The 111,197-nt window shown below is 45.8% G+C and carries 124 protein-coding genes and 9 tRNA genes (1 of these 133 only partly in view); 91 read left to right on the top strand and 42 right to left on the bottom strand.

Translation table 11 applies throughout. From position 1 onward, the window contains the following. On the bottom strand, positions 1-1,362 hold the beginning of the coding sequence (gene putA, locus DQX04_RS04840; protein ID WP_111914735.1) for a bifunctional proline dehydrogenase/L-glutamate gamma-semialdehyde dehydrogenase PutA. It extends 1,800 nt beyond the left edge of the window; only the first 1,362 of its 3,162 coding nucleotides appear in the window; the start codon lies at positions 1,360-1,362; its stop codon lies beyond the left edge, outside the window. A 200-nt stretch (positions 1,363-1,562) separates the two neighbouring features. On the opposite strand from putA, the gene DQX04_RS04835 reads away from it, so the two are divergent. Together DQX04_RS04835 and glnE are read left to right on the top strand one after the other, a co-directional pair. After that, the gene (locus tag DQX04_RS04835) at positions 1,563-2,189 is read left to right on the top strand and encodes an inorganic triphosphatase (protein WP_111914734.1); all 627 of its coding nucleotides are present in this window, start codon (positions 1,563-1,565) and stop codon (positions 2,187-2,189) included. A 5-nt stretch (positions 2,190-2,194) separates the two neighbouring features. Further along, complete coding sequence (gene glnE, locus DQX04_RS04830) at positions 2,195-5,062, top strand: bifunctional [glutamate--ammonia ligase]-adenylyl-L-tyrosine phosphorylase/[glutamate--ammonia-ligase] adenylyltransferase (RefSeq protein ID WP_111914733.1); 2,868 nt, start codon at positions 2,195-2,197, stop codon at positions 5,060-5,062. On the opposite strand, the gene DQX04_RS04825 is transcribed toward glnE, so the two are convergent. The 3 genes from DQX04_RS04825 to tolC form a co-directional block, all read right to left on the bottom strand. Continuing rightward, on the bottom strand, positions 5,039-5,758 hold the full coding sequence (locus DQX04_RS04825) for a TcpQ domain-containing protein (protein WP_111914732.1): 720 nt from the start codon (positions 5,756-5,758) through the stop codon (positions 5,039-5,041). The genes glnE and DQX04_RS04825 overlap by 24 nt on opposite strands. Beyond that, positions 5,758-6,729: an LpxL/LpxP family Kdo(2)-lipid IV(A) lauroyl/palmitoleoyl acyltransferase gene (gene lpxL, locus DQX04_RS04820; RefSeq protein ID WP_111914731.1), complete on the bottom strand. Its 972-nt coding sequence runs from the start codon at positions 6,727-6,729 to the stop codon at positions 5,758-5,760. Before lpxL ends, DQX04_RS04825 begins: the two co-directional genes overlap by 1 nt. Before the next feature lie 110 nt (positions 6,730-6,839). Continuing rightward, positions 6,840-8,186, bottom strand: coding sequence for an outer membrane channel protein TolC (gene tolC / locus DQX04_RS04815; RefSeq protein ID WP_111914730.1), 1,347 nt, complete (start codon positions 8,184-8,186; stop codon positions 6,840-6,842). Positions 8,187-8,387: 201 nt separating this feature from the next. Here tolC and DQX04_RS04810 point away from each other — a divergent pair, with 201 nt between their 5' ends. Genes DQX04_RS04810 through parC form a run of 4 tightly spaced genes read left to right on the top strand, consistent with a single transcriptional unit; the run spans position 8,388 to position 13,758 of the window. Then, positions 8,388-9,056: an NUDIX domain-containing protein gene (locus DQX04_RS04810; RefSeq protein WP_111914729.1), complete on the top strand. Its 669-nt coding sequence runs from the start codon at positions 8,388-8,390 to the stop codon at positions 9,054-9,056. Positions 9,057-9,061: 5 nt separating this feature from the next. Continuing rightward, complete coding sequence (locus DQX04_RS04805) at positions 9,062-9,526, top strand: DUF1249 domain-containing protein (protein ID WP_111914728.1); 465 nt, start codon at positions 9,062-9,064, stop codon at positions 9,524-9,526. Between the two features lie 36 nt (positions 9,527-9,562). After that, positions 9,563-11,449 carry a DNA topoisomerase IV subunit B gene (gene parE / locus DQX04_RS04800; protein WP_111914727.1) on the top strand — a complete coding sequence of 629 codons (1,887 nt, stop codon included), beginning with the start codon at positions 9,563-9,565 and terminating at the stop codon, positions 11,447-11,449. A 26-nt stretch (positions 11,450-11,475) separates the two neighbouring features. Further along, positions 11,476-13,758, top strand: coding sequence for a DNA topoisomerase IV subunit A (gene parC, locus DQX04_RS04795; RefSeq protein ID WP_111914726.1), 2,283 nt, complete (start codon positions 11,476-11,478; stop codon positions 13,756-13,758). A gap of 72 nt (positions 13,759-13,830) precedes the next feature. On the opposite strand, the gene DQX04_RS04790 is transcribed toward parC, so the two are convergent. Continuing rightward, the gene (locus tag DQX04_RS04790) at positions 13,831-14,937 is read right to left on the bottom strand and encodes an HD-GYP domain-containing protein (protein ID WP_111914725.1); all 1,107 of its coding nucleotides are present in this window, start codon (positions 14,935-14,937) and stop codon (positions 13,831-13,833) included. Positions 14,938-15,080: 143 nt separating this feature from the next. Here DQX04_RS04790 and DQX04_RS04785 point away from each other — a divergent pair, with 143 nt between their 5' ends. Both DQX04_RS04785 and rraB read left to right on the top strand, forming a co-directional pair. Then, positions 15,081-15,812, top strand: coding sequence for a 1-acylglycerol-3-phosphate O-acyltransferase (locus DQX04_RS04785; RefSeq protein WP_111914724.1), 732 nt, complete (start codon positions 15,081-15,083; stop codon positions 15,810-15,812). Position 15,813: 1 nt separating this feature from the next. Continuing rightward, entirely contained in the window at positions 15,814-16,182 is a 369-nt protein-coding gene (rraB, locus tag DQX04_RS04780; protein ID WP_111914723.1) for a ribonuclease E inhibitor RraB, read from the top strand. Between the two features lie 64 nt (positions 16,183-16,246). Here rraB and DQX04_RS04775 read toward each other — a convergent pair whose 3' ends face one another. Next, entirely contained in the window at positions 16,247-17,074 is an 828-nt protein-coding gene (locus DQX04_RS04775) for a MipA/OmpV family protein (protein ID WP_111914722.1), read from the bottom strand. Positions 17,075-17,439: 365 nt separating this feature from the next. Between DQX04_RS04775 and DQX04_RS04770 the strand changes: the two genes are divergently transcribed. The 5 genes from DQX04_RS04770 to DQX04_RS04750 all read left to right on the top strand — a co-directional run bounded on the left by DQX04_RS04770 (position 17,440) and on the right by DQX04_RS04750 (position 20,663). Continuing rightward, on the top strand, positions 17,440-17,715 hold the full coding sequence (locus tag DQX04_RS04770) for a hypothetical protein (protein WP_111914721.1): 276 nt from the start codon (positions 17,440-17,442) through the stop codon (positions 17,713-17,715). Between the two features lie 99 nt (positions 17,716-17,814). Beyond that, positions 17,815-18,573 carry a hypothetical protein gene (locus tag DQX04_RS04765; protein ID WP_111914720.1) on the top strand — a complete coding sequence of 253 codons (759 nt, stop codon included), beginning with the start codon at positions 17,815-17,817 and terminating at the stop codon, positions 18,571-18,573. 107 nt (positions 18,574-18,680) lie between these two features. Further along, a complete protein-coding gene (locus tag DQX04_RS04760) occupies positions 18,681-19,664 on the top strand; it encodes a hypothetical protein (protein WP_111914719.1) in 984 nt (327 codons plus the stop codon). A 126-nt stretch (positions 19,665-19,790) separates the two neighbouring features. Beyond that, positions 19,791-20,024, top strand: a complete 234-nt coding sequence (locus tag DQX04_RS04755) for a hypothetical protein (protein WP_111914718.1) — start codon at positions 19,791-19,793, stop codon at positions 20,022-20,024. A gap of 102 nt (positions 20,025-20,126) precedes the next feature. Further along, positions 20,127-20,663, top strand: coding sequence for a hypothetical protein (locus DQX04_RS04750; protein ID WP_111914717.1), 537 nt, complete (start codon positions 20,127-20,129; stop codon positions 20,661-20,663). A gap of 380 nt (positions 20,664-21,043) precedes the next feature. Here DQX04_RS04750 and DQX04_RS04745 read toward each other — a convergent pair whose 3' ends face one another. Genes DQX04_RS04745 through pepA form a run of 3 tightly spaced genes read right to left on the bottom strand, consistent with a single transcriptional unit; the run spans position 21,044 to position 25,855 of the window. Next, positions 21,044-23,887 (bottom strand): valine--tRNA ligase, encoded by a 2,844-nt coding sequence (locus DQX04_RS04745; protein ID WP_111914716.1) that lies wholly within the window; start codon positions 23,885-23,887, stop codon positions 21,044-21,046. Then, on the bottom strand, positions 23,880-24,350 hold the full coding sequence (locus DQX04_RS04740; protein ID WP_165831941.1) for a DNA polymerase III subunit chi: 471 nt from the start codon (positions 24,348-24,350) through the stop codon (positions 23,880-23,882). The genes DQX04_RS04745 and DQX04_RS04740 overlap by 8 nt, the downstream gene beginning before the upstream one ends. 2 nt (positions 24,351-24,352) lie before the next feature. Next, on the bottom strand, positions 24,353-25,855 hold the full coding sequence (pepA, locus tag DQX04_RS04735; protein ID WP_111914714.1) for a leucyl aminopeptidase: 1,503 nt from the start codon (positions 25,853-25,855) through the stop codon (positions 24,353-24,355). A 258-nt stretch (positions 25,856-26,113) separates the two neighbouring features. Here pepA and lptF point away from each other — a divergent pair, with 258 nt between their 5' ends. Continuing rightward, the gene (gene lptF / locus DQX04_RS04730; RefSeq protein ID WP_111914713.1) at positions 26,114-27,235 is read left to right on the top strand and encodes an LPS export ABC transporter permease LptF; all 1,122 of its coding nucleotides are present in this window, start codon (positions 26,114-26,116) and stop codon (positions 27,233-27,235) included. Then, a complete protein-coding gene (gene lptG / locus DQX04_RS04725; protein ID WP_111914712.1) occupies positions 27,232-28,302 on the top strand; it encodes an LPS export ABC transporter permease LptG in 1,071 nt (356 codons plus the stop codon). The genes lptF and lptG overlap by 4 nt, the downstream gene beginning before the upstream one ends. Here lptG and DQX04_RS04720 read toward each other — a convergent pair. Further along, a complete protein-coding gene (locus DQX04_RS04720; RefSeq protein WP_111914711.1) occupies positions 28,299-28,793 on the bottom strand; it encodes an RDD family protein in 495 nt (164 codons plus the stop codon). The genes lptG and DQX04_RS04720 overlap by 4 nt on opposite strands. 144 nt (positions 28,794-28,937) lie before the next feature. Here DQX04_RS04720 and DQX04_RS04715 point away from each other — a divergent pair. Further along, positions 28,938-29,024: transfer RNA gene (locus DQX04_RS04715), tRNA-Leu, on the top strand. A 95-nt stretch (positions 29,025-29,119) separates the two neighbouring features. Here the strand turns inward: DQX04_RS04715 and DQX04_RS04710 are convergent. From DQX04_RS04710 to DQX04_RS04700, 3 genes are all read right to left on the bottom strand, one after another. Then, positions 29,120-29,824 carry a nucleoside-binding protein gene (locus DQX04_RS04710; RefSeq protein ID WP_111914710.1) on the bottom strand — a complete coding sequence of 235 codons (705 nt, stop codon included), beginning with the start codon at positions 29,822-29,824 and terminating at the stop codon, positions 29,120-29,122. A gap of 16 nt (positions 29,825-29,840) precedes the next feature. Then, positions 29,841-31,784, bottom strand: a complete 1,944-nt coding sequence (locus DQX04_RS04705; protein ID WP_111914709.1) for a methyl-accepting chemotaxis protein — start codon at positions 31,782-31,784, stop codon at positions 29,841-29,843. A 206-nt stretch (positions 31,785-31,990) separates the two neighbouring features. After that, positions 31,991-33,829 (bottom strand): DUF885 family protein, encoded by a 1,839-nt coding sequence (locus DQX04_RS04700; RefSeq protein ID WP_111914708.1) that lies wholly within the window; start codon positions 33,827-33,829, stop codon positions 31,991-31,993. A gap of 129 nt (positions 33,830-33,958) precedes the next feature. Here DQX04_RS04700 and rnr point away from each other — a divergent pair, with 129 nt between their 5' ends. The 8 genes from rnr to alr all read left to right on the top strand — a co-directional run bounded on the left by rnr (position 33,959) and on the right by alr (position 41,354). Further along, complete coding sequence (gene rnr / locus DQX04_RS04695) at positions 33,959-36,289, top strand: ribonuclease R (RefSeq protein WP_111914707.1); 2,331 nt, start codon at positions 33,959-33,961, stop codon at positions 36,287-36,289. Further along, the gene (rlmB, locus tag DQX04_RS04690; RefSeq protein WP_111914706.1) at positions 36,286-37,032 is read left to right on the top strand and encodes a 23S rRNA (guanosine(2251)-2'-O)-methyltransferase RlmB; all 747 of its coding nucleotides are present in this window, start codon (positions 36,286-36,288) and stop codon (positions 37,030-37,032) included. Before rnr ends, rlmB begins: the two co-directional genes overlap by 4 nt. A 315-nt stretch (positions 37,033-37,347) precedes the next feature. Then, positions 37,348-37,731 (top strand): 30S ribosomal protein S6, encoded by a 384-nt coding sequence (gene rpsF, locus DQX04_RS04685; RefSeq protein ID WP_111914705.1) that lies wholly within the window; start codon positions 37,348-37,350, stop codon positions 37,729-37,731. After that, positions 37,731-38,057 carry a primosomal replication protein N gene (priB, locus tag DQX04_RS04680; RefSeq protein WP_111914704.1) on the top strand — a complete coding sequence of 109 codons (327 nt, stop codon included), beginning with the start codon at positions 37,731-37,733 and terminating at the stop codon, positions 38,055-38,057. Before rpsF ends, priB begins: the two co-directional genes overlap by 1 nt. A 12-nt stretch (positions 38,058-38,069) precedes the next feature. Beyond that, positions 38,070-38,297, top strand: coding sequence for a 30S ribosomal protein S18 (gene rpsR, locus DQX04_RS04675; protein ID WP_072155060.1), 228 nt, complete (start codon positions 38,070-38,072; stop codon positions 38,295-38,297). A gap of 11 nt (positions 38,298-38,308) precedes the next feature. After that, on the top strand, positions 38,309-38,761 hold the full coding sequence (gene rplI / locus DQX04_RS04670; RefSeq protein ID WP_111914703.1) for a 50S ribosomal protein L9: 453 nt from the start codon (positions 38,309-38,311) through the stop codon (positions 38,759-38,761). A 107-nt stretch (positions 38,762-38,868) separates the two neighbouring features. Next, positions 38,869-40,266: a replicative DNA helicase gene (dnaB, locus tag DQX04_RS04665; protein WP_111914702.1), complete on the top strand. Its 1,398-nt coding sequence runs from the start codon at positions 38,869-38,871 to the stop codon at positions 40,264-40,266. Continuing rightward, positions 40,266-41,354 carry an alanine racemase gene (gene alr, locus DQX04_RS04660; RefSeq protein WP_111914701.1) on the top strand — a complete coding sequence of 363 codons (1,089 nt, stop codon included), beginning with the start codon at positions 40,266-40,268 and terminating at the stop codon, positions 41,352-41,354. The genes dnaB and alr overlap by 1 nt, the downstream gene beginning before the upstream one ends. Positions 41,355-41,374: 20 nt before the next feature. Here alr and DQX04_RS04655 read toward each other — a convergent pair whose 3' ends face one another. Both DQX04_RS04655 and zur read right to left on the bottom strand, forming a co-directional pair. Next, positions 41,375-41,842 (bottom strand): chemotaxis protein CheX, encoded by a 468-nt coding sequence (locus DQX04_RS04655; RefSeq protein ID WP_111914700.1) that lies wholly within the window; start codon positions 41,840-41,842, stop codon positions 41,375-41,377. A gap of 33 nt (positions 41,843-41,875) precedes the next feature. Then, on the bottom strand, positions 41,876-42,328 hold the full coding sequence (gene zur, locus DQX04_RS04650; protein ID WP_111914699.1) for a zinc uptake transcriptional repressor Zur: 453 nt from the start codon (positions 42,326-42,328) through the stop codon (positions 41,876-41,878). A 134-nt stretch (positions 42,329-42,462) separates the two neighbouring features. Here zur and dusA point away from each other — a divergent pair, with 134 nt between their 5' ends. The 4 genes from dusA (at position 42,463) to DQX04_RS04635 (ending at position 45,391) form a co-directional block, all read left to right on the top strand. After that, positions 42,463-43,440, top strand: coding sequence for a tRNA dihydrouridine(20/20a) synthase DusA (dusA, locus tag DQX04_RS04645; protein WP_111914698.1), 978 nt, complete (start codon positions 42,463-42,465; stop codon positions 43,438-43,440). A gap of 212 nt (positions 43,441-43,652) precedes the next feature. After that, on the top strand, positions 43,653-43,940 hold the full coding sequence (locus DQX04_RS04640) for a hypothetical protein (RefSeq protein WP_111914697.1): 288 nt from the start codon (positions 43,653-43,655) through the stop codon (positions 43,938-43,940). A 9-nt stretch (positions 43,941-43,949) separates the two neighbouring features. Then, positions 43,950-44,093 carry a hypothetical protein gene (locus DQX04_RS12460; RefSeq protein ID WP_165831940.1) on the top strand — a complete coding sequence of 48 codons (144 nt, stop codon included), beginning with the start codon at positions 43,950-43,952 and terminating at the stop codon, positions 44,091-44,093. A gap of 89 nt (positions 44,094-44,182) precedes the next feature. After that, positions 44,183-45,391, top strand: a complete 1,209-nt coding sequence (locus DQX04_RS04635) for a dipeptidase (protein ID WP_111914696.1) — start codon at positions 44,183-44,185, stop codon at positions 45,389-45,391. Here the strand turns inward: DQX04_RS04635 and DQX04_RS04630 are convergent. After that, positions 45,388-46,179: an ABC transporter substrate-binding protein gene (locus tag DQX04_RS04630; RefSeq protein WP_111914695.1), complete on the bottom strand. Its 792-nt coding sequence runs from the start codon at positions 46,177-46,179 to the stop codon at positions 45,388-45,390. The two genes, DQX04_RS04635 and DQX04_RS04630, sit on opposite strands and share 4 nt — an antisense overlap. 160 nt (positions 46,180-46,339) lie before the next feature. Here DQX04_RS04630 and DQX04_RS04625 point away from each other — a divergent pair, with 160 nt between their 5' ends. The 30 genes from DQX04_RS04625 to rplQ all read left to right on the top strand — a co-directional run bounded on the left by DQX04_RS04625 (position 46,340) and on the right by rplQ (position 62,279). After that, positions 46,340-46,975, top strand: coding sequence for a DUF6445 family protein (locus tag DQX04_RS04625; RefSeq protein WP_256371948.1), 636 nt, complete (start codon positions 46,340-46,342; stop codon positions 46,973-46,975). 211 nt (positions 46,976-47,186) lie between these two features. Continuing rightward, on the top strand, positions 47,187-47,498 hold the full coding sequence (gene rpsJ / locus DQX04_RS04620; protein WP_111914693.1) for a 30S ribosomal protein S10: 312 nt from the start codon (positions 47,187-47,189) through the stop codon (positions 47,496-47,498). A 35-nt stretch (positions 47,499-47,533) separates the two neighbouring features. Further along, complete coding sequence (gene rplC, locus DQX04_RS04615; protein ID WP_111914692.1) at positions 47,534-48,172, top strand: 50S ribosomal protein L3; 639 nt, start codon at positions 47,534-47,536, stop codon at positions 48,170-48,172. A gap of 18 nt (positions 48,173-48,190) precedes the next feature. Beyond that, a complete protein-coding gene (gene rplD / locus DQX04_RS04610) occupies positions 48,191-48,796 on the top strand; it encodes a 50S ribosomal protein L4 (protein WP_111914691.1) in 606 nt (201 codons plus the stop codon). Further along, positions 48,793-49,095, top strand: coding sequence for a 50S ribosomal protein L23 (gene rplW, locus DQX04_RS04605; protein WP_111914690.1), 303 nt, complete (start codon positions 48,793-48,795; stop codon positions 49,093-49,095). The genes rplD and rplW overlap by 4 nt, the downstream gene beginning before the upstream one ends. 17 nt (positions 49,096-49,112) lie before the next feature. After that, positions 49,113-49,937 carry a 50S ribosomal protein L2 gene (gene rplB / locus DQX04_RS04600; protein ID WP_111914689.1) on the top strand — a complete coding sequence of 275 codons (825 nt, stop codon included), beginning with the start codon at positions 49,113-49,115 and terminating at the stop codon, positions 49,935-49,937. Between the two features lie 16 nt (positions 49,938-49,953). After that, positions 49,954-50,232: a 30S ribosomal protein S19 gene (rpsS, locus tag DQX04_RS04595; protein WP_072155074.1), complete on the top strand. Its 279-nt coding sequence runs from the start codon at positions 49,954-49,956 to the stop codon at positions 50,230-50,232. Between the two features lie 12 nt (positions 50,233-50,244). Then, positions 50,245-50,577 carry a 50S ribosomal protein L22 gene (gene rplV / locus DQX04_RS04590; RefSeq protein ID WP_111914688.1) on the top strand — a complete coding sequence of 111 codons (333 nt, stop codon included), beginning with the start codon at positions 50,245-50,247 and terminating at the stop codon, positions 50,575-50,577. Between the two features lie 10 nt (positions 50,578-50,587). Further along, positions 50,588-51,280, top strand: a complete 693-nt coding sequence (gene rpsC / locus DQX04_RS04585) for a 30S ribosomal protein S3 (protein WP_111914687.1) — start codon at positions 50,588-50,590, stop codon at positions 51,278-51,280. A gap of 11 nt (positions 51,281-51,291) precedes the next feature. Continuing rightward, positions 51,292-51,705: a 50S ribosomal protein L16 gene (gene rplP / locus DQX04_RS04580; RefSeq protein WP_111914686.1), complete on the top strand. Its 414-nt coding sequence runs from the start codon at positions 51,292-51,294 to the stop codon at positions 51,703-51,705. Further along, positions 51,705-51,896 carry a 50S ribosomal protein L29 gene (rpmC, locus tag DQX04_RS04575; RefSeq protein WP_111914685.1) on the top strand — a complete coding sequence of 64 codons (192 nt, stop codon included), beginning with the start codon at positions 51,705-51,707 and terminating at the stop codon, positions 51,894-51,896. Before rplP ends, rpmC begins: the two co-directional genes overlap by 1 nt. Further along, on the top strand, positions 51,896-52,159 hold the full coding sequence (gene rpsQ, locus DQX04_RS04570) for a 30S ribosomal protein S17 (protein WP_111914684.1): 264 nt from the start codon (positions 51,896-51,898) through the stop codon (positions 52,157-52,159). The genes rpmC and rpsQ overlap by 1 nt, the downstream gene beginning before the upstream one ends. Positions 52,160-52,270: 111 nt before the next feature. After that, positions 52,271-53,512 (top strand): carbohydrate porin, encoded by a 1,242-nt coding sequence (locus DQX04_RS04565; RefSeq protein WP_207916185.1) that lies wholly within the window; start codon positions 52,271-52,273, stop codon positions 53,510-53,512. A 265-nt stretch (positions 53,513-53,777) separates the two neighbouring features. Continuing rightward, entirely contained in the window at positions 53,778-54,146 is a 369-nt protein-coding gene (rplN, locus tag DQX04_RS04560; protein ID WP_111914683.1) for a 50S ribosomal protein L14, read from the top strand. A 10-nt stretch (positions 54,147-54,156) separates the two neighbouring features. Next, the gene (gene rplX, locus DQX04_RS04555) at positions 54,157-54,471 is read left to right on the top strand and encodes a 50S ribosomal protein L24 (RefSeq protein ID WP_111914682.1); all 315 of its coding nucleotides are present in this window, start codon (positions 54,157-54,159) and stop codon (positions 54,469-54,471) included. Positions 54,472-54,488: 17 nt separating this feature from the next. Continuing rightward, positions 54,489-55,028, top strand: coding sequence for a 50S ribosomal protein L5 (rplE, locus tag DQX04_RS04550; RefSeq protein ID WP_111914681.1), 540 nt, complete (start codon positions 54,489-54,491; stop codon positions 55,026-55,028). An 11-nt stretch (positions 55,029-55,039) separates the two neighbouring features. Then, positions 55,040-55,345, top strand: coding sequence for a 30S ribosomal protein S14 (rpsN, locus tag DQX04_RS04545; RefSeq protein WP_111914680.1), 306 nt, complete (start codon positions 55,040-55,042; stop codon positions 55,343-55,345). Between the two features lie 26 nt (positions 55,346-55,371). Next, positions 55,372-55,764, top strand: coding sequence for a 30S ribosomal protein S8 (gene rpsH, locus DQX04_RS04540; RefSeq protein ID WP_111914679.1), 393 nt, complete (start codon positions 55,372-55,374; stop codon positions 55,762-55,764). Between the two features lie 12 nt (positions 55,765-55,776). Continuing rightward, on the top strand, positions 55,777-56,310 hold the full coding sequence (rplF, locus tag DQX04_RS04535) for a 50S ribosomal protein L6 (RefSeq protein ID WP_111914678.1): 534 nt from the start codon (positions 55,777-55,779) through the stop codon (positions 56,308-56,310). A gap of 9 nt (positions 56,311-56,319) precedes the next feature. After that, a complete protein-coding gene (gene rplR / locus DQX04_RS04530; RefSeq protein WP_111914677.1) occupies positions 56,320-56,673 on the top strand; it encodes a 50S ribosomal protein L18 in 354 nt (117 codons plus the stop codon). 9 nt (positions 56,674-56,682) lie between these two features. Further along, the gene (gene rpsE / locus DQX04_RS04525; protein WP_111914676.1) at positions 56,683-57,183 is read left to right on the top strand and encodes a 30S ribosomal protein S5; all 501 of its coding nucleotides are present in this window, start codon (positions 56,683-56,685) and stop codon (positions 57,181-57,183) included. Positions 57,184-57,190: 7 nt separating this feature from the next. Then, positions 57,191-57,373 carry a 50S ribosomal protein L30 gene (gene rpmD, locus DQX04_RS04520; RefSeq protein ID WP_111914675.1) on the top strand — a complete coding sequence of 61 codons (183 nt, stop codon included), beginning with the start codon at positions 57,191-57,193 and terminating at the stop codon, positions 57,371-57,373. A 3-nt stretch (positions 57,374-57,376) separates the two neighbouring features. Further along, positions 57,377-57,811: a 50S ribosomal protein L15 gene (gene rplO / locus DQX04_RS04515; protein WP_111914674.1), complete on the top strand. Its 435-nt coding sequence runs from the start codon at positions 57,377-57,379 to the stop codon at positions 57,809-57,811. Between the two features lie 7 nt (positions 57,812-57,818). Continuing rightward, a complete protein-coding gene (gene secY / locus DQX04_RS04510) occupies positions 57,819-59,147 on the top strand; it encodes a preprotein translocase subunit SecY (RefSeq protein WP_111914673.1) in 1,329 nt (442 codons plus the stop codon). A 23-nt stretch (positions 59,148-59,170) separates the two neighbouring features. Then, positions 59,171-59,284 (top strand): 50S ribosomal protein L36, encoded by a 114-nt coding sequence (gene rpmJ / locus DQX04_RS04505; RefSeq protein ID WP_072155090.1) that lies wholly within the window; start codon positions 59,171-59,173, stop codon positions 59,282-59,284. A gap of 121 nt (positions 59,285-59,405) precedes the next feature. Next, positions 59,406-59,762, top strand: coding sequence for a 30S ribosomal protein S13 (gene rpsM, locus DQX04_RS04500; protein ID WP_111914860.1), 357 nt, complete (start codon positions 59,406-59,408; stop codon positions 59,760-59,762). A gap of 12 nt (positions 59,763-59,774) precedes the next feature. Next, positions 59,775-60,164, top strand: a complete 390-nt coding sequence (gene rpsK, locus DQX04_RS04495) for a 30S ribosomal protein S11 (protein ID WP_072155091.1) — start codon at positions 59,775-59,777, stop codon at positions 60,162-60,164. Between the two features lie 30 nt (positions 60,165-60,194). After that, on the top strand, positions 60,195-60,815 hold the full coding sequence (rpsD, locus tag DQX04_RS04490; RefSeq protein ID WP_111914672.1) for a 30S ribosomal protein S4: 621 nt from the start codon (positions 60,195-60,197) through the stop codon (positions 60,813-60,815). Positions 60,816-60,840: 25 nt separating this feature from the next. Next, complete coding sequence (gene rpoA, locus DQX04_RS04485; protein WP_111914671.1) at positions 60,841-61,830, top strand: DNA-directed RNA polymerase subunit alpha; 990 nt, start codon at positions 60,841-60,843, stop codon at positions 61,828-61,830. 50 nt (positions 61,831-61,880) lie between these two features. Further along, entirely contained in the window at positions 61,881-62,279 is a 399-nt protein-coding gene (rplQ, locus tag DQX04_RS04480) for a 50S ribosomal protein L17 (protein ID WP_111914670.1), read from the top strand. Between the two features lie 60 nt (positions 62,280-62,339). Here the strand turns inward: rplQ and DQX04_RS04475 are convergent, their stop codons facing one another. Further along, on the bottom strand, positions 62,340-62,825 hold the full coding sequence (locus tag DQX04_RS04475) for a YajQ family cyclic di-GMP-binding protein (protein WP_111914669.1): 486 nt from the start codon (positions 62,823-62,825) through the stop codon (positions 62,340-62,342). A 172-nt stretch (positions 62,826-62,997) separates the two neighbouring features. Between DQX04_RS04475 and adk the strand changes: the two genes are divergently transcribed. The 6 genes from adk to DQX04_RS04445 all read left to right on the top strand — a co-directional run bounded on the left by adk (position 62,998) and on the right by DQX04_RS04445 (position 68,227). Continuing rightward, positions 62,998-63,642, top strand: a complete 645-nt coding sequence (gene adk, locus DQX04_RS04470) for an adenylate kinase (protein ID WP_111914668.1) — start codon at positions 62,998-63,000, stop codon at positions 63,640-63,642. 9 nt (positions 63,643-63,651) lie between these two features. Then, positions 63,652-64,044, top strand: coding sequence for an MAPEG family protein (locus DQX04_RS04465; RefSeq protein WP_111914667.1), 393 nt, complete (start codon positions 63,652-63,654; stop codon positions 64,042-64,044). 3 nt (positions 64,045-64,047) lie between these two features. Continuing rightward, positions 64,048-64,800 carry an alpha/beta fold hydrolase gene (locus DQX04_RS04460; protein WP_111914666.1) on the top strand — a complete coding sequence of 251 codons (753 nt, stop codon included), beginning with the start codon at positions 64,048-64,050 and terminating at the stop codon, positions 64,798-64,800. Beyond that, positions 64,800-66,149 (top strand): MATE family efflux transporter, encoded by a 1,350-nt coding sequence (locus tag DQX04_RS04455; protein WP_111914665.1) that lies wholly within the window; start codon positions 64,800-64,802, stop codon positions 66,147-66,149. The genes DQX04_RS04460 and DQX04_RS04455 overlap by 1 nt, the downstream gene beginning before the upstream one ends. Positions 66,150-66,234: 85 nt before the next feature. Further along, positions 66,235-67,734 (top strand): methyl-accepting chemotaxis protein, encoded by a 1,500-nt coding sequence (locus DQX04_RS04450; protein WP_111914664.1) that lies wholly within the window; start codon positions 66,235-66,237, stop codon positions 67,732-67,734. Next, positions 67,727-68,227 (top strand): DUF6436 domain-containing protein, encoded by a 501-nt coding sequence (locus DQX04_RS04445; protein ID WP_111914663.1) that lies wholly within the window; start codon positions 67,727-67,729, stop codon positions 68,225-68,227. The genes DQX04_RS04450 and DQX04_RS04445 overlap by 8 nt, the downstream gene beginning before the upstream one ends. On the opposite strand, the gene hisIE is transcribed toward DQX04_RS04445, so the two are convergent. The 8 genes from hisIE to hisG are packed head-to-tail and all read right to left on the bottom strand — an operon-like array spanning position 68,224 to position 75,366. Beyond that, a complete protein-coding gene (gene hisIE / locus DQX04_RS04440; protein WP_111914662.1) occupies positions 68,224-68,853 on the bottom strand; it encodes a bifunctional phosphoribosyl-AMP cyclohydrolase/phosphoribosyl-ATP diphosphatase HisIE in 630 nt (209 codons plus the stop codon). The two genes, DQX04_RS04445 and hisIE, sit on opposite strands and share 4 nt — an antisense overlap. Continuing rightward, positions 68,850-69,641: an imidazole glycerol phosphate synthase subunit HisF gene (hisF, locus tag DQX04_RS04435; RefSeq protein ID WP_111914661.1), complete on the bottom strand. Its 792-nt coding sequence runs from the start codon at positions 69,639-69,641 to the stop codon at positions 68,850-68,852. The genes hisIE and hisF overlap by 4 nt, the downstream gene beginning before the upstream one ends. Beyond that, positions 69,623-70,360: a 1-(5-phosphoribosyl)-5-[(5-phosphoribosylamino)methylideneamino]imidazole-4-carboxamide isomerase gene (gene hisA, locus DQX04_RS04430; protein ID WP_111914660.1), complete on the bottom strand. Its 738-nt coding sequence runs from the start codon at positions 70,358-70,360 to the stop codon at positions 69,623-69,625. Before hisA ends, hisF begins: the two co-directional genes overlap by 19 nt. After that, complete coding sequence (hisH, locus tag DQX04_RS04425) at positions 70,354-70,965, bottom strand: imidazole glycerol phosphate synthase subunit HisH (protein ID WP_111914659.1); 612 nt, start codon at positions 70,963-70,965, stop codon at positions 70,354-70,356. The genes hisA and hisH overlap by 7 nt, the downstream gene beginning before the upstream one ends. Further along, a complete protein-coding gene (gene hisB / locus DQX04_RS04420; RefSeq protein ID WP_111914658.1) occupies positions 70,966-72,036 on the bottom strand; it encodes a bifunctional histidinol-phosphatase/imidazoleglycerol-phosphate dehydratase HisB in 1,071 nt (356 codons plus the stop codon). Next, entirely contained in the window at positions 72,033-73,124 is a 1,092-nt protein-coding gene (gene hisC, locus DQX04_RS04415) for a histidinol-phosphate transaminase (protein WP_111914657.1), read from the bottom strand. The genes hisB and hisC overlap by 4 nt, the downstream gene beginning before the upstream one ends. Beyond that, a complete protein-coding gene (hisD, locus tag DQX04_RS04410) occupies positions 73,121-74,464 on the bottom strand; it encodes a histidinol dehydrogenase (RefSeq protein WP_111914656.1) in 1,344 nt (447 codons plus the stop codon). The genes hisC and hisD overlap by 4 nt, the downstream gene beginning before the upstream one ends. Positions 74,465-74,466: 2 nt before the next feature. Beyond that, positions 74,467-75,366 (bottom strand): ATP phosphoribosyltransferase, encoded by a 900-nt coding sequence (gene hisG / locus DQX04_RS04405; protein ID WP_111914655.1) that lies wholly within the window; start codon positions 75,364-75,366, stop codon positions 74,467-74,469. 327 nt (positions 75,367-75,693) lie between these two features. Between hisG and DQX04_RS04400 the strand changes: the two genes are divergently transcribed. Continuing rightward, positions 75,694-75,975 carry a hypothetical protein gene (locus DQX04_RS04400; protein WP_126266338.1) on the top strand — a complete coding sequence of 94 codons (282 nt, stop codon included), beginning with the start codon at positions 75,694-75,696 and terminating at the stop codon, positions 75,973-75,975. A gap of 1 nt (position 75,976) precedes the next feature. Here the strand turns inward: DQX04_RS04400 and DQX04_RS04395 are convergent, their stop codons facing one another. Then, entirely contained in the window at positions 75,977-77,944 is a 1,968-nt protein-coding gene (locus DQX04_RS04395; protein ID WP_111914653.1) for a YfiR/HmsC family protein, read from the bottom strand. A gap of 72 nt (positions 77,945-78,016) precedes the next feature. Here DQX04_RS04395 and DQX04_RS04390 point away from each other — a divergent pair, with 72 nt between their 5' ends. From DQX04_RS04390 to DQX04_RS04345, 10 genes are all read left to right on the top strand, one after another. Further along, on the top strand, positions 78,017-79,951 hold the full coding sequence (locus tag DQX04_RS04390; RefSeq protein ID WP_111914652.1) for an ATP-dependent DNA helicase: 1,935 nt from the start codon (positions 78,017-78,019) through the stop codon (positions 79,949-79,951). A gap of 3 nt (positions 79,952-79,954) precedes the next feature. Beyond that, positions 79,955-80,692, top strand: a complete 738-nt coding sequence (tsaB, locus tag DQX04_RS04385) for a tRNA (adenosine(37)-N6)-threonylcarbamoyltransferase complex dimerization subunit type 1 TsaB (RefSeq protein ID WP_111914651.1) — start codon at positions 79,955-79,957, stop codon at positions 80,690-80,692. 19 nt (positions 80,693-80,711) lie between these two features. Continuing rightward, complete coding sequence (locus DQX04_RS04380; protein ID WP_111914650.1) at positions 80,712-81,023, top strand: hypothetical protein; 312 nt, start codon at positions 80,712-80,714, stop codon at positions 81,021-81,023. Positions 81,024-81,051: 28 nt separating this feature from the next. Continuing rightward, positions 81,052-81,702: a Slp family lipoprotein gene (locus DQX04_RS04375; protein WP_111914649.1), complete on the top strand. Its 651-nt coding sequence runs from the start codon at positions 81,052-81,054 to the stop codon at positions 81,700-81,702. 14 nt (positions 81,703-81,716) lie between these two features. Beyond that, entirely contained in the window at positions 81,717-82,568 is an 852-nt protein-coding gene (locus tag DQX04_RS04370) for an alpha/beta fold hydrolase (RefSeq protein ID WP_111914648.1), read from the top strand. A gap of 117 nt (positions 82,569-82,685) precedes the next feature. Next, positions 82,686-84,347, top strand: coding sequence for a long-chain-fatty-acid--CoA ligase FadD (gene fadD / locus DQX04_RS04365; RefSeq protein WP_111914647.1), 1,662 nt, complete (start codon positions 82,686-82,688; stop codon positions 84,345-84,347). Beyond that, positions 84,347-85,492 (top strand): ribonuclease D, encoded by a 1,146-nt coding sequence (rnd, locus tag DQX04_RS04360; protein WP_111914646.1) that lies wholly within the window; start codon positions 84,347-84,349, stop codon positions 85,490-85,492. Before fadD ends, rnd begins: the two co-directional genes overlap by 1 nt. A 12-nt stretch (positions 85,493-85,504) precedes the next feature. Further along, positions 85,505-85,777, top strand: a complete 273-nt coding sequence (locus tag DQX04_RS04355) for a YcgL domain-containing protein (RefSeq protein ID WP_111914645.1) — start codon at positions 85,505-85,507, stop codon at positions 85,775-85,777. 3 nt (positions 85,778-85,780) lie between these two features. Beyond that, on the top strand, positions 85,781-86,758 hold the full coding sequence (locus DQX04_RS04350) for a lytic transglycosylase domain-containing protein (RefSeq protein ID WP_111914644.1): 978 nt from the start codon (positions 85,781-85,783) through the stop codon (positions 86,756-86,758). Further along, positions 86,758-87,243, top strand: coding sequence for a YkgJ family cysteine cluster protein (locus tag DQX04_RS04345; RefSeq protein WP_111914643.1), 486 nt, complete (start codon positions 86,758-86,760; stop codon positions 87,241-87,243). The genes DQX04_RS04350 and DQX04_RS04345 overlap by 1 nt, the downstream gene beginning before the upstream one ends. A gap of 16 nt (positions 87,244-87,259) precedes the next feature. On the opposite strand, the gene dsbB is transcribed toward DQX04_RS04345, so the two are convergent. Continuing rightward, the gene (dsbB, locus tag DQX04_RS04340; protein WP_111914642.1) at positions 87,260-87,778 is read right to left on the bottom strand and encodes a disulfide bond formation protein DsbB; all 519 of its coding nucleotides are present in this window, start codon (positions 87,776-87,778) and stop codon (positions 87,260-87,262) included. Positions 87,779-87,955: 177 nt separating this feature from the next. Between dsbB and fadR the strand changes: the two genes are divergently transcribed. Next, positions 87,956-88,666: a fatty acid metabolism transcriptional regulator FadR gene (gene fadR, locus DQX04_RS04335; protein WP_111914641.1), complete on the top strand. Its 711-nt coding sequence runs from the start codon at positions 87,956-87,958 to the stop codon at positions 88,664-88,666. 70 nt (positions 88,667-88,736) lie between these two features. Here fadR and sodB read toward each other — a convergent pair whose 3' ends face one another. Further along, positions 88,737-89,318 carry a superoxide dismutase [Fe] gene (gene sodB, locus DQX04_RS04330; RefSeq protein ID WP_111914640.1) on the bottom strand — a complete coding sequence of 194 codons (582 nt, stop codon included), beginning with the start codon at positions 89,316-89,318 and terminating at the stop codon, positions 88,737-88,739. Between the two features lie 197 nt (positions 89,319-89,515). Here sodB and grxD point away from each other — a divergent pair, with 197 nt between their 5' ends. Then, positions 89,516-89,875 carry a Grx4 family monothiol glutaredoxin gene (gene grxD / locus DQX04_RS04325; RefSeq protein ID WP_305764667.1) on the top strand — a complete coding sequence of 120 codons (360 nt, stop codon included), beginning with the start codon at positions 89,516-89,518 and terminating at the stop codon, positions 89,873-89,875. Between the two features lie 74 nt (positions 89,876-89,949). Then, a complete protein-coding gene (locus DQX04_RS04320; protein WP_111914639.1) occupies positions 89,950-90,555 on the top strand; it encodes a peroxiredoxin in 606 nt (201 codons plus the stop codon). Positions 90,556-90,613: 58 nt separating this feature from the next. On the opposite strand, the gene rnt is transcribed toward DQX04_RS04320, so the two are convergent. Further along, positions 90,614-91,240, bottom strand: coding sequence for a ribonuclease T (rnt, locus tag DQX04_RS04315; protein WP_111914638.1), 627 nt, complete (start codon positions 91,238-91,240; stop codon positions 90,614-90,616). A 128-nt stretch (positions 91,241-91,368) separates the two neighbouring features. On the opposite strand from rnt, the gene DQX04_RS04310 reads away from it, so the two are divergent. Next, positions 91,369-92,271, top strand: a complete 903-nt coding sequence (locus tag DQX04_RS04310; protein WP_165831939.1) for an OmpA family protein — start codon at positions 91,369-91,371, stop codon at positions 92,269-92,271. Positions 92,272-92,320: 49 nt separating this feature from the next. Here DQX04_RS04310 and DQX04_RS04305 read toward each other — a convergent pair whose 3' ends face one another. Beyond that, positions 92,321-93,238 carry a LysR family transcriptional regulator gene (locus tag DQX04_RS04305; protein WP_111914636.1) on the bottom strand — a complete coding sequence of 306 codons (918 nt, stop codon included), beginning with the start codon at positions 93,236-93,238 and terminating at the stop codon, positions 92,321-92,323. A 164-nt stretch (positions 93,239-93,402) separates the two neighbouring features. Between DQX04_RS04305 and DQX04_RS04300 the strand changes: the two genes are divergently transcribed. Further along, positions 93,403-94,089 carry a type 1 glutamine amidotransferase domain-containing protein gene (locus DQX04_RS04300; RefSeq protein WP_111914635.1) on the top strand — a complete coding sequence of 229 codons (687 nt, stop codon included), beginning with the start codon at positions 93,403-93,405 and terminating at the stop codon, positions 94,087-94,089. 104 nt (positions 94,090-94,193) lie between these two features. On the opposite strand, the gene nth is transcribed toward DQX04_RS04300, so the two are convergent. The 7 genes from nth to rsxA are packed head-to-tail and all read right to left on the bottom strand — an operon-like array spanning position 94,194 to position 100,367. Further along, positions 94,194-94,829 (bottom strand): endonuclease III, encoded by a 636-nt coding sequence (nth, locus tag DQX04_RS04295; RefSeq protein ID WP_111914634.1) that lies wholly within the window; start codon positions 94,827-94,829, stop codon positions 94,194-94,196. Positions 94,830-94,842: 13 nt separating this feature from the next. Then, positions 94,843-95,538, bottom strand: coding sequence for an electron transport complex subunit E (locus DQX04_RS04290; protein WP_111914633.1), 696 nt, complete (start codon positions 95,536-95,538; stop codon positions 94,843-94,845). Continuing rightward, the gene (rsxG, locus tag DQX04_RS04285) at positions 95,535-96,182 is read right to left on the bottom strand and encodes an electron transport complex subunit RsxG (RefSeq protein ID WP_165831938.1); all 648 of its coding nucleotides are present in this window, start codon (positions 96,180-96,182) and stop codon (positions 95,535-95,537) included. Before rsxG ends, DQX04_RS04290 begins: the two co-directional genes overlap by 4 nt. Then, the gene (gene rsxD, locus DQX04_RS04280; RefSeq protein WP_111914632.1) at positions 96,179-97,264 is read right to left on the bottom strand and encodes an electron transport complex subunit RsxD; all 1,086 of its coding nucleotides are present in this window, start codon (positions 97,262-97,264) and stop codon (positions 96,179-96,181) included. The genes rsxG and rsxD overlap by 4 nt, the downstream gene beginning before the upstream one ends. Continuing rightward, on the bottom strand, positions 97,261-99,198 hold the full coding sequence (gene rsxC / locus DQX04_RS04275) for an electron transport complex subunit RsxC (protein ID WP_111914631.1): 1,938 nt from the start codon (positions 99,196-99,198) through the stop codon (positions 97,261-97,263). Before rsxC ends, rsxD begins: the two co-directional genes overlap by 4 nt. Continuing rightward, entirely contained in the window at positions 99,199-99,786 is a 588-nt protein-coding gene (gene rsxB / locus DQX04_RS04270) for an electron transport complex subunit RsxB (RefSeq protein ID WP_111914630.1), read from the bottom strand. Further along, positions 99,783-100,367, bottom strand: a complete 585-nt coding sequence (gene rsxA, locus DQX04_RS04265; RefSeq protein ID WP_111914629.1) for an electron transport complex subunit RsxA — start codon at positions 100,365-100,367, stop codon at positions 99,783-99,785. Before rsxA ends, rsxB begins: the two co-directional genes overlap by 4 nt. A 191-nt stretch (positions 100,368-100,558) precedes the next feature. Here rsxA and DQX04_RS04260 point away from each other — a divergent pair, with 191 nt between their 5' ends. Continuing rightward, entirely contained in the window at positions 100,559-101,062 is a 504-nt protein-coding gene (locus DQX04_RS04260; RefSeq protein WP_111914628.1) for a phosphatase PAP2 family protein, read from the top strand. A gap of 48 nt (positions 101,063-101,110) precedes the next feature. Here the strand turns inward: DQX04_RS04260 and DQX04_RS04255 are convergent. The 3 genes from DQX04_RS04255 to DQX04_RS04245 all read right to left on the bottom strand — a co-directional run bounded on the left by DQX04_RS04255 (position 101,111) and on the right by DQX04_RS04245 (position 103,250). Then, positions 101,111-101,187: transfer RNA gene (locus DQX04_RS04255), tRNA-Asn, on the bottom strand. Positions 101,188-101,208: 21 nt separating this feature from the next. Continuing rightward, positions 101,209-101,285 (bottom strand) — tRNA-Asn (locus tag DQX04_RS04250). Positions 101,286-102,065: 780 nt separating this feature from the next. Continuing rightward, positions 102,066-103,250 carry a pyridoxal phosphate-dependent aminotransferase gene (locus DQX04_RS04245; RefSeq protein ID WP_111914627.1) on the bottom strand — a complete coding sequence of 395 codons (1,185 nt, stop codon included), beginning with the start codon at positions 103,248-103,250 and terminating at the stop codon, positions 102,066-102,068. A gap of 203 nt (positions 103,251-103,453) precedes the next feature. Between DQX04_RS04245 and DQX04_RS04240 the strand changes: the two genes are divergently transcribed. The 4 genes from DQX04_RS04240 to DQX04_RS04225 all read left to right on the top strand — a co-directional run bounded on the left by DQX04_RS04240 (position 103,454) and on the right by DQX04_RS04225 (position 107,179). Next, positions 103,454-104,800 carry an MATE family efflux transporter gene (locus tag DQX04_RS04240; RefSeq protein WP_111914626.1) on the top strand — a complete coding sequence of 449 codons (1,347 nt, stop codon included), beginning with the start codon at positions 103,454-103,456 and terminating at the stop codon, positions 104,798-104,800. A 1-nt stretch (position 104,801) separates the two neighbouring features. Beyond that, positions 104,802-106,841: an excinuclease ABC subunit UvrB gene (gene uvrB / locus DQX04_RS04235; protein WP_111914625.1), complete on the top strand. Its 2,040-nt coding sequence runs from the start codon at positions 104,802-104,804 to the stop codon at positions 106,839-106,841. Positions 106,842-106,987: 146 nt separating this feature from the next. Then, positions 106,988-107,063: transfer RNA gene (locus tag DQX04_RS04230), tRNA-Val, on the top strand. Between the two features lie 40 nt (positions 107,064-107,103). Continuing rightward, a tRNA-Val gene (locus DQX04_RS04225) sits at positions 107,104-107,179 on the top strand. A 57-nt stretch (positions 107,180-107,236) separates the two neighbouring features. Here DQX04_RS04225 and DQX04_RS04220 read toward each other — a convergent pair. Then, complete coding sequence (locus DQX04_RS04220; protein ID WP_111914624.1) at positions 107,237-107,632, bottom strand: MAPEG family protein; 396 nt, start codon at positions 107,630-107,632, stop codon at positions 107,237-107,239. Beyond that, positions 107,629-107,802 (bottom strand): DUF6435 family protein, encoded by a 174-nt coding sequence (locus DQX04_RS04215; protein ID WP_111914623.1) that lies wholly within the window; start codon positions 107,800-107,802, stop codon positions 107,629-107,631. The genes DQX04_RS04220 and DQX04_RS04215 overlap by 4 nt, the downstream gene beginning before the upstream one ends. A gap of 144 nt (positions 107,803-107,946) precedes the next feature. Between DQX04_RS04215 and gltX the strand changes: the two genes are divergently transcribed. From gltX to DQX04_RS04185, 6 genes are all read left to right on the top strand, one after another. After that, complete coding sequence (gltX, locus tag DQX04_RS04210; RefSeq protein WP_111914622.1) at positions 107,947-109,377, top strand: glutamate--tRNA ligase; 1,431 nt, start codon at positions 107,947-107,949, stop codon at positions 109,375-109,377. Beyond that, positions 109,370-110,008, top strand: coding sequence for a carbonate dehydratase (can, locus tag DQX04_RS04205; protein WP_111914621.1), 639 nt, complete (start codon positions 109,370-109,372; stop codon positions 110,006-110,008). Before gltX ends, can begins: the two co-directional genes overlap by 8 nt. Before the next feature lie 185 nt (positions 110,009-110,193). Next, positions 110,194-110,269: transfer RNA gene (locus DQX04_RS04200), tRNA-Ala, on the top strand. A 15-nt stretch (positions 110,270-110,284) separates the two neighbouring features. Continuing rightward, positions 110,285-110,360, top strand: a tRNA-Glu gene (locus tag DQX04_RS04195). A gap of 173 nt (positions 110,361-110,533) precedes the next feature. Beyond that, positions 110,534-110,609: transfer RNA gene (locus DQX04_RS04190), tRNA-Glu, on the top strand. A 172-nt stretch (positions 110,610-110,781) separates the two neighbouring features. Beyond that, positions 110,782-110,857 (top strand) — tRNA-Glu (locus tag DQX04_RS04185). Positions 110,858-111,197: the final 340 nt, after the last annotated feature.

Genomic DNA, 111,197 nt, shown 5'->3' with positions numbered 1-111,197 from the left:
TTCTTCTTCAATAACTTGATCGTATAGGTCTTTACCCATGCCATGCAGGCGCTGGAACTCGTAATGACCGTTAGGAGACATTTCTTTAATGGCACATATCGTATGCGCATTGTGCGTTGCGAACTGAGGGAACACATTGCCTTCAGTGTCTTCACTAAGCAGGTAACGCGCACAAGCTAGGTAGGAAACGTCTGTACTCGCTTTTCGAGTAAAAACAGGGTAACCCGTAAGACCTAACTGTTGAGACCACTTTATTTCTGTGTCCCAGTAAGCGCCTTTCACGAGCCTTACCGGAATTTCGTCGCCGCACTCTTTGGCAAGCGCGTTAATCCAACATAAAACGGGTAGGGCGCGTTTAGAGTATGCTTGTACAACGAGCCCAAACCGCGGCCAGCCTTTACACACGCCGCTGCGGTAGACTTTCTCGAATAACTCAAGAGAAAGCTCTAAACGGTCCATTTCCTCTGCGTCGATGGTTACGCCCACGTCGGCATTCTTAGCTAGCGTTATAAGCTCAGTTAATGTGGTTGCTAGTTCGCTTAATACGCGGTCGTGGTTTGCAACTTCGTAGCGCGGGTGTAACGCAGAAAGCTTGATGGAAATAGTCGGACGAGGAACGTCTGGGCGATTAAAGTTCTCTGCTGCTACTTTATTAATAGAGTCCACGTAAGCTTGGCGGAAACGGTCTGCGTCTTTCATTGTTAACGCAGCTTCGCCTAGCATGTCGTAAGCATGGGTATAACCTAAATCACGCTTCTCACGACTGTTTTTCAAAGCTTCTTCAATAGTGCGCCCAAGTACGAACTGCTTACCCATAAGCTGCATTGCAGCGTACGTGGCTTTGCGCACAACCGGTAAACCTAAACGGCGCACCATGCGGCGGAAGTAATTGATAGGTTTTAGTTCTTCGCGACCCGCTGGGTTTATGACCTTGTTGGCAAGGTTGAGCGCAAATGTACCTGTGTTCACCAACACAGATTCTGACTTGCGTTTATAGTCTTGCCATTCGCCTAATCCGAGTTTGTCTTTGATTAGGGCGTCAGCAGTAAAACTGTCAGGTATTCTCAGTAAGGCCTCAGCCAAACACATAAGAACAATACCTTCTTGGGTATCTAAACTGTACTGCTGCAAAAACGCGTCGACACTCTCTCCACCATCGGCTTTCTCACGAACGCGAGATATAAGACCCATGGCACTTTCGTTGACCTTTTTAATGGTCTCTTGGTCGTCTTCGACCAAGGTGAGGAGTTCTTTTAAGTACTCGTTTTCATCCACAATGTAGTTGTCTGAGATGGCTTTCCAGAGCTCTTCTAACTGAGCGGGTTCAAACCGCTGCTTTAAAACCTGACTTGCCTTAAACATTGCTGCTCCTAGTAAACAGTGTCCAAAACCAGCGCTGCAAAATTGAGCTTATGGACATGGCGCCAGTATAAGAAGAATTTGCGTCGCGTAAAGGAAAGAAAGCAGGTTTTTCTAAACTTTTTTCCCGAACTAATAGTTTTCTTGACCCCAGCTAGGTTGAGTGCTCAAAATGTTAGCCTGAATGTCTTAAGGAACAGACCATGTCGAATACACAAAGTATTGAAATTGAATTGAAATATGTTTTGATGCCAGAACAGCTCGTAAAAACAGCTGCCTGGCTAGACGACAACGCCATGTTTGTAGGTCAGAAGCATTTAGAGAATCTATATTTCGATACCCCGGAAGGTTTGTTAAATAAACACCGTATAGGTCTGAGAATTCGCCGGTGGCCTGGTGGGGCAGAGCAAACTGTAAAGCTTGCTGGTGTGGTCGATGGGGCAATGAGCCAGCGCCCTGAATTTAATGTGCCAGCAACGCAAGCCGTTCCCGACTTAGAGCAATTCCCGGCAGACATCTGGCCTGCAAACTTTGAAACAAAAGCTGTCACAGCTCGGTTGCAGCTGCAGTTTGAGGTGTCATTCGACCGACGTTATTGGCTTTTTGAAAAAGACGGAACGCAAATAGAAGTGTCGATCGACGAAGGGAAAATTCACGCGGGCGGCAAGCAAGAGTCTATCAGCGAGCTCGAATTAGAGTTGAAGCAAGGAAGTGAAGAAACGCTTACATATTTTGCTGATTTATTGCACCAACACTTTGAATTACAAGCTGGAGAGAAAAGTAAAGCGCAACGCGGCTACGAGCTTCTTCTCTCAGCTAATGAGTCATAAATTTTATGCTTCAGTTTCCTAAACAAATATTCCCAGCTCCACAATTAGAAACCGAGACGCTAAGTAAAGAACTTCAGGAAGTGCTTGCTAGCCATTTGGAAAGGTTGGCAGAAAAGTGGTCGAGTGTCTGGGTTGAACAGCTCTCAGAAAGCGAGAAGTGGAGTGTAGCGTTAAGTGACTTTGTTGCGGAAACACTGTTTCGCTATGGCGACGATGCATTAAGTCACTTTCGAGCTGACCAAGGTTACCGCGCCAACGACATTGAGAGTGGAATAGGGGACTGCGACACAGAGCAAAATGTGCTCGCCCAAATTCGAAAGTTTCGTCACTTAGAAATGGCACGTATTGCACATTTAGACCTGTCGGGACAGCTTTCCACTGAGGACGTGTTAGAACAAAATACCGCAATTGCCGACCATCTAATTACAGCTACCGCACATTGGGCTGAGCAACATCTCGCACCAAGATATGGTTATGCATATTTTGAAGAGAAAAAGCTTCCATTATGGATTATTGCTATGGGTAAGCTCGGCGGTAGAGAGCTTAACTTCTCTTCTGACGTCGACCTTATTTTTTGTTTCGAGCATGAAGGTGCTACAGCTGGCGGAAAACGTTCGGTAGACCATGAGATTTACTATGCAAAGCTCGCTCAATTAGTTGTGAAGTTGCTGAACCAAACTACGGTAGACGGCCAAGCGTTTCGTGTAGACCTGCGATTAAGACCCTTCGGTCAGTCGGGACCTATTGTTTCTAGCCTTTCTGCACTAGAGGCGTATTACCAAGAGCAAGGTAGGAATTGGGAGCGTTACGCCATGGTCAAAAGCCGTGTAATTAACGCTACTGCTGACATTGAAGAGATGTTCGCTAGTGTTTTACGCCCATTCGTGTATCGCCGCTACCTTGACTACAGTGCCATTGACGCTCTTCGTAAAATGAAGTCGATGATTAACCAAGAGGCGCGTCGCCAAAATCAGACTATTAATGTGAAGTTGGGAACCGGCGGAATTCGCGAAATTGAGTTTTTAGCGCAGGCCTTTCAGCTCATGCGTGGGGGGCGCGAACCGGAGCTGCAGACACGGTCTTTGCTGCAAGCAATAAATGCGTCGGTAGCGTTAGATATTTTCTCGGAACAGGAAGCGCAGCAAATCGTACTTCGCTACTCGCAACTTCGAAAAATAGAGCATGTATTGCAGCAAATAAACGATCAGCAAACTCAGCGTTTACCGGACAATGAACTCGATCAAGCGCGTATTTGTGCGGCTCTGAATATGTCGGGTTGGAGCGAGTTTTTAGCTGAATATGAGCAAATTACAGCTGAAGTGCATGAGTATTTCAGTGACTTATTCGGAGGCGATGAGGAACAGCAAGGGAAGCAAGACAGCGCGTTTTCATTACTTTGGCATGACCTTACCGAAGACGAGACTGCTGTCGGTGTGCTAGCAGACGCAGGGGCAGAGCAACCTGAAGCGTGCTGGGAGCGAATTCGGAATTTCAGACAACACCTTAAGCGTAGGTCCTCAGGGCCTCGCGGACGAGAGATTCTGGCTGATCTTATTCCACAGCTCATTGAAGAACTAGTGGAAGTCGAAGAGACCTACGAAGTATTACAACGAGTATTCGACGTACTCGACCGTGTTGCATCGCGAACCACATATTTGGAATTACTCTACTCGAATTCTGGTGCGCGTAATCAGTTAGTGTCTTTGTGTGCCAAAAGCCCTTGGGTTGCTCATTTAATTGCTAAGTTTCCCATTTTGTTAGACGAGCTTATCGATCCGTTGAAACTATTCGACCTGCCTGAACCTTCTAGTTACGGGCAACGGGTGGCTGAATATTTAAATCGTTTTGCTATCGACGACGCTGAAATGTTGATGGAAGGTGTGCGGCAAGTGAAACAGATTTTCCAATTGCACGTTGCTGCGGCAGACCTCAGTGACGGTGTCGAGCTAATGCGAGTAAGTGACCACTTAACGTATCTTGCGCAGGCATTGGTTGAACAAGTGGTACTCGCTGCTTGGCGTCAACTCGCTGAGAAACATGGTGTTCCACCAGGAAAGTCAGAAACCAACACAGGATTTGGCGTAGTTGCTTATGGCAAGTTAGGCGGCTTTGAACTGGGGTATGGCTCGGACCTCGACTTAGTTTTTCTTTGTGAAGACAATATTAGTGGAGAGACCGACGGTCCTAGACCCATCGACAGCCAGCAGTTTTATCTTCGTTTGGCCCAAAGAACTCTGCACTTGTTTACCACCCGAACCGCTCACGGTGTGCTTTACGACGTCGACATGAGACTTCGCCCGTCAGGACAAGCCGGTTTGATGGTGGTGCGGGCATCCACCTACGAAGATTACCTAACCACTGAGGCATGGACTTGGGAAATTCAGGCGCTCGTTCGGGCAAGATTTATTTTCGGTAGCGAACCGTTGAAACAGCAATTTGGTGATATTCGTGAAAGGGTATTGGCACAGCCGCGCGAACTCGCATCGTTGCGTCACGAAATAAAAGAAATGCGCCAACGTTTAAAAGACCATAGCCTTATTAAACACGAGAGTAAGGTTGATATTAAGCAAGCCGACGGCGGCATGACCGACATCGAGTTTATTACTCAGTTCGTTGTATTGGCTTATTCGAATCAACATTCAGATTTACTGAGTTTTACTGACAACATTCGCATTCTGGAAAAAGCTGAACAAGCGGGCATTGTGAGTGAGGAAGAACGAGAGCTACTAGTGGAGGCGTACAAAGCGCTTCGTACTGAAAACCATAAGTTGGCTTTAGCTGAAATTAAAGGACTGTCTGGCGGCGACTTTAGCCGCCAGATGCAGCAGGTAAGAAAAGTTTGGGACCGGTTAATTGAGGCCGCGTCTCTGTAAACGCTGTTCGGCTTCCTCGGCTGCCCTTTGGCGCTCAATTTCTTGAAGTTCTTCCATTGAGTGACAGTAGCGGGCAACACTTTGCGCTTCATCGGCACCTGAAATAAGGATAACCCGCGCTCGTGGACACAAGAACGCTTGAATGTGCTCTGGGTGTTCGCTATTCAGTGAACGAGCTAACCTGTCCATGGTGTTCACTAGGTCTGAATGAACTTGGAACGCTGCGCTCACGCGGTAGTCGTGTGACAACCGCCAAAGTACTTGCAGATTCTCTTCTTCAGCGAATTGCTCAGAGCTAGTTTTAAGGGTGTCCTCGTCCATAAACCAACGCGTTTTAATTTCTCCACGAAACGATGCGTCTAGCGGCGTGTCGGTAAAGCGAATAATCTCTTCTAACTGAGGAGCCAAAGGAGGAAGGTCTTCGTTCAGGTCTATCACGCGGTCTTTGTCGTCGCCTCTACCCCAAGCAGCTTCCCTTACGCCACCGAAGAAACGAGAGATTTCGCCTTGTAAGTTATCGTATGCCCCACCACTCGCAATTTGAGCTCTGCGGTTATCAGAGCTTTCATTAAGATACATTCTTTGAGAGGCAATAAAAGCAACGACTAAAAGCACAATGGTCAGCACAACTAGCGTGATCACCGCACGTTGTTGCGACTTTTTTCTCTTTGCGGTGTTCTTCTTACGCGTGGCCATTATTTCTTCCTTTGTTTTTTGCGTTTCTGCAAAGAGCCATAATAACTAGGCAGATCCTTTGACGGACGAGTTTTGTAGCGTCGGTGCATCCACATGTACGCACCTATATTGTTTTCGACCGCTTTTTCAACTTCTGAATTAATATGCCGAGCATCTTGCTCGTCGTTTCCTGTTGGAATGGCGTTTTCAGGTTCGTAGAAACGCAGCACATATCCTTGATTACCGGGTAGTCTGTCGAACGTTGAAATAAGTGTAACGGCATTTGGGTGGTTCGCAAATATACTGCTTCCCGTTGTAGTGGCAGCGTCTGGAACCGCAAACAGAGGAATGTATACCGCGCGATTAGGACCATAGTCTTGGTCGGGTAAATAACCACACAATTCGCCGTCTTCAAGGGCTTGTAAAAAGCCTTTCACGTTCTTTTTCCCTAATAGATACTTGTTGCTTCTACCGCGCCCTTTGGTTTGCAGGTATTCCATGAGTGGGTTGTTGTGTGGTCTGTAAAGCCCAACTGCAGGGTGGTAAAAGCCAACCGCGCGCGCATGCACTTCAAGCGATAGAAAATGAAAGAGCAGGGCAAATACGCCTTTGCCTTCGTCTGTAGCTTTTTTAACGAGCTCTAGCCCCTCAACTTTAACCTTTCTTTTCAGGCGCCAGTCCGGCCACCACCAAGCTATCCCCGTTTCTAGCATGGCAATGCCTGTGTTGTTGTACACCTGGTCAATGATTTTGTCTATTTCATCTTCACTTTTGCCTGGGAAGCTCAACTGTAGGTTTTTTTTGGCAATAAGAACGCGTTTTTTCATCGATTTCTTGAACAAACGACCAAGACCTTTTCCCAATTGCAGCTGCAAAGAGAATGGTAACCAAGATAGTAGGTATAAGAAGCCTACCATCAACCAAGTGGGCCAAAATTGCGGTAGTAGAAATCTACCTTCAAACTTAGGGGGATCAACTCTGTACGGGTTCAATGAAGAATTCCAATTCAAGATTTGTAGGTATTATAAGGAAAAAAGAGCGCTAAAAAAATAAAGCCGACAGCACAAAGCTGTCGGCTTTAAAGTTTTAGCTTGTAGAAGCTTTATTCAGCTGCAACTAAACCTTCATTAATCGATAACAAGTCGCGCTCTGAAATAATGCCAGACGCTTGTTGTAACGCTAAAGAGCGGTTGATGTAGTTGTAACGCGCTTCAGAAAGGTTACGGCGTGCGTTAAACAAGTTTCTAGTGCTGTTCAGTACGTCAACGATAGTACGTGTACCTACCTCAAAACCCGCTTGTGTCGCATTCAGTGCACTTTCAGCAGAAACAACCGCTTGTTCAAACGCTTGAATACTTGATACCGCTGCAACAACGTCGAAATATGCAGTACGAACACTACGCTCTACGCTTCTACGGCTTTCTTCAAGTGTTTGGCTCGCTGCAACATAGTTGTTTCTTGCTTGCTCTGTAGACGCCAACGTTCTACCACCTGAATACAATGGCACGCTTGCGCGAATACCAATCGACTGAGTGTTCAAACCGCTAATTGACGTGCCGCGGCTGTCAGAGGTTTCGTCTGAATAGCTCGCTGTCAAAGAAACCGTTGGGTAATGCCCCATGCGTGCTAGGTCGATTTGCTGGTCTGCTACTTCTACACCGCTACGACGAATAAGCAACTCTAAATTACGTTCGTGTGCTTGTGCAATCCAGTTTTCAACGCCTTGTGGATCTGGGCTTGAAGTTGAAAAAGTTTCCGCGTTCAGTACTTCTACGTCGGTAAACTGACGACCTGTAATTTCACGAAGACCTTCAAGGGCTATTTCAACACCGTTTTGCGCCTGAATTTCTTGCGCATTTGCGTTGTCGTATTGTGCTTGTGCTTCATGAACGTCTGTAATTGCTGTCAATCCTAGAGAGAAACGGTGACGCGTTTGCTCTAGCTGGCGCTCGATAGCACGTTTTTCAGCTTGAGCGAACTCTAGGCTGTCAATCGCGCTTAGAACAGTAAAGTATGCTTCTGAAACACGCAGCATCAATTGCTGGCGTGCCAGTAAATAGTTAACTTCTGCTTGGTATGCACGTTTCTCTTCAATATCGGTGGATTCCCACACTCGCATATTGAAAAGAGTTTGAGTTAGGCTAATTTCTGCTCCGGTAGAAGACCCAGAACTTGAAACGATAGAGTAGGCTGTGCCTGCGTCGTTCCAGTTTACGTTGTCTGTTTCACGGTCGCTATAACTCAGAGCAAAGTCAATTTGTGGCCACCAATCAGCGCGTGAAATGTCTACCGCTGATTTAGCTGCATCTCTTTCAGCCGCTGCGCGCAACAATTGCGGATCGTTCTCCAACGCTAGCGTGTATACATCTGCTAGGTCGTTAGCCGATACCGAAGTTGCAACTGGGCCCACTGCAAGAGCTAATGCTGCTGACAAAATTTTCATTTTCATGACGTCAGAATTCCTTAGGACGGTTGTAAATAAAATACTTTCGTACACTTTACCCTGGACTTTGGATTGTACCTGTAATCGTTACAGACTATTAGTGCAGAATTGTGAAAACCTTGCGCTAATTGTAACAAGGTATTTGCTAGCGTGGGTCTTTAATCGCTAATATGCTGCGATATTAAGTTGACTAGCAGGTACAGTATTATGGCGAATATTAAATCTCTCGTGCCTTTTGGGCAAGAGGATGTAGAGATAATAAGTACCGAAACGGTCTATCACGGTTTTTATCGGGTTAAAAAGTCTGAACTTAGACATCGGTTATTTGAGGGGGGCTGGTCGCCCGTTATTTCACGCGAAATTATGGACCGCGGTCACGCGGTGGTGGTTTTACCCTACGACCCGGTGCGCGATACCATTGTGATGCTTACCCAGTTTAGAGTCGGTGCAGTGCAGGCTGGTGGAGCCCCTGTTCGACAACATTCGAATTACAGCATATCGCCGTGGCTAGTTGAACTCGTAGCAGGTATGATTGACGAAGGTGAAAGCGAGGAAGATGTCGCATTTAGAGAAATGCAGGAAGAAGCAGGGCTAACGCCCAAGGCTTTACATTTTGCAACCAGCTATCTTTCCAGCCCCGGCGGACTTACAGAACGCATTAGCATTTATGTGGCACAAGTAGATGCCACGCAGGCAAGCGCTTTTGGTGGTCTAGCAGAAGAACACGAAGATATAAAAGTAACAGAAGTGCCGCGTACTGAAGTGATTGAGCTATTAGAGGCGGGTGTTCTAGACAACGCGGCTACGTTAATTGGAATACAGTGGTTAATGTTAAATCGGGAAAAACTATTACAAGACTGGGATATTGAATCATAGCGGTTATGGCATTAATTAAACGATATGTACCCGACTTAAAAGAACTACACAGCATTGGCGAGCGAAACTATGCGGTGCTGTCCAAGCTTTTACCTGCAAAAACGAACCAATTTAAAATAAATGTAGGTGAGCATTCAGTATTTTCGCTTCAGGTGGTTTATGAAGCTACTTACACTTCAGATATTGAGGTAAAACAAAGCTTTGTTGGACGCTCGGTGCCAGACATATTACCTATAGAGTTTATTGTGCGTTTGTACCACGACGCAAAAATGGCAGAGATTATTGATTGCCAAGGGGCAAGTGCGCTAACTTCAATTCGTAAAGGTAGCGTACCGAAACGAGCCAACGAGCAAGACGAAAAACGTCAGTTAGCATTATTTCTTAAAGATTGGCTGACACTATGTACGCAAGAGGGAAGAGTAGACTACGATTGGTGCTCGAAACCTTTACCCGAGAATAAAAATAATTAAGTTCAACTTTTGCTAGTAAAGCGCATGGAACAATAAATGGCAGACTATAAAGCGGATTCGATTGAAGTACTGAGTGGCTTAGAGCCTGTGCAACGCAGGCCCGGAATGTACACCGACACCACGCGACCTAATCACTTGGGCCAAGAAGTTATCGACAACAGTGTCGACGAAGCTTTGGCAGGCCATGCTCGATCTATCGAAGTTATTCTTCACCCAGACCAGTCGCTCGAAGTGATCGATGACGGTCGAGGTATGCCGGTAGACATTCACCCAGAAGAAGGCATGCCTGGGGTTGAATTGATCATGACGAAGCTTCATGCCGGCGGTAAGTTTTCCAATAAAAATTACCAATTCTCGGGTGGTTTGCACGGGGTAGGTATTTCTGTTGTGAACGCACTTTCAACGCGGGTTGAAGTTTCAGTGCGACGCGACGCACAAGTTTATGAGATGGCATTTGAGAACGGTGAGAAGGTTGCTGAACTGGAAGTAACAGGCACCGTAGGTAAGCGCAACACGGGTACACGCGTACATTTTTGGCCAGACGCCAAATATTTTGACTCGCCTAAGTTCTCTGTTTCAAAACTTCGTTATCAGCTGCGTGCAAAAGCTGTTTTATGCCCAGGCTTGAGTATCAAATTCAAAGACAAGGTTAATGGCACTGAAGACACTTGGTGTTACGAAGCCGGTCTAAGAGATTATTTAAAAGAAGCCCTACAAGGCTGGGAACAACTTCCAGAAGAACCATTTGTTGGCGAGTTTAAGTCGACCGGTGAAGCTGCAGAATGGGCGGTAACTTGGTTACCGGAAGGCGGCGAACACATTGCCGAAAGTTATGTAAACCTGATTCCTACCGTGCAAGGTGGTACGCATGTGAATGGTTTACGCCAAGGCCTGTTAGAAGCGCTCCGCGACTTTTGTGAGTTTAGAAATCTTGTTCCTCGTGGCGTTAAGTTAACACCAGAAGATGTGTGGGAACGTTGCGGCTTTATTCTTTCAGTCAAAATGGAAGACCCGCAGTTTTCTGGACAAACCAAAGAGCGTTTGTCTTCACGTCAAATGTCTGCGTTTGTTTCCGGCGTGGTGAAAGACGCATTCAGCTTGTGGTTAAACGAGCACACCGACTTAGCAGAACAAATCGCTGAGCTATGCATATCTAATGCGCAACGCCGTATGCGGGCAGCTAAGAAAGTGGTTCGTAAACGTGTAACGCAAGGCCCAGCGCTGCCGGGTAAGTTGGCTGACTGTGCTGGCCAAGACTCTGAACGTAGTGAACTCTTCCTGGTCGAGGGTGACTCGGCAGGCGGTTCTACGAAACAAGCCCGCGACCGTGAGTTTCAAGCGGTTATGCCTCTTCGCGGTAAAATACTCAATACGTGGGAAGTTGAGTCTGACCAAATATTGGCGTCACAAGAGATTCACGATATTTCAGTTGCGCTTGGTGTAGACCCAGGAGCAACAGATTTGTCAAAGCTGCGCTATGGCAAAGTGTGTATTTTAGCTGACGCCGACTCGGACGGACTACACATCGCTACTTTGCTGTGTGCCTTATTTGTGCGCCACTTCCGCCCTCTTGTTGAGGCCGGCCATGTGTTTGTTGCCATGCCTCCGCTTTACCGAATCGACGTAGGTAAAGAAGTGTTTTACGCGCTAGATGAAAGCGAGAAGCAGGGCATATTAGACCGAATTGAAGCTGAAAAGCGCCGCGGTAAGGTAAGTGTTCAGCGCTTTAAAGGCTTGGGTGAAATGAACCCGTTGCAGTTACGGGAAACTACCATGGACCCGAACACTCGTCGCCTTGTTCAGCTAACAGTCGACGAAAGCGAAGAAACCGATTTATTAATGGACATGCTGCTCGCGAAGAAGCGCTCTTCAGACCGTAAAGAATGGTTAGAGCGTAAAGGCAACTTAGTCGAAATTATATAAAGAATTATAAAAGACGGAATTCATTCATGAGCTCAATCATAGAAGCGACAGAACAACTCCCGCTGCATAAATTTACCGAAGACGCGTATTTGAATTACTCCATGTACGTGATCATGGACCGAGCATTGCCGCATATAGGTGACGGTTTGAAGCCAGTGCAACGTCGTATTGTTTATGCGATGTCGGAGCTAGGTCTCTCTGCCATATCAAAACATAAAAAGTCAGCGCGTACTGTGGGTGACGTATTGGGTAAATTCCACCCGCACGGTGACTCGGCATGTTACGAAGCCATGGTGCTTATGGCGCAGCCGTTCTCTTACCGTTATCCATTAGTAGACGGGCAAGGGAACTGGGGTTCACCAGACGATCCGAAGTCTTTCGCGGCAATGCGTTACACCGAAGCCCGTTTATCAAAATTCAGTGAAGTACTGCTTAGCGAGCTTGGGCAAGGCACAGTGGACTGGATGCCGAATTTCGATGGCACCATGAACGAGCCGAAAATACTGCCTGCACGGTTACCGCATATCTTACTCAATGGTGTTACCGGTATTGCTGTAGGTATGGCAACGGATATTCCTCCGCACAACGCACGCGAAGTAGCTAATGCTTGTGCGTTGCTATTGGATAAGCCGAAGTCGACGCTTGAAGATGTCATGGAGTTCATTAAAGGGCCAGATTACCCGACAGACGCTGAAATTATTACTTCAAGTTCGGACATCACCAAGATTTACGAAAGCGGCAAAGGCAGCATTAAAATGCGCGCCCGTTATGTGGTGGAAGACGGTGAAGTGGTTATCGACGCTTTACCTCACCAAGCGTCAGGCGCACGTATTCTGGAACAAATTGCAAGCCAAATGCAGGCGAAAAAATTGCCAATGGTTTCAGACTTACGTGACGAGTCTGACCATGAAAACCCGACCCGTTTGGTGGTTGTACCGCGTTCAAATCGCGTAGACACCGAGCAGTTGATGGCGCACTTGTTTGCAACCACTGATCTTGAGAAAAGCTATCGTGTAAACCTGAATATGTTGGGCTTAGACGGTCGCCCTCAAGTAAAACCTATTCTGAACGTACTTTCTGAGTGGAATGAGTTCAGAATTCAAACGGTGACCAAGCGTTTGCAGTTCCGTTTGGACAAAGTAGAGAAACGTCTTCATATTCTTGAAGGTTTGTTGGTGGCGTTTCTTAATATCGACGAAGTTATCGAGATTATTCGCTACGAAGACGAGCCGAAGCAAGAATTAATGAAGCGCTTTGGTATTACCGACGTACAAGCCGAAGCTATTCTTGAATTGAAATTACGCCACTTGGCGAAGTTAGAAGAACAAAAGCTAAAAGGCGAGCAAGACGAATTGAGCAAAGAGCGTGATAGCTTATTGCAAATACTCGGTTCAGAACGCCGCTTAAAAACGCTAGTGAAGAAAGAGCTGCTTGCAGACGCTGAAAAGTATGGCGACGATCGTCGCTCGCCTATGGTCGAGCGTACCGAAGCTAAAGCACTTTCTGAAAGACAGCTCACACCTTCAGAGCCAGTAACTGTAGTGCTTTCGAAAAAGGGCTGGGTGCGTTGTGCTAAAGGGCACGACGTAGACGGCGCGAACTTGTCGTATAAGTCGGGTGATACCTTCTTATCGCAAGCTACGGGTCGTAGTAATAACCTAGCCGTGTTCCTGGACAGTTCAGGGCGAAGTTACAGTTGTGAGGCGCATACGCTTCCTTCTGCGCGTTCGCAGGGCGACCCACTCTCTGGGCGTTTCTCAATTGTTGCTGGTGAAAGTATAGACCATGTGTTGATGGGCAAAGAAGAAGGTTTGTGGCTCATAGGCTCTGATGCAGGGTATGGCTTTGTAACTCAGTTCAGCGACATGGTAAGCCGAGTGAAAAATGGTAAGGCGCTTTTAAGCTTACCAGCTTCGGCTAAAGTGCTTACGCCGAAACCATTAACCAATAACGAGACCGATCGCGTTGTTGTGGTTTCTAACGAAGGCCGCATGTTGGTATTCCCAATTAAAGACTTACCTAAACTTGCCAAAGGTAAAGGGAACAAGCTAATTAGCATTCCTTCTTCTCGTGCGAAACTGCGTGAAGAGTATGTAACCGCAATGACAGTATTACCTGAAAACGCAACGCTTGTGGTTGTTGCAGGTAAGCGCAAGCTATCACTGAAAGCCTCTGACTTAGAGCACTACATTGGTGAAAGAGGGCGTAGAGGTAGTAAATTACCACGCGGCTTACAGCGTGTTGACGCACTTGAAGTTGAGCATGGAGCGAGTGCTGAGCCAGTGGAAGAAGAATCTCAAGAGAGTTAAACCTGTTGCGATAAACTAAAAAGCCAGTGCTTCCGCACTGGCTTTTTTTGTGGCTTTAACTTTATTGAGACGTTAACTTTCTTGAGAAAGAAGAGCTTGCATAGCCTGGTTGAATGCAGCTACCCAATAAGGACTAAGTTGCGTACCTGCTAGGCGGTTGATTTCTGCCACCGCACGTTGATAAGGGCGGCGCATGTGGCTTTGGCTTGCACGTTCATGGGTCATTGCGTCGAACGTATCTACAATCGCTAGAATCTTCGCACCGTCGGAAATTTCATGGTCTTTCAATCCCAGTGGGTAGCCGCTACCGTCGCACTTCTCGTGGTGTTGTAGCACCATCATTTTCGCTTCATGCCAGTAGCTCATGTTTTCTAAAAGCTTCGCCGAGCAATACACGTGGGTATGAATAAGCTGAACTTCTTTAGACGACAACTCGCCTTGTTTGTGCAGCACTTCTAGCGGCATAAAACCCATGCCAAAATCGTGTACGTAACACCCGCAAGTGAGTTGGCGCTCGTCTACGGCGGAACCGGCATAACGGTTAATGAGTAATGCCAGCTTTAATTGACGAACACTACGTCCACGCCAATAGCGCGACCGGGCTTCTACGGGTTCAATTAACTGCTTGAAGAATGCTAAGTCGTCCTCTGGGCGGCTCTCGTCTGGCGGCGTTACTTGTGGTTCGTCTGCCTGTGAACCGTCAGTAAGCACTAACGTAGGCTCTAGGGTGAGCAGTGCCGTTCTAATGATGGGTTCATGCTGCTCAGGGTTATTTTTGTTGATTTTAGACAGCAAGTGCTCGACTCGGTGCAGTTGCTTTTCGTCGTATTGGAACTCGCCGGTTTCGTGACATTCTTTGATGAATGCGTTTACTTTTTCTAGACTAAGCAACAACAAGTCGCTGAGCACTGGAGTAAAGGTGAGCTTGCCGTCGCGCAGAAGGCTTAAACCGTCTTCTAAGTGACCTAAAAATTGAATCAGTGGAGAAATACTTAATAGGCCCAAGTCGCCTTTAATGGTATGCACAGCACGAAACAATGACTTCAGTAATTCCGTGTCATTGGGTTTGTGCTCCAATTCAATTAAATTGCGTTCACAGCCTTCGTAAAGCTCTTGGAGCTCGTCGAGAAGGTCGGCAAATACTTCAGGTTCGATGTCAGAAACTTGGAATCGGGCCATACGAATTTCCTATCTTAGCTGTGGTTTTAGGTAGGTAAAAAGGTGCATTGGACTGGTCACACCTGTACCTTGTCTAAAAGCAAAGTTTTTGTCATGCGTAATGGGTATAATACGGCTTCAAATTAATTAACTTTAGTCATTTGATGTTAGCAGCAATTAGAATTTTTATCCTCGGACTTTTTTTTATTTTCGCAGGTGTGTTTGGTAGCTTGTTTTGCCTACTAAGACCCTTCCACCGCAACAATACTAGCTTGTGGGCTAATATATTTGGCTCCTTGCACAAGTTGTTAGGCGTAAAACTCGAAATTCGAGTGCCAGAAGCGGTTAAAAATGGTGGCCCATTCGTGTTTGTCGCCAATCACCAAAACTCTTACGATATTTTCACGCTAAGCCGCTCTTTACTGCCTGGAACGGTAAGCGTAGGTAAGAAAAGCTTAAAATGGATCCCATTTTTCGGTCAGCTATATTGGCTGGCAGGTAATATTCTTATCGACCGTAAAAACAGCAGTAAGGCTCATGGCACTATTGCCAAAACGGTTTCGGCGCTAAAAGACAAGAACCTTTCTATTTGGTTATTCCCAGAAGGAACAAGAAGCTACGGTCGTGGCTTGTTGCCTTTTAAAACTGGCGCATTTCATTCGGCTACGGGCGCACAAGTTCCAATTGTGCCGGTGTGTATGTCGACAACGCATAACCAAATTAAACTGAACCGCTGGAAAAACGGTAAGGTGATTATTGAAATGCTGCCTCCGGTCGATACCATTGGCTTTAAAAGAGAAAATATTCGTGAGCTGATGGCCACTGTTTATGAGAAGATGCGCCTTACCATTGAGCGTATCGACAACGAAGCTCACAAACCAGAAACAGGAGCTTAATATGAATAGCTTGGAAGACTTGCTAGAAGAAGGGCGCGAAACCATAGACGCAATGGTCGAAGACGGCCTTGATCCGGCAGAGATTTATGACATTGAGCACCACGTAGTAAGCCCTAACTTCGACAAGCTAGAAAAAGCTGCGGTTGATCTGGTGAAAGCTGGTTTTCAAGTCGACGACGCTGAAGAGTTTGAAAACGAAGACGGCAAAGTCTGGTATTACTTCGCCGCCGTAATCGAGTCTGAACTTAGTCACGCAAAGCTAGAAGAGCAAACCAAAGCCGTATACGAAATAACCTCTAAAGCAGGTGTAGAGTACGACGGTTGGGGTACTTATTTGGGCGAAGACGAAGAGTTAGACGAAGACGAATAGGGCAAGAATAATAAAAAGGGGTCAGGTGATTAAATCACCTGACCCCTTTTTAGTTGAAAGAAAGCTAGAAGTGGTAAATAAACCCAACACCTACCTCAGCTTCATAGTCGCTACGCGCAATCGGGCTTTCGCGAACGTCGCTACTGAAGTACTCGTATAAAGCTTCACCGTAAATCTGCCAGTTGTCGTTCACGTAGTAGCGGTAGTTGTAATCAATACCAATAGAACGAAGGCCACTACTTAAGTTAGTTTCGTTGTAACCCGAAGCAAGCGACTGCGCAGCGGTAATACCAAAGCTCTTATTCGCATAGTCGCTGTCGTGGAACGACAACACCACATTCACTTCAGAGCCAGAACCATCTGTTTGCTCACCAAAACGACGGCCAATCCCAAATAACCCCAAGTTACCTTCGTCGCTCGCGACCAAACGACCTACAAGCCAGTAGCGCCAGTTGGCATCAAAAGAACGACGCGCCGAAAGTACAAGTTCAGTGCCTTCGTCTTGGTTACCCAAACCATTCAGCCAACCCTCATCAGAATCACTTTCTCTTCGACCTTCCTCGAAACCTAAAACAGCTTCAAGCAACCAGTTGTCCGCACGAAGACCACGCCAACCAATCGCTTCACCAAAGAAGAAGAAAATGTCGTCGCCATTGCGCCACTGCAAACCACCAGCCGGCTCAATCTCGAGACCAAACTCGTCCGAACCCTCGTAAGCCGTCTCGTATTCAACACCAAGACCCAAACCAAAACTCCAACCGTCCTCACCACGGCTAAAGTCCTGCTGTGAAGGTAAAGGCACCAATACCGTATCGCTCTCTTGAGCATGTGCCTGCTGAACAGCCATAGCATTGATAGATACTAAGGCCGCTAAACCAATTAACTTTTTCATGTGAACCTCTGAGGTAATTTTGTACTTTGTGCAATGTTGATTTGCGTTACCTCGGTATTACGGCTGGTTTGGGGAAATGGTTTTTTGGTTAGGTGGATTATTCAGCGCGTACTCTGACTCTGCGAGATGCACCGTTTGCCGTTGTTTATTTCATTTATGTAGTTTAATGTAAAGGAATTGTTGCGAATTTTGCGTTTGATATTGTGCATGTCGTTATCGCGAAAGTGTTCATGCAGGGTATATCACGATACAGCTTACTTGATAAAGTTCTGTCGTCGCTGCTTTTTAGCGGTAGTTACAAATATACGGCTAGGGTGCAAAATGAGCATGCTTAGTATTCAAATGTTATGAAACTAGAGGAAGCCATGAGTCATAAAGAAATCATTCATGCGCTCTTTGATGAAATGGCCAGCGAAATGGCTTCCTTCATTAAAGAGTCTCAAAGTGGTTTTAATGAGGGATGGGTTCCAGCAACCTATATCAAAGACCAACTGCAGCTAAAAAAATCTGCTTACCCTCAAGGGAACAAAATAGATAACGAAACTGGGTGGTTATTTGCAACGTTAGCTCGCTATTTACAAGACAAAGAAAAGGTCGACTTTAAAAAGATTGGTGGTAGGTCATTTTACAAATGCAAATAGTTGCTCTTCATAATAAAGCGCAGCAGTTAGCCGTCTGCGTCGGCCGACTCGCTTCGCTCGTCGCTGTTCGCGTCGTTATGCATTAGGAAGCAAAGAACATTGAGCACTGTCGAGGATTGGGCTAAGCAAATCGTTGCAAAAGAGCTGGGCAAGGTAGTTGAAATCCATGATGATGGTTCCGCATCTGGAATGTATGATCTTAGGATAGGATCAGAGAAAGCTCCTGAATACGCAATTGAATGTGTCGGCGCTGTAGATCCTGTCGCAACTGAAACATGGAATATTGGCCCAGCAAGAGGCCCGATTAAGGTTAACTCAGAAGGGGATTGGATTGTCTCTATTAAGCGTTCTGCAAACATTAAATCGCTTAATCAAAGTGCTGCCAATATTATAGAGCAATGTGAAGATTTAGGTCTTACAGAATATACACCTGTTGATTGGCAGCTGAGGCACTTTAACGCTGAATTATTCAATGCCTTAGATGGTTTGGGAATAACTTCCTTGTATATGTATCGAGCAGCGGGAAGTAGTAATGTTCATTTGACCATGGATGGAGGAGGCGGCCCAGTCAGTCAAGTTGGTGATGATTTAGTCGCTTGGGTGTGCGAGTTTTTAAGCAGCGATGATAAAGCTGATGTCGTAAAGAAACTTCGAAACTCTAGCGCAAAAGAAAAGCATGCCTTTATTCCGATTGTTCTTGGCGGCGCACCTTGGAGCGTTGAGTCTTATTTTATTAGTGAGATGCCGGTTCTGAATATTCCACCAAAATTACCTGAGCCAATAACAGGGGTATGGATAACTTTGAATGGTAAGGGAGTCAGGTACATGGGTGGTCGGTGGCATGTATTTAATTGCTAAAATGCATAATAGGGCCATGCACGGCGACAGCGCATTCGTTAGAAGGCTTCGCCTTCACTACAAAGCTGCGCGTGTTGATGGTGTTATATTCTCTGGAAGGAATCTAGGTGAGCGAGCAACCACAAGACTTAGAAAGGCTTATTCACGAGTCCCTCGAGCAGTTAGGCTGGTCTGCCGATGCAAAAAGTCTTGCTGATAGAGTAAAGCGGCTAAATATTGGCATTCCACTCGAAGATGAGTTTTCAATCATCTGCGGCTGGCTCGGAAAGTGCCAATTAGTGCATAAACTTGACCAGCAACAATACCCCAAAGGTTCAGGCGAAAATTATCAAGTGCCAGACCTTCTCGCGAGCTTCGCTCGAACCGATGGAAGTGAAGCGACAGTGCTTATAGAGGTCAAGTACTGCAAAAAAAATGTAATGTCTTTTAAACCAGATTATTACTCAAAACTAAGGGCTTATGGCAATCTTCTAAATTTACCACTGCTCATTGCCTGGAAGCGCTGGGGTATTTGGTGCCTCGTTTCTATTGATGAATTCCAGAAGGCCACAAAAAACTACAATCTCAGCTTTAATGACGCAATGTGTAATAACTTACTAAGCTCTTTAGCGGGAGATTTTTCATACTCACTTAGTATAAATGCTGGAGTCCATATCAGCGCTAAGAAAGAAAAACTAGTCGATGTGGTTGAGACAAAAGAAGGGCGAAATGAAAGTTGGCACATGCTTATTGACGATGTCTACTTCACAAATGGGAATAATGAGAAGATTCGGGACCTTTCATCAATTGCACAGCAAGTGTTTTTTTCATGGGACCTTACGGAAGAGGAAACACACACAGAAACACATGTGACCTTGCACAATACCTGTAAAGAATCCTCAGGTCTATTTGCCCATATGGCTCTAACGAGGATTCTTTCTTTTCACAGCCGAGAAGATGGAGGCATACATTGGCGCAGTTATCTGCGTGACGACAAGGCTATATCCAATATTAGTGAGTATAGGAAAGGGATTGAGGAAAATATGCGCGCAGGTATTGTGCACCACATATTCGATATACAACCAACTAACGTGCCAAGTTTTATGAAATGAATATAACAAACCAATCAACTGCGCGCCTTTGGCGCCGGGCCGCTAAAAGCATGGCTTCGCCACAACGCGGCCGGTTATTGAGGTGTTAGCCAATGTTAAAAGCGACGATAAGGGATAGGGAGAGATATGAGTAAAGAAGACAATGGCACATCGTGGACGCTGTTCATCGTCCCGTTTATAGTGGCCTATATAGGTTCAAGGTTGATCTTTCATTTCTCTGAATTTGATTACAATTTATTTGCAGAGCCCTTAAGCGCAACAAAGCTTTTTATTGATGTTTCCGTTTTTGGAGGCCTCTTTTTCGCAACCTACATAGCAGCTCGAAAGTTACACCAGAGCTGCGAGCGGGAAGATGGTTAACCATGTCATTAAATTCGCTCCCTGCGGTCGCCGGACGCCCGTTCCTCGCGCCTTTAATGCGAGGTTAAGAACTCAACTTTCCGCAATTCTATGGTGGTTTAAATGATTTTCAGATTGCTAGCATTTTTACTGTTTACTGTTTTCATCTTAACGCCGGTGACTGCTGCTGAACACAACACTGAATTACAGCAACTGTTTGAAGCAGATCAAAATGCTCGTCGTGACCTAGATGTGGGTTGGGATGAAATTGATGCGTTAGATGAAGCGAATCGCGCTGAAGTGTTCTCGATGCTTGCAAAAGGCGAGATAAAAACAGGTTTAGATTATTTTTATGCAGCGGTGATTATGCAGCATAGCGAGAGCGTTGAGCACATTCGACTGGCACATTTCTTTGCTACTATTTCTGCGCAGCTGGGTTATGAGAGAGCCAAGTGGATGCAAGCAGCTTCCTGGGATCGCTTATTAATGTATTTTGAACAACCTCAATGGTACGGAACGCAATTTAGTACGAATGACCAAGGTGAGTGGCGTTTGCATGAGGTTCAAGAAGGGGCCGTGACCGATGAGCAACGGGCTGAGTGGAGAGTTCCCTCGCTTGAAGAGTCAAGAAACCGAGCTATTGAGCGAAATCGTAATTAGGAAAGCAAAGTAGTAATTAACACTATTAGTTCTGACATCCGTTTGGAGACCGCACAGCGGTCCGTACGATCTAAATAGATTCCTAGCAGCCAAGCATTAGAAAGGCACTCGATGTGCCTTTCTAATGCCGTGACTTTGATTTTGTTGCGAGTAACTTTGATGCGGCAACTAACCGATATCAGAGACTTGTGAGGTTTCTGTCACAGAGTCTCTGAGACAGGGATGTCGAAGAGAAGCCCCCATGGATGGGTTTACGGCGTCTCTGTGACAGATTCTCACGAGGCTCGTCGGTTAGTTGTTGATACGTGATCTGATACCTAGTTCACTACACCCGTGCAGACCGCACAGCGGTCCGTACGAGTGGTGATTCTAACTTTCAATTACATCGCAGCGATTTTAGAACGTTGTTGTTCTAACTGTTGCAACGTAGCTTCGTTCTCAGCAGCCTTTGCTTTTTCCTTCTCGATAACATCTGCAGGCGCACGGCTCACAAAGTTTTCGTTAGAAAGCTTACCTTGAACGCGCTTCAGTTCACCTTTAGCCTTGTCGATTGCCTTGTCTAATCGCGCAAGCTCCGCGTCTTTGTCGATTAAGCCAGCCATAGGAATGTGAAGCTCAACACGGCCCACAAGCGCAGTTGCACTTGCTGGCGCTTCTTCGCCAGGCTGCAAGAAGCCAATGCTGTCTAACTTAGCAAGAGCCTTTAAGAACGCTTCGTTTTCGTTAATACGGCGCTGTACTTGTTCGTCAGAGTTCGCAACCAGCACGTCTAAGCTTTGGTTCGGGCTTAAGTCCATTTCCGCTCGAATGGTACGAATAGACGTAATAACCTGCTTCAGCCATTCCATGTCTGCAAGTGATTCCGCATAACGCGAATCTTCAACTTGCGGGTAGGCTTGAACCATAATGCTTTCGGCATGAACACCTGCAAGCGGCGCCACTTTCTGCCAAATTTCTTCCGTAATATACGGTAGTAGTGGGTGAAGCATTTTAAGCAGCTGCTCTAGCACCTGAATTAGCGTGCTACGTGTGCCTTCAAGTTGCGCTTCAGTACCATTTTGCAAAATTGGCTTGGTGAGCTCTAAGTACCAGTCACAGAACTGGTTCCAAGTGAACTCGTATGCAATAGATGCAGCTTGGTCGAAACGGTAGTTGTCTAATGCACTTCTGAACTGCTCAACGGTTTGGTTGAAACGCTCAATAATCCACTTGTCGGCAAGTGAAAGCTCAAGCTCAGAAAGAGGGCGGTCGCACTTATGAGACTCTGTATTCATCAACACATAACGGCTTGCGTTCCAAAGCTTGTTACAGAAGTTTCTGTAGCCCTCTAAACGCTTCATGTCCCAATTAATGTCGCGACCGGTAGAGGCAAGTGCTGCCAGGGTAAAGCGCAATGCGTCTGTACCATGAGCCGCAATACCATTCGGGAATTCTTTCTTGGTACGCTTAGTAATTTTGTCTGCAAGCTTATCTTGCATCATGTTTGCTGTTCTTTTCTCAAGCAAAGCGTCTAAGCTAATACCGTCTATCATGTCGAGTGGGTCGATTACGTTACCCTTAGATTTCGACATTTTGTCGCCGTTCTCGTCGCGAATAAGACCCGTGACATACACTTTCTTAAACGGAACTTGCGGCTTGCCGTCTTCGTCTTTTAGGAAGTGCATGGTCATCATAATCATGCGCGCAACCCAAAAGAAGATAATATCGAAACCGGTCACCAATACATCAGTTGGGTGGAAGGTTTTTAAATCGTCCGTATTCTCAGGCCAGCCGAGTGTCGAGAACGTCCATAACGCAGACGAGAACCAAGTGTCGAGCACGTCGTTGTCTTGTGAAAGTTTACGGTCGCCAAGATTATGCTTTTCACGCACTTCAGCTTCGTTACGACCGACAAAGACATTGCCTTCTTCGTCATACCAAGCTGGAATGCGGTGTCCCCACCACAACTGACGTGAAATACACCAGTCTTGAATGTCGCGCATCCAACTGAAGTACATGTTTTCGTATTGCTTCGGAACAAACTCAATGTCGCCATTCTCTACAGCTTCAGTTGCTGTTTTAGCTAACGGTGCAACACTGACATACCATTGGTCGGTTAGGTACGGTTCAATGACTACGCCACTGCGATCACCATACGGCACGTTGTTGTCGTGCTCTTCAACTTTCTCAAGTAAACCAGCAGCTTCGAATGCAGCAACAATAGCTTTACGCGCTTCAAAACGTTCCATACCAGCAAATTCAGCCGGAATTGAGGCTGCAAACTCAGTGTTTTCTTTACCGTTAAGGTCGAAAACCTCTGGAGCAGAAAGAATATGTGCGTCGTCGGACAGCACATTTATCAGCGGCATGTTATTGCGCTTACCAATTTCGTAGTCGTTAAAGTCGTGCGCAGGGGTAATCTTCACACAGCCTGTACCGAACTCTTGGTCGACATGGTCGTCTGCAATAATTGGAATCTTACGGCCCACTAAAGGCAGTTCAATGTGCTTGCCCACGAGAGCTTGGTAGCGCTCGTCTTTTGGGTGTACCGCTACACAAGAGTCGCCTAACATGGTTTCAGGGCGAGTGGTGGCGACCACTAAATGGTCTTTTCCGTCGGCTGTAGTAACGCCGTCAGCGAGTGGATATTTTAAGTGCCAAATTTTACCGCGGCTTTGCTTGTTCTCAACTTCCAAGTCGGAAATTGCAGTTTTGAGTTTCGGGTCCCAGTTAACTAGGCGTTTACCACGATAAATAAGATTGTCTTCGTACAAGCGAACAAACACTTCTTGTACGGCTTTTGACAAACCTTCGTCCATGGTGAAACGTTCGCGATCCCAGTCGACCGAGTCGCCTAAACGACGCATTTGCTGAGTAATGGTTCCGCCAGACTCTGCTTTCCATTCCCATACTTTGTCGATAAACCCTTCACGACCTAACTCGTGGCGCGTTGGACCATTTTGCGCTGCAAGTTTACGCTCTACCACCATTTGCGTGGCAATACCGGCATGGTCGCTGCCCACTTGCCACAGCGAATTGTAACCGTCCATACGCTTGTAGCGTGTCAGGGTGTCCATTAACGTATGTTGAAACGCATGCCCCATGTGCAAACTACCCGTAACATTGGGTGGTGGGATCATGATGCAGTAAGAAGGGCCGGTTCCAGCAGGTTTAAAATATCCTGCTTTTTCCCAGTTGTCGTAAATACGTTTTTCGATAGCGTCGGGAGTGTAGGTCTTATCCATGGTTTCCTTCGGTTTCGGTATCTGGTTCGAGAACGGCAACAACGTTTGCTAAATTGCATTGCTGTTGGCGGTAGTGTCGATAGTTGTCACGAGCTTTTTCCCGTTGTTCTTTGTGAACAGGAACTAGCTCTATAATTTGCTGGATGCGAAAGGGAGGCTGTAAAGGCTTACCGCTTAAATTGATCACCACATGGCGGTGACTAATGTTCTGCGGAATTTCTCCCCACGCAATAATAGCTGGCGTGCCCTGCGATGGTCCTTCACCTATAAGGTTGTGCGGCACAAAATGGTCGCTGGGCAATTGCCATAATATTTCGTCGTACTGTTCGGCTTGCTCTTGGCTTTCAGCTAACACAAGCACACGTTGGCGTTGACTCACTTTGCTGTGAATCAATTGTGCGACGAAACGTTCTTTTGCCTCGTCGCCAATGGTGTCTAACGTGTAAAAGGTCGCTTGTGCCAAGGTTATTGTGCCTCGTCGTGCAAACGGTTCAGTAAGAACTGTGTAAGCATTGGAACAGGTCGTCCTGTACTGCCCTTATTTTTGCCGCCTTGCCAAGCCGTACCGGCAACGTCTAAGTGTGCCCAGTGGTACTTTTTGGTAAAACGAGACAAGAAGCAGCCCGCGGTAATAGAACCTGCTGCGCGACCACCAATGTTTTGCATGTCTGCAAATGGGCTGTCGATCATCGACTGGTACTCGTCCCATATCGGTAAGCGCCACGCGCGGTCGCCACTTTGCTCTGAAGCATTGAGTAATTCATGTGCTAATGGATTGTGAGTACTCATTAACCCTGTTGCATGGTGTCCTAAAGCAATGACACAGGCACCGGTTAACGTAGCTACGTCGACAACTGTGTCTGGATTAAAGCGCTCAACATAGGTGAGGGCGTCACATAGCACCAAACGGCCTTCAGCGTCGGTATTCAGCACTTCAATAGTTTGCCCAGACATCGAGCGAATAATGTCACCTGGACGGTACGCGTTGCCGTCTGGCATGTTTTCACAGCCTGCAATTACGCCGATAACATTCACTTTGAGCTGTAGGTCGACTAATGCATGCATAGTACCTAAAACACCAGCTGCACCACCCATGTCGTACTTCATCTCGTCCATGTTTTCAGACGGTTTGATAGAAATACCACCTGCGTCGAAGGTTAGACCTTTACCTACCAGTACGATAGGCGCACTGTCGTCGCCAGCACCGTTATAGTGCATAAGTGTCATAACAGCGTCGTTTTCAGAGCCTCGGCTTACCGCTAAGTATGCGTTCATACCTAGTTTTTCCATGTCGGCTTCGGTAACACGCTCAACAGTTAGGTTGTCGTATTGTTTACCTAACTCTTCGGCTTGCTCAGCTAAGTAAATTGGATTACAGATGTTCGGTGGCATGTTCGCCACGTCGCGACACGTTTTGATACCTTTCGATACACTCAAACCATGCGCTACTGCGCGCTCACCAATCGTGAGTTCACGGCGAGTAGGTACATTGAAGATAAGCTTCCGAAGTGGGCGTCTAGGCTCTTCGCGGTGCGACTTTAATTGGTCGAACGTATAAAGCTCATCGTGTGCAGCTTCTACTGCGTGGCGAACTTTCCAGTATGTGTCGCGGCTTTTTACGTGCAATTCACTTAAAAAGCACACAGCTTCCATCGCCCCAGTGTCGTTTAGGGTGCTAATGGTTTTCGCAATGATTTTACGGTATTGGCGCTCGTCTAACTCGCGCTCTTTACCACAGCCTACGAGAAGTACACGTTCGCTTAAAATATTCGGTACGTTGTGAAGAAGTAGGGTTTGCCCTGCTTTACCTTCAATATCGCCGCGGCGAAGAATATTGCTTAAATAGCCATCGCTAATTTTGTCGAGCTGTTCAGCGACTCCAGAAAGCCTACGCGGCTCAAAAACGCCAACCACTACACATGCTGAACGTTGTTTTTCTGGACTACCACTTTTTACACTGAATTCCATGAGAGCTCCGTTGTCTGGTGCGATAAGTTAAATCATGGCATTATTCCCCATGATTTTATTCAAGTTTGTGTGAAAGAAACGCAACACCGCTGAAAGTACGCGAGTGAACTAAAAGAATGATGTCTGCGTCTATTTATGTTCAAATTCACCAAAAGAAGTTAACGTTAGTATACGAATTTGAATTAAACTTGTAAAAATACAGAGTTTACTTAAATATCTGACGATTTCCAGTGAAAAACTAAGTTAAGGCCTAACGAAGTGCTGATTTTTCGATACCTCATCAAGGAGTCTTTTAAAGCGCAAATCGCTGTATTTGCCGTTTTGATGACCATATTTTTGAGTCAGCAGTTTGTTCAAGTGCTTGCAGAGGCTTCTGAAGGTGAATTACCTACCGGTTTGATATTTCAGGTTGTTGGTTTGCAAGTTCCTGGGCTAGCCGCACTTATTCTTCCAATCAGCTTATTTCTTGGGATTTTGCTGGCGCACGGTCGACTTTATACCGACCACGAAATGTCGGTACTGCATGCGTGTGGTATCAGTGAATGGTATGTCACCAGAATCACTTTAGTTTTTGCGCTAGTTGTTGCATTGGTTACTGGAGCTCTTACTTTATGGGGTGGGCCTTTAGCGTTAGCCCAGCAAGAGAGGTTAACCGAGTCTGCACAAAATGAAGCGGGCTTGAATGTTATTCAAAGTGGGCGATTCCAAGCTATTGCAGACAAGCGTGGCGTTATGTTTGTGGAAAGTGTGAACAGCGACCAGCAATTACAGCGTGTTTTTCTGGCACAAATTCCTAACTTAGACGACTTGGAAAATAATAACCTAGACGTTCGCTCTAGTGTGGTGATGGCTTCCACGGGAGAAATCCAAGAAGCGGCTAACGGTGCGCAATTGCTAAAGCTTAATGACGGCCGACGTTATTCGCAAAGCTTACGGTTTTTAGACCATCAAGTTATGAGCTTCGACACTTATCAAATGCAAATTCGAGAGCGTGACGAAACTGTCACAGCACAAGAATTCGAGTCTTTAACTACGTTGGAGTTACTTGCTGACAACTCAGCTCAAGCCAATGCCGAACTACAGTGGCGCATCGCAATTCCACTAGCCATGCCTCTACTTACCCTGATTGCTGTGCCGTTAAGTAGGGTAAATCCACGACAAGGTAAGTTTGCTCGCATGGCGCCGGCAATACTAATTTACTTGGGGTATTTCATGATTCTTATGGCCACTAAGCGGGCTATTGGGGCTGAGCGCGTACCTGAGTGGTTGGGCCTATGGTGGGTTCATTTTAGCTTGCTGTTGATTGGTGTTTCACTGCTGATGAAAGACCGCACTTTAGGGCAAAAAACCTGGGCCAAGCTAACGAGGCGGTTGCAATGATTAGTATTCTCGACCGCTATATTGGTAAAACCGTTATTCTTATGTCGTTTGTAAGCCTAGGCGTGCTTACAGGACTTTCTACGCTTATTCGTTTTGTCGAACAATTACGCGCAATAGGGCGTGGCACCTACGACATGATGGACGTTTTAGCTTTTGTATTATTAAGTGTTCCGCGCGACGTAGAAATGTTTTTCCCTATGGCCACTTTGCTCGGTGGTTTGCTTGGTATGGGGGCATTGGCGAATAACTCTGAGCTCGTAGTGATGATGGCAGCAGGGCGCTCCAAACTTAATTTAATGGGCTCGGTCATGAAGGCTAGCGTGGTGATGATGATCGCTGTGTTAGCCATTGGTGAGTGGGTCGCACCAGAAGCTGAAGCAGAAGCTCGCCAGTTAAGAGCGCAAGCTGTTTCTGGAGGCGCGTTGATTAGTGCCCCCCAAGGAGTATGGGCAAAAGACGGTGACGCGTTTATTCATATTGATCAGGTTGAAAATACCGGTTCATTAAACGACATATCCGTATACGAATTCCAAGACTTAGAGCTGGTTCGCGTTATTAGAAGCGAGCACGCGCGTTATATCAGTAACGATTGGGTATTCGACGACGTAACCATCACCGAGTTTTCAGAGCAGCAGGTGACTACTGAAGAGGTGGTAACAATGCCCTGGAGTTCAGGTTTAACGCCTGAGAAGCTAGGTGTTGTTACAGTGAAGCCAGAGTCGTTACCGATTTCTGGGCTACTCGAATATGTGGGTTACTTAAGAGACAACAACCAAAGCGCAAGTCGTTACGAATTGGCACTGTGGCGTAAAGTATTTGCGCCGGTAACTGTGGCGGTTATGTTGCTTGTGGCGCTGTCGTTTATTTTTGGGCCGCTACGTTCTGTAACGATGGGCGCACGGGTGTTGCTTGGTGTGATCACCGGGTTTGTGTTCTATGTGTCGAACGAGGTGTTTGGACCGTTCGCGCAGGTATACCAAGTACCACCTGCGCTCGCTGCCATTATGCCTAGCTTGTTATTTGCCAGTGCTGCTCTTTATTTCCTGGTGAAACAGCGCAGAGCTTAACGCTGTTGTTCCTTCCAGTTCTTAAACTGGTTAGCTTCTGGAGTAAGGCGTACAACTTCACACTTGGCGATCTTGTCTTGCCACGCAAGCTTGTCTTTAGCCCAAATAACGCGAAGATTACCCAACCCAACAATTGCCGTTACGCTGCGTAAGAAGGCCTGTTTCCAACTAATTCGTTTGCCGTTTTCATTTTGCACACGAAGGCGCCAAGCTTTCATTCCCAGTGTTTGCCCACCACGGTGCCAGAAGAGTGCAAAAAAACCGAATAACACGGTAAGTAAGTACAACGTATACAGAATGCTGCCGGAAAGCCGGTCTGCATGGTCTACAGCTTCTCCCAATGGCCAAATTCCTGTTTTGTCGAGCGCAACACTAAAAGCTAGTGCAACGGCTACTGCAAACATAAGAACCGCAAGAACCACTAAGAAGTCGTATACAATAGCGCCAATGCGAACTAAGAAACCTGCTCTTGGAAACCCGGTACTGCTCATAAATTCATCTCTCGTTTTTATTTTGCGAAAATTCTACCGAATTTTTGAATAGATTGCTTGATTAAGGCAAAGGCTTCCGTATAATTCACCTCGTTCCGCAGGTGACACATTTGTGAAGCAAGCGGTAACGGCACGGATACCAAAGCCAGAGTGGCGGAATTGGTAGACGCAGCGGATTCAAAATCCGCCGCCCGCGAGGGTGTGCCGGTTCAAGTCCGGCCTCTGGTACCATTCGTGCACTACCTTACTTGCAAAAGTAAGCGCAATAAAAAACCGACTCTCGAGTCGGTTTTTTGCGTTTTAGAGCTTGAAAAAGGTCAGCCTGCTTACAAATGCCATTTCACCAATAAATTCGCGTTTCTTTCGTCTACGCCATCAATGCCGAATTTGTTGGTCCAGTAAACATATTCCACGCCAACATAGAGTGGGGTAGACATGCCGAAGTGATGACCTATATCCCATTTTAATTGAGAAGTAAGGTTCATGCTTGCTGCACGGTTGTCGTCGTCGACTTCTGAAGTCCAGTCCATGAATCCGTCGTAAAGCCATTTACTATTGCCGATGGCGAAAGGGATGCCCCATACAACTGTGGTTTGCCAGTTGCTTTCACCACCGTCGTTGTTTCTGCGGTACAGATCAACATTAAAGTAGCTGAAGCCGGGAACTGACCAGTCTGAGCCAATACCATAAAGGTAATGCGTGAAGCCTTGGCCTACCTCTATAGTGCCACTTGCCGAAATAGCCTGAAGAAAACCGCCTTCGTCGAATGACATCATGCGTACCCGCGGAGAGAACTCACCGTAGGTTTCTGTGAAACCGTTAGAGGACTCTAAGCGGTCGAAGAATGTGAATAGGCTACCCCAGCTTGTACCTGCTGCATACTCGAAGGTAAGCACTTCGCGGTCGGGGTCACCAACCTCGTAGTCGGAGCCGTTCAAATACGTCAGGCTGTAGCTAGACCATTGTGTTTCAGCATGTGCTTGGCCAAAGCAAAGCAACGAGAAGGTTAACGACAATATTATTTTTTTCATGTCTTTGTTCCCTTGGTTAAACCTTAAATTGACTCACAATTTCTCTCATGTGCTGAGCTCTTGCTGTCAGTGTTTCTACTTCTTGTATTTGGCTTGTCGCACTTTCGTGAATGCTGTTGGCCATAGACGTAATCTGCTGCGCTGACTCGTTTACATGATCAACAACTGTAGTTTGCTCTTCAGTTGCGGTCGCCACTTGGTGGTTGCCTTCACTAATGCTGTCAAATCTTGCGCGAATAGCTTCTAGTGCGCTAGACGCTTGTTGCGCGCGCTCGGAGAGCTCGATACTGCTTTTCGTGCCGTCCTGTATTGACGTGAGTGAAACTGAAGTTGCTTGTTGCAAGCGCTCAATTTGATTTCTAATTTCCTGAGTAGAATCTTGTGTACGACTCGCTAGCGTTCTCACTTCGTCGGCCACTACGGCAAAGCCTCGGCCTTGCTCACCTGCGCGAGCTGCTTCAATAGCAGCGTTCAGTGCAAGTAAATTAGTTTGTTCTGAAATGCCGTTGATAACGTCGACCACAGAGTTAATGGCTTCAGCCTGGCTAGCCAAATCTGAAATTGAGTTTTCACTCTGTTTCATCGACTCTGCAAGCTCGGTCATGGTTCTTGAGAGGTGCTGCATAACTTCATTGGTTTCATGCGTGTCGTTCACTGCGCTAGTTGTGTCTGAAGCTGTTTTATGTGCAACCGATGAAACGTCTGCGATGGTGTGACCCATCTCGTTAATAGCTGATGCGACAATTTGCGTTTGTTTCTGCTGTTCGTCGGAATAGTCTACCGACTGCTCAGAAGTTTTACGTAAGTTTTTAACGCTCTGGTTAATCGCTTGTTCTGCCTCTTGGATTTCCTTAACCAAGTCAGAGAACTTCGCCAGAATAGCGTTAAAGCCGCCTGCCAAGTATCCAAGCTCGTTGTCGGTTGTGTCGTCTAAACGCTGAGTTAAGTCGCCACCTGAAGCGGACATTTCTTTCAAGCGGTCGCCAACTTGGGTGATATTGGTACTCACTTTGCTGGCAATATACCAAGCGAGCAGTACGAATAATGCTGCGAGTACGATAGCAGACCCAACAGAGAGCCAAACTACGGTACTTACCTTGCCCGTAATCTCACTTTTCGGCATAAGCGTAACAAGTTTCCAGTCTAGTCCTGCTAGGCCTGAAGTCGCTACATAATATTCTTCTCCGTCCACTTCACCGGTGAGTAGTTGGTAGTTTGAGCCCGAATTCAAAATTTGGCGTGACATTTCCCCGTAACGGCTAATCGATGATAGTGACTTGTTCACACTGCTACTGTCGCGGTGAGCAACGATGCTTCCGTTACCGTCTAGCAAGAACATGTAACCGTTTTCACCAACCTGAATGTCGTTGACCAGAGATATAATTGAAGAAACGTCGTAACCAAGGCCGGCAACACCGAGTGCATTGCCTCTATCATCTTCAGCTCTCACATTTACGAATACAGTGAGTGCGCCGGTTTCTTCATTCGGGTCTAGGTTGAGGTTCATGTCTTGGCCACTTTCGATAAAGTTAAAAAACCAAGAGTCTCGCTCAACGCTTCTGGACACTTGCTTGAATAGACCAGATTCGGTGTAGTAATTGTTGCTTCCGTTTACAACCCAAAACACGGTAGCTGCTCCGTTGCGGTCAACAAAGCTTTGCATGTAGTCGAGAACGTCATTTAATTCGGAACGGCTCTCGCCCGATTCAATCCAATCATGAACAAAAGTATTTTGCGCAACACTTTGAGAAAGTGCGATAGGAGTTCGTAATTCCGATTCAATTTGAGACTTTGCGCGTTCAACAACATTCGGCAAATGCTCTTGTTCGGTAACTTCGTAAAACATGGAAGAGAATCCGACGATATTTACGAACGAACTGATGAGAATGGTTAAGAACAGGGCTAAGGTCATGGCCCCTGCCAAAAGGGTTTTCAGCTTTAATTGATTTAAATTGAGCATAAGTAATTCCGATGAAAGAAACGAAATCGCAATTCAAACAGCATAGTTCAGTTGTTTGAAAAATACACGATATACATCGAGCAGATAGATAAAAAACTTTAGGGAAATTGGGGGATTAGTTGTGAGGTGGGAAGCAATAAGAGCAAATAAAAAGGAGCAACATGAAAGCTGCTCCTTTTGCGGATCACTAAATCAAATGCAATTCATTAACGACTTTCTTCAATCCACTGCATAACTCTGCGTTCAAGTAGCGGTAACGGCAATGCACCACCACCTAGAATTGTGTCGTGGAAACCTCTGATGTCGAAGTTTTCACCTAACTCTTGTTCAGCGTGAGCACGCAGCTCTTGGATTTTAATCATGCCCATTTTGTAGGAAGTTGCTTGTCCTGGCATGACCAAATAACGTTGAATTTCAGAGCGGGCTGATGCTTCAGCGGTTGGAACATTCGCCATGAAGTATTCGAATGCTTCTTCCTCTGTCCAGCCTTTGGCATGCATACCAGTGTCTACAACTAAACGAACTGCACGCCAAATTTCTGAACCTAGGCGGCCGAACTCTGAATAAAGTTCTTGGTAACCACCCATTTCAACTGCCAGTTCTTCCGCATATAGTGCCCAGCCTTCAACGAACACGGTAAAGAACATTGTGGTTCTGAACTTCGGAATGTTCTCTAACTCTTGTGCAATAGAGATTTGCATGTGGTGACCAGGATTACCTTCGTGGTAAGCAATCGCTTCCATGTCGGTTTTAGGCATAGAGGTCATGTCTGAAAGGTGTGCATAGTAAACACCAGGTCTGGAACCGTCTGGCGTTCCGCGAGAATAGTGCTGTGCTGCACCGTCTTGCTCACGATAGGCTTCAACACGCTTAACCACTAGGTCTGCTTGCGGAAGAATACCGAAGTACTCCGGAAGCTTTTCGGTGATGGCTTCGATGTATGCCGTAGAATCGTCTAAGTAACCTTGGCGACCTTCATCTGTATCTGGGTAGAAGAAACGTTCGTCGGTTCTCATGTATTCAAAGAATTCGGTAAATGTACCTTCAAAGCCCATTTGCTCTTGAATGTCTTCCATTTGTGCACGAATTCTAGCGACTTCGTCTAAACCAATCTGGTGAATTTGATCAGCAGTAAGATCTGTTGTGGTGTGCTGCTTTAAGCGGTCTTGATAATACGCTAAGCCACCTTCATGACGATTCACACCTGTGGGGTTAACCACGGTGTTCACGATGTCTGCTTCCAGCCAGTTCGCAAGAGCCGCGTAAGCTGGTTGAACTTCGCTCACTAATGCTTCTGAAGCTTGTTGCTTAAGGCTATCAGCTTGATCAGCAGTAATGGTTTCATTTTCTAATAAAGCGTTAACCTTATTATTTACGTCAGACCATAGCGGCGAAGGTCGTTCACTGTCGTCGAATGGTTGTCCAGAAATAAGTCCACGCGTTTCTAAAATAACAGTGTCGTAGGCAAACCGAGGAGCGCGTATACCCGCTTCCGCATTGCTTTGGGCACGTTCTGTTAGCTGACCGATAGCACGAGCAAGTTCGCCTAAGCGAGAAATGTAAGCTTCCATGTCTTCTGCAGTGTCGACACGGTGGTAGGCAATCATAAATTGTACTAGACCCGTATGAGCGCCTTGCATTTGATTAAAGATATAACCGTATTCGTTAAATTCTGCAGACGATTGCTGACGGTCGAGTGAGTATTCAATGATGTCCCAAGACAGTCTTGCGTCTGCAGTTAGCTCGTCGTAGTCGAATGTGTCGCGCATGGTTTGTACCATGTTTTGGTAGAACGCTAAATTTTCAGCTTCACCTTCGACAGACATATCGTCGAGTTCACCGTAGCGGTCTTTGCGACCCATAGTGGTAAGCTGCATAGGACTGCGTTGCAACATGATTTCGTACTGTTCGTCTAACCAAGTATTAAATGCTTCGGTGTGCTCTGCTTGGCTTGCCATAGTATCTTGTTCTTGCGTTTCTGTTTGTGGAGCTTGACCACAGGCGGCAAGAAAAAATACGACAACGAGGGGTATTATTTTTCTCATGAGTGGGTACCTTGTCGTGATTGAATTTGTAATTATCTCGCAGGTCTAGATTGTCACTGTTATACTGCAACAGAATGCCTGAAAAGCCCAGACTTATTAGTGCTGAGGCTTGATTAAACAAGAGAAACTATGTCAGAAGATAAATCGACACCACCACATTACGATGTAGAAATTCCTTCGCGCGACGAACTGCTAGCAACGGTGAAAGCAGAGCTTAAACCCGTTCCGTTTAGTCGCATTGTCGAAAAATATAAACTTACTGATGAACGCCAGCAAATCGGTCTTAAGCGACGGTTACGTGCTATGGAGCGTGATGGGCAACTTGTTTATACCAAAGGTGAAAGCTACGGCTTGCCGGAGCGTATGGATTTAAAAAAAGGTAGAGTTATAGGGCACAGAGACGGGTTTGGCTTTGTGCAACTGGAAACTGAAGGGCCGGATTTGTTCTTACCACACCATCAGATGCAAGGTGTCATGCATGGCGATACGGTGTTGGTTAAAGCCGGAAAGTCAGACGCTAAGGGTCGACAAGAAGCACGAGTAGTGAGAGTTATTGAACAGGGCAAACAAGAAGTAGTAGGACGCTACTTTGTTGAGCAAGGCTTAGGTTTTGTGGTTCCTGACGACAGTCGCCTTAGCCAAGACATTGTTATTCCTCCTGAGTCGAGTCATGGCGCGCGGCAAGGGCAAATTGTAGTTGCTGAACTACTTAACCGACCAACGCGCAGAAGTGCTCCTGTGGGGCGTATTAAAGAAGTGTTGGGCGAACACTTGGCGCCGGGAATGGAAATTGAAATGGCCATTCGCGAGCACGGCATACCGCAAGAGTGGTCGGCTCAGGTTCTAGAAGAAGTCGGAAAAATTGCGGAGGAAGTGCAAGATTCGGACAAAGAAGGTCGTGTTGATCTCAGGGAGTTGCCGTTAATTACCATTGATGGTGAAGATGCACGAGATTTTGATGACGCCGTATATTGTGAGCCCGACGGAAAAGGCTTTCGTTTATGGGTAGCTATTGCTGACGTAAGTCATTACGTGCGGGTTGGAACAGAGCTTGATCGGGAAGCGACTGACCGTGGTAATTCTGTTTACTTTCCGAATCACGTTATTCCCATGCTGCCAGAAAAGCTGTCGAATGGACTGTGTTCGTTAAACCCTGATGTCGACCGTTTGTGTATGGTTGCAGAGATGCAAATTGGCAGTCGCGGTAAGCTGCAAAATTATACTTTTTATCCGGCATTGATGCGTTCTCATGCTCGTCTTACCTACACTAAAGTGGCAAAAATTTTGGAAGGCGACCCTGAGCTGAGGCAGCGTTATCAGCATCAGCTCACTACTATTGAACAATTGCATGCTTTGTACAAAGTATTGCGTGCTAAGCGCGAGCAACGCGGAGCTATAGATTTCGATACAGTTGAAACGCGGTTTATTTTTAATGCTCAGCGCAAGATAGACAAAATAGTGCCGGTAAAACGCAACGACGCGCACATGCTCATTGAAGAGTGCATGATTATGGCCAACGTTGCTGCTGCTCAATTTGTGGAGAAGCACGAGGCGAAAGCCTTATTCAGAATTCACGACCTACCAGACGAAGAGCGTTTGCAAGGTTTCAGATTACTGTTAGGCGAGTTGGGTATAACCATGCCTGGCCATGAGAAGCCAACACCGGCCGACTTTAGTTCGGTGCTCGACCAAGTTAAAGATCGGCCCGACAAAGAACTCATTCAAATGATGCTACTACGTTCGCTTCAGCAAGCTGTTTACAGTGCGGAGAATCGTGGGCACTTTGGACTGGCGTTGGAAGCCTATGGACACTTCACTTCACCTATTCGCCGCTACCCAGACTTGATTTTGCACCGAGTGATTAAACACATTCTGAAGACCAAAAAGGCAGAACTGGCTGGCCTTGAAGGTGCGTGTTTTTATACCGACGAACAATTAGATTTTTTAGGTCCGCATTGCTCGTCTACTGAACGACGCGCCGACGAAGCCACACGCCAAGTGGATGAATGGTTGAAATGTGAATATATGCAGGACCATGTTGGCGATGAATTCTCAGGTGTTGTGAGTTCGGTAACCAACTTTGGTTTATTCATTCGTATTCCAGAGTTGATGATTGACGGGTTGGTGCACATTAGTGAGCTGCCTGGCGATTATTATCATTTTGATGCTGAACGACACTTATTGATCGGTGAGCAGTCGCGCAAGGTTTTCCGCATTGGAGATAGTGCAGAAGTAAGAGTGGCGAGTGTTGACCTAGATGAACGGAAGATTAACTTTATGCTGTTGAGCTCTACAGCGAGTGAGACAGAGTTAGCCACCCCGTCTACACCTAAACGAACGCCGCCAAAAGGGAGAGGGAAGGCTAAAAAGTCAGATTTGCCTCGGTCGAAGAAGCCGACAAAAGGTAAGAAGTTGAAAGCTAAAGCAGGTAAGAAAAAGACAAGGGCTCGCAAGAAATGAGTAAAAAAGAAGAAGTATTTGGGTTGCATTCAGTTGCCGCAATATTAGAGCACGCGCCAACGCGAGTTCTGGAGTTGTTTGTACAAAAGGAAAAAACACAAGACACTGTGCAGCCCGTTGTAGATCTGGCTAAAAAGGCAGGAATTCGTCCGCAGTTCTGTTTAAAGAAAACACTAGATCAACGAGCGGACGGCGGTAACCACCAAGGTGTTTTGGTGGTTGTGCAACCTGCGCCTCAACTTACCGAGTCTGCCTTACCTGACCTAGTTGATAATGCTGCTGGCGCGCCACTATTTCTGGTGCTGGACCAAGTAACGGATCCTCACAATTTAGGTGCGTGTTTACGTACGGCAGATGCAGCCGGCGTAACGGCTGTAATAGTGCCTAAAGACAAGTCTGCGGCGCTCAACAGTACAGTTCGTAAGGTTGCGAGTGGTGCAGCTGAAATTGTTCCTTTTGTTGTGGTAACAAACCTAGCTCGAGCACTAAAAGATTTGCAGCAGTTAGGGGTGTGGATATACGGAACAGCTGGCGAAGCCACAACGTCAGTGTATCAACATGATTACAAAGGCCCGGTTGCATTTGTTATGGGTGCTGAAGGTACGGGTATGCGCCGACTTACTCGAGAGCATTGCGACGAACTCATTTCTATACCGCTCCAAGGAACTGTAAGTAGTTTGAATGTTTCAGTGGCTACTGGGGTTACGTTATTCGAAGCTGTTCGCCAGCGCAGCTCTATGTAGTATGGATATACAAATAGGCCTAAATTGCCAGCCATTGTGGCTGTGTAACTCCATTAAGTGGATGATAGCACTCGTTTTACTTGTCGTTTTGGGCCTGTTTGTGCGTCGACTTTTTCGTGAATGGAAAAAGTTGAAGAACCAAGACCGAGAATAAAACCTTAAAACCTCGCCTATATCGCTGATCCAGGCTTGTATTGTGTGCTTAATTTGCGTACAATCGCCGCGCTTGAATCAGCCCTTTAACTTATCAAGTTCCTTGCCTCAATGTTAGCCGGGCTGAGCTAAACGTAGGCTTTAATCCATAAGGAGCACTTAATGCGTCATTATGAAATCGTATTTATGGTTCATCCGGACCAAAGCGAGCAGGTTCCAGGCATGGTTGAGCGTTACAGCGAAACCATTAACCAAGGTGGTGGTACTATTCACCGTTTGGAAGACTGGGGTCGCCGTCAATTAGCTTACCCAATCAACAAGCTACACAAAGCTCACTATGTTCTTATGAACGTAGAAGCTTCAGCTGAAGTGATTGAAGAGCTGGAAACTACTTTCCGCTACAACGACGCGGTTCTGCGTAACCTGATCATGCGTAAAGACGAGGCTATCAACGAGCCTTCTCCTTTCGCAAAGCCTAAAGAAGGCAAAGAAGACCGTCGCGAAGCGAAGCAAGAAACTACAGAGACTGAATCAGCTAGCGAATAATGGCTGACAAGGTTGATGAGCTGGGAGTGAATCAACTTATTTTAAGTGGTGTGTTGGTAAAACCGCCACGGCAAAGTAAGAGCCCCGCTGGAATACCGCATTTGCACTTGGTGTTAGAACATCGTTCAACACAAGTAGAAGCAGAACTGCCCAGGCAGTGTTACGCAAGAATGCAGGTGATAGCGAGTGGAGAATGGTCCCAGCGATGGTCACAACTTTTAACTCTGGGCGATGCAATAAAAGTAACAGGCTTTATTCAACGACATGAAGATAAACATGGAATGGGTAAGTTGGTACTGCACGCACAGAATATAGAACAGGTTTAACAGGAGAACATCATGGCTCGTTTTTTCCGTCGTCGTAAGTTCTGCCGTTTTAAGGCAGAAGGCGTTAAAGAAATCGATTACAAAGATATCGCAACACTAAAGAACTACGTTACCGAAAGCGGTAAAATTGTTCCTAGTCGTATTACTGGCACTTCAGCTAAGTATCAGCGTCAACTAGCTCGCGCAATCAAGCGTGCTCGTTACCTGAGCTTGCTGCCATACACTGATGGCCACAAGTAAGGAGTAACGCGATGAATGTAATTTTATTAGACAAAGTTGCAAACTTAGGTGGCTTAGGCGACCAAGTAGTTGTAAAACCAGGTTACGCACGTAACTTCCTTTTCCCATCAGGAAAAGCGGTTCCAGCAACTAAAGCAAATGTTGAAATGTTTGAACAGCGTCGTGCTGAACTTGAAGCGAAACTTGCTGCTGACCTTAAAGTTGCAGAAGAGCGCGCTGAAAAAGTAAACGCACTAGAAGCAGTTGTTATTGAGTCTAAAGCAGGTGACGAAGGTAAACTATTCGGTTCTGTAGGTACTCGTGACATCGCTGACGCAGTTACTGCTGCAGGCGTTGAAGTTCAGAAGAGCGAAATCTTGATGCCTCACGGTACTATTCGTGAAACAGGTGAATTCGAGATCGAACTTCATTTGCACGCGGACGTTTTTGCGAAAATCAACTTGGTTGTTAAAGCAGCTGAGTAAGTAAAAAAGTTCGAAAGTAAGAGAAGAAGCAGCACCTTGTGTGCTGCTTTTTTTTTGCTTGGTGTGTATCATCAGTAAGATTCCTATAACGATAACGAAGTTCTTCTATGGCTGAGCAACTCAAGAAAAAAGACTCTAAAATTGAAGCTTTAAAAACAGCGCCACACTCTATAGACGCTGAGCAGTCGGTTTTGGGCGGGTTAATTCTCGACAATCATGCGTGGGACAATGTTTCTGAGCGCGTAATACACGACGATTTTTACCTTAATGCTCACCGCATTATTTTTAAGGCTATAGAAAAGCTTGCGGAGCAAAATCAACCGATCGACCTTGTTACTCTCTCGGAGAGACTTGAAAGTGTCGATGAGCTAGAGCAAGCGGGCGGCTTTGCATACTTACTAGAGATTCAGAAAAACACGCCAAGTGCGGCAAACATTCTAGCTTACGCAGACATTGTTAGAGAGCGCGCTGTACTGCGAGAAATGATTGCTGTAGCGAACGAAATTGCCGAATCGGGTTATGATACTAGTGGCCAAGATAGCCGTGAATTATTAGAAGCTGCGGAAACAAAAGTATTCGCTATCGCCGAAAAGCGGGCGAAGAAAAATGAAGGTCCGAAGCTTGTTCATTCCATTCTCTCTGAAACATTAAAGCGTATCGAAGAACTCGCCGCTCAAGAAGATAATACCGGTATTACCGGACTGTCTACGGGCTTTTATAAACTTGACGAAATGACGGCAGGGTTACAAAACTCTGACTTAATTATTGTTGCAGCACGTCCTTCAATGGGTAAAACCACATTTGCGATGAACTTGGTTGAGCATGCTGCAATGAATGCTGAACATCCTGCTTTGGTGTTTAGTTTGGAAATGCCATCTGAACAGATCATGATGCGTATGTTGGCGTCTCTCTCACGAGTTGATCAAACCAAGATAAGAACAGGTAAGTTAGAAGACGAAGACTGGAACCGAATTGCTTCGGCAGTGCAAATGATGAAGTCTCGCGGTAAGCTTTTGATAGACGACGCTAGTGGCCTTTCACCTTCAGAAGTTCGCTCTAGAGCTAGACGCGTGCATAAAGAGCATGGCGGCGTGAGCATGATTATGGTCGATTATCTTCAGTTGATGAGCGTACCAGGTATGAGTGAGAACCGAACCTTGGAAATTGCCGAAATTTCTCGCTCACTGAAAGCATTAGCGAAAGAATTGAATTGCCCGGTCATCGCTCTTTCTCAGTTAAATCGTTCTTTGGAGCAGCGCTCGGACAAACGCCCTGTGAACTCAGATTTACGTGAGTCGGGCTCAATTGAGCAAGACGCCGACGTGATAATGTTTATATATCGCGACGAGGTGTACAACCCTGATGCCACTGAAGACAAAGGACTAGCAGAAATTATTATTGGTAAACAGCGGAACGGTCCGATTGGGCGGTTGAAGCTGAAGTTCCATGGCTCGCTTTCTCGTTTTGATAATTACACCAATGCAGAAATAGAGGATCTCTATTGATGCGTCCGGCTCGTGCCTACATAAACTTAGCGGCTTTAAGAAATAACCTGCAAGAAATACGCAGAGTAGCGCCAGGAAAGCATATTTTGGCGGTGCTTAAGGCGAATGCTTATGGTCATGGTTTAACGCGCATAGCGAAGACGCTAGACGATGTAGATGCGTTGGGCGTGGCACGCCTGAATGAGGGTATGGAGCTTAGAAAAGACGGCATTACCAAACCTATTGTATTGCTGGAGGGTTTTTTTTCCGAAGACCAATTGCCTCTTCTTGCTGCGAGCAACTTACAACCGGTACTGCACCATCAGTGGCAACTTGATGCCTTGTACGCGGCCAAGAACTTGCCCGCGTCACTTAAAGTGTGGCTGAAAGTAGATTCTGGTATGCACCGGTTAGGGATAGAGCCAAGCCAAGCTAAGCTTCATTTTGAGCAGCTTTCTGCCTGTGAGTGGGTTGTTGGCGAACCGATATTAATGAGCCATTTTGCCTGTGCAGACGAGCCCAAGCATCCACAAAATGCAGAACAATTGGAAATTTTTAAAGGCCTTGTGAACGAGCTTCGACCGACGGGTACTTCCTTGTCGAACTCAGCTGCTATTTTTGCTGGGCTAGGTAACAACACCGACTGGATTCGGCCAGGGCTGGCGATGTATGGCATTTGCCCTTTTGTTAATCAGGTCGATACCGACAGTTACACCTCAAACCTTAAACCGGTTATGAACCTACTTGCGGACGTGATTTCAACGAAGCGTATTCATGAAGGTGATTTTGTAGGGTATGGCGCAACTTGGCAGGCTAGCAAATCGACCAATATAGGTATTGTTTCGATTGGTTATGGTGACGGTTATCCGAGACACGCTCCGGTAGGCACTCCAGTGTGGATAAACGGAAAGCGTTACCCGCTAATCGGTCGAGTTGCAATGGACATGATTACAGTTGATCTAGGCGATGATAACGTAGAGCCTGGTGCTACGGCTGAACTGTGGGGCGATCACTTACCTGTTAAAGAGGTTGCTGAGCACGTAGGTACAATTGCATACGAGTTGCTTTGTAACGTAGCTAAACGGGTGTGGTTGGAATATTCAGAGTAGGTGTAACGACAAGCTCGTAATTAGAGCTTGTCGAAACAAATTTCCAGATGCGCCTTACCTGCAGGGTGAGAGAAAGGCATAATTATTTTCGGTCCTTCAGAGCGGTGGCGAATAGTGTGGTTGTGACCTGAAACAACTACCGGTGATGCCATATCGAAGTCGAAGCCTTTTTCACCCAAGATTCGCTTAGCGCCGCCTGTAACCATGTTGGTAATCTCTCCGACCATGTCAATGACTTCTTCATTTAACTCGGTCGGCTTCTCGCCCAACATTTTGTGCATGATTTCTACGGCTAAACCTTCCTCAAATGATATTGAGAAGGAACCTTTTGTTTTGGGACCAACCATACCGATTAACCCAGAAACATCACCACGCGCTCTGTCGTCTTTTTTCATAGCTGGCTTGCCGGGTTTTAGTTCGACTTGAGCCATCATTGAAAGCACGTTTTGTAGCGACGATAAAAACGGGTTTACAAACTCTACATTCATATTCAATCCATGTATTAACGCAATTTGTTTGAATTAGTTAGCTAATTTTTGACATTGTGCACACACACCGTGCGCTTCAACGGTTTGGTGATGTAAATCAAAACCGTATTTTTCAGCTTGAGCGAGCATTTCGGTGTCTACTTGAGCCGAGTGAATTTCTTGCACTGAGCCGCACTCTTTACATATTAGCATCTGTGCCGGATGTTGCTTCTCAAAATGCGAACATAAAACATAACTATTCGACGTTGACAGTTTGTGGACAAATCCTTGCTCCTGCAAAAAGTCGAGCGCTCGATAGATAGTAGGTGGTTTCGCATTTGGAACTTCACTTTTTAGAAGCTCAAGTAAGTCGTATGCGCCAATTGCACCTTCTTGTTGACTGAGAATAGAAAACACTTCTTTACGGGTAGGGGTCATTCTCACCCCGCGGTGTTCGCATACATTCTCGGCTTTCGCCAGTAATATTTGATTAAGCTCTGTAGTCATAGCTTCAATATACCATGAATTTACAGGTTGTTAATACAGAATCCGCTGCTTTGGAGAGGGCTATACATAAAAGCCGCAGGTATAAATTAGGGTGAATTTATTTTAAAATAAGCTCGCTTAAGAGGAGTTGTAAAATGTTTAGTGTTGCCCCAATGCTCGATTGGACAGATCGCCACTGTCGCTATTTTCATAGGCTCATGTCTAATGAAGTATTGTTATATACCGAGATGGTAACGACCGGGGCGATTATATACGGTAAGTACGACCTTCTTGAGTACCATCAGAGCGAACATCCGGTTGCTTTACAGCTGGGTGGCTCAGACCCCAAAGATCTTGCCCGCTGTACTAAAATAGCCGTGGAGCGCGGGTATGACGAAATTAACCTCAACGTAGGGTGTCCCTCCGACCGAGTTCAGAATGGTAGCTTTGGCGCGTGCTTAATGGAAAAGCCGCAACTTGTGGCAGATTGCATTAAAGCCATGCAAGATGCAGCAGGCAATGTTCCTGTGACCGTAAAAACTCGTTTAGGTATTGATCATAAAGATAGTTATGAATTCCTACAGGAGTTCATTGAAGCCGTTTCGGCTGTCGGTTGTGAACGATTTATATTGCATGCACGGAAAGCTTGGTTAAATGGATTAAGTCCAAAAGAGAACCGAGAAATTCCAGAGTTAGATTATGAGCGTGTCTATCGCGTTAAGAACGAATATCCAAATCTAACCATTGATATTAACGGTGGCGTGAACTCAATAGCGGAGGCAAAAGCCCACTTGGAATTTGTTGACGGCGTGATGATAGGGCGAGCAGCTTATCAAACACCATGGATTGTTTCGCAAGTAGATGAATGTCTAGGTCACACATCACCCGTGAGCGAGCGTGAAGAAGTCGTAGAGAAGATGATTCCCTACATAGAGCAGCATATAAAGGGCGGTGGGAAATTCTGGCATGTAGCACGGCATATGTTGGGTCTATTTCATGGTCAGCCGGGCGCGAAGCAATGGCGCAGATTACTCAGTGAACAAGGCCCAAGAGCAGACTCGTGCGAACCACTATTAAAAGGTTCTGCTTTGCTTGAAGAACATAAAAAACGAGCTGAGTTAACACCACTTTAAGCTGTTGGCGAATTTGACGAAGGCGGTGGTGAAAAACGCTAACAGTAGATATTAACGTTCATGCTGATTTTTTTGGGTTTCCACCTCACTTTAGGAAAGTTCATATAAATCAATTGCTTGCGTATTTTTAAAAAGTTGGCACAAGGTTTGAATTAGAGAGTGTGTCGAAGGGCATCGGGTTCTTCGAAAATACATACTTAATGAGGAAAACCATGAAAACTTTAATTATTGCATCATCAATCGCTTTAACTTTTGCAGCTTCTACTGCTTCAGCAAATCCATTGACTGACTTAGCTCAAGAAGTTCGCCAAGAAGTTCAGGTAACCAACCTAGTTTCTAAAGTTATAGACATGTCAGAAATTCGCAACTCATTGCGTCAAAGTGCGGTAGAACTATACAGTCGTTTGACTCTTGAATCACAAGCTCAAGTTTCTGATGAAGAAGATGACGATGTAGAAGCTGAAAGTGCACCAGAAAGCCAAGAAAAAGCTCCTGAGTAAGGTGACTCCATGCAGTGGATTTCACCTTACGCAGTGGGAATTTGGGCTTTATTGCCAGCACTCAGTATTGTCGCTACTTTAATGGTTACAACGCTAGTGCACCAGGGTTGGCAAAAACAAGTTAAGCACTGGTATAGGAAAGCGATGCGTTAGTTCGATAAGAACATGCGGTTGACGCACTCGCTGAATTCTTAATTATTTGATACGTTGTTGTCCTTCGACTTGGAAATGGAACAACAACAATGAAAACTGCCCTAAAGATTAGTGTACTTTCGGCTTTATCATTCTCTCTTTTAGGTTGTGCTCAAACTATGAGCGTAGCGGAAGAAGATAATCGCCAAAAGGCCGAACGTATCGCTCAAGAATCCCTTATTATTGATACCCACATCGACGTTCCATGGCGTTTGATGAATGACTGGGAAGACGTCACCCAAGCTACAGAGCGTGGTAACTTCGATTATGTACGCGCCACTCAGGGTGGGCTAAACGCTCCTTTCATGGCAATTTACATTCCTGCCTCGTATGAAGATAACGGCGCTTATCGTACCGCGAATCACTTAATCGACTTTGTTGAAAGCTTGGTTTACAAAGCTCCCGAAAAGTTTGCAATTCCTTATTCTGCAGATGACGTGGAAGAGCACTTTGAACAGGGTTTAATCTCATTGCCAATGGGAATGGAAAACGGTGCGCCGATAGAAGGTAAGTTTGAAAATTTACAGCACTTCTTCGACCGTGGAGTGCGTTACATTACATTGACGCACTCAGAAGATAACCATATTAGTGACTCTTCTTATGACATCAGAAACACTTGGGGTGGATTAAGCCCATTTGGTAAAACTTTGATTCCTGAAATGAACAAAGTGGGCATGATGATCGACATCTCACACGTTTCAGACAATGCATTCTATGATGTGCTTGAAATTACCGAAACTCCAGTGATTGCTACGCACTCTTCAGCACGTCGTTACACACCAGGTTGGCAGCGCAATATGAACGACGACATGATTAAAGCTTTAGCTGAAAATGGTGGTGTTATTCAAGTTACTTTTGGCTCGACGTTTGTAACTCGCATGGCGAACCAACATCGCGCGCGTTTACAAAGACTAGCTGATGAAATCAACGAAGAGCTTGGAGAAGGCACAGAAGAAGCCGAAGCGGCTATTGCACAGATGCGTGAAGAGAATCCGTTTCCTTACGCCAACCTAGATGACGTTTTGAACCACATCGACCATATCGTTGAGTTGGTGGGTATTGACCATGTGGGTATAGGGTCTGATTACGACGGGGTAGGCGACTCTCTTCCTGAAGGCCTAAAAGATGTAAGCACTTTCCCTAACCTTATTGAAGGTTTGTTGGAACGTGGTTATTCAGAAGAGCAAATTGATCAAATTCTGCATGGCAACACTTTGCGTGTTTGGCGACAGGTTGAAGCATACGCAGAGGCGCATTAGTTATAACTGCGGTACCTGTCGTATATTGCTCGATATTGGCCGCTCTCTTTGAGGGCGGCTAAACCTTGACGGAAAATGTCGGCTAATTCCTCGTCTTTGAATACAACGCTTGTGCTATGACTTTCATTCCAGAGTCGATGATAAGTCACCTCGTCAGACACATCTAATACCATACCAACCGGTCTTCTGTACCACTCAAAAATATGCTCGTCGAGCAGCACTAAATCTACGCGGTCTGACCAAAACATGGCGTTCTGTTGGTATTGGTTTGACAGCTCAAAGTATTTATCTTGCGATCTTTCTGCATTACCGAATAATGCTATGAATTCCTCGCCAAGCGCCGAACCGCTGCTCGCGGCTCCTTGCCATGCTAATAAACTGTATTCAGTGAGATCAGAAAAGGAATTGATTTCAATATTATTGCGGGTTTTAGAAACAATCACGTTATTAAAAAAGCTAAAATTCGGAATATATGTGAATTGCTCTAAGGTGCGGGTGCTCACTCCTGCTGCCGCATCGATAGACGGGAACGTTTCAAGTGCTTCTTCTAGGTTCTTGTAAGGTATGTAGAGCGCGTTTATTGAAACTCCCACGCGAGCGAACACTTCTTTTATGATGTCTACTTCAATACCACGGTCTGTCTCTTGTATCACGTAAGGCTCTTTATATTGTCCAAACGCTACGGTAATTGATTCGGGTAATTCGCTTGCTTGCGCAAAATGAATAACAAAGCTAGGGAGCAACCCTAGAATAATAAGGCATACCTTTACGGTTTTGATGAGCGGCATCTTGTTTACCTATCCAAACTTTATACGTAATCGTATAAAAAAAGCAGTCGGTAGATTTACATTACTCTTTCGTAACGTAGATAACAACTGCATGTTTTGTGAGCGCTGAAAGGGTTTATAAAGCCAGTGAAACTGGATAGACTCGTAACATCTCCACTACATGACAAAAATTAAGAGAGTAAGCGCTATGCCAACATCCATTATCGTCGTTGATGACTTTTTCGGAAACGCGAAGCAACTTCGAGAAGCAGCGTTAAAGTTTAATTACCCAGAAGGTAACGGACCTTTTCCAGGTCGTAATTCGGTAGAAAGAATTGAACTAGAAGGTCTTAGCCAAGAAGTGTCTCGAATTGTAGGTGAACCGTTAAAACCGATTATAGATGGTCAAGCGCACGGCAAAACGCGTATTTCTTTAGCCTCTGACGTTGCTAAAGCTAAAGTGCACGTAGATGCTTCTCACTGGTCGGGGATACTTTACTTGAGCGACCCGAAAGACTGTAAAGGTGGCACAGAGTTTTTCCGCCATAAAGCAACGGATACAGACCGAGCGCCATATAGCGATGAAGAAGCGATGCAAAAGTTTGGGGCGCCTTCTGCTAAGAAATGGACATCTGACATTTTAGACAACGAGTCGTTAGACGATTCAAAGTGGGAGATGACCATGCGCGTACCTATGCGGTTCAACCGATTGGTTTTGTTACGTCCATGGATGTGGCATACCGCAGGTGAAGCATTTGGCGATAGCATTGAAAATGGTCGCTTGATCTACATGATGTTTTTCCAGTCTGCGCGTTGACATTATTGCCAATAAAGGTATAATCCGCGCCACGTTTCTTTTTGGAACGTGAACTTACAGGCCAAGGATGTTGTATTTGAGGCCTGTCACAACAGCCCCGATTTGGGGTTGAATGGTGGTTAAAAAGACTCCCGCTTCGCACCGAAAGGTGGCTGAGGTGGCGTGTTTTTTTATGCTCTTTTTTAAATGCTCTTTTGGATGAGGCTTTGCTATGTCAAGTCAAAGAATTCGGATTCGCCTGAAAGCATTCGATCACCGCTTAATCGACCTGTCGACAGCGGAAATCGTTGAAACAGCGAAACGCACGGGTGCTCAGGTACGTGGGCCAATCCCATTACCAACCCGTAAAGAACGTTTCACAGTGTTGATCTCACCACACGTGAACAAAGACGCTCGTGACCAGTACGAGATTCGTACCCACAAGCGCCTTATCGATATCATTGAGCCTACAGAAAAAACTGTAGACGCTCTGATGCGTTTGGACCTGGCCGCTGGTGTTGATGTACAAATCAGCCTGGGCTAAGTGAGCAATAGGATTCTGGATAAGAGGTTTTAACAATGGCTATTGGTCTAGTCGGTCGTAAAGTAGGAATGACTCGCATCTTTCAAGAAGATGGCGCATCTGTTCCTGTGACTGTGATCGAAGTAACGGCAAACCGTGTGACCCAGATTAAAACTCTGGAAAACGACGGCTACCGTGCACTTCAGGTGACCACTGGCAGCAAGAAAGCCAATCGTGTCAACAAGCCTTCAGCAGGCCATTTCGCTAAAGCGGGTGTAGAAGCAGGTCGCGGCCTGTGGGAATTCCGTTTGAATGGTGAAGAAGGTTCAGACATCGAAGTAGGCTCTGAGCTGACAGTCGAACTGTTTAATGAAACAAAATTAGTTGACGTAACCGGTACCTCTAAAGGTAAAGGTTTCGCAGGCGCTGTTAAACGCTGGAACTTCCGGACACAGGACGCAACGCACGGTAACTCACTGTCGCACCGCGCTCCGGGTTCAATTGGTCAGAACCAATCTCCGGGTAAAGTTTTCAAAGGTAAGAAAATGGCCGGCCAAATGGGGAACGAGCAGGTTACTGTTCAGTCTCTAGAGGTTGTCCGTATCGACGCAGATCGCAATTTATTGTTGGTTCGAGGCGCGGTACCTGGAGCATCAGGTAACGACGTAATCGTGAAACCAGCGGTAAAAGCGTAACGTCTGAGGAGATTAGTGATGGAATTAGCATTAAAAGACGCGAAAGGCGCTCTTGAAGTTTCCGAAGCTACCTTTGGACGTGAGTATAATGAAGCGCTTGTGCATCAGGTAGTAGTTGCCTATGCGGCAGGTGCACGTCAAGGTAGTCGCGCGCAGAAAACTCGTTCTGAAGTAGCCGGTGGTGGTAAGAAGCCATGGCGTCAGAAAGGTACTGGCCGTGCGCGTGCTGGTACAATTCGTAGCCCAATCTGGCGCTCTGGTGGCGTTACATTTGCTGCGAAACCACAAAGCCATGCACAGAAAGTAAACAAGAAAATGTACCGTGGTGCATTGAAAAGCATTCTTTCTGAGTTGGTTCGTCAGGATCGTTTAACTGTTGTTGAGAATTTCAGTGTTGATTCACCGAAAACTAAACAACTAGTGAGCAAGCTTAAAGATCTCGGTTTACAAGACGTTTTGATTATTACTAAAGACGTTGATGAGAACTTGTTCTTAGCTTCACGTAACCTGCACAAAGTCGACGTTCGTGATGTGCAAGCAATTGACCCTGTCAGCTTGATCGCATTCGAAAAGGTACTCTTCACCGCGGACGCAGTGAAGCAGCTTGAGGAGGCATTGGCATGATGCGCGAAGAACGTTTACTGAAAGTTATCCTTGCGCCTCACGTGTCTGAAAAAGCCACGTTAGCAGCTGAAAACGCAAACACTGTAGTTTTCAGAGTAGCAACGGATGCAACGAAAGCAGAAATTAAAGCTGCTGTAGAGAAACTGTTCGAAGTCGAAGTAACCGGTGTTCGTACACTAAACGTGAAAGGTAAAACTAAGCGTTTTGGTATGCGTTCAGGTAAGCGTAGCGATTGGAAAAAAGCTTATGTAACGCTTAACGAAGGTGCTGATATCGATTTCGTGGGCGGCGCTGAGTAAACAGGAGGATATTGAAAATGGCTGTTGTAAAACAGAAGCCTACATCTCCGGGTCGTCGCCACGTCGTAAAAGTCGTTGGTCAAGACCTGTACAAAGGTAAGCCGTATGCTCCACTTTTGGAGAAGAACAGTAAAAGTGGCGGTCGTAATAATAACGGTCGTATCACAGTTCGTCATATCGGCGGTGGTCACAAGCACCACTATCGTCTAATCGACTTTAAACGCGACAAAGACGGTATCCCTGCGAAAGTAGAGCGTATTGAATACGATCCAAACCGTTCAGCAAATATCGCACTTGTGCTTTATGCAGACGGTGAGCGTCGTTACATTTTGGCACCTAAAGGCTTAAAAGCTGGTGACAAAGTAAGTTCTGGTTCTGATTCACCAATCAAACCAGGTAACACATTACCAATGCGTAACATCCCAGTAGGTAGTGTTGTTCACGCGGTTGAGATGAAGCCAGGCAAAGGTGCACAAATTGCACGTTCTGCTGGTGCTTACGTTCAAATCGTTGCGCGTGAAGGCATGTACGTTACTGTTCGTTTACGTTCAGGTGAAGTGCGCAAAATCCTAGCAGATTGTCGTGCGACTATCGGTGAAGTAGGTAACGCTGAACACATGCTTAAGCAACTTGGTAAAGCAGGTGCTACACGCTGGCGTGGTGTTCGTCCTACAGTTCGCGGTGTTGCAATGAACCCGGTTGATCACCCACACGGTGGTGGTGAAGGCCGTACATCTGGTGGCCGTCATCCGGTATCACCATGGGGTGTTCCTACGAAGGGTTATAAGACTCGTAAGAACAAGCGTACTGACAAGTACATCGTGCGTCGTCGCACTAAATAAGGCAAGGGGTTGAATAATGCCACGTTCTCTTAAAAAAGGTCCATTTATTGACCTTCACCTACTTAAGAAGGTGGAGAAAGCGATGGAAAGCGGGGACAAGAAGCCAATTAAAACTTGGTCCCGTCGTTCAATGATCATTCCAGACATGATTGGATTGACCATCGCTGTACACAACGGTCGTCAGCATGTACCAGTTTTCGTTACAGACGAAATGATTGGTCACAAGCTAGGCGAATTTGCTCCGACTCGTACTTATCGCGGCCACGCTGCTGATAAGAAAGCGAAGAAACGGTAAGAGGTGAATACAATGGAAGCTATTGCTAAACATAAGTTTGCCCGCCTTTCTCCACAAAAGGGTCGTTTGGTTGCGGATCAAATCCGTGGTCAAAACGTAGCGCAAGCTTTAGACATTTTGGCGTACAGCCAAAAGAAAGCAGCTACTCTAATCAAGAAAGTTTTAGAGTCAGCAATTGCGAATGCGGAGCATAACGAAGGTGCCGACATCGATGAGTTGAAAGTTTCAGCCATCATGATCGACGAAGGTCCCACGATGAAGCGCATCAAGCCTCGTGCTAAAGGTCGCGCAGATCGTATCTTGAAGCGTACCAGCCACATTACTGTGGTTGTGTCAGATAGCTAGGAGATTAGTTATGGGTCAAAAAGTACATCCTAATGGGATCCGCCTAGGTATCACTAAACCATATAACGCTACGTGGTACGCGGATTCTTCGGACTTTGCAGACTTCTTAGAAAGTGATCATCAGGTTCGTTTGTACCTGAACAAGGAACTGAAGAATGCTTCAGTTTCACGCATCGTTATCGAGCGTCCTGCTAAGAGTGTTCGTGTGACTATTCACACTGCACGTCCAGGTGTTGTTATCGGTAAAAAAGGTGAAGACGTAGAGAAGTTACGCCAAGCAATTTCAAAAATGACTGGTGTTCCTGCTCAAGTTAACATCTCAGAAGTGCGCAAGCCTGAGCTTGACGCGCAACTGGTTGCTGAAAACATCGCTGGCCAGCTAGAACGCCGTGTAATGTTCCGTCGCGCTATGAAGCGTGCGGTTCAGAACGCTATGCGTCTGGGTGCTAAAGGTATCAAAGTTGAAGTAAGTGGTCGTTTAGGCGGCGCAGAAATCGCACGTACCGAATGGTATCGTGAAGGTCGTGTACCTTTGCATACTCTTCGTGCAGACATCGATTATGCAACTGCTGAAGCATCAACTACTTACGGTATCATTGGCGTTAAAGTATGGGTTTTCCGTGGTGAAGTACTGGGTGGATTGCCTGTTCAAGAAGAACAGCAGCAACCTAAACCAGCGAAGCGCGGGAAAGGACGTAAGTAAGGAGAAGCGATATGTTACAACCTAAGCGTATGAAATTCCGTAAGGTTCATAAAGGCCGTAACCGCGGTATGGCGCAAGCGGGTAACAAAGTAAGCTTCGGTACTTATGCTCTTAAAGCAACTGAACGTGGTCGTATGACTGCGCGTCAGATCGAAGCTGCCCGTCGTGCGATGACTCGTCACGTTAAGCGTCAAGGTAAAATCTGGATTCGTGTATTCCCGGACAAGCCAATTACTCAGAAGCCTCTTGAGGTACGTATGGGTAAAGGTAAAGGTAACGTGGAATACTGGGTATGCCAGATCCAACCAGGTCGCGTACTTTACGAAATGGACGGTGTGCCAGAAGAATTGGCACGTGAAGCATTCCGCTTAGCGGCTGCTAAACTTCCGTTCAAAACCACCTTTGTTACTCGGACGGTGATGTAATGAAAGCAAGCGAATTGAAAAACAAAAGCGTTGAAGAGCTAAATCAGGAATTGATCGAGCTGCTACGTGAGCAATTCAACTTGCGCATGCAGGCAGCAACCGGCCAACTGAATCAGACTCATGTGTTTAAGCAAGTGCGTAAAAACATCGCACGTGTGAAAACTGTGCTTAACGAGAAGGCGGGTGCGTAATGACTGAAGCTAAATCAATCCGTACGTTGCAGGGCCGTGTGGTCAGCGACAAAATGGACAAGTCAATTGTTGTAGCTATTGAGCGTCGGGTTAAACACCCAATCTATGGTAAGTACATCAAGCGTACTACTAAGATTCACGCTCATGATGAGAACAATACAAGCCGCCAAGGCGATTTAGTTACGATTCGGGAAACTGCTCCTGTTTCTAAAACTAAGTCTTGGGCGTTGGTAGACGTTCTTGAGCGCGCAAGCGACATCTAACTCATTGTGAGTTAATGAAAAAAAGCGACCTTAGGGTCGCTTTTTTTTTGCAGCAATGTTTATCATGTCTATACTTAACGAACCTAAGCACAACCAACAAAGGAAAATTGAATGGTTTATTCAAACGTATGTAAGGGTGTAACTGCGTTGGTCGTACTGGGCTTGAGCGCAGCAACTGCGAATGCACAAGACTTGAGTCTAGATGAACTTCGTCAGCAGATAGAGCGCATCAGCGCAGAAAACCAAGAGCTCCAAGAAAAGGTAGATAGCATAGCTCCTGAAATGGATGCCGATGGCATTTCCTTGGGTGGTGCTGTTAGGTGGCAATATGTTTGGACTGACTATGGCGAAGGGAATAAAGATAGAGGCGGAGATATTGACTTTGATATCTTTCGGTTAGATTTAGACGGCAAAATGGGCGATGTAATTTTATCTGCTCAGTATCGTTGGTTCGAATACATGGAAGCATTGAGACATGCATATGCTGGTTACAACTTTGGCGAGGATTGGCAAGCACAGGTTGGTATAGTTATTCAGCCGTTCGGTGTCATGCCTTATAACTCCCATAACTATTTCTTTAGTTCTAACTTCTATATTGGACTCGAAGATAATAATGGTGCCGGTGTTCGATTCACGAAAAGAAGTGACGATTGGGACCTCGACTTTGCATATATACTAAATGACGAGCTTGGTGGTGCTGATGGAGCTGTGCGCAATAAAACGGCTCGATACAACTATGATGTGACCGGGATTCGACTACCTGGTGAGGGCGTATACGACGCGCCTACGCAGTTAGCCGCTGAAAACAACACATTAATGGTGCGCGCAGCGCGTAAGTGGGACTTGGGTGAAGACCGGATGTTCGAACTCGGCGGCTCGTTACAAGCGGGTGACTTCCACGACGGCATGAATAGTGTGGGTGATCGTCGTAACTATGGAATTCATGCTGTTTACCAAACTGGTCCTTGGGAGTTCCACGGACAGTTTGCAACCTATGACTATGACTTAGACATGGCGAATGAAGGTGTAATTGTCGCTGCTTATGGTTACCAAGATACAATAGCAAGCTCAGCGGACAGTTATACTGCCAACGTTGCATATAGTAAGCCGGTGTCTATCGGGCCGATTACAAACCTAACGTTCTACAACAATTATAGCCAAATCACCAACAAGACCGGCTACGAAGAAGACACCGTAATGAATGTTCTCGGTGTTGCCGTAACTTCTGGTGGTTTGTATACATATGTAGATTTGGTCACCGCGAAGAACCAACCGTTTATTGGTGGCACAATGGTTGGAGAAAGTGATAGCTACAATACGCGTTTTAATATAAACTTCGGCTATTACTTTTAGAGTTCTATTTCATGCGCAAAGGTTTAGCCAAAGCGCGTGAATACCACCTAGCAATTAGCTAGAATCAAGTAAGTTTTCTCGGGCATCGTCCGATATGCTCGAGAAGCTTATTTTCTTCAGAAAACACCTATCTTCTCCTATTTTTTTCTGTTACAATTTCGCGCCCTTTTAATATGGGGTCTTCTTTATCGAGATGGTTCGATATCGAAGTTGTAGCTTAAGTCCTTAGAGGCTTAGTTAATTTAAACTCAAGCGGAGCACTGAGATGATCCAAATGCAAACTATGCTGGAAGTAGCCGATAACTCCGGCGCACGCAGCGTACAATGTATTAAGGTTCTAGGTGGTTCGCACCGCCGTTACGCGAACATTGGCGATATCATCAAAATTACTGTTAAGGAAGCAATTCCTCGCGGTAAGGTGAAGAAAGGTGATGTTCTTAATGCGGTGGTGGTACGCACCCGGAAAGGCGTCCGTCGTCAAGACGGCTCTGTTATCCGTTTTGACCGCAACGCGGCTGTGTTGTTGAATGCAAACTCACAGCCAATTGGCACTCGTATATTTGGACCGGTGACTCGTGAATTGCGCGGAGAGCAATTCATGAAAATTATCTCACTGGCGCCAGAAGTACTATAAGGAGCTGACCATGGCGGCAAAAATTAGACGTGATGACGAAGTAATTGTGCTGGCAGGCAAGGACAAAGGTAAGCGCGGTAAAGTGCTGAAAGTCCTTACTGGCGAAGATCGCGTCGTGGTAGAAGGCGTTAACATTGTAAAGAAACATCAGAAATCGAACCCGGCTATGAATGAGCCAGGTGGCATTATTGAAAAAGAAGCCCCGATTCAAGTTTCTAATGTTGCGATTTTCAACCCGACAACCAGCAAAGCAGATCGTGTTGGTTTCAAGATTGAAGACGGCAAGAAAGTTCGCTTCTTCAAATCTAACAATGAAATCATCTAAACATATTGGAGTATACGATGGCGAAACTGCATGGTGTTTATAAAGATACTGTAGTTCCTGAACTGATGAAACAGTTCAGCTACACCAGTGTCATGCAAGTCCCTCGGATTGAGAAAATCACCCTGAATATGGGTGTTGGCGAAGCACTTACTGACAAGAAAGTTTTAGATAACGCTGTTGCGGATCTTGAAGCTATTGCTGGTCAGAAAGTGGTACGCACTAATGCTCGCAAGTCAGTTGCAGGCTTTAAAGTCCGTGAAGGCTTTCCGATTGGTTGTAAAGTAACTCTGCGTGGTGAGCGTATGTGGGATTTCCTACAGCGTCTTATCTCTATCGCAATTCCTCGTGTTCGTGACTTTCGTGGTCTGAATGCGAAGTCTTTCGATGGTCGCGGGAACTACAGCATGGGCGTTCGTGAACAAATCATCTTCCCAGAGATCGACTACGACAAAGTTGATCGGGTACGTGGTTTGGACATCACGATCACGACAAGTGCACAAAGCGACGATGAGGCTCGTGCATTATTGTCTGCCTTTAACTTCCCGTTTAGAAAGTAAGGTGTAGAGTTATGGCAAAAGTTTCAATGAAAATGCGTGAGCTCAAGCGTCAAAAACTTGCAGCAAAGTACGCTGAAAAGCGTAGCGCACTGAAAGCAATTATTGCGGATCCAGCGTCTAGCGACGATCAGCGTTGGGCTGCTGTTCTTGATTTGCAGAAGCTCCCGCGTGATTCTAGTTCTTCTCGTCAACGTAACCGTTGCCGAGTAACTGGACGTCCACATGGTTATCTACGTAAGTTTGGCATGAGCCGTATTAAGGTTCGTGAAAAAGCTATGCGTGGTGAAATTCCTGGCTTGAAAAAAGCTAGCTGGTAAGCGACGAATCACGGGAGAAAGCAAATATGAGCATGCAAGATCCAATTGCGGATATGTTCACTCGAATTCGCAACGCTCAAGCTGCGAATAAAGTAACCGTGGTAATGCCTGCATCTAAGCAAAAAGAAGCAATCGCTAAAGTTTTGCAAGACGAAGGTTATATTACTGGTTATAAAGTCGAGTCAGGCGTTAAGCCGGAGCTGGAAATCACTCTGAAATATTTCGAAGGCAAAGCTGTCATCGATTCAATTCAGCGTGTTAGCCGTCCTGGTTTACGTATTTATAAGAAGCGCAACGAGTTACCAACTGTTATGGGTGGTCTCGGTGTTGCTGTGGTTTCAACTTCTAAAGGCTTGATGACCGACCGCGCTGCACGTAGTGCTGGCTTAGGTGGCGAAATCATCGGCTACGTAGCTTAATGGAGGTAGGATATGTCACGCATTGCTAAGGCACCTGTTGCTATCCCTGCCGGCGTTGAAGTTACGTTGAATGGCCAGGAAGTAACCATTAAAGGTGGTAAAGGCGCATTAACTGTTGTTGTTAACAACGCAGTTGAAGTTGTACAAGAAGAGCAAGAGCTTCGTGCAGTACCTCGTGAAGGTGTTGCGAACTCTGTTGCTCAAGCTGGTACTGCGCGTTCACTATTGAATAACATGGTTCAAGGCGTTACTCAGGGCTTTGAGCGTAAGCTAACACTAGTTGGTGTTGGTTACCGTGCTCAAACTCAGGGTAAGAAACTGAACCTTAACTTAGGCTTCTCACACCCAGTTGAGTTCGAAGTTCCTGAAGGTATTACCATCGAAACTCCGAGCCAAACTGAAGTAGTGGTGAAAGGCGCCGACAAACAATTGGTTGGCCAAGTTGCGGCAAACATTCGCGCATACCGTAAACCTGAACCTTATAAAGGTAAGGGTGTACGTTATAGCGACGAGTACGTGCGTCGTAAAGAAGCCAAGAAAAAGTAGGGTAATACGATGGACAAGAAAGCAGCTCGCTTACGTCGTGCTACTCGCGCACGTAAAAAGATTCAAGAGTTGGGTGGTAACCGTTTGGTTATCTACCGTACCCCGCGGCACATTTATGCCCAGGTGATTGCACCAACTGGTTCAGAAGTATTGGCTAGTGCGTCAACTGTGGAAAGCGATATTCGTGGCCAAGTTAAAGGCACGGGTAACGTTGATGCCGCTAAAGTCGTCGGGAAAGTAATCGCTGAACGCGCGAAAGAGAAAGGTGTTGAAGCCGTATCTTTCGATCGTAGTGGATTCAAGTACCACGGTCGTGTTGCTGCACTGGCAGATGCTGCCCGTGAAGCAGGACTGCAGTTCTAGGAGACGAAAATGGCAAATATCGAAGCTCAAAACGGTGAACTGATGGAAAAACTCATCACTGTCAACCGCGTCTCTAAAGTGGTTAAAGGTGGTCGCATCTTTAGCTTCACTGCGCTGACTGTGGTAGGTGACGGGCAAGGCAAAGTCGGATTCGGCTATGGCAAGGCTCGTGAAGTTCCTGCAGCGATCCAAAAAGCGATGGAAAAAGCTCGTCGCAACATGGTAACCGTACAGCTTGTTAACGGAACATTGCAGCACCCAGTTAAGGGTCGCCACTCTGGTTCTAACGTTTTCATGCAGCCAGCATCTGAAGGTACTGGTATTATCGCCGGTGGTGCGATGCGTGCTGTATTGGAAGTGGCTGGCGTACATAACGTACTGTCAAAAGCATACGGTTCTACAAACCCAATCAACGTAGTTCGCGCAACGATTAAAGCACTAGAGGCTATGAAGTCTCCTGAGCAAATCGCTGCGAAACGTGGACTACCGGTTGACGCGATTACGGGGTAAGTGAACGATGGCTAAAAAGACTATCAAAGTAACACAAACCCGCAGCTCTATTGGTCGTTTGCCAAAGCATAAAGCGACTTTGCGCGGTTTGGGTTTACGCCGTATTAACCACACTGTTGAACTAGAAGATACTCCTTCAGTTCGCGGTATGGTGAATAAGGTTTACTACATGGTTAAGGTGGAGGAGTAAGACATGTTTTTGAACACTCTAGCACCTGCACCAGGCTCTAAGACAGCTAAGAAGCGCGTTGGTCGTGGTATTGGTTCTGGTCTTGGTAAGACTGGTGGTCGCGGTCACAAAGGTCAAAAGTCTCGTTCAGGTGGTTCTGTTAAGCCTGGATTTGAAGGCGGTCAAATGCCGATTCAGCGTCGTTTACCAAAATTTGGTTTTACGTCGCGTAAATCGGTAGTTACTGCTGAAGTTACTTTGACTGAAATTGCGAAAGTAGATGGCGACACAGTAACAGTAGATACGTTGAAGTCTACTGGTTTAATCACGAAGAACATCTTGTTCGTTAAAGTGATGAAATCAGGCGAAATCAATCGTGCAGTTACTGTACAAGGCATTAAAGTCACTAAAGGCGCGCGCGAAGCTATCGAAGCGGCCGGCGGTAAAATCGAAGGATAATTGACCCATGGCTAGACCAGGATTGGAAAAGTCGAGTGCGAAAGGTGGTTTAACAGAGCTCAAATCGCGTCTGCTATTTGTGTTAGGTGCCATCATTATATTTCGCGCCGCATCTTTCGTACCGATTCCTGGTATAGATGCAGCGGTTCTGGCTGATTTGTTCGCACAACAACAGGGTACCATCGTTGCCATGTTTAACATGTTCAGCGGTGGTGCACTGGAACGTGCATCGATTCTTGCGTTAGGCATTATGCCTTACATCACAGCCTCGATTATCATGCAATTGTTGACGGTGGTTCACCCGAAACTTGCAGAGATAAAGAAGGAAGGTGAAGCAGGACGTCGTAAGATCAGCCAATATACGCGTTGGGGTACCTTGGTTTTGGCAATTGGACAATCCATCGGGATTGCAACCGGATTGCCTAACCTGGTTCCTGGGTTGGTGTTGAATCCCGGGTTTGCATTCTATTTCACAGCGATTGTGAGTTTGGTTACCGGTACCATGTTCTTAATGTGGTTAGGTGAACAAATTACAGAGCGCGGAATAGGCAACGGTATCTCAATTATCATCTTCACCGGGATAGTGGCTGGATTGCCTTCGGCTGTAGGTCAAACAGCAGAGCAAGCTCGTCAAGGCGACTTGCACTTGTTGTTACTATTATTGATTGCGGTTGTTGTATTTGCAGTAACCTATTTTGTTGTTTTCGTAGAGCGCGGACAACGCCGAATTGTGGTAAACTACGCGAAACGCCAACAAGGGCGTCGTGTATATGCAGCTCAAAGCTCGCATTTACCACTAAAAGTGAATATGGCTGGTGTTATTCCACCTATCTTCGCTTCAAGTATTATTCTGTTCCCAGGTACAATTGCGACTTGGTTTGGTTCAGGTGATACAGGTGTTGCTAACGTACTTCAGGAGATCGCGTTGACATTGTCACCGGGTCAACCGTTGTACGTAATGTTGTATGCAGCAGCAATTATTTTCTTCTGTTTCTTCTATACCGCGTTGATGTTTAATCCTCGCGAAACAGCAGACAACTTGAAGAAGTCGGGAGCGTTTATCCCTGGTATTCGTCCAGGTGAGCAAACCTCACGTTACATCGATAAAGTAATGACGCGTTTGACACTTGCCGGCGCACTCTACATTACATTTATTTGTTTGGTTCCTGAGTTCATGATGCTTGCATGGAACGTGCAATTCTACTTCGGTGGCACTTCGTTGCTTATTATCGTAGTAGTTATCATGGACTTTATGGCTCAGGTACAGACCCATATGATGTCTCATCAATATGACTCTGTACTTAAAAAAGCGAATCTTAAAGGCTACGGCCGATAAGATTCCCGTTACGGAGAGTAGCAATGAAAGTTCGTGCTTCCGTTAAGAAAATCTGTCGTAATTGCAAGGTCATCAAGCGTCACGGCGTAGTACGTGTGATTTGTACTGACCCTAAGCATAAACAGCGACAAGGTTAACAACGTAAGAACGCAGCCCGGTTAATTAACTGGGCTGTGTTGAATTTGCAATTGGGCGATCGGTTGAGTATCCTATCGGGCTTTTCAAGCCGATGCCCCTTTAACTATAGGAGATATGTTAGTGGCCCGTATAGCTGGCATTAACGTCCCTGACAATAAGCATGCAGTAATTGCATTGACTTCGATTTATGGTGTAGGCCGTACTCGCTCTTCAGCGATCTTGGCTTCAGTAGGCATTGCCGAAAACACTAAGATTGGCTCTTTGTCAGAGGCCGAATTAGATAAGATTCGTGAAGAAGTTGCTAAATACGCAGTAGAAGGTGACCTTCGTCGCGAAATTTCAATGAACATTAAACGTTTGATGGACCTCGGTTGTTTCCGTGGTTTGCGTCATCGTCGTAGCTTACCTCTACGTGGTCAGCGCACTAAAACTAATGCGCGTACTCGTAAAGGTCCGCGTAAGCCGATTAAGAAGTAAGGAGAATAGGCAATGGCTAAAACACCTACTCGCACTCGGAAGCGCGTTAAAAAGCAGGTAACCGACGGAATGGCGCACATCCATGCGTCTTTCAACAACACCATTATCACTATTACTGACCGTCAAGGTAACGCTCTTTCGTGGGCAACTTCTGGTGGGTCTGGCTTCCGCGGTTCGCGTAAGTCTACGCCGTTCGCAGCTCAGGTAGCAGCAGAACGTGCAGGTGAAATGGCGAAGGAATACGGATTAAAGAACTTGGAAGTGTTTGTTAAAGGTCCAGGGCCAGGTCGTGAATCATCAATTCGCGCTTTGAACGCTGTGGGTTACAAAATTACGAACATTACCGATGTGACACCGATTCCTCACAACGGTTGTCGTCCGCCTAAAAAACGTCGCGTTTAATTGGCGTGATACGATAGTTGGAGAAAGAACATGGCTAGATATTTGGGTCCAAAACTCAAGCTCAGTCGTCGCGAAGGAACTGACTTGTTCCTTAAAAGTGGCGTCCGCGCTATAGATTCCAAGTGTAAACTGGAAACCGCACCAGGACAGCACGGCGCACGTCGTGGTCGCTTGTCTGATTACGGTGTTCAGTTACGTGAAAAACAAAAAGTACGTCGTATGTTCGGCATACTTGAAAAGCAATTCCGCAACTACTACAAAGAAGCGGCACGTATCAAGGGCAACACAGGTGAAAACTTGTTACAGCTTCTTGAAGGTCGTTTAGATAACGTAGTATACCGGATGGGCTTTGCATCAACTCGTGCGGAAGCACGTCAGCTGGTGAGCCACAAAGGTATTGTGGTGAATGGTCGCGTTGTGAATATCCCTTCATTCCAAGTGAAGGCTGAAGACGAAGTTAGCGTTCGTGAAAAAGCAAAGAAACAAGCACGTATCATTGCTGCACTCGAATTAGCAGAGCAACGTGAAAAGCCGACTTGGGTCGAAGTTGATACCAAAGAAATGAAAGGTATCTTCAAACGTGATCCAGAGCGGTCTGACCTATCTGCAGATATTAACGAACAGTTGATCGTAGAGCTTTACTCGAAGTAAGGCCTCAGCATAAAGAGAGGACATAATGCAGGGTTCTGTAACCGAATTTCTGAAACCACGGCTCGTTGATATCGAGCAAATCAGCAACAACCGCGCCAAAGTGACTTTGGAGCCGTTGGAGCGTGGATTTGGTCATACGCTGGGCAATGCGCTTCGCCGTATCTTGTTATCTTCAATGCCGGGATGTGCCGTCACTGAAGTTCAAATTGACGGTGTAGAGCATGAGTACAGCACGAAAGAAGGTGTCCAGGAAGACATCATTGAAATCCTGCTCAACCTGAAAGGTCTCGCTGTAAATTTACACGGCAAAGACGAAGCTACGTTAACTTTATCAAAGTCTGGCTCAGGCGCAGTAACAGCAGGTGACATCACTACTGACGGTGATGTAGAGATCGCTAACCCCGATCACTTAATCTGTACATTGACTGGCGACGTAGAGCTTAAGATGGAGATTAAGGTTGAACGCGGTCGTGGTTACGTCCCTGCAAACGCACGTCAGCAGAATGAAGACGAAGACCGTACCATCGGTAGTCTTTTGGTAGACGCTTCTTTCAGTCCAGTTGAGCGAATTGCATACACTGTTGATTCAGCTCGTGTGGAACAAAGAACGGATTTGGACAAGTTAGTTATCGATATGGAAACTAACGGTACGCTAGATCCAGAAGAAGCGATTCGTCGTGCCGCTACAATTCTAGCTGAACAGCTAGAAGCGTTCGTGGAATTACGCGATGTAAGTGAACCGGAAGAGAAAGAAGAGAAGCCGGAGTTTGATCCGATTCTGTTGCGTCCGGTGGATGATCTTGAGCTGACTGTACGTTCTGCAAACTGTCTGAAAGCAGAAGCGATTCAGTATATTGGTGACTTGGTTCAACGTACTGAGGTTGAGTTGTTGAAAACTCCTAACCTTGGTAAGAAATCGTTGACAGAGATTAAAGACGTTCTAGCGTCACGTGGTTTGTCTTTAGGTATGCGCCTAGAGAACTGGCCACCAGCTAGCTTAATCGACAACGACTAAGTCGTTGTCTAGTCACCTCGGTAAGAGTTTTACTTAGAAGGGTATTTGGTATGCGCCATCGTAAGAGTGGTCGTCAACTTAACCGCAACAGCAGCCATCGCAAAGCGATGTTTAGCAACATGGCAAGTTCATTGGTTCGTCACGAAGTGATCAAAACCACTTTGCCAAAGGCTAAAGAGCTGCGTCGCGTAATCGAGCCGTTAATCACAATGGCTAAACAAGACAGCGTAGCAAACCGCCGTTTGGCATTTGCTCGCACTCGCGACAAAGAAGTCGTAGGTAAATTGTTCAACGAGCTAGGTCCTCGTTACTCAGAGCGTCCGGGTGGATACACTCGCATTCTGAAGTGCGGTTTCCGTGCTGGTGACAATGCGCCAATGGCTTTCGTTGAATTGGTTGATCGTCCAGTAAACGAAGAAGTTGCAGAAGAAGCAGTTACTGAAGAGTAAAAGTTTCTCGCAATAAATAAAAAACGGAGCCTAGTGCTCCGTTTTTTGTTTTTAATGCTCTTAGTCTCGGAAATTTTCGTATTGTAGAGGTAGCTCAATATCAGAAGCTTTCATGAGTGCGATAGTTTGTTGTAAATCATCTCGTTTCTTCCCAGTAATTCGTACTTTCTCGCCTTGTATACTGGCCTGAACTTTCAATTTACTTTCCTTCACCATTTTCACAATTTTCTTTGCTAGAACACTGTCTATGCCTTGCTTGAACGTAATGCGAAGTGAATAGGTTTTACCACTATGGGTAGGTTCGTCGTCCATCTCTGTGCCAGATAACGAAATCCCCCGTCGAGTGGCGTTGTTACGTAGAATTTCTACCATTTGTTGGATTTGAAAATCAGACTCTGTAGATAGAACCACAGTTAAGTCGTTAAGCTCAAAAGAAGCCTCTACATTTCGAAAGTCGAAACGTGTTCCAAGTTCGCGTTGAGCGTTGTCTACGGTGTTTTTTAATTCAACCTGATCGATTTCAGAAACGATGTCGAAACTAGGCATTATTTTTCTCCAATAAGGTTTTTCGTTATTAGACCAAAACTTACCGCAAAAGCATACCTGTAACTGGTTAGAGTTGTTCTACTATGGTCTAGCTTTGATTGCCCTTAAAGCCTGTATCGGGTAAAGTTGGCATATTCTAAATTGCCAATAATTATTTGCTAGGGGACATACCATGCGCATTATCCTGCTGGGAGCGCCAGGCGCAGGAAAGGGCACTCAAGCCCAATTCATCATGAACGAATACAAAATTCCTCAAATCTCTACTGGGGACATGCTTCGTGCGGCTATTAAAGCGGGTACGGAGTTAGGCAAGCAAGCTAAAGCCGTTATGGACGCTGGGCAGCTGGTTTCTGACGATATTATGATTGGCCTAGTACAAGAACGTATTAAAGAAGACGATTGCGCGAACGGCTTTTTGCTAGACGGATTTCCAAGAACAATCCCACAAGCTGACGCTATGCAGGACGTAGGCATAAAGATTGATTACGTATTAGAGTTTGATGTTGCTGACGACGTTATTGTAGAGCGTATGGCGGGGCGTCGAGTTCACCCTGGCTCAGGTCGTGTATACCATGTTCAGCACAATCCGCCTAAGCAAGAAAACGTAGACGACGTAACGGGCGAAGAGCTAGTTATTCGTGATGACGATAAAGAAGAAACAGTACGTAAGCGTTTGGCGATTTATCACGAACAAACAGAGCCGTTGGTGGACTACTACCGCTCGCTTGCAGCGCAAGGTGAAGTGAAGTGTGAAAAAATTGATGGTACTCAAAAAGTAGATGCCATCCACCAAGAATTAAAAGCCTTGTTAGGCTAAGAGGTCCCTATGTTTTTACCCGTTACGAGTTTATATGCAGGTCTTCTTGCGCTCCTTTTGATTGTTCTAAGTGTTCGCATTATTCGCGAGCGTTGGATTCATAGAGTAGGTATTGGAACGGGTGAAGCAAAATCTTTAGAGATTGCGGTACGTGTACACGGAAACTTTGTAGAGTTCGTACCGTTCTGTCTAATTTTACTCGCGCTAATGGAGTTGGCTGGTGCATCACCTCAGTTGCTTCATGGACTAGGTGGACTGCTATTCGTAGCACGCATCAGCCATGCGATTGGCTTGACGAAGTCGGCAGGAACAAGTATTTACCGCACTATCGGTGTAGCAGGCACATTTGCGGTGTTATTGCTTCAGTCAGGCTTTTTGATTGGTGCGGTTATCGGTCACTAAGTTATGAAAGATATCGTCGCCCTGCACAGCTCACAAAGCCGTGGAAGTCAGTGGCGAGGGTTAGCAAAATCACTTGCACAAGAGAATCTGGAGTTAGCAACTCCAGATTTGATTGGATACGGTAAGTTCGCCGGTCATCCACTACCCTCACAACCCTTCCGGTTTGCTCACGAAATTTCGGCGTTACAAGACCAAGGCTACATGTTCGAGCAAAAGCCTTTTGTGCTTGTTGGACATTCTTATGGCGGCGCCTTAGCACTTAATATAGCTCTACATTTCCAAGAGCTTGTTAAGGGCTTAGTATTGTACGAGCCTGTTTCGTTTCATACCCTAACTGACGGCTCAGAAGCTCATAATGAAATTGTAAGTGTAGCTACTGCTATGGAAGAACTGTCTATTGAACAGGCTTGCGGACATTTTGTTGACTATTGGAACACTCCGGGCTACTTCGCGGGTTTACCTGAGCCCATTCAGAGGCTGATGATAAGACAACACCAAAAAGTAAACCTAGACTTTGATGCCCTAATTAACCAACCAACGACTCTAGAGGATTATGGTCAGTTGAGTTGTCCGGTCGTATTGTTCTCGGGTCATCACTCTCCTCATTCGAGCCAAGAGGTTGCTCGGTTACTGAAAAATACGCTTCCAAATGCGACCTCTGAGGAAGTTGACGCAGGTCATATGGGACCTATTACACACGCTGAGCTCGTTATGCCTAAATTAAAGCGAGCGGTAATGCGATTGGTCTCCAAGTAATGAAAATTCAAAGCGAGCTTAACCGTTTACTCAAGCTTACCGGCCCTATTCTTATAGCCCAACTTACCCATATGATGATGGGCGTTGTGGATACTTTAATGGCGGGAAGAGTGGGGGCAACCGACCTGGCTGCCGTCGCGGTAGGTTCGGCGATCTGGACACCTCTCACGTTACTTGTCTTTGGTCTCGGTTTAGCACTTGCTCCTGTAATTTCCCATGCTCATGGGGAAAATGACTTAGCTGCAATGCCAAGATACTTGCAACAGTCTCTGTATACCTGCATTGTCGCGGCATTCCTTACCGGCGGTTTACTCTATTTTGCGCCACAGTTTTTGGAGCTGATGACGATTACGCCTGAGTTTAGAGCAATGACGTTGAAGTATCTAAACTTCATTTTCTGGGGACTTCCTGCGTTTGTTCTTTATGTTGTGCTCAGGAACTATTGTGAAGGTGTGTCTCACACCATGCCTTCGTTGGTAATTGGCGTTATCGGATTACTGGTCAATATTCCGGTAAATTATATTTTCATTTATGGCAAATTAGGTATGCCGGCTTTAGGTGGAGCAGGAGCGGGTTTAGCATCGGCTATTGTCCTCTGGGCAATGGCAATTTCGTTCCTAATCTATGTAATGACCGCGATTCGGTACAGAGAGATGCGTCCTTTTCGGCGATTTTATCGACCAGATTGGGATGAAGTTATGTATTTTCTACGCATAGGAACGCCCATTTCTATGTCGCTGTTTTTTGAAACTAGCCTGTTTGCAGCGGTAGCCATTCTTATTGCCCCGCTGGGTGAAATTATGGTTTCAGGCCATCAAATAGCCTTAAGTATTACTTCAATTGTTTACATGTTCCCTTTAAGCCTGAGTATGGCGATAACGCTTCGTGTGGGTTTCGCGTTAGGCGCGAAACAATACCAAGATGCTATCGGTGCGTACAAATTAGCGCTCGTTGTAGGACTCTCGTTTGCAACGGTAAATGGCTTGGGCATGTGGTTAGGGGGAAGCTTCTTGGCACGACTATACACCAGCAACCAAGAGGTCATTGTATTAGCTGCCCAGTTACTTGGATTAGCTGCAATATTTACTGTTTCAGATACCTTCCAAGCACTGTCTATGGGGGCATTACGAGGTTATAAAGATACACGTATGCCGATGATTATTACTCTCGTTGCATATTGGCCCTTGGGTCTTACGATTGGAGCCATATTCGCGCTGACAGACTGGATTGTACCCGCCATGGGCGCAGCAGGTTTTTGGATTGGTTTTATTAGTGGTTTAAGCGTCGCAGCTGTACTACTCACTCTAAGGTTACTGCGAGTACACAAAGCTTACATATCAACCGTTTGATCTTGATCAATAATTGAATCGATTGAGTGATCTAGAAGTTCGATTCAGTTGTATTATTAACCATCATTTCTAAGTTGGTTAATCTATGCAGCAGTTATCTTTTCGAGAAAACGCCTTTCAACTCTCTTTTCTGATAAACATATTGCTCCTAGCGGTTTCAATTGTGCTAGGCATGGTTTACCAAAGCCTTATCCCGGCACTAGTTATTGGCGTACCTGCTGTAGTCGTCCCTGCTTGGTTGTATCGCACGTTAGGCGACCATCCGGTTTCTCGTATTTCTTATGGCGTTGCCTATATGTTTTTCGCGGCACTCCATATTCACCAGTCACTTGGTTTTATTGAGGTTCACTTCGGCATCTTTGTATTGCTGGCGATACTCATTGTGTTTCGTGACTGGGTAGTTGTAGCGGTTGCTGCGGCGACTATAGCCGTGCACCACTTGTTATTCATGTATTTGCAAACTAGTGGCGTAGGGGTTTACCTCGTACCTATGGATCATGCAACGATCCCGATTATTCTATTGCACGCTCTGTATGTAGTGATTGAGTCAGCAGTCCTGATTGTAATTAGCCGCAGAAGTCTTCGTGAAGCTAAAGTAAGCCAATCATTCTTCAATGTTACGGATGCGTTAGTGAACGAGAGAGGCGAGATTAATTTGTCGGTACGCGCTAATCATGTGAAATCGCCATTAATAGACAAATTTAATGGTGTTCTAGACGTTATCGAATCGAGTTTAGTGACTGTTTCCGCCACTATAGATAGCAATGCGGAGATTTCAGAGCGTCTGGTTTCTCAGAGCGAACAGCTCAACCAAGGTATTGAGCGACAAACAAATGAGGTGCGTCGTATAGCCTCAGCGGTGGAAGAAAACACGCATTCTATTTCCGAAACCGAAGATCGCTCAAAAGATGTGTTAAGAACTGCAGAGCGTTCCGGTGAATTGGCTGTCCAAGGGCAAAGTGCTGTGTCCGAAACTAGGGAAAAGGTTACAGACTTAGTAAGCAAGCTGGAAACGTCGAAAACCAAAGTGGCAGACATGGCTGCGGCAGCAGAAGAAATACAAACCGTTTTGGAAGTTATCGACACGATAGCAGAGCAAACTAATTTACTTGCGTTGAACGCTGCAATTGAAGCTGCGCGAGCAGGGGAGTCGGGTCGCGGATTTGCAGTGGTAGCAGACGAAGTTCGTGTGCTCGCCAGTAAAACTCAAGGTTCTACCGAAAAGATACAAAAAACTATTGGGCGCTTAACATCGTCTAGCCAAGAATCTGTTAAAGCGGTTTCTGAGAGTTTAGAAGTAGTACAGCATGCCTCTGCGGCAGCGGGTTCGAGTGAGCAATTGCTTGTAGAAATCACATCTGAGGCGGAAAGGCTCACCAGATTCGTAAATGAAATTACTGGCGCAGTCAGTCATCAAAGACAAGCGAGTAGCGAGATTACGGAGAGTACAAGTACTCTTAGTGATATGGCGTCTGAGCAAGTTGAACAGTCAAATGAACTCAGCCAAATCTCAGACCGTCTTCATGACTTAACCGAAAACCTAAAAGCCAAGGCTGCAACGTTCAAGTTTGAAAAGCATGCCTAAGAAAATCATTTTAGTATTCGTGCTTTGGGTAGGAGTAACCTCAGCGGGCTTATATTTTTGGGCACTCTCAGACTTTGGTTACTTTGATGAGGGTTCGGTTTGGCTCGGACAAACTTCCTTTCCTTTAGAGCAATTAGAGCCAACAGAAGACCAAGGCTGGCTTGTTGTTCATATTCGAAAGCCTAATTGTCGGTGTAACATTCTAGCAGACAGGCATCAACAAACTGTGGAATGGCCTGCAAACGTAACGCATTTAACACTCACCGAAGAGCAAGCTAGAGAGCTAGGATTGCAAGTTCCCGCTGCTCCGATGTTAGTTATGGCGCAAATGAATGACACAAGGCTGCGGGCGCGTTATGCCGGGCCGTATGCTTCCGGCCCACTATGTTCCGCAAACAACAGTTTTATTCCCGAAGTACTCGCGTCTGCAGAATCGCAACAAACGGACATGCTTTGGCTAAACGGCAATGTCAAAGCATGTCGCTGTACTTAGTTTGAACCTTTTCGTGCCTTTAATACGTTGATCACGTCTGCGAGACTCAGCTCTCGCGCCTCTAATACGACAAGTAGGTGATATATTAGATCTGCACTTTCATTTAATAGCGCTTGGTCGTCTTGCGCTACTGCTGCTAAAGCCACCTCGACGCCTTCCTCGCCGACTTTCTGAGCGCACCGGCGTACGCCGCTTTCTAACAACGACGCAGTGTAGCTTTTTTCAGTGTTTGATTCTTTCGCTCGCGACTGAATGGTGCGGGTAAGTGCTGCTAATTCCGCCACACTAGGACTCTCAGACTCTGACCAACAGGTTGTGGAGCCTGTGTGGCATGTCGGCCCATTCGGTTTGGCTAAAACCAACAATGAGTCGAGATCGCAGTCGGCAGCAATACTGCTCCATTCTAGTGTGTGATTAGAGCTCTCTCCCTTAGTCCACAGGCGGCTCTTACTACGACTATAAAAGGTCACTAAGCCTGTCTCTAGCGATTTTTCCAACGCTTCCGGACTCATATATCCTTGCATAAGAACTTCACCGCTGAACTGATCCTGCACAATGCACGGCATCAGGTTGTCCACTTTACTCCAAGACAACTCGTTGATTTGGCTCTGTTGAGTGATTTTCATAGCAATGCTGTCTCCTTTGGCCTTACCGTAATACCTGCTTGTCCAAGCTGTTCTTTTAATTCGTCGATCTCAATAATGTTTTTGTGGAATACAGACGCTGCAAGCGCACCGTCCACATGAGCTTGCGCAAATACATCGATGAAGTGTTGAATCTCCCCTGCGCCTCCTGAGGCAATTAGCGGAACAGGGCAGTGCGCTCTCATTATTTCCAGTTGGTTGGTGTCATATCCTTGGCGAACTCCATCTTGGTTCATGCAGTTCAACACGACTTCACCTGCACCACGGCTGACCACTTCTTGCAGCCACTCTGAGGTTGTCCAGCGGGTTTTCGAAGACTTTGCTTCATCTCCCGTGAATTGATAAACCTCGTATTGGCTAGACTCTTCATTAAAGTGACTGTCTATACCCACAACAATGCACTGCTGGCCGAACGCGTCAACTAGATCAGATATGAGCTCTGGGTTCTCTAGGGCTGGTGAGTTAATCGAAATTTTATCTGCCCCCATAGCCAGAATATCTCTCGCTTGTTCCAATGTTCGAATACCACCCGCCACGGTAAAGGGGATATCTATCACTTGAGCAACTCTGCTGACCCATGATTTATCTACGACGCGTGCGTCAGAAGAGGCAGTTATGTCGTAGAAGACAAGTTCATCGGCGCCTTCTTGAGCGTAACGCTCGGCAAGTGGAACAATGTCTCCAACGATTTCATGGTTTCTAAACTGAACACCTTTTACGACCTGTCCGTTCTTCACATCGAGACAAGGGATTATGCGTTTCGCCAACATGAAAGTGCCTCCTGAAGATTAAACTGACCGGTTAACAAGGCTTTTCCTAATATCGCGCTGTCACAGTTCACGCGCTTTAAGGCAACTAAGTCGTCTAGGCTAGATACGCCGCCCGAGGCCTGCCAGGTAATATTGGGGAACTGTGCTTTTAATTCTTTGTATAATTCAACGTTCGGCCCTTTTAGCGTTCCATCTTTGCTTATATCAGTACATAACACGTGTTTGAGCCCGGCTTGAGTGAAGAAGCGCACGCAATCTTCTAGCGCTGTAGACGATTGCTTCTGCCAACCATGAGTCGCTAGCCACTTATTACCGTCACTGTCGATATTAATATCGAGTGCTAATACTATGCGGTCGGGACCGAATTTGTTCATCCAAGTGGCAACCAACTCTGGTTGAGTTACCGCTAGAGAGCCAATAACTACACGCTGTACGCCCGCTTCGAAGAGTCCCGTAAGGTCTGATTCCTGGCGAATACCTCCGCCGGTTTGTACATTGAGCCCAGACTCCAGAGCGATACGCTCGATTAAGCTGAGCTGTCTCTGTTCCGGGTTTTTAGCACCGTCTAGATCTACTAAATGAATCCATTCACTACCTTGTTGTTGATATGTTTTAGCAACAGCGACAGGGTCTGAGTGATAAGTGGTTTGTTGCTCAAAATCGCCTTGGTGAAGCCGAACAACTTGCCCCTGAATAAGGTCCAGCGCAGGTATTAACATGGGAACTCCATAAAATTCTTAAGTACGACTGAGCCCGCAGGACCAGAGCGTTCTGGGTGAAATTGAACACCCATGAAATTATTTTTTGCGATAGCTGCCGAAAACTTCTGACCATACTCGCAACTTGCGATGGTATTGCCTGTCTCGGGCACCGCAAAGCTGTGAACATAATAGAAGTAGGGGTCTTGCAGCCCATTGAACAAGGGGTGACTTGTTACTTCTGTTTTGTTCCAGCCCATATGTGGCAGAGGAAGCTTATCTAAGTTCGCTAGCTTCTGAACTTCTGCTGGAATCACATTGAGACATGGAATGGTTGTGCGTGAGTCTTTGCGTTTGGTTTCATAAGAAAGCTCAGTCAGAATCTGCATCCCCAAACAAATACCCAGCACGGGTTGTGTTAAACCCTTTAAAGTTCCGATTAATTCTAGCTCCTGCAAAGCATTCATAGCTTCGCTTGCGGTGCCTACACCCGGCAGTACAACGCGTTCGGCATTTTTGAGTTGCTCACTGTTTGCGGTAACTACCGGTGTTTCGCCTAATCGTTCGAAAGCGTATTTCACCGAAGCTAAGTTGGCACAGCGAGTGTTTACAATGGCTAATCGCACTTATAAAACTCCTTTGCTGGAAGGAAGTTCATTGCCTTCCTGTTTAATAGCTTGGCGCAAAGCACGACCAAAAACTTTAAATAGGCTTTCTACCTGGTGGTGAGTGTTCCCCTCTGTCGTGGACAGGTGTAAGCTCATTTTCGTACTGTCACTCATTGAGCGAAAGAAGTGCTCAACCATTTCCGTATTCAGTGTACCCACGTTGTTTTGAGTAAAGTTTGCTTTGAATTCCAACCAAGGTCTACCCGATAAATCGATTAGGCATTCTGCACGGCATTCGTCCATGGGGAGGGCAAAGCCGAACCGACCAATACCTCGTTTATTACCCAATGCCTGGCGCATGGCTTCACCCAGCGCCAAAGCTGTATCTTCCACCGTGTGGTGATCGTCAATGTGTAGGTCGCCTGAAACGTCTATAGCGAGAGAGAAGCCACCGTGTGTAGCGATCTGCTCTAGCATGTGGTCGAAGAACCCCACGCCGGTATTAATCTGAATAGGCTGGGTAGCGTCTAGGTTAACGCTAATATCTATTTGCGTTTCTTTGGTGGCACGTCTCACCTTTGCCGCACGGTTGGCGGTGGTTAGCCGTTGTACAATGTCCTGCCATGAATATTCTTGTGGGTCATATTGGATGCCTTCAATACCCATGTTCTCTGCAAGCTGAATGTCGGTCGCTCTATCTCCGATTACAAAAGAACGTGCGAAGTCGACTCGACCTTGCTGCAGATAGTCTTTGACTAAGCCTAATTTCGGTTTCCGACAACTGCAGTCGTCACTATCAAAGTGTGGGCAAATAAGCACATCGTCAAAGCGAATGCCTTGAGTTATAAAAATATCCATCATCGCGTTTTGAGCAATTTCAAAATCTTCTTGAGGAAAACTTGAAGTGCCCAACCCGTCTTGGTTACTGACCATCACGAGGCGAAAGCCAAAGTCTTGCAAGGACAACAGCGCAGGAATGACGCCCGGTTCAAGCTTAAGTTTGGCTAGTGAATCGACTTGCTTATCGATTTTCGGTTCTTCAATGAGTGTGCCGTCGCGGTCTATAAAAAGAATAGGACTAGCTTTCATTGTGTATCTCCTGGAAATTGACTCAAGGCTTCGATAACTGCGTCGTTCTCCGCAGGACTGCCCACGGTTATTCTTAAGCAGTTCGACAAATTAACTTGTGAAGACTGATTGCGAATTAAAATGCCCTTTGCTTGTAAGTAACTCATTACTTGCTCAGCATTCTCGACTTGAAAAAGAACAAAGTTAGTCACGCTTGGAAATATCAGCTTCACCCAGCTGAAAATTGCCAATTGCTTGGACAAACGCTCTCTTTCTCCTTGCGCTTCAATAATATTTTGTCGAGTTTGTATGAGTGCATCAGCTGTCAAAGCTTGTTGCGCAACTTGAATACTAAGATCTGGCAACGGGTACGGTGCGAGAACAGGTGTTAACGCCGCGATAATTTCAGGGTTTGCTAACGTAAATCCTACTCTTATACCGGCTAAACCAAATGCCTTGGACAAGGTGCGAGTAATTACCAAGTTCGAATACTGCTCTAATAGTTGAGTTGCCGAAGTTGATTCTGAGTATTCAATATAAGCCTCATCAACAACCACGATGCATTTACCTTGACTCGCTTCTAATACTGCATTTAAGTCGCTCTCTTCTATTAGGTTCCCCAGCGGATTAGATGGTGTGCATAAGAACACAATCTTCACGCGTTCTAGGTTAGCCTTAACTTCATCTATGTCGAGCTGCCAAGCGCCATTTTCCTTTCCGTCTTGTAAAAGTGGAACACTTACTACGGAGTTGTTATTTAGCTTGGCTGAAATAGCGTACATGCCATACGTTGGCGGGCAGATCATGACTTTGTCTTGCCCTGGCTCACAGAATGCACGAATGAGTATGTCTATAGCCTCGTCACTACCTCTGTGGCTGAGAACCTGATCAGGGTTAACGCCCGCGTACTGAGCATAAGCTCGATTGAGATCACTGGACTGAAAATTAGGATAACGGTTGAGGTTTTCCGTCGAAACATTCCAGTTCGAGCTATAAGGGTTTTCATTCGCGTTAAGCCAAATATTACCCCCACTCATACTGCGTCTTGCCGACTCATATGCTTGCATTCCCTGTAAGTGAGGGCGCAGTAGTTGCACTACGGAGCTCATAATTGTTCTCCTAAGTCAGCTTGCATGCGCTTGCTTTGCAAGCGGAGAGAAACAGCTCTCGCGTGGGCATCCAGCTTTTCTTCTTCAGCTAAATCAACAATGGTTGTACCCAGTTGCTTTAGCCCCGCAGCTGTAACTCTTTGTGTAGTGTAGCGGCGATAAAAGTCAGCTAACCCCAAACTACTATAGCTGCGCGAGAAGCCATAAGTAGGTAACACATGGTTGGTTCCGGTGGCATAGTCGCCTCCGGCTTCTGGTGTGTAGTGGCCGATAAATATAGAACCAGCGTTACGAAGGTTAGGTAACAGAGCTTCTGGCTCTGAAACCTGCAGACTCAGGTGCTCCGGTGCATACAGCTCACTTACTTGCACGGCTTCTTCTAAGTCGGAAGTATGAATGAATCGGCTTTGTTCCATTGCTTGTATGGCAATTTCTGCTCGCGGCAAGTTACTGAGCTGTCGCTCTAAGGCTTTCGCTGTTTGCTTTAGTATCTCGGCGCTTGAAGACACTAAGATAACTTGGCTGTCTGGACCGTGCTCAGCTTGAGACAATAAATCTGACGCTATAAATTCTGGTTCCGCACTTTCGTCTGCAATCACTAATAGTTCAGATGGGCCGGCAGGTAAGTCGATTGCTGGCCCGCCTGCAACTTGGCTTGCCTGTTGCTTGGCTTCGGTAACATAACTATTGCCTGGCCCAAATATCTTTTGTACTGCGGGTACAGTCTCAGTACCGAATGTCATTGCGGCAATAGCTTGAGCTCCACCGCCGAGTAATATTTTACTAATCCCACATTTTTGCGCAGCGTAGCAAATTGCTGGCGCAACCTCGCCCTGCGGTGTAGGAGGTGTCATTAGAATAACTTCATCACAGCCCGCAATTTGAGAAGGGACGCCAAGCATAAGCACAGTACTGGGCAAGCTAGCACTGCCTCCTGGAATATATAAGCCGACTTTTGCTAACGGCGTGTAACGCAGCGAACAAGTTACACCCGCACTGGTTTCAATACTTTGCTCTTGCGGCTTTTGCATATTGTGGAACTGAGCAATGTTTTGATATGCCTCGTCGATAGCCTTACGAACTTTAAGACTCGTTTGAGCTGCAAGACTAGCAATAGCTTCCTTTGTAAGCGCAAGTGTTGATAGCCGCACACCATCAAACTTTTCGGTATAGCTAAGTAGAGCTTTATCTCCGCTCTGTTTCACGTCACGCATAATGTTCGCAACACTAGCGCTTAACGACTCGCTTACCTTTTGTGTTGGGCGTTGTAACAGTTCTTGCTGCTGTTCCGATGCAAGTGACGCCCAAACCGTGGGGCTTGGTAATTTTATGTTTAACATATTTAACCCATCATCTTTTCAATCGGTAACACCAAGATTGAGCTACAACCTAAATCCTTGAGTTGCTCCATCGTTTCCCAAAATAGATTTTCAGTGCTTACTACATGCACAGCCACTTGTTGGTCGGTGTGACTTAACGGTAGAACAGTGGGGCGCTCGGCTCCAGGTAAGATACGTTCAACAGCTTCTAATTGATCGACAGGAGCGTGCAACATAATGTATTTGCTTTCTTTTGCCAGTTGTACGCCGTCAATACGCGTAAGAATACGGTTCAATAATTCTGCTTTTTCCGTAGATAGTTTGTTTGGGCTTTGAATAAGTTGAGCTTGAGATCTAAATATAACTTCTTGTTCAACTAAGCCGTTTGCTTCTAGCGTTGCGCCGGTGGAAACTAAGTCGCAAATAGCTTCAGCCAAGCCTGCTCGCGTTGCAACCTCAACGCTACCGGTAAGCATTACGGTCTGTGCATTTATTCCCTTAGCTTTTAGGTATGCTTCGGTGATTCTTGGGTAAGTTGTCGCAATACGTTTGCCTTCCAAGTCGTTCAAGTCGCTATAACTATCTTCTTTCGGTGTTGCTATACTGAGCCTGCAACCTCCAAATTCGAGTCTGCGAAGCGATGAAAACTGGTCGCTTTGTTGCTTAATTTGTCGCTCTAATTTCTCTTCTTCTAGAACGTTTTCACCAACAAGTCCAAGGTCAACTACACCGTCCATCACTAAACCTGGAATATCGTCGTCACGCACGCGAAGTAGGTCGATAGGGTGATTCGTGCTGTGCGCCATTAGGCGTTGTTCGTGAATATTGAACTTCACACCACACGCTTTAAGTAGTGAGAGTGATTCTTTGCTTAAGCGTCCAGACTTCTGGATAGCGATAGTTAATCTTTGATTCTCAGACATTTTATACTCCTAAAACGAAAAACCCTCGGAAGGAGCGCTTCCAAGGGTTTCTTTGTCCTGAAAGGCTCGCTAATGAAATGGCCTTTCTGGTTTTGTATACACAACAGAAATCGGCCGCTACGTGAAGTGGCGGTGATGATGCACTAAGTTGTATATATAATTGCTCATTTAAATACCGTAAATTCGTTATCTTTCTCACAAGTTGTATAAATGCTATCAAACTAAATCTTGCGCAGCAACGAATTCTGTTAAAAAAGTTAAATTGTTTAATTTTTGTTCATTTGTGCCGATAATATAGGTGTATCGGTGATCAAAGAGAGACCAAAAGTGAGCCAAGATCTAATATTTCCGTTGTTACCGAGGAATACAAAAATTGATTTAGGTAATGACTTAGAGCGCGTAAAGCAGTTGCAGAAGAAGCAACGTATCAAAGGTGTTCGCCCTGAAGAGGGGGGTGACACTCAGCATGCGCGTATTGAAGAGCGGCAGCGTAAAATGCAAGAGGATAGTCGTCGCCAGCATGAAAAAGACCAAAAGCCTGAACAGGAAACTCAATTAGAGCATGACGATGATGACCCAAAAGGTCACAACTTAGACACTTTTGCGTAATTTAAGCTCGTACCGGGCTTACACGAGGAAGTATCAGTGTGAAAGTCGTGCCTTCGTCAGGCTTACTTTCTACTTTGATATCACCATTCAACTTTTGGCGCACAAGGTTGTATACGATAGGCATTCCTAAGCCGGTTCCACCTTCATTGCGTTTAGTCGTGAAGAAGGGTTCGAAGACTTGCTGAACAACTTGTGGCTCCATACCACTGCCGTTGTCTTTAAAGGTAATCTTGATGTTGTCGCCCGGAGCGGGCTCGGCTGCTAAGGTTATTGTTCCGGTACTGCCCTCAAACCCATGGCGAATGGAATTCGTTGTTAGGTTGGTAATAATTTGAGCCATAGCACCAGGAATGGTTGTCATAGTTATTTTACTATCAACTAAAATCTCATACTTAATTTGAGCACGGCGCAATTCAATAGACAGTGTTGACATGATCTCTTCGAGATATTCTCTTAGATCTATTTCACGACGCTCAGACACCATTTGGTCAACGGCAACTTGTTTGAAGTTACTAATGAGTCGGGCAACGCGAGACAAATTCTTTTCGGTAAGAGACAACGACTCTTCTGCTTTACTTAAGAAAGCGTCGAGTTGCTCCCGTGTCAGTTGTTGTGTAGAAATTGTTTCGATGAGTCGCTCACGTCGGTCATTGAGCATAGTCGTTGCCGTTAAAGCGACGCCCAGAGGGGTATTTACTTCATGCGCTACGCCTGCAACTAAGTTACCTAGGGCAGCCATCTTTTCCGACTCGACTAGTTTATCTTGGGCTGCACTAAGCTCATTCAACGTTTTCATGAGCTCATCGGCGGTTTTGCGTTTATTCACGTACATCACAATACTGAGCACTGCAAACACAAACGCAAAGAGTAAACCAATGCCAATATAGAGCAAAAAGTCTTGTTGGCGAGAAATAGTTTGCTCTCTATTTTCGATAAGCTGGAGTTGCTCTTCTATTTCTGCATTCTGAGCGAGTAACCTTTGTTCTTGGTCCGCCAGGATATCTCTATTACTGGCAATCCGCTCACTAAGCACAGCGCTTTCGTCTTGCCGCTCTTGCAGTAACTGCTCTTTCTCGATGAGCTCTTGCTCTTGTTCGTCCAAACGTTGCTGAGACTGTCGAAGCTGCTGCTGGATCGTGGCAAGTTGTTCCTCTCGAACCAAAATACGCTCACGCTGCTCGTCTAGCTCGGTGAGGTACTGAGTAAGTCTGTCTCGTAGGTTGGCAACGGCGATTTCTCTTTCTTCTAGGGTGCCGGCCTGTGCACTTAGGATGTCATCACGCTCGCGTATAGCCTGCTCTAACATTTCAATACGCTCGTTCAGCTGGCGCTCACGCTCTTGCATATTTTCTATTTCGAGTTCGTAAGCCTCTACTTGTTCAGTAAGCGTCTGTTCTTGAGATTTTTGTCGTCTAAGTTCTACCAGAAGTTCTAATTCATCTCCGGTAATGTCGAACAAACCGTTTTGAATTCTCAGTCCTGCCTGCTCGATGAGTTGACTATTAACTTGATAACTTAGCTCTAAATTCTCGTTAGAGGCTAGGTTGATCATTGTGTTGCCGCGGATGTCGCCTTGGATAGTAATAACAAGTATATTTCGGCTACGGGCTAACGACTCAATTTGACTGAGTTGCCCTTGGGCACGTGGACCAACGAGTAGGGCGTCAATATCATTGAGTTGGGTTGTTCGAAGAACTTCTCGCAGCCTTAAGGGTAAACCACGAACCGGCTCGAGCTGCACTCTGTTTAATTCTTCTAGGACTTCGGGAGCTTCAATGATACCAAGCTGCAAGGTGTCTTTTTGGTTTTCATCGGGCCAGGCAATAAACTTCACCACGGTTGAAAAATAAGACGCGTATAACTCAGACTCGGAAACGTCCTCAATCGCCTGCTGGGCATTACCCAAAGACGAAAATAAGAGTAAAGTCAGCAGTAAACTAGCAAGAAGTTTCTTGCAGCTTTTTATCATGCGTGTAACCTTTGCTGTATCGAGACGTTTAGCGGCTTATTTGAAGTCCAATATTAACACAATCACCTGTATATGACCCCTATTGATAAAGTTTTTTCAGAAAATGGCGTACTAAGCCAAGCGCTACCCCATTTTTCTCCTCGACCATCCCAATTAGAAATGGCGCGTGCAGTGCATGGGTTGAAAAAAACGGGTGAGCAGTTAGTCGTGGAAGCGGAAACAGGAACGGGGAAGACGTTTGCTTATCTAGCTCCTGCTCTATTAAAAGATGGCAAAGTCATTGTTTCCACCGGTACCAAAAACTTGCAAGAACAGCTATTTCACCGAGACATGCCGGCATTGAGAGATGTATTGTCACCAGACAAGGTTGTCGTGTTGTTAAAGGGGCGGTCTAACTATCTGTGCCTACATCGACTCGAACAAGCTGTTCGACATCCTAAAAACCTTAGGGAAGAAGGTTTAGCTCAACTCCAGTCGGTTAGAACTTGGGCGAATAAAACGCGCACAGGGGACATGGGTGAATTGTCTAGTTTGCCGGAAGACGCAATCGTTCTGCCGCAAGTTACCAGCACGCAAAGCAACTGTTTGGGGCGGGAGTGTCCGCATTATGAAGAGTGTTATTTGGTTAAAGCGCGTAAAGAGGCTTTAGAGGCCGACGTTGTGGTTGTTAACCATCACTTGTTTTGCGCCGACTTAGCGTTAAAGGAAACCGGCTTTGGAGAGCTCATTCCCGACGCCGATTTGGTGATATTTGACGAAGCGCATCAATTACCGGAAATCGCCAGCCAATATTTCAGCACGAGCTTTTCAACTCGGCAGATAAGCGACTTGTGCCAAGATGTCGATGTGCTTTATCGAACCGTTCTTAAAGATGCCAAGGCCGTTTCTCAGATGGCTCAGCAATTAGAGCGAGCTGCTCGTGAGTTAAGGCTGGCATTTTCACCTGACTCGGAACGTTCGAGCTTACGCCAGGTTTTAGCTGAGTCCTCTGTAAGTAGTGCGCTGCAAAACTTTGAGGAACAGTTAGATAAGTTCGAAGTGATTGCGAAAACCCAAGTGGGTCGCGACAAGGCTTTTGACCAGTGTATCGAGCGTGTAGAGTTTATTCGCAAGCAGTTGCAAACGATAACTGCAGTCGAAGAGGTTGGGTATAGCTATTGGTACGAAACCAGTAAGTGGCATGTTAGCTTTAATAGAACACCTTTGTCTGTGGCGGAACCATTCTCTAAAATTATGGCCGACCACCCTGCAAGGTGGGTATTTACATCGGCTACATTGACCGTAAATAATCAGTTCCATTTCTTTACCGACAAGCTGGGTTTGAAAAACGCCCAAACGTTGTTGTTGTCTAGCCCTTTCGACTATCAGCGCCAAGCGGTTCTGTGCTTGCCTCGTTATTTGCCAGAACCGAATGATCGCAGCATGGTGAATCATTTGTTTACGATTGCTAAGCAGGTTATTGAAGCTAACGAGGGTGGAACATTTTTATTGTTTACTAGCTATCGAATGCTAAATTTAGTTGCGGAAAAGCTAGAGAAAGAAACAGAGAGAACTATTTTAGTCCAGGGCGAAACCAGCAAACGTGAATTGTTGGCAACCTTCAGTGAAGAGGGCAATGCAGTACTGCTTGGCACCAGCTCCTTTTGGGAAGGGGTAGACGTTCCGGGTCGAGCATTAAGGTGTGTTCTTATCGATAAACTACCGTTTGCCTCTCCAGACGATCCGTTATTGCAGGCGATGATGGAAGATTGCCGCAGGCAAAACCGTGATCCATTTCGAGAGATTCAAATACCGCAGGCGGTTATTGCAATGAAACAGGGCTCAGGAAGGTTGGTGCGCTCGGTACATGATGAAGGCGTGCTGATTGTCTGCGATAATAGACTTGTTACTCGGCAATATGGACAATTATTTCTGAATAGTTTGCCTAATATGAAACGCACACGAGATTTAAATGTGGCTTTAGATTTTCTACGGCAAGCTGCACCAGAAACAAAAGAGGTGAATTAATCTGTGAAGCACACTGATTCTGGCGAGTTAAAAGTTTTAGCGATCGATACATCTACCGAGTATTGCTCAGTAGCCTACTGCGACGGTGAACAAATTATTTATCGTGGTCGTGAAGCTCCGCGAGAACATGCGGACCTGGTCTTGCAATATGTGGACGAAATATTAAAAGAAGCGCAGGTTTCATTAGACCAATTAGATGGCTTAGCGTTAGGTAAGGGCCCCGGCTCTTTTACCGGGGTCCGAATTGCAGCGAGTATTGGGCAAGGACTCGCGTTTAGCCATAACTTGCCGGTAGTGGGTATTTCAAGTTTAGAAGCGATGGCTTATCAAGCGTATCGATTGCATGATGCAAGCCAAGTTGTTGCCGCGATAGACGCTCGTATGGGTGAAGTGTACTTCGGAACTTACAGTGTGAGTGAGAGTCGAATTAAAGTGTGGGGTGAAGAGTCTGTAGTTCCTCCTAGTAATGTTCTGAGCTGCGTAGCGGATGAATTTAAAAAGCAAGATGGAACTTATTTTGGCGTGGGTACTGGTTGGGTTACATATCCTGACGCGTTGTCCAACGCGCTGGAGAGTTTACCGGATATAGAGCTGTCTCATTCAGTGCGCTTTCCACATGCTATAGATTTGGCAACACTAGGACGTGAGCGCCTCAAACGAGGTGAGGGCGTTGCAGCTGAAGATTTTCAGGTGCATTATGTGCGTAATGAAGTAACTTGGAAAAAGTTGCCCGGGAAGTGATTTTTAGCGAGCTATTTAAATGATAAACAGCACTGACTTATCTAATTTTGCGGTCAATGTTGAACCTAGCCGAGCTGGTCAGGAGCAGCAACGAAGCGCAAATAATGCTGAATCGCAAACGCGTCAACAGAATGCGTCTGAGGTTGGACGTCGTGCGCAGCTGCAGTCAGAGGGCCCGGTATTTGAAGCTGCGTTAAAAGAACGAGAGGCCATTACATACGACGAGCCCGGACAAACTCAACGTTCTGCTGTGGGTAGTTATAGTCAAGTTGCCAGCTTCGAACGCAGAGACTCTATCCAGTCGATGATAGGTATAGATGTTTTTGCCTAATTCAATAGCGTCATAAAGAGGTACTGCAATGCGTCATCTTTTTAAGCACATCAAATTACCTGTTCAAGTTATTGGTTTAATTTGCGCGTTTGCAGTTTTGAGTGGTTGTGCGTCAAGGTATCCTGAAGAATTAAGAACTGATCAAACCGAACTTGTTGAATTCAGTCAGGCTTTTACTGAGTCTCAAGCGCATATTGGCTCGCCAGCTCGCTGGGGTGGTGTGATCGCGGAAGTTAAAAACTTGAGCGAGTCCTCTATCATTGAAGTTGTTCAATTTGAACTTTCCGGTTACGGTCGCCCCCATGTAACCGAGGAAAGCCCCGGTCGTTTCCGTATTCGAGTAGCGGGATTTGTCGATCCGGAGATTTACAAGAAAGGTCGAGAAGTTACGGCGTTTGGATTGTATTCAGGATTGGAGCCTGGGCATATTGGTGAATACGAATACATGTTCCCCATGCTTGAAAGTGAAGGACTGCATTTGTGGCAAGAGCGCCCAGAACGCAGCCGTGTAGATGTTATTTTCCACCATCCATATCCTGCGTACCGATTTCGTTTCTGGGGCCCATATCCTTACTTTCCAGCAGTTGGAAGTGAAGGAGATAATCGGCCTCCCCTTCAGCAAGGGCCTAGAGAGCAAGGTCAGCGCGAGAGCGGTGGCCCACAGCAAAACAAGCAGTAAGCTTTAGGTCATATATGTTAGAAGTTACCGTTCAATGTGCGGGTCTAGAACTGTCCGCACAATCTAGTAAAGCCTTATCCGATTTTGACGCTGAACAACCTGTAGTTCTTTTTCTTCATGGTTGGCTAGATAACTCCGAAAGCCTTGTTCCCTTGGCTAAACAATGTGACGCAGAGCAACTTTTGGTGCTTGATTTACCCGGGCATGGAAAATCTCAGCACCGAAATGAAGGTGCGTACTATTATTTTTCTGAATGGGCGTTAGATATTGCCGCCATTATTGAACACTATAAATGGCATAACGTGATTTTAGTTGGACATAGCATGGGCGGGTTTATTGCTCAGCTCGCAGCGCTTGCTCAACCGGAAAAAATATCTGCTTTGTTCCTCATCGAGGCGTTTGGTTTATTAACCTACAAAGAAGAGGAAACGACAGACAAATTGCGACAAGCATGGGAGTCGAGGCTAGCGTTGAAACATAAAGAGGCACCAGCCTATGCTAGTTTCGATAGAGTTCTTAAAGCGCGTGCAGAACGCGGAGACATAGCAGCTGAAACCATTGAGCCGGTAGTGTTGCGTAACATGATGGAGACATCGAAAGGATGGCAATGGCGTATCGACCCAAGGGTTCGTTTAGGCTCTCCATTTCGTTACTCCTTGAGTCAGGTTGACAATCTAATGTCGAATTTGAAATGTCGTTTAGTGCTTATTCGTGGCTCAAAGGGTTTTCAAGACATAGACCAAGCAGTGAACCGCTGGGGTCAGAATTTACATATAAAGGTGATAGAGGGCGGTCATCACGTACATTTGGAGCAACCAGCGAAAGTTGCCATGCACTTAAACGCATTTATTTTGCATAAAAACTGAATAACTAGGATTCAATGGTCGGATGTGCGAAGATACGGCGCAATTCAATTTAGGTGTCTACCATTGTATAAGAACCTATCAGTAGAATAGAACAAGACAAAAGCAGGAGCTGAAACTGTGGAAAAATCATGGGTAAGTCGCTATCCAAACGGAGTAGCCTCAGAAATCGATCCGGATCATTACGCTTCACTTGCGGACATCTTTGAAGAAAGCGCAGAAAAGTATGCTTCTAATGACGCATTTGTAAACATGGACCGAGTTTTAACCTTCAAAGAACTTGATGAGTTATCAACGCAGTTCGCAGCTTATTTGCAGAGTATCGGCCTTAAAAAAGGCGACCCAGTTGCTATTATGATGCCTAATTTACTGCAGTATCCTGTGGCTATTTTTGGTGCGTTACGTGCAGGTATGGTTGTTGTTAATGTAAACCCGTTGTATACAGCTCGTGAACTTAAGCATCAGCTTACAGATTCTGGTGCGAAAGCGATTGTGATTTTGAAAAACTTCGCAACTACACTGCAAAAAATTCAAAAGGACGTAAACCTAGACAAAGTTATCGTAACGGGTATTGGCGATATGCTGCCTGCGCCAAAGCGTTGGATAGTTAACTTTGTAGTGCGTCATGTGAAGAAAATGGTGCCTCCATATAGTTTAGACAACGCTATTGAATTCAATGCAGCATTGTCGGAAGGATCTCAAAAGTCATTCCAGCGCCCTGAAATTTCAGGTGACGATCTTGCTTTCCTTCAGTACACCGGTGGTACAACAGGTGTTTCTAAAGGTGCAATGCTGACACATCGCAATATGGTTTCAAACCTAGAGCAAGTTTCAGCCATGATCTTGCCATTGGTTGACGATGGTAAGGAAGTGGTGATAACAGCGCTACCGCTTTACCACATCTTTGCGCTTACGGCGAATTGCTTAACCTTTATCAAGCATGGTGGGTTTAATGTTCTAATTACTAACCCTCGAGATATGCCTGGCTTTGTTAAAGAGTTAGGGAAATATAAATTCTCGGTATTGTCAGGTGTAAATACTCTTTTCAATGGCTTATTGAATACCCCAGGTTTCAGTAACTTAGACTTTTCAAAGCTGAAAGTTGCTTTGGGCGGCGGCATGGCCGTGCAAAGACCGGTAGCTGAACAATGGGAGAAAGTCACTGGCTCTGCGTTACTTGAGGGTTATGGTTTAACTGAGTGTTCTCCCGTAGTTACGGTAAACCCTTATGATATTGAACATTACACGGGCAGCATTGGTATTCCAGTACCTTCCACCGACGTGAAAATTGTCGACGAAAATGGTGACGAAGTACCGATGGGTGAGCCGGGTGAGCTTATCGTAAAAGGTCCACAGGTTATGGTCGGTTATTTAGGCCGTCCAGAAGCTACGGCTGAATCTATTAAAGATGGCTGGTTCTATACGGGCGACATGGGTACCGTAGATGAGCATGGTTATTTCAAGATTGTTGATCGTAAGAAAGACATGATTTTGGTATCAGGCTTTAACGTATACCCTAACGAAATTGAAGACGTTGTAGCGAGTCATCCGAAGGTTCTTGAGGTTGCTGCTGTAGGTGTTCCTCATGACTCTTCTGGCGAGGTCGTTAAGATTTTCGTTGTGAAAAAAGACAGCTCGTTAGAAGAAAAAGAACTTCGGGAGTTTTGCCGAGAAAACTTAACGGCGTATAAAGTACCAAAGCTTGTTGAATTTAGAGACGAATTGCCGAAGACCAATGTAGGCAAGATACTCCGTCGAGAATTGCGAGATGAACAAAAGTAATGACTTTGCAATTTGAACAGATAAACGCCACCAATGCATTGGTGGCGTTTTGCGATCAGGCTGGGGATAAAGACTGGCTAGCTGTAGACACTGAATTCGTGCGAACGCGCACCTATTACGCCAACTTGGGGTTAGTACAGTTAGCTACGGAAGAAGCATGTGCGGTGGTTGATCCTTTGCAGGTAGAAGACATGTCTTGCCTTTGGGAGTTGCTGTCTGAGCAAAGAAGAACAACCGTGATGCATGCTGCCGGAGAAGATATTGAAATTCTGCGGCAGAAAAATAGTGAAGCGCCTAGTCAGTTGTTTGATACTCAAATCGCTTGGTCCTTTCTTTCTCAAGGAGACCAGATTGGCTACGCCGGATTAATTGAGCATCACTTTGGTGTTGAACTTGATAAGTCCCTGTCTAGAACAGATTGGCTTGCTCGGCCTTTATCCGCAGCGCAATTACAATATGCAGCCGCAGATACCTACTATTTAGCGAAGGTTTATCCAGAGCTTAAAGCACAGTTGGAGCAGTCAAAATGGGCTGATATTTTCCAGCAAGAGTGTGATTTTCAGTTGAGCAAGAGATCTCGCACCGCAAACCCTGACTATGCTTGGAAAGATATAGGAATATATTCGCAGCTCAATGGGCAGCAACGCGCGGTGTTCGCAAGTGTCGCGAAATGGCGATTGCAAACGGCTCAGAAGGAAAATATCGCGGTACCGTTTTTGTTAAAAGATCCAGCTCTTGCCGAAATTAGCCGTATGCAACCCACAAACAAAAGAAAGCTAGCTGAGGTTGAAGGCGTGCATCCGAGTGTCCTACGAAAAAGAGGCCAAGCGATTTTAGATGCGGTAGCTGAAGGACTGGAGCAAGCAGAAAGTGATTGGCCGCCTGCAATACCAAGGTTAGATGATCATTCCGGTTATAAATCTTGGTTCAAAGCCGCAAAAAAACTGGTTAACGAGCGGGCTAACGAGGTTTCTGTGGCTCCCTCGATGCTGGGTTCTCGAAAGCAAATTAATGAAGTGTTTGTATGGAGTTGTTTTGTCCCCGATGAATTGAAGTCCAAGTTGTTTAAACCCGAACTACTTGAGAGCTGGCGCAGTGATGTTGCTGGTAAAGAGTTATTAGAACTTGCGAATGATTTACGTTAGGAAAGTATTTGAATGTGGTGTGTTGTATTAAGATCGAATAAGAAAGCTGACACTTATTTGTATTTACCAGAGTCAGCTGAATTTGATGACTTGCCAGAGAACTTAAAGGTTTTATTTAAGTCTTATGAGCAGGTGATGAAACTATATTTAAAAGAAGACAAAAAGTTAGCGCGGATTACGGGTGCGGAACTTATCAAGCACTTACAGGAACCTGGATATTATTTACAACTACCTCCGGTTACTGAAAACTTATTGAAACAGCACGCAGCTAACAACAAGGAGTAGATTATGCGTAAGTTTGGGTTGTTTATTATTTCACTTCAGTTATTGCTTTTACCTTGGTCTGTTTCTGCTGTAGACGAAGCAGGTTTTCCTGCGTACGTGGAAACTCTAAAACAAGACGCGCTAGCACATGGTATCTCTGAGCAGACTGTAGAACGCGCATTTAGTAACGTAGAGTTTTATCAACGAGCGGTTTCTGCAGACCGAAATCAACCTGAATTCACCATAACCCTAGACACGTATTTACCCAGAGCAGTACCAGACTGGAAGGTTCGTCAAGGCTTGCAAAATTACAATGAACATCGTGAACTTTTAGAAGAAATTGCTGAAGAATATGGTGTTCAAGCTCGCTTTATCGTCGCTTTGTGGGGGATAGAAACGAACTATGGCGGTTATACGGGTAACTTCAAAGTCATTTCCTCTTTGTCGACCATGGCCTACGAAGGGCGCCGAGAAGAGTTTTTTAAGCGTCAGTTGATGCAGGCGTTAGAGATTATTGATGCAGGGCATATTGAACCGGAGCAAATGATTGGTTCTTGGGCTGGAGCAATGGGTCAGACCCAGTTTATGCCTAGCTCGTTTTTAGCGTATGCAGTAGACCACGACCAAGACGGTAAAATTGATATTTGGAACAGTCACGCAGATGTTTTTGCTTCAGCGGCAAACTATCTTTCTAGCGTGGGTTGGGACGACAGCAAGACTTGGGGCAGACAAGTTCAAATACCGGAAGGATTCGATGTGTCATTAGCCTCGCGAGATAACAAAAAGACACTTGCTGAATGGCAAGAGCTTGGCGTTCGCCGTTACGACGGAAGTGACTTGCCTACTCGAGATATACAAGCTGGTTTAGTTATGCCTGACGACGAGAACGGCCGTGTATACCTCACTTACGACAACTGGGATGTGTTAATGGACTGGAACCGTTCTAATTATTTTGTCGTTGTTGTGGGCTATTTGTCAGACCGGATCAAGTTAGGAAGATAATGCCTTTTTGGGACGACAAGCCCTTAACGGAGCTTGACGAACAAGAGTGGGAACAGTTATGCGATGGCTGCGGTAAGTGCTGCTTGCATAAGGTACTTCCAACCCGCGAAGATCTACCTGAAGATGCGCCGATGCAAGCTGGCGAAGAGTTGCATTATGTGAATGTAACTTGCCAGCTTCTGGACACAGAAACGGGCGGCTGTAAGCATTACCAGAACAGGCTGAGTTATGTGCCGGACTGTGTCGTGTTGTCTGCAGATAATATAGAAAAGATACACTTCATGCCGCCCAGCTGTGCCTATCGTTTACGGGCAGAAGGAAAGCCTATACCCACTTGGCATCCACTTCGTCATAATGGCTCAAGAATACCTATGGTGGAAGCCGGTATGGCTACAACTGGCTACCCATTATATAACGAGCTCGACCCAGAACTATCTGAAAACGAGCTAGAGATTATTCGCTGGCCTCTTCATATTGCCAAATAATACAGCAGCTCTAGGTCTAAATTCGACGCTGCTTAACGAGCCTAATGCCCAAAATAACTAACGCTAGAGCAACATAGAAAGCAAAAATAATACGCATCCATTCGCTCATGACCATACCCAGAAACTGCCAGCTGTAGTCGGTGCATAGGCCGCCTGCACCGAAGAAGAAGGGTATCCATTCATGTAAAGGAAGCCAGCTCGGGAAGTTCGGATAGGGGCTACAGCTTGCAAATAGCGGGTTCGCTGCAGTTTGTAGCCAAACATGATGGTGAGCTACATACAAACCATAACCAGCACTTGCTAGCCAACCAATAAAGCCTACAGCTCGATATGCGACATTTTCTGGTTTAAGCCATGCAATCCCAGTAAAAATAACTAATAGCAGCACAGCTATACGTTGGTAAACACATTGAACACAAGGTTGTAAGCCCATTCCGTGCTGAAAATATAAGGCCGTAACAAGTAAAATTAATGCAGAGCTACAAAGTAGCGCCCATGACCATTTTTGCTCAGGCCATTTAGAAACTGGCGACATGCTTGGTTTTCCTTTACGTGCTGTTTACTCAATTGGGGACTCTAAACTACCACAATAAGTTGCTACACCGCGAGTGAACTAATAAACTTGTCCGACCAATGAGGGCGCGTTACAATCTCGTGTCAAAAATAATTAATTGAGCCCATGCTGTAAGACAGGACTATTACATTGACCCACATGATCATCAAAGCGAAAAGCCCTGCGGGTTTTGCAGAAGAGTTTATTGTTAAGTCTATTTGGAAAGGTGACTTTGCACCGGGCTCTATTTTGCCTGCGGAGCGTGAGCTTTCCGAGCTTATCGGCGTAACTAGAACAACACTGCGCGAAGTATTGCAAAGGCTAGCAAGGGACGGTTGGTTAACGATTCAGCATGGTAAGCCAACTAAAGTGAATAACTTTTGGGAAACTTCGGGCTTAAATATTCTGGAAACATTGGCTCGTCTAGACGAAGAGGGCATGCCTGATCTGGTTGATCAGCTTCTTTCTGCGCGCACAAACATTAGTGCTATCTATATTCGCGCCGCATTACGTCATAACCCAGAAAAAGCTAACGCAATATTGCAGGAGTCTGAAGGGCTAGAAGACGATGCGAAAGCTTACGCAGAGTACGATTATTATCTGAACCATGAACTTGCAATGGCGTCAGAGAATTCGATTTACGTTCTTGTACTTAATGGTTTTAAAGGCTTGTATGCGCGTATCGGTCAATTCTATTTCTCTAAGCCGGAAGCCAGAGCTCTAGCTAAAGAGTATTACAGAAGAATGAGAGCGTTAGCAGAGAGCGGCGACCATCAAGAAGCGTTGAACCTTGTGCGTAAATACGGCTACGACTCTGCCGCAATTTGGAAGCAGTTAAGAGATTCTATTCCAGAAAATTTGGTCGAATAATTTTAAAGAGAATAAAAAAAAGCGAACTTTCAAAGTTCGCTTTTTTTATGCTTAAAAACTAGGAGCTCTATTAACCGAAGTTCTTAGAAGCAAAATCCCAGTTTACAAGTGCCCAGAAAGCTTCCATGTACTTAGGACGAGCATTTCTGTAGTCGATGTAATAAGCGTGTTCCCATACATCAACAGTAAGCAACGGAGTTAAACCGTCTTCAGTAATAGGGGTTGCTGCGTTACTGGTGTTGTGAATATCAACAGAGCCGTCTGATTTTTTCACAAGCCATGTCCAAGCAGAACCGAAGTTGTTCACAGCGCTGTCAGTGAAAGCTTCTTTAAACTTCTCGAAAGAGCCCCACTTAGCGTTAATTGCGTCTGCAAGTGCACCTGTAGGTTCGCCGCCACCATTTGGGCTTAGGCAGTTCCAGTAGAACGTGTGGTTCCAAACTTGAGCTGCATTGTTGAACAAGCCACCACTTGAGTTGCGAATGATGTCTTCCAACGACTTACCAGCCATGTCTGTGCCTTCAACCAAACCATTTAGTTTAGTTACGTAAGTTTGGTGATGCTTGCCATAGTGATACTCAAGAGTCTCAGCAGAGATATGCGGTTCCAATGCATTCTTCTCATACGGTAACGCTGGTAATTCAAATGCCATAATCGGGTCTCCGTTTGTTGAATAAAGCGTGTTTGTAAGTAGACGCTACACAGTATAGCTAAATGCCTGGTCCGTAACCAGTAAACGTCTTACCACTGGTCTCTATACTGGGGATAAAAAGATAAAATTCAAGGGAGAACGAATAATCATTTTATGCTAGGATCTGCGGCAAATTCGCAGTATCGAAGAGGCAACCTATGCAAGAGAATATGTCAGAAGACGTTAAAGCTGTACACGACAAAATTCGTGAGCAAATTGCTGAGCACACGGTGCTTTTGTATATGAAAGGATCTCCAAAACTTCCAAGTTGTGGGTTCTCTTCACAGGCATCTCAAGCCCTAATGAGCTGTGGTAAGCCTTTTGCGTATGTAGACGTATTGCAAAACCCTGATATTCGCGCTGAATTGCCGAAGGTAGCCAATTGGCCAACGTTCCCACAACTCTGGGTTAACGGTGAGCTTGTTGGTGGCTGCGACATTATCATGGAAATGTTTCAGCAAGGCGAATTACAAACGCTTATTACAGAAGCAGTACCAGACGAAAACCCAACTGCTTAAAAAGAAAAGATTTTATATGGGGGGAGCTCTCACTGAGCTCCTTTTTTATGTTCTAACTAAAAATGGAGTAATGCATGGCTGTATTAGTTGGCCGCAAGGCACCTGATTTTACCGCTGCGGCAGTAACTGGAACTGGTGAGATTGTTGAAAACTTTACGTTGAGTGAAGAAATTAAGGGCCAAAAAGCGGTTCTTTTCTTTTACCCACTAGACTTCACATTCGTTTGTCCTTCTGAGTTAATCGCTTTCGACAAGCGTTTAGCTGAATTTGAAGAGCGCGGCGTGAAGGTTATTGGTTGTTCAATCGATTCACAGTTTAGCCATAATGCCTGGAGAAACACTGCTGTTGAGAGCGGTGGTATTGGTGCGGTTAAATACCCACTAGTTGCAGACGTGAAGCATGAAATTGTGAAAGCGTACGATATCGAGCACCCAGAAGCTGGTGTAGCGTTCCGTGCATCTTTCTTAATCGACGAAGAAGGTAACGTACGTCACCAAGTAGTAAACGACTTACCACTTGGCCGTAACATCGACGAAATGCTTCGTATGGTAGATGCATTATTGTTCCATGAAGAGCACGGTGAAGTTTGCCCTGCAGGTTGGAACAAAGGCGACGAAGGTATGAAAGCAGATGCGAAAGGCGTTGCTGATTACTTGAGCAAAAACCAAGCTAAACTTTAATAATTAAAGTTTTACCTTAAGGTTTTAAGAAAAACGGCTCCTCGAAGGGGCCGTTTTTTTATTCTCCTTGCCAGCCTCCAAGCTGACTCCAGCGGTTTACTATCCAGCAGAACAACTCAGCTGTGCGCTCTGTGTCGTAAACAGCCGAATGCGCCTCCTTTTGGTCGAACTCTATACCTGCGGCTTTGCAAGCCTTCACCAAGACCGTTTGTCCGAGCGCTAAAGCAGAAAGTGAGGTGGTATCGAATGTTACGAACGGGTGGAAAGGGTTTCTCTTAAGGTTGGCGCGCTCCGCGGCAGCCATCATAAAGTTGTGATCAAAAGTTGCGTTGTGACCGACCAAAACCGAGCGTTGGCAGCCAGCCTCTTTTTGCGCCTTTCTTACTTCTTTAAATATATCTCTTAACGCTTCGCTTTCACTCACAGCTCCTCGTAAGGGGCTATGTGGATCAATGCCATTAAACTCGATTGCTGCCTGTTCGATATTGGCGCCTTCGAAAGGTTCTACATGAGCATGCACTGTTTTATAGGGCTCAAGGTCTCCACTTTCATTAAATGCTAACAGAACCGCTGCAATCTCTAATAATGCATCGGTTTGAGCATTAAAACCTGCGGTTTCGACATCAATAACAACCGGCAAGTACCCACGAAAGCGAGACTTCATCAAACTAAAATCGAGTGACATGCAAACTCCTTTATTTCTTAGGGTTAAAGTATGCCAGAAGGCACTGCGAATGGCTAAAGGAATGACTAAAGTTAGTAAGGGGAAGGTCGATACATAAGCATAATGTTTTAACCATGATAGAGGGCGTAATGCGACAGATTGTATTCGCAGTGTCATTAGCTTTAGGAGTCACGTCATTTGCGTCGGCCGCAACAGACGTGAGAATGTACCGAGCGAATAATGAACATGCTGAATGGCGCGTGAGCGAATACTCACCTCTGCAATGTACCCTGGCTCATGAAATTCCTCGATATGGTGAAGTGCGCTTTGAAAGTGAAGCGAATCGTCAATCGAATATGCGCGTAATTTTGGATATGCGCAGGCTTCCTGAAACGTATGACAATGCGTTAGTTTATTCTGCCCCACCAGTTTGGCGTCCAGGAGCAGCTCCGAGGTTGTTAGGCGAACTCCCTTTGTATCGTCAGTACGACAGTGAGCTTGGTATGGAAATGTCTTGGGTTTTGTTGACTGAACTGGAAAAAGGTATGGCGCCCACCTTTAGCTATCAAGACTGGCATAACGCGCAAGATGAAGTGCAAGTGCAGGTTTCAGCCGTGAATTTTCAGCAACGCTACGATGACTTTATGGACTGCGTAGCGCAGTTATTGCCTTATGGGTTTGATGATATTTCATTTACGGTTTTAACGTACGAAGAGAAAACGACCGAGCTGACAAACTCTGCGAAGCGCAAGTTGATGCGTGTTGGTAATTTCCTTGTACATGATCAAAATATCGAATTAGTACTGGTCGCCGGTTATACCGACGCTTATGGTAGCTTCGATGAAAACGAGCAGCTCTCTACTGCTAGAGCGCAGTCAGTAAAAGATTTTCTGGTTGAGCAAGGCATAAACGAGTCCCAAATTTCCATTCAAGGGCATGGTGAAATGCGGCACATAGCGGGCAATGAAAATGAGCTCGAGCGCGCTCAAAACAGACGTGTTGTAGTTCAAATTAGCCGCCCGTTTAACGAGGAGCTATTGTCAAGCCGTTAGTGCTTTAAGTGTTTTATATGCCAATAAAGCCTCGATAGACATCATCTGGTTAGTATTGGGTATTCTTTACATTCATTTGCTTCGTGAAATAGGACTGCAAAAAATTAAGTACTAATCTCAATTTTTTCGAATTTGCAGTACCTGGTGGGAAGACACCATAAACATTGATGTCGCTAAAATCATAGTCATCAAGAGCTGTTTGAAGCGTACCAGCCTGTATTTTAGGCCATGCATCGTATAGTGGGATTCGTGCTAATCCATGCCCAGCCTCGACAAATGCAGTTCTAGCTGCCGCATTGTTGGTACTAATACTGCCTTTGGTAGCAACCTTATAAGAGCGGCTGCCTTTAGTGATGTTTAGTTCGCTAGAGGTTAACTTGTACATCACCCATTGGTGATCAACCAAGTCATTAGGGTGGTCAGGTTGCCCATATTTCAAAAAGTATTCTGGAGAACCGCATAGACAAGTCTTCAACGTAGCGAGTTTACTTGCCTGTAACCCAGAGTCTGGCAATGGTGCTCCACGTACTGCTAAGTCGATTCCCTCTTTCATGATATTAACCACTTCGTCCGTCAGCATGATATCGAGACTAATCCTAGGATATATTCGTTTAAACTCGTTGAGAGCCGGCACTATAGTCTGCAAGCCAACATTGACTGGGCAAGTTATTCTAAGCAAGCCGGCAGGCTCGCTTTTTGTATTCTCAATTTGCTGATTGGCTGCATTGGCTTGCTCTGCGATAGCATGACAACGTTCATAATATGCTCGGCCAGCCTCTGTGAGGTTAATGGTTCGAGTTGAACGGTTGAGCAATTTCACGTCGAGTTGGTCTTCAAGTTTTTTCAAGTGGTAACTCACCACTGCTCGAGAGAGCCCTAAATGCGTAGCTGCTGCGCTTAGACTGCCTTGTTCAATCACCTGAGCAAAAACAACCATGCTTTTGAGTCGCTCTAAGGAAACATTCATATATTGTCCACAAAAGAAATAGCGAAGTTAATTGTATCAATTATTCATACAATGTTTTTAGTTTTATCTGCATTGTTCACTTAAGTTAGTGACCCTATACTTTACAGCAATGAAATAGAACTAAAATTGAACAAATAAATTTAGTTGATAACGGGGTAATAAATATGACGAAGAAGATTTTGATGGTGCTAACTTCACACGATCAACTAGGTGACACGGGCAAAAAAACAGGTTTTTGGGTTGAAGAATTTGCTGCCCCATATTATGCGTTTATTGACGCTGGAGCCGAGGTTACTTTGGCTACACCGAAAGGCGGTCAAGCTCCAATTGATCCAACAAGCACATTAGAGGACTTCCAAACAGAGGCGACTGAACGGTTCGATGCTGATAGAGATGCTCAGGCTAAAATTGCGGCAACGTTAAAACTATCTGACATAAATGAAAGTGACTACGACGCCGTTTTTTACCCGGGCGGTCATGGCCCACTTTGGGATCTCACCGACAATAGGGAATCAATCGCTTTAATTGAGAGTTTTTTGAACTCAGGTAAAGCTGTATCGGCAGTATGTCATGCTAGTGCCGCATTGCTTAACGTAAAAAACGCTTCTGGTGACTTCGTTATCAAAGATAAAAAGGTGACCGGCTTTACCAACAGTGAGGAAGAAGCAGTTCAATTGACAGAAGTTGTGCCTTTCTTGCTGGAAGATGAGCTTGTTAAACGTGGTGGTGACTATCAAAAAGGGCAAGACTGGGAAGCATTTGCTGTACAAGATGGTCTAATTGTTACGGGTCAAAACCCAGCTAGTTCAGCTTTAGTGGCTGACAAGTTACTCGCTCAAATTTCAGACTGAGCAGAGACTAGTTCTGCGGGAATCACCGACCGGAATGAAGTGGGGAAGTAACTGTTTACAGCGGCTTTCCCCTTTTTTTTCAGTAAGAGACAATTGTAAGAGTCTTAAATCTCTGTTTTATCCTTAAACTCACACAAGTCTTCAATAATGCATGAACCGCAGCGTGGCTTGCGAGCCACGCAGGTGTAGCGTCCATGTAAAATAAGCCAGTGATGTACGTCTACCTTAAACTCTGCGGGCACGACTTTGAGTAGCTTCTGTTCTACCTGGTCTACGTTTTTACCCATGGCGAACTTTGTACGGTTGCTCACCCGGAATATGTGCGTGTCGACTGCAATTGTCGGCCAGCCAAAAGCGGTATTTAGCACTACGTTCGCGGTTTTTCGGCCTACACCTGGTAGCGCTTCTAGCGCAGCGCGGTCTTCAGGAACTTCGCCGTTGTACTTATCAATCAGTATTTTGCAGGTTTTAATTGCGTTTTCTGCTTTGGTGTTAAAAAGGCCTATGGTTTTTATGTAGGACTTTAAACCGTCGACACCAAGTGCATACATGTCATGTGGGTTGTTGGCAATTTTAAAAAGAGGCCCGGTGGCTTTGTTTACGCCCACATCAGTTGCTTGTGCTGACAAAAGAACGGCGATAAGCAACTCAAAAGGGTTTGAGAAGTTAAGCTCCGTGGTCGGATGTGGATTGTTGTCTCTTAAGCGCGTTAGTATTTCTCTTCGTTTTTCTTTATTCATATTGTGATCAAACTTAAGTTTGCCCTGTAACTCGTGCGCGTGTTGCTTTGGTTACGGCTTGTTTTTCTTGTTTTGCTGCATGTAGCCGGTCGATACCATTTTTTATAGCAATAAGGAATCCTAAACCAATAAAGGCTCCGGGTGGAAGAATTGCTAGCAGAAGCGGGTAATCGAATTGAATAACTTCGATGCGCAGTGCGGCAGCCCATTCACCTAGAAGTAATTCAGCGCCATCAAATAGCGTGCCTTGGCCAATAATTTCTCTAACAGCACCTAGCAACACGAGTACGCCACCAAAACCTAAGCCCATGGCAAGACCATCGTAGGCTGCTAAATGCCAAGGATTCTTAGAAGCGTAGGCTTCTGCTCGACCGATAATCGCGCAGTTGGTCACAATGAGGGGAATGAAAATACCTAATGACAAATACAAGCTGTATGCGAAGGCATTCATAAGCAATTCTATCATTGTTACAAAGGTCGCAATGACGATTACAAAGACAGGTATTCTAATTTCGTTCGGAACCCATTCTCTAACTAAAGAAACTGTAATGTTTGAGCCCACCAACACTAAGAGAGTGGCAAGGCCAAGCCCCAAGGCGTTGGTTACTGTAGTGGTTACAGCGAGTAGGGGACAAAGTCCTAATAGTTGGACTAAAGCAGGATTATTTTCCCATAACCCGTTTTTTGACAAGGTTTTAATTTCACTCATCGGCTATCACCTGACTGCTGGCAGTTTGATGGTGCATTAAATAACGATTCTTGTTGCGCGTTTGCCCAAATAATAGTGCGCTCAACCGCATTAATCACTGCTCGTGGCGTAATAGTTGCCCCTGTAAATTGGTCAAATGCGCCTCCATCTTTACGAACTTCCCACCTTGGGCTTTCTTGAGCAGGAATATTCTGTTGGGTGAAAGACAATATCCAATCACTTTTTCGAGTTTCTATCTTGTCACCAAGCCCAGGAGTTTCTCTGTGCTGAAGTACGCGAACGCCCATAACTTTATTGTTTGTATTTATCGCAACAAGCATATCAATGTTTCCACTGTAACCATTTGGCGCCGTGGTTCGAATAGCGATGGCGGTATTGCCGTTGGTTGAGCGAGCCCTGTAGACAGGTTGAGGAGAAGAGCGACCTAGAACATCTGGGTTGGTCACTAAGGTGCAGTCCGCAAACAGGTCATTGCTGTGCATTTCTTCAGGTATCAGTGTATTCAGCGTGCCCATTAATTCTGCGCGTTGTTGTTGTTCAATTCGGTCAGCGGTTAAAAACTGAGTTACCACCAAAAGCCCTGTTGCAGCTAGTGCAAAAGCTCCAAGAATAAGACCGTTCTTTTTCATATTCTTGAAGATCATTCTGCAGACTCCTTGGCTTTGACATTGCCATACGGGCGAGGTTTAGAGAAGTAATCGATAGTGGGCACACATAAGTTAGCCAACAGCACCGCAAAAGCCATAGCGTCTGGGTAACCACCCCAAGTACGGATTACATAAACCAGCACGCCAATGAGAGCCGCGTATATTACTTTGCCTTTATTTGAAGTGGCTGCAGATACTGGGTCTGTGGCTATAAAAAACGCGCCTAGCATGGTTGCGCCACTCAGCAAGTGAATGTTTACTCCGGGCAACTGGTCGATTGCAAACGTAGTACCTAAACCAGAGGCAACGAGTAGAGTGCCTAACAACGCCACCGGTATATGCCATGTGATAACTCGGCGAGCGACAAGATAAGCCCCCCCGAGGAAATACGCCATGTTAACTTCCTGCCAACCCAAACCGGCTAAACCACCAAAAATAGGTGAGTTAAGCGACTCGCTTAGTGTATAGCCTTGCGAAAGCTGATTGCGTATGTGGTCGAGCGGTGTAGCCATAGAAACTGCATCGATGCCTTGCCCTAATTGCACCATTGTTACTTGCATGACACTGAAACCGTCTGTGGTGTACTGCGTGAAAAATAACCATAGACTGTCTATAAAACTTAGGTTAAAAGTAGCGAGGTGGGCTGGGGGCATCCATTGCGTCATTTGCACAGGGAAAGACACCAGAAGTAAAACATAGCCTGCCATTGCTGGGTTAAAGATGTTCTGGCCGACGCCTCCAAAAACTTGCTTGACCACTACGATAGAAAAAATGACACCTATAAATATGACCCACCAAGGCGCGAGCGGCGGAATGCTCACCGCTAGCAATGCCGCAGTAAGAATAGCTGTATTATCTCTTAAAGCGGGTTTAATAGGCTTATCTCTAAAAGCTAGGAACAAAGACTCTGCAACAATCGCAGTAACAATAGCGAAGGCGAGCTGAATAAGTACTCCCCAACCGAAGATCCAAACTTGAGCAAGCACACCTGGCACCATGGCCAGTAAAACCTGTTGCATGACCCACTGGGTATTTCGGCGCACGTGATTATGTGGTGAGGACGCTATAAAAAAACTCATGACGATTCAGAGTCTCCTCGTTCGCTTGTTGTGACACTATTTTGTTGTTTTTGTTGTTCAGCTTTCTTCGCCTTTGCTCTCGCTACAGCTGCTGCCACTCTTCTTTTCTTTTCTGCTTCTGCATTGTCAGACTGCTGTGATGACTGTTTCGCTTTGTCGTCTTCTGGGGTTGCTGATTCTGCTTGTGCAGCCTTTTTAGCTTTCGCGCGAGCTACGGCTTCAGCAACTCTCGCCTTTTTGTCGTCTTCTGCGGTTGCTGATTCTGCTTGCGCAGCCTTTTTAGCTTTCGCGCGAGCTACGGCTTCAGCAACTCTCGCCTTTTTGTCGTCTTCTGCGGTTGCTGATTCTGCTTGCGCAGCGTTTTTAGCTTTGGCTCGCGCTATGGCTGCAGCGACTTTCGACTGCTTCTCACCGTTGTTTGCTGCTGTATCTGCTGTGCTTTGTTCTGTTGGGTCTGCCTCAGCTGCAGCGGCTCTCGCAGCAAGCGCGGCCTGACGTGCCTCAGCCGCTTTCTTGTGCTTTTCTAATCTAGCTTGCTTCTCTCGCTCTAGTCTAGCCTGTCTGGCCTCAAATCGTTGTCGAGCAATATCGGCTTTTTGCTGTTCAATGAGTTCTTCACGAATTTCCGCTTTTGCTTTTCTGTAATAGTGCACAAGTGGAATTTCACTTGGACAAACATAAGCACACGCACCACACTCAATACAGTCTTTTAAGTGGTGTTGTTTAAGAGCATCGTGATCACTTGCTTTTGCGTACCAGTAAAGTTGTTGCGGTAATAATGACGCGGGACACACTTGCTCACACTGACCACAACGAATGCATGCCATTTCGTGGCCTGTAGCTGGCAGTTCTGACTCTGTTGGACACAAAATACAGTTAGTCGATTTAACAACAGGAACTTCTAAATCTGAAATCGTGTAACCCATCATTGGGCCGCCGATAATAACTTTTTGCTTAGAGCTTGCCTGTAAGCTAGCACTATCTAGCAAGTGTGACACCGGTGTACCCAATAACGCCCATACCGTGCCTGGTTTTTGTAAGGCCTCACCGGTTAAGGTCACGATGCGCTCCATCAGCGGCTTGCCTAAATAAATAGCCTCATGAATAGCATACGCAGTACCCACATTCTGCATAAGAATACCCATGTCTGAAGGGTAGCCGTTGGAAGGTACCTCTTTTCCTGTAAGTAACTGAATAAGTTGCTTTTCACCGCCCGAAGGGTATTTCGTAGGAACTACCGCCACCGCTGCTTCAATACTAGCGCTTTCTATTGCTTGGCGCATGGCTTGAATGGCTTCAGGCTTATTGTCTTCAATAGCGACAATGGTTTGCTGAGCTTGAAGCGCAGATTGCAAAATAGTGATACCTGATACTATTTCCTCGGCATGCTCTCGCATAAGCCTGTCGTCGGACACGATATAAGGCTCACACTCAACACCGTTGATAATGAGTAATTCAGTATTCTGGGTTTGGCTAAGTTTCTGCGCGGTAGGGTAAGCGGCACCGCCTAACCCTGCGATACCTGCTTCTCGAATATATTTAATAAGTTCTTGTGGACTTTGCTCTAGCGGGTTTTCAACGGCAGTGAACTCGATTGATTCATGTTTACCGTCGAGTTTAATAGTAATCGTTAAGGTCGGAATTCCCGAAGGATGATTACTAGTATGCTCAGCAATATTTATTACGGTTCCAGAACTTGGTGCGTGAACAGGTAAACCACCACTCATTCCCGGTTGAGTGAGTGCTTGCCCTCTAAGCACAGTGTCGCCAGGTTGAACCAAGAGTTGACCTTCTGCACCAATATGCTGTTTAACCGGCACATATACTTTTTCCGGCAATTCTGTTGTAGCAGTAGCCGTTTGGTTAGCTAACGTTTTTCTCTCTGGAGGGTGGACTCCTCCAGGGAAGCTCCAAATTTTGATCGCGGAAGCCACTTATACACCCTCCACTTGTCGGGAAGCTGCGGGCGCAGTGTCAACGTTCACGGGTATCGACTCTAGGTCCCACTTCCAGCGCTCTGCTTTGGTCGGTATCGGAATCATGTCTATGCAGTCTACCGGGCAAGGATCTACACATAGGTCGCATCCGGTGCACTCGTCGGCAATAACCGTGTGCATTTGCTTATTTGCACCCATAATAGCGTCTACCGGACACGCTTGAATGCATTTGGTACAGCCAATGCACTCGTCTTCTCGAATGTAGGCGACTTTCTTAACGTCTTCTACACCATGAGCTTCGTCGAGTGGTTTTGCTTCTTTACCAGTAAGCTCTGAAAGTTTTTGAATAGTTGCTTCGCCACCAGGAGGGCACTTATTAATCTCGTCTCCATTTGCTATCGCTTCTGCATAAGGGCGACAGCCAGGATAGCCACACTGACCGCACTGCGTTTGTGGCAATATTTCGTCGATTTGGTCTACGAGAGGATCGCCTTCCACTTTGAAACGCACTGCAGCAAACCCAAGTACTAAACCGAACACTAGGGCAATAATGGATACAACAAAAACTCCGGTCAATAAGCTCATGAACCACTCACCAAACCGCTAAATCCCATAAAAGCCAGTGACATTAAACCGGCGGTAATCATCCCAATGGCAGCACCTTTAAATACCACGGGAACGTCTGCTGCGGCGATACGTTCGCGCAGAGCTGAGAACAAAACCAATACTAAACTAAAGCCAATGGCGGCACCTAAACCGTAAAACACAGACTCTATAAAGTTATGTTGTTCAGTAATGTTTAGAAGCGCAACACCCAACACGGCACAGTTAGTGGTAATTAAGGGAAGGAAAATGCCTAGTAGCCGGTATAGAGTGGGACTGGTTTTGTGTACAACCATTTCCGTAAACTGAACGACTACCGCGATAACAAGAATAAAGCTAAGCGTTCTTAACGCGGTTAGCTCAAGTGGTAATAAAATGTATTGATTAACAAGATAACTTGAGACCGAGGCAAGCGTAAGTACAAATGTGGTTGCAGCCGACATGCCTATTGCCGTTTCAAGCTTATTTGAAACGCCCATAAACGGACACAAACCAAGGAATTGCACCAATACGAAATTGTTGACCAGTACCGTAGCTATCAGCAGTAATAAAATTTCAGTCATAAATCCACAAGTTGACGAGGCTGTATGTTGTTTGCGGTAGAAGATCCTGTTTTGCTATTATCCTGATTTAAGGCGGTTGACACAACTTTATAGGCATATTCCTATCAAATTCGGTACTATAGGTGTTCACCAATCAGGGACAATGAATAAAAGCTCGCGAGGAACTTACTCTGTCTAACTTTTTCCAACTCATGCGCACAGCCGACGAAACCGCGTTTTACTGGTTATTTGACCGTACTCGTCCGTTGAGAAAGTCTAGGCTAGCGTTTTGGTTGTCTCGAAGCGGAGACGGTCCTTATTACGCATTATTTACGTTGCTCGTGATCATTGCGACATTAGAAGGCAGCTGGTTATTCTTGCAACGAGCTTTACTGGCGTTTGCTATTGAAGTTCCGCTGTTTATTTGGCTAAAGAATATTTTGAAGCGTAACCGTCCTGCTGTGCGTGCTCAGTTTCGTCCCGTTATTAAACCCGCCGATAAATTTAGCTTCCCGTCTGGGCACTCTACGGCAGCATTCTTGTTTGCTGCGCTAGTGATAGCAAGTTTTCCCGTATGGTCTTCTGTAGTTTATGTTTGGGCTTTTGGTGTGGCGATTTCACGTGTTGCACTGGGTGTCCACTTCCCAAGTGATGTTATTGCAGGAGCGATTTTGGGTACATCTATAGGTGCAGCAGTAATGGCTGTACTGCAGTAATTCAAATAGAAAACATTTTAATGTAGAAGTAAAGAGGGAGATTTTTCGTGGCTCCCCAGGTTGGATTCGAACCAACGACACATGGATTAACAGTCCACCGCTCTAACCAACTGAGCTACTGGGGAATCGAAAAGGAATGTTAAGCTTGGCTCCCCAGGTTGGATTCGAACCAACGACACATGGATTAACAGTCCACCGCTCTAACCAACTGAGCTACTGGGGAATCGCTTAACGGTGCGGAATGTTAATGCGGGACTTAGTTGCTGTCAACCATAACAACAATAAATTTAGGCTGAATTGCTTCAACTGAACAAATAATACTCATTTTCTGTTATTTGAGTGTGAAAATGGCACGAAACGCTCATTTTTCATCATTATCTCTAAAGCCCTTGTATTTCGTGAGTTGTTTTCTGACTCGTAAACTCCTCTAAATTTATCCACATTTTTAACAAACCCTTGAAAGTAGTGGGTTGCATGATCTTATCCACGAAATCTGTGGATAACTTTGTGGTTAAGTATGTGAAGGGCTAGTAAAAGCGTAGGATATAGCCGATTGTAGCAATTGCTCAAAATCTGGCATGTTTTTTAAAGGTGATATAAATCAACAACTTAAAGCCAATCTTTTAAGGGGTTAGAAATTGGGCAAGTATTACACAAGTGTGACAGTTTTTGTTCGGATTTGTGGTGTTACTTGTAGTGGCGCGGTGGAAAACTCGACTTTTGGGGCTTTGTGAGTGGTTACTCTCGTTTAAAAGTATATAGAGTGTCTGTTTTAATTTTGTTAAGTAATTTACATCAACTTTTTGGCTTTGTAGGGTTCGCCAAAAAAGTGATTCCGCCATAAAAATTAGGGAAAAATTGCGGCATATCACGGTAAGTTCATTGTATTTTGGGTGTACTTAGCTATTGAAACACCAAAGAACAATGGTTTAGCTAGTTTGTATTAATGTCTAATTGGGGCAGGATGCCCTTGATATACCTTTATCAAGGGCATCGAAGTGAGCTAGGATTTAGCGAAACGAGTGATTCGCTTAATAGCTTCGTCTAGTGTAGAGGTTGCAGCTGCGAAGGAGAGGCGGAAGTGTCCCGGAGCTCCAAAGGCTGAGCCCGGAACTAATGCTACGTTTTCTTCTTCTAGCAACAGCTCACACAGTTCTACGTCAGTGGCTACATTCTTTGCCTGCATTAATACTTCGATATTAGGGAACGTATAAAAGGTACCCTGACCCGCAATCGCTTTGATACCAGGAATATCATTAAGCTGTTGGACTAACCGGTCGTGACGTCCTTTAAATTCAGTAACCATCTCTTCAATAAAGCTTTGATCACCCTGCAACGCAGCAAGGGCTGCATGTTGCGCAATAGAACACGGATTTGAGGTGCTCTGCGATTGCACTTTTTTCATGGCTTTAATAATGGTGGCAGGTCCTGCCGCATAACCAATACGCCACCCTGTCATGGCGTAGGCTTTTGATACGCCGGAAAGAACAATAGTGCGCGACTTTAGCTCTGGTGCCACCATCACAATATTGTGGAATGGCTCTTTGTCCCAGAGTATGTGCTCGTACATATCGTCTGTAGCAATAAGAATATTAGGGTGCTTTTTCAATACAGCGGCCAGACTTTCTAGCTCCGCTTTTGAATAAGCCATTCCGGTCGGATTTGACGGGCTATTTAAAAACAATAACTTGGTATTTTCTGTAATCGCTTGCTCTAGTTGCGCTGCAGTAATCTTGTATTGCTGATCAATACCGGCTTCAATAGTGACTGGTTTGCCACCCAATAATGTGGTCATGTCAGGATAAGACACCCAATACGGGGCGGGAATAATGACCTCGTCACCTTCATTGATCCAAGCGGTTAGTAAATTGAAAATACTATGTTTACCGCCTGCTGAAATAAGAATTTCATCTAGATCGTAAGAAAGACCATTGTCACGTTGAAACTTGTCAGCAACCGCCTTTTTTAGTTCAGGAATACCGTCTACAGCTGTGTACCGTGTAAAGCGTTTGTCGATTGCCTCTTTTGCGGCTTCACAAATGAAGTCTGGTGTACTGAAGTCGGGCTCGCCGACACCAAGACCAATAACGTCTTTACCTAGAGCTTTTAATTCAGCAGCTTTTTGGCTAACAGCAAGAGTAGGTGAGGGCGCAATCGCGTTCACACGATGGGAAAGTTTATAGTCCACGGCGATTCCTGAGTACCTATCAAAAGTACAATGTTAAAGGTGAGTTTTGTCATTTTTCATGACGTCTAAAACAGCCGAAACTATAAGGATTTTATGGCGAAAAGTCTAGTTCTTGCGTTGTGTGAGCGTAGCAATTCATGTTGTTTTTACGTACCATGTTCATCTCTGTAGTCCCTCGTTAAAAGCCAGTTTTAGGAGTACGAATGGCATCCGCTCAAGCATCAAAAGCAATACTGAATGCTCCTGTAGGAAGCAAGCTTTGGTCGATGACTTGGCCGGTCATTTTTGGCGTAGCAACACTAATCAGCTTCAACTTTGTTGATACCTTCTTTATTAGTTTAATTGGTACAGAAGAACTCGCAGCTGTGGGTTTTACATTCCCCGTGAGCTTTACTGTTATTAGCCTCACTATAGGCCTAGGTATTGGTACCTCAGCGGTGATGGCGAGAAAGCTGGGCGGTGACGACCATGAGGGTGCTAGAAGTGTAGGTAGTAGTGCTCTCTACTTGGCAGCTGCATTAGTTGGGACATTAGCATTCATTTTCTTCCTGCTCACCGACTTTATTTTTACCTCGCTCGGCGCAACAGACAGCCTTATGCCGTTGATTAAAGACTATATGTATATTTGGTACGCAGGTGCGGTGTTGCTTGTTACCCCTATGGTGGGGAATAGCATATTACGTGCATCTGGCGACACAAAAACCCCTTCTTTTATTATGGGCGTAGGTGGGCTTCTTAACGCGGTATTAGATCCTATATTCATTTTTGGGCTTGGACCTATCCCTGCTATGGGTATAAAAGGAGCTGCACTAGCCAGTGTGGTTTCTTGGAGCATTGGCTTTAGCCTGATTATTTATCTTCTTGTGGGACGAAAAAAGCTGATCGACTGGATACCTGCAAGTATGCAGTCATTTATGGAATCTTCACGTCAGTTACTTAAAATCGGGATACCCGCAGCTGGCGCAAATATGCTAACGCCTATTTCGGCTGGTGTGCTAACAAGTGTAGTGGCCAACCATGGAACCGCTGCTGTTGCGGCTTTTGGGGTGGGAATTCGCTTAGAGTCGCTTGCTTCGGTGGTTATTCTGGCATTGTCGATGAGCCTTCCGCCTTTTATTAGCCAAAACTTCGGTGCTAATAAAATGGGGCGTGTGCGCGAAGCTTATAGAAAGTCATTAATCTTTATTCTTGCTTTGCAGTTCTTTATTTACCTTGCGTTGCTCGCTTTACTACCCCTATTGCTGGCTGCGTTCGCACGTGATGTTGAAGTTGCTCAAGTACTAGCGTGGTTCGTAGCCATTATGCCGCTAGGTTACGGCTTGCAAGGCTGTATCATTTTAACGAACTCGTCATTTAATGCGTTACATCTACCTATGCAGGCTCTAATGGTGAGCATTGTTAGGTTGTTCGTTATGTATGTGCCTATTTCTATCCTAGGGAATTGGCTATACGGCTTGCAAGGAATGTTCGTGGGGGGCGTAATAGCGAATCTATTGACGGCTATTATTGCGTATAACTGGTTTATGCGCAGAAGCCACAAGGGAGAGTAGTGTGGAAAACGAGAGAAGTGAAAAAGGTCGCCCTTTTGAGTTGGTTTCTGAATATCAACCTGCCGGTGACCAGCCGGCAGCGATAGACAAGATCATTGATAATTTAGAGTCGGGATTAGCTCATCAGACTTTACTAGGGGTAACCGGCTCGGGTAAGACATTTACCATGGCGAATGTGATCGCTAAAACAGGTCGTCCAACGCTTATTCTTGCACACAACAAAACACTAGCAGCTCAGCTATATGGTGAGATGAAGGAGTTCTTCCCAAACAATGCGGTGGAGTATTTCGTTTCTTATTATGACTACTACCAACCGGAAGCTTATGTGCCCACCACGGACACATTTATAGAGAAAGACGCGTCTATTAATGAACACATAGAGCAAATGCGACTCTCCGCAACTAAAGCTCTTATGGAGCGACGCGATGTTGTTCTCATTGCCTCGGTGTCCGCAATTTATGGTTTGGGTGACCCGGACTCTTATATGAAAATGATGTTGCACCTTAGACGCGGGGACATTATTGATCAAAGAGAGATACTAAGAACATTAGCCACGCTTCAATATACTCGTAACGATCAGGCATTTGCGCGAGGAACCTATCGTGTTCGAGGTGAGGTCATAGATATCTTTCCAGCGGAGTCGGACGAGTTAGCGGTAAGGCTAGAGCTTTTTGATGACGAAATAGAACGCATTTCTATTTTTGAGCCGCTAACAGGGCAAATTGTGCAGCCTAATGTGGCACGCTTCACGGTGTACCCAAAAACCCACTACGTAACACCAAGAGATAAAATTGTTGATGCAGTAGAGAGAATTAAAGATGAGCTCAAAGAGCGTCGTCAACAATTCTTAGACACTAGCAAGCTTATTGAAGAGCAACGAATACGAGAACGAACTCAATTCGATATTGAAATGATGTTAGAGCTTGGTTATTGCTCGGGTATCGAAAACTATTCTCGATATTTATCGGGTCGTGCTCCTGGCGAGCCACCTCCAACCCTAATGGACTACTTACCTGACGACGCCTTGCTTATTATTGATGAGTCTCATGTCACAGTGTCGCAAGTAGGAGCTATGTATAAGGGCGATCGCTCTAGGAAAGAAAACTTAGTGAATTTTGGCTTTCGCTTGCCTTCAGCACTAGATAACCGACCGCTCAAGTTTGATGAATTTGAAGCCATAGCACCGCAAACGCTATACGTATCAGCTACACCTGGTAAATACGAGTTAGAACGTTGCGATGGTGAATTTGTTGAGCAAGTTGTACGCCCCACAGGACTTATTGATCCTGAGATTGAAGTTCGTCCAGTAGCTACGCAGGTGGACGATGTAATGTCTGAGATTCGACTTCGAAGCGAGAAGAACGAGCGGGTTCTAGTGACTACTTTAACGAAGAAAATGGCAGAGGATTTAACCGACTACCTCTCTGAACACGACATTAAAGTTCGTTATTTGCATTCGGATATCGACACAGTAGAACGTATGGAGATTATTCGAGACTTACGACTCGGTGAGTTTGACGTGTTGGTAGGTATTAACCTTTTGCGAGAAGGTTTGGATATGCCGGAAGTGTCGTTAGTTGCGATTTTAGATGCGGATAAAGAAGGCTTCTTGCGGGCTGAGCGTTCTCTTATTCAAACCATTGGTCGTGCTGCGCGAAATGTTAATGGTCGCGCTATTTTGTACGGCGATAAAATTACCAACTCTATGCAAAAGGCTATCGACGAAACGAAGCGTCGTCGTGAGAAACAAATGGCTCATAACGCCGCTCACGGAATTGTTCCTAAGGGACTGAATAAACGCGTAACCGATGTTATGGACCTTGGTGGCGATCCAAATAAACGTAAGCGTGCGGAGAAGGCTAAAGCGGCTAAGAAAGATGCAGTATTGAAAGAGTTCTCAAGTACGAAAGAGATTCTTGCTAAGATTGCTGCAGAAGAAAAGGCGATGTATAAAGCTGCGCAGGATCTTGAGTTTGAAAAAGCAGCCGCAATTCGAGATCAGCTTCACGAACTGCGAGAAAATTTAAAGTTATATAGCTAATTTGTTTGTTAATTAGCAAAAATGAATCAATTTTGAGCAGTTGAACTAGAATAGACAAAAAAGGGTAGGAAATGAGTTGACAGTATTTTCCACGTCCCTATAATAGCGCTCCGTGTTCAAGGACAGCCGTTAAGGCAGAACACTTTGGATGGTTAGCTCAGCTGGGAGAGCACCGCCCTTACAAGGCGGGGGTCACTGGTTCGATCCCAGTACCATCCACCATATTCCAGGCTACACGATACGTCGGGTAGCAACCAACTTCGGATGGTTAGCTCAGCTGGGAGAGCACCGCCCTTACAAGGCGGGGGTCACTGGTTCGATCCCAGTACCATCCACCATATAAGAAAGCCAGACTCGCAAATCGCAGTCTGGCTTTTTTGTTTTTCTGCTTCGGGTTAATTACCCCAAATCGCTCTTCCAGCCATTACGAAAGCGGCAATCATTCCAGTAATCCATATAACAGAGCGAAGGCTCGCTTTGTCAAACCAGTAGCAAATTAAGTACAGCACGCGCGAAGCCACAAACACCCAAGCCAAAGTTACTGTCAACGTATCAATAGTTTGGTTTTGGATAACGCATACCACCGCAAAGATATAAACGATAAGTGCTTCAAAGCTATTGTAATGTGCAGCATTAGCGCGAAGGCCAAACCCTTTTAAGTTTGCTTGTTGTTGCCTTGGGTATTTATTGTTGTAACCACCAGACTCTTTATTCATAGCAAGCACTAGGGGGAGTTTTGCAATGAAAGGTAGTAGGGCAATGATAAACAATGAAGTGAAAAGTTGAGTCATGATTGCTGCTCCATTTCCTGAATTTTTTGCCAAAGCGTGTCTGCTTCAGACGCCAATTCTGAGCTTGTTCTAATATCGCCTTTTCGTTGTGCCTGCATCGACTTTTCCTGCAGTTGTGCCAATTCTTTGCGCAATTTTTTGGTTGGGTTTGGTTTGAATAAGTTAAACATTCGGCTACTCCTCGTTGAACCTGACTTACTAACGTTGGAAAACTGAATTGAGATCTGTTTCCTTTACTATGGTTTGACCTGCCGTTCTTGCACACTTCTGATATAATTCGCGCAATTAATGTTTTTTAATAAGGAATTGAGTTCATGTCTGTGGTTTCTCGTTTTGCCCCTAGCCCAACAGGTTACTTGCACGTTGGTGGTGCGCGTACAGCATTGTATGCATGGTTAGTGGCGAAAGCAGCAGGGGGTAAGTTTGTACTGCGTATTGAAGATACCGACCGCGAGCGTTCAACGCAGCCTGCGATTGACGCCATTTTTGAAGGTATGAAATGGCTCGGCCTGAACTGGGACGAAGAACCTGTTTATCAAACACAACGCTTTGACCGCTACGGCAAGTTAATTGATGAGCTAATGCAAGAAGATAAAGCTTACAAATGCTATTGCTCACAAGAACGTTTAGAGAAAATGCGTGAAGAGCAAATGGAAGCAGGTTTGAAGCCTCGCTATGATGGTAAGTGTCGTCATTTAACTGCTGAACAGAGAGAAGAAAAAGAAGGTCAGCCGTTCGTTATTCGGTTTAGAAACCCGCAAGAGGGAAGTGTGGTGTTTGATGACCACGTTCGCGGTCGGATTGAAATTTCGAACCAAGAATTAGACGACCTTATTATTGCCCGAACAGACGGCACTCCAACCTATAACTTCTGTGTTGTGGTTGACGACTGGGACATGGGTATTACTCATGTGGTTCGTGGCGAAGACCATATCAACAACACACCACGCCAGATTAACATTCTCAAAGCTCTAGACGCGCCAATTCCAGAATATGCGCACGTTTCGATGATTCTTGGCGACGATGGTAAAAAACTATCGAAACGCCACGGTGCGGTAAGCGTAACTGAGTATCGCGATAAGGGATATTTACCGGAAGCGATGATCAACTATTTAGTGCGCTTGGGATGGTCTCACGGTGATCAGGAAGTCTTTAGCCGTGACGAATTGATTCAGCTTTTCAAATTGAGCGATATCAACAAAGCGGCTTCTGCATTTAATACTGAAAAATTGAACTGGCTGAACCAACATTACATGAAAACTTTACCTGCCAAACAAGTGGCGGCTGAGTTGGCGTGGCATTTCGAGCTACAAGGCGTAGACACCAATAATGGCCCAGATCTTGAGAAAGTAGTTCAACTGCAAGCAGACCGAGTGAAAACACTGAAAGAGATGGCTGAAATTAGCCAGTACTTTTATAGCCCTGTAACTGAATTTGAAGCAGGTGCGGCGAAGAAGCACCTACGTCCTGTCGCGAAAGAGGCGTTAGTCGACATTCAACAACGCTTAAGTGACTTAAAATCTTGGGACGCTGAAAGCATTCAACAAGCGATTAAAGACACCTGTGAAGCCCTTGAGATAGGAATGGGTAAAGTCGGTATGCCATTGCGTGTAGCCGTTACAGGTGGCGGCAATTCGCCCTCTCTTGATGCCACCATAGAACTAATTCCACAAAACATCGTAAAAGACCGTATAGAGCTGGCTTTGGACTTTATCCAACAGCGTGAGGAATCGGCAAATGCCTAAAATCCGTGAGTTACTGGATAATAATGTTCGATGGGCTGGTAAGAAGACGGACAACGACCCAGAGTTCTTTGAGCGTCTTGCGGCGCAACAGAAACCCGAATACTTATGGATAGGCTGTGCCGACAGCCGCGTACCTGCAAATGAAATAGTAGGTATGGACCCCGGAGAGCTGTTCGTTCACCGTAATATTGCAAACCAGGTCATACAGACCGATTTTAATTGCCTAGCAGTAGTTGAATATGCGGTGAAGCAATTAAAGGTAAAACATATCCTCGTTGTGGGGCATTACGGTTGTGGTGGTGTGGCAGCATCAATGGGGTCGTCGCGACATGGTATTGTTGACCACTGGCTTCATTCTATTAAGGGCGTATATCGTAAGAATGAAAGTGTGTTGAAAGACTTACCTGCGCCCGCGAAGCTAGACAGAATGTGCGAGTTGAATGTCATGCAACAAGTAGAAAACTTGTCGCAAAATCACATCATTCAAGAAGCTTGGGCTGAAGGGCAAGAGTTAGCTATCCATGGCTGGATTTATTCCATCAAAAATGGGTTAGCTCACGACCTTGGCGTGACCGTGAAAGGAAAGTCTGAGGTTGATCCGATCTATCAATATGGTGACGAGGCCGTTTAGACTTTCGTTATCCAAAGAGAGGAATGGAGCAGGGGATTTAGAGCCGATTTGACTGTATTTTGAATGATTAGCTATAAAATTAAGCAAACGCACCAATAATCTTAAAAAACAGTTGACACTTACCCCCGCTATTTTTAGAATGCGCCTCGCTGTTCAGACAGCCTCGAAATATAGACTCAGGTTTTGGGGCTATAGCTCAGCTGGGAGAGCGCTTGCATGGCATGCAAGAGGTCAGCGGTTCGATCCCGCTTAGCTCCACCAAACCGAAAGTCCAGGGTCCCCTTCGTCTAGAGGCCTAGGACACCGCCCTTTCACGGCGGTAACAGGGGTTCGAATCCCCTAGGGGACGCCACATATTTAACCGCCGTCAGGCGGTGTTGCCACCGCGCTCTCGTTTAGCACGACGGTAACAGGGTGAACCCCTAAGGGGACGCCACATATTCAACCGCCATGAGGGCGGTGTTGCCACTGCGCTACCATTTAGCACGGCGGTAATAAACTCTGAAAAGAGAAAGAAAGTCCAGGGTCCCCTTCGTCTAGAGGCCTAGGACACCGCCCTTTCACGGCGGTAACAGGGGTTCGAATCCCCTAGGGGACGCCATATATTTAACCGCCGTCAGGCGGTGTTGCCACCGCGCTCTCGTTTAGCACGACGGTAACAGGGTGAACCCCTAAGGGGACGCCACATATTTAACCGCCGTCAGTCGGTGTTGCCACCGCGCTACCATTTAGCACGGCGGTAATAAACTCTGAAAAGAGAAAGAAAGTCCAGGGTCCCCTTCGTCTAGAGGCCTAGGACACCGCCCTTTCACGGCGGTAACAGGGGTTCGAATCCCCTAGGGGACGCCATCTATTTGAAAGCCTGCTTGGAAACAAGCAGGCTTTTTTGTATCCGCCGTGAGGGCGGTGTAACCACCGCGCTCTCGATTAGCACGGCGGTAACAGGGGTTCGAATCCCGTAGGGGACGCCATCTATTTGAAAGCCTGCTTGGAAACAAGCAGGCTTTTTTGTATCCGCCGTGAGGGCGGTGTAACCACCGCGCTCTCGATTAGCACGGCGGTAACAGGGGTTCGAATCCCGTAGGGGACGCCATCTATTTGAAAGCCTGCTTGGAAACAAGCAGGCTTTTTTTGTACGCGAAATCTGATGGGGTCAGAGCACTTTGTGCTCTGACCCCATCTTGGTTTT

Source organism: Aliidiomarina sp. B3213, from assembly GCF_003290085.1.
In the GTDB taxonomy this organism is placed as follows: domain Bacteria; phylum Pseudomonadota; class Gammaproteobacteria; order Enterobacterales; family Alteromonadaceae; genus Aliidiomarina.
The sequence above is the reverse complement of the archived record's forward strand: the minus strand, read 5'-3'. Positions and strand labels throughout refer to the sequence as shown.

Excerpts from the sequence above, each read along its gene's own strand:
- DQX04_RS04835 (WP_111914734.1), top strand. The coding sequence starts at position 1,563 with ATGTCGAATACACAAAGTATTGAAATTGAATTGAAATATGTTTTGATG.
- glnE (WP_111914733.1), top strand. The coding sequence starts at position 2,195 with ATGCTTCAGTTTCCTAAACAAATATTCCCAGCTCCACAATTAGAAACC.
- DQX04_RS04825 (WP_111914732.1), bottom strand. The coding sequence starts at position 5,758 with ATGGCCACGCGTAAGAAGAACACCGCAAAGAGAAAAAAGTCGCAACAA.
- tolC (WP_111914730.1), bottom strand. The coding sequence starts at position 8,186 with ATGAAAATGAAAATTTTGTCAGCAGCATTAGCTCTTGCAGTGGGCCCA.
- DQX04_RS04810 (WP_111914729.1), top strand. The coding sequence starts at position 8,388 with ATGGCGAATATTAAATCTCTCGTGCCTTTTGGGCAAGAGGATGTAGAG.
- DQX04_RS04805 (WP_111914728.1), top strand. The coding sequence starts at position 9,062 with ATGGCATTAATTAAACGATATGTACCCGACTTAAAAGAACTACACAGC.
- parE (WP_111914727.1), top strand. The coding sequence starts at position 9,563 with ATGGCAGACTATAAAGCGGATTCGATTGAAGTACTGAGTGGCTTAGAG.
- parC (WP_111914726.1), top strand. The coding sequence starts at position 11,476 with ATGAGCTCAATCATAGAAGCGACAGAACAACTCCCGCTGCATAAATTT.
- DQX04_RS04790 (WP_111914725.1), bottom strand. The coding sequence starts at position 14,937 with ATGGCCCGATTCCAAGTTTCTGACATCGAACCTGAAGTATTTGCCGAC.
- DQX04_RS04785 (WP_111914724.1), top strand. The coding sequence starts at position 15,081 with ATGTTAGCAGCAATTAGAATTTTTATCCTCGGACTTTTTTTTATTTTC.
- rraB (WP_111914723.1), top strand. The coding sequence starts at position 15,814 with ATGAATAGCTTGGAAGACTTGCTAGAAGAAGGGCGCGAAACCATAGAC.
- DQX04_RS04775 (WP_111914722.1), bottom strand. The coding sequence starts at position 17,074 with ATGAAAAAGTTAATTGGTTTAGCGGCCTTAGTATCTATCAATGCTATG.
- DQX04_RS04770 (WP_111914721.1), top strand. The coding sequence starts at position 17,440 with ATGAGTCATAAAGAAATCATTCATGCGCTCTTTGATGAAATGGCCAGC.
- DQX04_RS04755 (WP_111914718.1), top strand. The coding sequence starts at position 19,791 with ATGAGTAAAGAAGACAATGGCACATCGTGGACGCTGTTCATCGTCCCG.
- DQX04_RS04750 (WP_111914717.1), top strand. The coding sequence starts at position 20,127 with ATGATTTTCAGATTGCTAGCATTTTTACTGTTTACTGTTTTCATCTTA.
- DQX04_RS04745 (WP_111914716.1), bottom strand. The coding sequence starts at position 23,887 with ATGGATAAGACCTACACTCCCGACGCTATCGAAAAACGTATTTACGAC.
- pepA (WP_111914714.1), bottom strand. The coding sequence starts at position 25,855 with ATGGAATTCAGTGTAAAAAGTGGTAGTCCAGAAAAACAACGTTCAGCA.
- lptG (WP_111914712.1), top strand. The coding sequence starts at position 27,232 with ATGATTAGTATTCTCGACCGCTATATTGGTAAAACCGTTATTCTTATG.
- DQX04_RS04720 (WP_111914711.1), bottom strand. The coding sequence starts at position 28,793 with ATGAGCAGTACCGGGTTTCCAAGAGCAGGTTTCTTAGTTCGCATTGGC.
- DQX04_RS04710 (WP_111914710.1), bottom strand. The coding sequence starts at position 29,824 with ATGAAAAAAATAATATTGTCGTTAACCTTCTCGTTGCTTTGCTTTGGC.
- DQX04_RS04705 (WP_111914709.1), bottom strand. The coding sequence starts at position 31,784 with ATGCTCAATTTAAATCAATTAAAGCTGAAAACCCTTTTGGCAGGGGCC.
- DQX04_RS04700 (WP_111914708.1), bottom strand. The coding sequence starts at position 33,829 with ATGAGAAAAATAATACCCCTCGTTGTCGTATTTTTTCTTGCCGCCTGT.
- rnr (WP_111914707.1), top strand. The coding sequence starts at position 33,959 with ATGTCAGAAGATAAATCGACACCACCACATTACGATGTAGAAATTCCT.
- rlmB (WP_111914706.1), top strand. The coding sequence starts at position 36,286 with ATGAGTAAAAAAGAAGAAGTATTTGGGTTGCATTCAGTTGCCGCAATA.
- rpsF (WP_111914705.1), top strand. The coding sequence starts at position 37,348 with ATGCGTCATTATGAAATCGTATTTATGGTTCATCCGGACCAAAGCGAG.
- priB (WP_111914704.1), top strand. The coding sequence starts at position 37,731 with ATGGCTGACAAGGTTGATGAGCTGGGAGTGAATCAACTTATTTTAAGT.
- rpsR (WP_072155060.1), top strand. The coding sequence starts at position 38,070 with ATGGCTCGTTTTTTCCGTCGTCGTAAGTTCTGCCGTTTTAAGGCAGAA.
- rplI (WP_111914703.1), top strand. The coding sequence starts at position 38,309 with ATGAATGTAATTTTATTAGACAAAGTTGCAAACTTAGGTGGCTTAGGC.
- dnaB (WP_111914702.1), top strand. The coding sequence starts at position 38,869 with ATGGCTGAGCAACTCAAGAAAAAAGACTCTAAAATTGAAGCTTTAAAA.
- alr (WP_111914701.1), top strand. The coding sequence starts at position 40,266 with ATGCGTCCGGCTCGTGCCTACATAAACTTAGCGGCTTTAAGAAATAAC.
- DQX04_RS04655 (WP_111914700.1), bottom strand. The coding sequence starts at position 41,842 with ATGAATGTAGAGTTTGTAAACCCGTTTTTATCGTCGCTACAAAACGTG.
- zur (WP_111914699.1), bottom strand. The coding sequence starts at position 42,328 with ATGACTACAGAGCTTAATCAAATATTACTGGCGAAAGCCGAGAATGTA.
- dusA (WP_111914698.1), top strand. The coding sequence starts at position 42,463 with ATGTTTAGTGTTGCCCCAATGCTCGATTGGACAGATCGCCACTGTCGC.
- DQX04_RS04640 (WP_111914697.1), top strand. The coding sequence starts at position 43,653 with ATGAAAACTTTAATTATTGCATCATCAATCGCTTTAACTTTTGCAGCT.
- DQX04_RS12460 (WP_165831940.1), top strand. The coding sequence starts at position 43,950 with ATGCAGTGGATTTCACCTTACGCAGTGGGAATTTGGGCTTTATTGCCA.
- DQX04_RS04635 (WP_111914696.1), top strand. The coding sequence starts at position 44,183 with ATGAAAACTGCCCTAAAGATTAGTGTACTTTCGGCTTTATCATTCTCT.
- DQX04_RS04630 (WP_111914695.1), bottom strand. The coding sequence starts at position 46,179 with ATGCCGCTCATCAAAACCGTAAAGGTATGCCTTATTATTCTAGGGTTG.
- DQX04_RS04625 (WP_256371948.1), top strand. The coding sequence starts at position 46,340 with ATGACAAAAATTAAGAGAGTAAGCGCTATGCCAACATCCATTATCGTC.
- rpsJ (WP_111914693.1), top strand. The coding sequence starts at position 47,187 with ATGTCAAGTCAAAGAATTCGGATTCGCCTGAAAGCATTCGATCACCGC.
- rplC (WP_111914692.1), top strand. The coding sequence starts at position 47,534 with ATGGCTATTGGTCTAGTCGGTCGTAAAGTAGGAATGACTCGCATCTTT.
- rplD (WP_111914691.1), top strand. The coding sequence starts at position 48,191 with ATGGAATTAGCATTAAAAGACGCGAAAGGCGCTCTTGAAGTTTCCGAA.
- rplW (WP_111914690.1), top strand. The coding sequence starts at position 48,793 with ATGATGCGCGAAGAACGTTTACTGAAAGTTATCCTTGCGCCTCACGTG.
- rplB (WP_111914689.1), top strand. The coding sequence starts at position 49,113 with ATGGCTGTTGTAAAACAGAAGCCTACATCTCCGGGTCGTCGCCACGTC.
- rpsS (WP_072155074.1), top strand. The coding sequence starts at position 49,954 with ATGCCACGTTCTCTTAAAAAAGGTCCATTTATTGACCTTCACCTACTT.
- rplV (WP_111914688.1), top strand. The coding sequence starts at position 50,245 with ATGGAAGCTATTGCTAAACATAAGTTTGCCCGCCTTTCTCCACAAAAG.
- rpsC (WP_111914687.1), top strand. The coding sequence starts at position 50,588 with ATGGGTCAAAAAGTACATCCTAATGGGATCCGCCTAGGTATCACTAAA.
- rplP (WP_111914686.1), top strand. The coding sequence starts at position 51,292 with ATGTTACAACCTAAGCGTATGAAATTCCGTAAGGTTCATAAAGGCCGT.
- rpmC (WP_111914685.1), top strand. The coding sequence starts at position 51,705 with ATGAAAGCAAGCGAATTGAAAAACAAAAGCGTTGAAGAGCTAAATCAG.
- rpsQ (WP_111914684.1), top strand. The coding sequence starts at position 51,896 with ATGACTGAAGCTAAATCAATCCGTACGTTGCAGGGCCGTGTGGTCAGC.
- DQX04_RS04565 (WP_207916185.1), top strand. The coding sequence starts at position 52,271 with ATGGTTTATTCAAACGTATGTAAGGGTGTAACTGCGTTGGTCGTACTG.
- rplN (WP_111914683.1), top strand. The coding sequence starts at position 53,778 with ATGATCCAAATGCAAACTATGCTGGAAGTAGCCGATAACTCCGGCGCA.
- rplX (WP_111914682.1), top strand. The coding sequence starts at position 54,157 with ATGGCGGCAAAAATTAGACGTGATGACGAAGTAATTGTGCTGGCAGGC.
- rplE (WP_111914681.1), top strand. The coding sequence starts at position 54,489 with ATGGCGAAACTGCATGGTGTTTATAAAGATACTGTAGTTCCTGAACTG.
- rpsN (WP_111914680.1), top strand. The coding sequence starts at position 55,040 with ATGGCAAAAGTTTCAATGAAAATGCGTGAGCTCAAGCGTCAAAAACTT.
- rpsH (WP_111914679.1), top strand. The coding sequence starts at position 55,372 with ATGAGCATGCAAGATCCAATTGCGGATATGTTCACTCGAATTCGCAAC.
- rplF (WP_111914678.1), top strand. The coding sequence starts at position 55,777 with ATGTCACGCATTGCTAAGGCACCTGTTGCTATCCCTGCCGGCGTTGAA.
- rplR (WP_111914677.1), top strand. The coding sequence starts at position 56,320 with ATGGACAAGAAAGCAGCTCGCTTACGTCGTGCTACTCGCGCACGTAAA.
- rpsE (WP_111914676.1), top strand. The coding sequence starts at position 56,683 with ATGGCAAATATCGAAGCTCAAAACGGTGAACTGATGGAAAAACTCATC.
- rpmD (WP_111914675.1), top strand. The coding sequence starts at position 57,191 with ATGGCTAAAAAGACTATCAAAGTAACACAAACCCGCAGCTCTATTGGT.
- rplO (WP_111914674.1), top strand. The coding sequence starts at position 57,377 with ATGTTTTTGAACACTCTAGCACCTGCACCAGGCTCTAAGACAGCTAAG.
- secY (WP_111914673.1), top strand. The coding sequence starts at position 57,819 with ATGGCTAGACCAGGATTGGAAAAGTCGAGTGCGAAAGGTGGTTTAACA.
- rpmJ (WP_072155090.1), top strand. The coding sequence starts at position 59,171 with ATGAAAGTTCGTGCTTCCGTTAAGAAAATCTGTCGTAATTGCAAGGTC.
- rpsK (WP_072155091.1), top strand. The coding sequence starts at position 59,775 with ATGGCTAAAACACCTACTCGCACTCGGAAGCGCGTTAAAAAGCAGGTA.
- rpsD (WP_111914672.1), top strand. The coding sequence starts at position 60,195 with ATGGCTAGATATTTGGGTCCAAAACTCAAGCTCAGTCGTCGCGAAGGA.
- rpoA (WP_111914671.1), top strand. The coding sequence starts at position 60,841 with ATGCAGGGTTCTGTAACCGAATTTCTGAAACCACGGCTCGTTGATATC.
- rplQ (WP_111914670.1), top strand. The coding sequence starts at position 61,881 with ATGCGCCATCGTAAGAGTGGTCGTCAACTTAACCGCAACAGCAGCCAT.
- DQX04_RS04475 (WP_111914669.1), bottom strand. The coding sequence starts at position 62,825 with ATGCCTAGTTTCGACATCGTTTCTGAAATCGATCAGGTTGAATTAAAA.
- adk (WP_111914668.1), top strand. The coding sequence starts at position 62,998 with ATGCGCATTATCCTGCTGGGAGCGCCAGGCGCAGGAAAGGGCACTCAA.
- DQX04_RS04465 (WP_111914667.1), top strand. The coding sequence starts at position 63,652 with ATGTTTTTACCCGTTACGAGTTTATATGCAGGTCTTCTTGCGCTCCTT.
- DQX04_RS04460 (WP_111914666.1), top strand. The coding sequence starts at position 64,048 with ATGAAAGATATCGTCGCCCTGCACAGCTCACAAAGCCGTGGAAGTCAG.
- DQX04_RS04455 (WP_111914665.1), top strand. The coding sequence starts at position 64,800 with ATGAAAATTCAAAGCGAGCTTAACCGTTTACTCAAGCTTACCGGCCCT.
- DQX04_RS04450 (WP_111914664.1), top strand. The coding sequence starts at position 66,235 with ATGCAGCAGTTATCTTTTCGAGAAAACGCCTTTCAACTCTCTTTTCTG.
- DQX04_RS04445 (WP_111914663.1), top strand. The coding sequence starts at position 67,727 with ATGCCTAAGAAAATCATTTTAGTATTCGTGCTTTGGGTAGGAGTAACC.
- hisIE (WP_111914662.1), bottom strand. The coding sequence starts at position 68,853 with ATGAAAATCACTCAACAGAGCCAAATCAACGAGTTGTCTTGGAGTAAA.
- hisF (WP_111914661.1), bottom strand. The coding sequence starts at position 69,641 with ATGTTGGCGAAACGCATAATCCCTTGTCTCGATGTGAAGAACGGACAG.
- hisA (WP_111914660.1), bottom strand. The coding sequence starts at position 70,360 with ATGTTAATACCTGCGCTGGACCTTATTCAGGGGCAAGTTGTTCGGCTT.
- hisB (WP_111914658.1), bottom strand. The coding sequence starts at position 72,036 with ATGAAAGCTAGTCCTATTCTTTTTATAGACCGCGACGGCACACTCATT.
- hisC (WP_111914657.1), bottom strand. The coding sequence starts at position 73,124 with ATGAGCTCCGTAGTGCAACTACTGCGCCCTCACTTACAGGGAATGCAA.
- hisD (WP_111914656.1), bottom strand. The coding sequence starts at position 74,464 with ATGTTAAACATAAAATTACCAAGCCCCACGGTTTGGGCGTCACTTGCA.
- hisG (WP_111914655.1), bottom strand. The coding sequence starts at position 75,366 with ATGTCTGAGAATCAAAGATTAACTATCGCTATCCAGAAGTCTGGACGC.
- DQX04_RS04395 (WP_111914653.1), bottom strand. The coding sequence starts at position 77,944 with ATGATAAAAAGCTGCAAGAAACTTCTTGCTAGTTTACTGCTGACTTTA.
- DQX04_RS04390 (WP_111914652.1), top strand. The coding sequence starts at position 78,017 with ATGACCCCTATTGATAAAGTTTTTTCAGAAAATGGCGTACTAAGCCAA.
- DQX04_RS04380 (WP_111914650.1), top strand. The coding sequence starts at position 80,712 with ATGATAAACAGCACTGACTTATCTAATTTTGCGGTCAATGTTGAACCT.
- DQX04_RS04375 (WP_111914649.1), top strand. The coding sequence starts at position 81,052 with ATGCGTCATCTTTTTAAGCACATCAAATTACCTGTTCAAGTTATTGGT.
- DQX04_RS04370 (WP_111914648.1), top strand. The coding sequence starts at position 81,717 with ATGTTAGAAGTTACCGTTCAATGTGCGGGTCTAGAACTGTCCGCACAA.
- rnd (WP_111914646.1), top strand. The coding sequence starts at position 84,347 with ATGACTTTGCAATTTGAACAGATAAACGCCACCAATGCATTGGTGGCG.
- DQX04_RS04355 (WP_111914645.1), top strand. The coding sequence starts at position 85,505 with ATGTGGTGTGTTGTATTAAGATCGAATAAGAAAGCTGACACTTATTTG.
- DQX04_RS04350 (WP_111914644.1), top strand. The coding sequence starts at position 85,781 with ATGCGTAAGTTTGGGTTGTTTATTATTTCACTTCAGTTATTGCTTTTA.
- DQX04_RS04345 (WP_111914643.1), top strand. The coding sequence starts at position 86,758 with ATGCCTTTTTGGGACGACAAGCCCTTAACGGAGCTTGACGAACAAGAG.
- dsbB (WP_111914642.1), bottom strand. The coding sequence starts at position 87,778 with ATGTCGCCAGTTTCTAAATGGCCTGAGCAAAAATGGTCATGGGCGCTA.
- fadR (WP_111914641.1), top strand. The coding sequence starts at position 87,956 with ATGATCATCAAAGCGAAAAGCCCTGCGGGTTTTGCAGAAGAGTTTATT.
- sodB (WP_111914640.1), bottom strand. The coding sequence starts at position 89,318 with ATGGCATTTGAATTACCAGCGTTACCGTATGAGAAGAATGCATTGGAA.
- grxD (WP_305764667.1), top strand. The coding sequence starts at position 89,516 with ATGCAAGAGAATATGTCAGAAGACGTTAAAGCTGTACACGACAAAATT.
- DQX04_RS04320 (WP_111914639.1), top strand. The coding sequence starts at position 89,950 with ATGGCTGTATTAGTTGGCCGCAAGGCACCTGATTTTACCGCTGCGGCA.
- rnt (WP_111914638.1), bottom strand. The coding sequence starts at position 91,240 with ATGTCACTCGATTTTAGTTTGATGAAGTCTCGCTTTCGTGGGTACTTG.
- DQX04_RS04310 (WP_165831939.1), top strand. The coding sequence starts at position 91,369 with ATGCGACAGATTGTATTCGCAGTGTCATTAGCTTTAGGAGTCACGTCA.
- DQX04_RS04305 (WP_111914636.1), bottom strand. The coding sequence starts at position 93,238 with ATGAATGTTTCCTTAGAGCGACTCAAAAGCATGGTTGTTTTTGCTCAG.
- DQX04_RS04300 (WP_111914635.1), top strand. The coding sequence starts at position 93,403 with ATGACGAAGAAGATTTTGATGGTGCTAACTTCACACGATCAACTAGGT.
- nth (WP_111914634.1), bottom strand. The coding sequence starts at position 94,829 with ATGAATAAAGAAAAACGAAGAGAAATACTAACGCGCTTAAGAGACAAC.
- DQX04_RS04290 (WP_111914633.1), bottom strand. The coding sequence starts at position 95,538 with ATGAGTGAAATTAAAACCTTGTCAAAAAACGGGTTATGGGAAAATAAT.
- rsxG (WP_165831938.1), bottom strand. The coding sequence starts at position 96,182 with ATGATCTTCAAGAATATGAAAAAGAACGGTCTTATTCTTGGAGCTTTT.
- rsxD (WP_111914632.1), bottom strand. The coding sequence starts at position 97,264 with ATGAGTTTTTTTATAGCGTCCTCACCACATAATCACGTGCGCCGAAAT.
- rsxB (WP_111914630.1), bottom strand. The coding sequence starts at position 99,786 with ATGAGCTTATTGACCGGAGTTTTTGTTGTATCCATTATTGCCCTAGTG.
- rsxA (WP_111914629.1), bottom strand. The coding sequence starts at position 100,367 with ATGACTGAAATTTTATTACTGCTGATAGCTACGGTACTGGTCAACAAT.
- DQX04_RS04260 (WP_111914628.1), top strand. The coding sequence starts at position 100,559 with ATGCGCACAGCCGACGAAACCGCGTTTTACTGGTTATTTGACCGTACT.
- DQX04_RS04240 (WP_111914626.1), top strand. The coding sequence starts at position 103,454 with ATGGCATCCGCTCAAGCATCAAAAGCAATACTGAATGCTCCTGTAGGA.
- DQX04_RS04220 (WP_111914624.1), bottom strand. The coding sequence starts at position 107,632 with ATGACTCAACTTTTCACTTCATTGTTTATCATTGCCCTACTACCTTTC.
- DQX04_RS04215 (WP_111914623.1), bottom strand. The coding sequence starts at position 107,802 with ATGTTTAACTTATTCAAACCAAACCCAACCAAAAAATTGCGCAAAGAA.
- gltX (WP_111914622.1), top strand. The coding sequence starts at position 107,947 with ATGTCTGTGGTTTCTCGTTTTGCCCCTAGCCCAACAGGTTACTTGCAC.
- can (WP_111914621.1), top strand. The coding sequence starts at position 109,370 with ATGCCTAAAATCCGTGAGTTACTGGATAATAATGTTCGATGGGCTGGT.